The sequence below is a fragment of the Pseudomonas sp. ADAK2 TE3594 genome (assembly GCF_053628675.1).
Map to the genome: position 1 here is coordinate 5014364 of NZ_JBRJGV010000001.1, position 114719 is coordinate 5129082.

Below are 114719 nucleotides of genomic sequence, written 5' to 3' on the forward strand. Positions count from 1 at the left end.
CCACCCACAGTGCTCCGGGATTTATCGTGTTCAAAAGGCCGTTCAAGTAAAAAGGAAAACCGCAGCGATGGCGTACTACCGCACTCCTCATGACGTTACCGCTCTGCCCGCCTGGCAAGCGTTGAATGACCACCGCCAAGCCATGCAAGATTTCAGCATGCGCGAAGCCTTTAATGCCGATCCGCAGCGCTTTACTCAATTCACCCTTAGCAGCTGCGGCCTGTTTCTCGACTACTCGAAAAACCTGATCAACGCCGAGACCCGCAATCTGCTGGTGGGCCTGGCCAACGAAGTCGACCTCAAAGGCGCGATCAAAGCGCTGTTCGATGGCGAAATCGTCAACTCTTCCGAAGGCCGCCCCGCGCTGCACACCGCACTACGCCGCCCGGTGGGCGACAAGCTGTCGGTCAACGGCGTCAACGTGATGCCCGATGTACACAAAGTGTTGAACCAGATCACCGACCTCGTGGGCCGTATCCACGATGGTTTGTGGCGCGGTTACACCGAGAAGCCGATCACTGACGTGGTGAATATCGGCATCGGTGGCTCGTTCCTCGGCCCTGAGCTGGTGTCCGAAGCGCTGCTGTCCTACGCCCAGAAAGGCGTGCGCTGCCATTACCTGGCGAACATCGATGGCAGTGAATTCCACGAACTGACCATGAAGCTGCGCGCCGAGACCACACTGTTCATCGTCTCGTCGAAATCCTTCAACACCCTCGAAACCCTGAAGAACGCCCAGGCCGCACGCGCCTGGTACCTGGCTCAGGGTGGTTCGGAAGCCGAGCTGTACCGTCACTTCATCGCCGTTTCCAGCAACAATGCTGCTGCGGTGGCGTTCGGTATTCGCGAAGAAAACATCTTCCCGATGTGGGACTGGGTCGGCGGGCGTTACTCGCTGTGGTCGGCTATCGGTCTGCCGATTGCACTGGCCATCGGCATGTCGAACTTCAAGGAGTTGCTGTCCGGTGCCTACACCATGGACCAGCACTTCCAGAGCGCGCCATTCGAACAGAACATGCCAGTGCTGCTGGCGTTGCTCGGCGTCTGGTACGGCAACTTCTGGGGCGCGCAAAGCCACGCGATCCTGCCGTACGACCACTACCTGCGCAACATCACCAAACACTTGCAACAGCTGGACATGGAATCCAACGGCAAGAGCGTGCGCCAGGACGGCACGCCAGTGTCCACCGATACCGGCCCGGTGATCTGGGGCGGCGTCGGTTGCAACGGTCAGCACGCTTACCACCAGTTGCTGCACCAAGGCACCCAGCTGATTCCGGCTGACTTTATCGTGCCGATCGTCAGCTTCAACCCGGTGTCCGACCACCACCAGTGGCTGTACGCCAACTGCCTGTCGCAAAGCCAGGCGCTGATGCTGGGCAAGACCCTGGGCGAGGCCGAAGCCGAACTGCGCGACAAGGGCTTGAGCGAAGAGGAAGTACAAAAAGTCGCGCCGCACAAGGTGATCCCGGGCAACCGTCCGAGCAACACCTTGGTGGTCGAACGTATCAGCCCGCGTCGTCTTGGCGCACTGGTGGCGATGTACGAACACAAAGTCTTCGTGCAAAGCGTGGTCTGGGGCATCAATGCCTTCGACCAGTGGGGCGTGGAGCTGGGCAAGGAACTGGGCAAAGGCGTCTACAACCGTCTGGTCGGCAGTGAAGAAACCCCGGCCGACGATGCCTCCACCCAAGGCTTGATCAACTACTTCCGCGGTCGTCACCGCGGGTGATTTGACGCCAGTCCTGTAGGAGCGAAGCTTGCTCGCGAAGAACGATGACTCGGGGTATTTGATACACCGAGGCGCCTGCTTCGCGAGCAAGCTCTGCTCCTATAGGTTGGTGTTTGTTCTCGGTATTGAACCCTTTCCCCACTCGGCGCATCTTTATTACTTGTCGTAACAAGAATAAGGAACCGTCATGTTCGATATCAGCACGTTCCCCAAAGCCGATGCCGTCCGCCGGGCTGCACAGTTAAGTCAAGATGACTACCAACGCCTGTACCGCCAATCCATCGAGCACCCCAGTACCTTCTGGGCCGAACAGGCCACACGCTTTCTCGACTGGAGCGCGCCGTGGCAAACCGTCCAGCGTTATGACCTGAAAACCGGTGAGGCTAGCTGGTTCGCTGGTGGACAGTTAAACGTCAGTTACAACTGCATCGACCGTCACCTGGAAAAACGCGGCGATCAAATCGCGATCATCTGGGAAGGCGATGACCCCGCCGAATCCGCCCAGATCACCTACAAAAAACTCCATCACAACGTCTGCCGACTGGCCAACGTGCTCAAAAGCCGTGGCGTGAAGAAAGGCGACCGCGTGTGCATCTACATGCCGATGATCCCCGAAGCCGCCTACGCCATGCTCGCCTGCGCGCGAATCGGTGCGATTCATTCGGTGGTGTTCGGCGGCTTCTCTCCGGACTCGTTGCGTGACCGGATTCTCGACGCCGATTGCCGCACCGTGATCACTGCCGACCAAGGCGTGCGCGGCGGTAAATTCGTGCCGCTCAAACAGAACGTCGACAAAGCGCTGCAAAGTTGCCCCGACGTGAACACCGTGATCGTGGTCGAACGTACCCAAGGCCAGGTTAACTGGGTCGACGATCGGGACATCTGGTACCACCAGGCTTTGCGCGACGTCAGCGAGGACTGCCCGCCAGAGCCGATGGACGCCGAAGACCCGCTGTTCATCCTCTACACCTCCGGCAGCACCGGTAAACCCAAAGGCGTGCTGCACACCACCGGCGGCTATCTGTTGCAAGCAGCCATGACCTTCAAGTACGTGCTCGACTATCGCGACGGTGAAGTCTTCTGGTGTACCGCCGATGTCGGCTGGGTCACCGGCCACAGCTACATCGTCTACGGGCCGCTGGCCAACGGGGCGACCACTCTGATCTTCGAAGGCGTGCCGAGCTACCCCAGCACCTCGCGCTTCTGGCAGGTGATCGACAAGCACCACGTGAACATCTTCTACACCGCTCCGACCGCGTTGCGTGCGCTGATGCGTGAAGGCCCCGAGCCATTGAAGGAAACGTCCCGCGAGAGCCTGCGGTTACTCGGCACCGTCGGCGAGCCGATCAACCCGGAAGCCTGGGAGTGGTATTTCAATACGGTCGGCGAGCAGCGCTGCCCGATTGTCGATACCTGGTGGCAGACCGAAACCGGCGGCATCATGCTCAGCCCGCTGGTCAGCACCCAACGGATCAAACCCGGTTGCGCCACCCAACCGATGTTCGGCGTGCAACCGGTATTGCTCGACGAACATGGCAAGGAAATCAAAGGCGCTGGCAGCGGCATACTGGCCATCAAGTCCAGCTGGCCGGCGCAGATCCGCAGCGTCTACGGCGACCCGAAACGAATGGTCGAAACCTACTTCAAACCCTACCCCGGCTACTACTTCACCGGCGATGGCGCGCGTCGTGACGAGGACGGCGATTACTGGATCACCGGGCGTATCGACGACGTGATCAACGTCTCCGGGCACCGCATCGGCACGGCCGAAGTCGAAAGCGCGCTGGTGCTGCACGACAGCATCGCCGAGGCCGCCGTGGTCGGTTATCCCCATGACGTCAAAGGCCAGGGCATCTATGCCTTCGTCACGCCCATGAATGGCACCGAACCCAATGACGAACTGAAGAAACAATTGCTCGCACATGTCAGCAAGGAAATCGGCAGCTTTGCCAAACCGGACTTGATCCAATGGGCGCCGGCCCTGCCGAAAACCCGTTCGGGCAAGATCATGCGAAGAATTCTGCGCAAGATCGCCTGCAACGAACTGGACAGCCTGGGCGACACCTCGACCCTCGCCGACCCGAGCGTGGTGCAAGGGCTGATCGATCAACGCCTGAACCTGTAGGAGCGTGGCTTGCCCGCGAAAGCGGTGTGTCAGGCGACATTAATGTTGACTGTGCCGCCGTCTTCGCGGGCAGCCTCGCTCCTACAGGTTCAGGTACAGGTTCTTCATCGTCCAAGCTGTTAAACTCCCGCGCCCCCAATTCCCTCCTGCAAGGCGCCCAGCATGTCTTCCTTGAATCAGGCGCTGTGCGCCGCCCTTGATCGTCGCCAGGATTTGCTCGCCGAGCTGCATCAGCAAGGCACCGATTGCTATCGCCTGTTCCATGGCAGCCAGGAAGGCGCCGGCGGCCTGACCATCGACCGCTACGGCCCGCAACTGTTGGTGCAAAGCTTTCATCAGGCGCTGGAGCGCGACGCCCTGCTGCAACTGCACGAGACCGTCAATCAACAACTGGGCCTCGACACCCTGCTGGTCTACAACGACCGTTCCCGTGGCAACTCGCGCATCGACCGCGAAGACACCGTCTACCGCGCCGACGAAGCCGCCCTGCAAGACTTGATCGGTCACGAATGGGGACTGAACTACCGGGTTCGCGGGCGCCACGCCGGCCAGGATCCGTTGCTGTTTCTCGACCTGCGCAACGCTCGCGGCTGGGTCAAGGCGCACAGCAAAAACAAAAGTGTGCTGAACCTGTTTGCCTACACCTGTGGCGTCGGCCTCAGCGCCGCGGCGGGTGGTGCGAGCGAGGTGTGCAACCTGGACTTTGCCGAAGGCAATCTGGCGGTCGGCCGCGAGAACGGTCTGCTCAACCCGCAATTGCCGACGATGGAATTCATCCAGTCCGATTATTTCCCGGCGATTCGTCAATTGGCCGGCCTGCCGATCAGCCAGCGTCGGGGCCAGAAACTGCCGAGCTATCAACGTCTGGACCCGCGTCAGTACGATCTGGTATTGCTCGATCCTCCGGCCTGGGCCAAGAGTGCCTTTGGTACGGTCGACCTGTTGCGTGACTACCAGAGCCTGCTCAAACCGGCGCTGCTGACCACCGCCGATGATGGCGTGCTGATCTGCTGCAACAACCTGGCGAAGGTCAGCATGGACGATTGGCGCGAACAGGTTCTGCGCTGCGCAGAGAAGGCCGGGCGCCCGGTGCGTGAGTGGACAGCGCTGACACCGGGTGGTGATTTCCCGTCGATGGACCAGCAGCCACCGCTGAAAACGCTGATCCTGCAGCTCTGAAAATCCACGCCGATGATCAGATAAATCCTGTTAAGCGTGGTTGCTTCGGAACCGCAAACGCATGCCATACTCCAAGGCACTCCGATTCCGACAGATGAAGCCGCACATGCCCAAAGGATTGATTCGCGCTATCGGCGCCTTGTTGACTGCCCTGGCTCTTTATAGCCTGCTGGGGTTTCTGATTTTGCCGGGCATCGCGTTGCGGATTGCCAATCAACAATTGGCCAACTACGCCACGACACCCGCGACGATTCAGCGGATCGAACTCAACCCGTTCAGCCTTGAAGTCACCCTTTGGGGCTTGGTCATCGGCGAGCCGGGCAAGGAGCAAGTGGGCTTCGAACGTCTGTACGCCAACCTGCAGATCGACAGTCTTTGGACCAAGGCATTGCACCTGTCCGATATCGAACTGGACAAACCCAAGACCGAAATCCTCTTCGGCAAGGACGGCAAGCTCAACCTGCTCGGTCTGTTCAAAATCCCCGCCAGTGAACCGACCCCGGTCGATCCGGACGCCAAACCATTTCCGCTGCGCGTGGAGCGAATCAAACTGGCCAGCGGCTCCGTCCATTTCGAGGATGCCCGGCCCAGCGAACCCATCGAATTCCTCTACGACAAACTCGACTTCGAACTGAAGAACCTCAGCACCCTGCCCGAAGACAGCGCCGACATGACGTTGGTGGCCGTCGGCCCGGCAGGTGGACAGATCGACTGGACCGGTAACTTCAGCCTGATCCCGATCGCCTCCGAAGGTAAGCTGAAAATCACCGACGGCAAGATGAAATCCTTTTGGCCCTATGTGCGCGACGCTGTGCCACTCGCACTCGAAAATGGCGTCGTCAACCTCAGCACCGACTACAAGCTCAACCTGGCGAAAGAAACCGAACTGTTGTTGAACAACGTTGCCGTCAGCATTGCGCCCTTTGCCATCAAGACGCCGGACGGTCGACCGCTGGCGAAGCTCGAACGGCTGGACATCAGTGAAACCACCGTGGACCTGGCCAAACAGCAAGTGGTGGTCGGCAAGATCCGCAGTCAGAAACTGGAAACCTGGGCCGCCCTCGAAGCCGACGGGCAACTCGACTGGCAAAAACTGTTCGCCAGTCAGCCGTCCAAAGCGGCCAACAAAGCCAATGCCGAGCCAGCCAGCACACCGGCAGCAGCCGATTCGCCGAAGCCTGAACCGACCGCGCCGAGCAAGCCTTGGCAGGTGCTGCTCAAAGACGTGCAGCTACGCAATTATCAGGTGCACCTGGCCGACCGCAAGGCACAACCGGCGGTGGCGCTGGAGCTGGGTCCGCTGAACCTGGACCTGCAAAATTTCGACAGCCTCAATGGCTCACCTTTCAACCTCAAGCTCGACACCGGCGTGGGCAAGCAAGGCAAGCTCACCGCGGACGGTGTGGTCAATCTGGCCCCGATCAGCGCCAAACTGAACGTGCAGACCAAGGACATCGACCTGCGCGTCGCCCAGTCCTACATCAACCCGTTCATTCGTCTCGAACTGCGCAGCGGCATGCTGGGCAGTGATCTGGCGGTCGACCTGAAAAGCACCGAGCCGCTGGCGTTCAGCGTCACAGGCAAAGCCCAGGTCGATCAACTGCATACCCTCGACACCCTGAAAACCCGCGACTTCCTCAAGTGGCAACAGGTGGTGCTCGAAGGCCTGAACTATCAGCATGGCGACAGCTTGTCGATCGACAAGATCAACCTGTTCCAACCCTATGCACGCTTCATGATCAACGATGACCGCACCACCAACATCGATGACCTGCTGATCCCGCAACCGGCCGATGCCGGCGCAAAAACCGTCGCTGCCAAGCCGGCAGCCGGAAAAGACAAACCGCTGGGTATCCATATTGGCGGCATTGCCATCAATGACGGTTCGGCAAACTTCGCCGACTTCAGCCTGACCCCGAACTTCGCCACAGCCGTTCAACAGCTCAACGGGAAGATCGGCACCATCGACAGCCGACAGGCAAAACCGGCCAGCGTCGACGTCAAAGGCAAGGTCGACCGCTATGCGCCGGTGACCATCAAGGGTTCGGTCAACCCGTTCGACCCGATGGCCAGCCTGGACATCGCCACCAGTTTCAAACGGGTGGAACTGACGACGTTGACGCCCTACTCCGGCAAGTTCGCCGGTTACCGTATCCGCAAGGGCCGACTCAATCTCGACCTGCATTACAAGATCACCAACGGCCAGCTCCTGGCCGAAAACAAAGTGGTGGTCGAGCAGTTGCAACTGGGTGAAAAGGTCGACAGCCCGGACGCGGTGAGCCTGCCACTGAAATTGGCGATTGCCTTGCTCAAGGATGTCGACGGCAAGATTTCCATCGAGCTGCCAGTGAGCGGCGACCTGAACAACCCGCAGTTCAGTGTCATGCCGATTATCTGGCAGACCCTGCGCAACCTGATTGTGAAAGCGGCCGCAGCGCCATTCAAAATGATTGGCGGCCTGGTCAGTGGCGGTGGTTCGGAAGACTTGGGCACCGTGGCATTCGCACCGGGTTCAAGTGACCTGAGCAAAGACGCCGAAGCGGCGCTGGTCAAATTGTCCCAGGCGCTCAAGGAGCGTCCGGCCCTGCGCCTGGAAATCGAAGGCACCGCCGCCAAGAGCAGCGATGGCCCGCTGATTGCCGAGCAACGCCTGGAGCGGGAATACCAGTACAACTACTACAAAATGCTCCAGCGTCGCGGTGACAAGGTGCCGGCCCAGGCCTCATTACTGCAAGTGCCGGACAGCGAGAAAGGCCCGCTGCTCGAAGGGATCTACCGCACACGCCTGAAGACCCAGCCGCCCGCCGAATGGAAGGACTTGGGCAAGGAAGAACGCAGTAAAAAAATGCGTGAAGACGTGATTGGCTTCTGGAGTTCCAGCGAGGTGCTGTTGCGTCAACTGGGGCAAGAACGGGCCAGCAGCATCAAGGATTATCTGGTGGACAAGGGTCAATTGGCCGATGACCGCGTGTACTTCATCGATGCCAGCCTCGGTGAGGCAGAAAGCGATGGCCGCGTTGTCACGCCCATGCATCTGGATGCCGAGTGATGGGCGCACGTTGGCTTCTGAGCCTGGCGCTGTTGCTGGTTGCCGGCCAGGCAGCGGCGGCCGATACCTTGCGTTGCGGCAGTCAATTGATCAGCGTCGGGGACAGGTCCGGCGAAGTGCTGCAAAAATGCGGAGAGCCCGTTGCCCGCGATTTGTTGGGCTACAAACGCAGCGCCAATCGGCGGGAAGAGTTTCAGGTCGAGGAATGGACCTACGGCCCCAACAGCGGGATGTACCAGTACCTGCGCTTTGAAGGCAACCGGTTGGTTCGAATCACCAGCAAGCGTGGGAATTGAACAATCGAGCTTGCCCCACTTCCCTAATGTAGGAGCCAGGCTTGCCGGCGAACCAGCCGCCTCGGTCCATCAGGGATACCGCGTAATCGTTCTTCGCGGGCAAGCCTCGCTCCTACAAGTGATGCGTTGCTGCAAATAGAACAGGCCCCGACACGAATGCCGGGGCCTGTAATGGCCACGTCCTTGTGGCCTTCGCATGAACTCTCAAGTAGCGGCAGACGTATGACTCGGCCCGTCTACCGCACCTTCTCCCGGTCCAGGCGAGAAGCCTTGTCTTACTCGGACTTCAGGCCGTCAGCGGATACCGCTTTGACGCCTTTGATTTTCTTGGCGATAGCCACGGCGGTTGTTTTCTGAGCGTCTGTCAGAACGCTCATGGAAGACAGGGAAACAACGCCTTTGTTGGTTTCGACTTTGATGTCGGTGCCTGGGATGCCTTTTTCGGTTACCAGGTCTGCTTTGACTTTGGTTGTGATCCAGGTATCGGAAACATCCTCTTTCGCTTCAGTGACTTCACCGGCGGCCAGCATCATGGGTGCCTGAGTCACTTGGGTGGTCTGTGCGAATGCAGCGTTGGCCATGGTCAGGGTCAACGCGGTAGCAGTAGCGGCAGCGATAGCGAACTTCTTCATACGAGTAACTCCTGTATTTCTGGAAAGTCTGCTGCGTGTCTTGTCAGCAGGGTTACTAGAGAGAGTGCGAACGCTGTGCCAACTGTCAGATTAAAAATAAATAGATATAAATCAATAAGTTAGACAAAACTGTGATTTTCGAAATCATGCAAATTGCATGACTGCGACATTATCTACATGCAACTTGCGGGTTTTAGCGCAGGCCTAAGGCCATGAATTGTCGGGGGTTTTCGTGATCATCCAAATCGCCCCCAAATGACCAACAAAAAAATGCCCCGCGTCGTGAGAAGCGGGGCATTGTTTATGCCGGGTGATATGGATCAGGTACCGGTGCAGCCTTTAGGTGCGTACTCTTGTAGAGCCGTCGTAGCGCAAGTCCAGCCACCGGCGAGGGTACGCGAAAGCGTAACGGTTTTGCCGAGCACCGGCCCCGGTGCGTTGAGAATCGTGCAACCAATACTGCCCACACCGGTAGAGGCGGTACCTGTCGCTGTAATCGTGCAATTACCCGTGGGGGTCGTCGCGCCGATCCCGGCGGGGGCGGCAATATCGGTGCCTTGATTAATAACGTCTTCGAAAGGCACCTTCAGTGCCGAGATTTCTGCAACCGCAGCGGTGACCTTCGCCCGTGATTGGTATTTCGAATACTGCGGCAACGCAAACGTCGCCAGAATCCCGATGATCGCAACCACGATCAGCAGCTCGATCAGAGTAAAACCATTTTGATTTTTCATAGACAGGCTCCATGCATGAGTCGAAATCTCATGATCTGAACAAGGCACAGCACAGGTCATGCCAAGCCGCGCGCGCCCCTGCCTGCGGGGCGCGAGATCGCGCTAAAGACCTTTCCTGCTCCAAGGATCCGCACTATCTGACACTTTTTGTCACCTAACCCCGGCTGGTTTGGTTCCACTGCTTGACTAGGCTATAAGTCATTAACTGTCTGACGTCGGTATCCCAATGAATGACATTGCCCTTAGCGGTCTGGCCAAGCAATTGGTGCTGGCCGAGCTGATCACTGACCAAAGTGCGCAAGAGGCGTATCAGCAAGCCCAGCGCAATCGAATCTCGCTGGTCAGCTATCTGGTGCAAAACAAACTACTGAAGAGCTGGCAAGTCGCCGAAGTGGCCTCGGAGCACTTCGGTATGGCCTTGCTGGACCTCAATTGCCTGGACAAGGACACCCAACCTCGAGGGCTGGTCAGCGAGAAGTTGATCCGTCAGCATCACGCCCTGCCCCTCTGGCGGCGTGGTAACAAGCTGTTCGTGGGGATTTGCGACCCGACCAATCATCAAGCCATCAACGACATTCAGTTCAGCACCGGGCTGAGCACCGAAGCCATTCTGGTGGAGGAAGACAAGCTCAGCGACGCCATCGAAAAATTCTTCGACAACCACTCCACCGGCCTGGAAGACATGGCCGATGTCGACCTCGACGGGCTGGACATCGAGTCGGTCGATGAGCAGAAACAAGACGTCCTCGTGGGGCAAGACGCCGATGACGCGCCGGTGGTGCGCTTCGTCCACAAGATGCTGCTCGACGCGATCAAGAGTGGTTCTTCCGACCTGCATTTCGAGCCCTATGAAAAAATCTACCGCGTGCGGATGCGCACCGATGGCATGCTGCGGGAGGTCGCCAGGCCGCCGACACAACTGGCCAACCGCATTGCTTCGCGGCTGAAGGTCATGGCCAGTCTCGACATCTCCGAACGGCGCAAACCCCAGGACGGGCGAATCAAGATGCGCCTGTCCAAAAGCAAGTCCATCGATTTCCGGGTCAACATCCTGCCAACCCTCTGGGGCGAGAAGGTGGTGATCCGGATCCTCGACCCGTCCAGCGCCCAAATGGGCATCGATGCCCTCGGCTACGAACCCGACCAGAAAGACCTGTACATGGCAGCCCTAAAGCAGCCACAGGGAATGATCCTGGTGACCGGCCCCACCGGCTCGGGCAAGACCGTATCGCTCTATACCGGGCTGAACATCCTCAACACCGTCGACATCAATATTTCCACTGCCGAAGACCCGGTAGAAATCAACATCGAAGGCATCAACCAGGTCAACGTCAATCCCAGGCAAGGACTGGATTTCGCCCAGGCGCTGCGCTCGTTTCTGCGTCAGGACCCGGACGTGATCATGGTCGGTGAAATCCGCGACCTCGAAACCGCCGAAATCGCCATCAAGGCCGCCCAGACCGGGCACATGGTGCTTTCCACCCTGCACACCAACAGCGCCGCGCAAACCCTGACCCGCTTGCACAACATGGGGATTCAGGGGTTCAACATCGCGACCTCGGTCAGCCTGATCATCGCCCAGCGCCTGGCGCGCAAACTGTGCAGTCATTGCAAAAAACCCATCGAGATTCCCCGCGAGGCGCTGATCAAAGAAGGCTTTCCCGAGGAACGCATCGGCTCGTTCACGATCTATGAACCGGTCGGTTGCGATCAGTGCAACAACGGTTACAAAGGGCGAGTAGGGATTTATGAAGTGGTAAAGAACACCCCAGAACTGCAACGGCTGATCATGGCCGAAGGCAATTCACTGGAAATCGACATCCAGATGCGTAAGGACGGCTTCAACGACCTGCGTACTTCGGGCCTGCTCAAGGCCATGCAAGGCATCACCAGCCTTGAAGAAATCAACCGGGTCACGAAGGACTGAACATGGCGGCCAAAGCAGCGAAAATCAGCGTATATGCCTGGGAAGGCACGGACAAGAAGGGCTCAAAAATGACCGGTGAGTTGACCGGCCAAAATCCCGCGCTGATCAAGGCCCAGTTGCGCAAGCAAGGGATCAACCCGGGCAAGGTGCGGAAAAAAACCGCGTCCATTTTCAGTGCCGGCAAACGCATCAAGCCCCTGGACATTGCCCTGTTCACCCGGCAGATGGCGACCATGATGAAAGCCGGTGTACCACTGCTGCAATCGTTCGACATTATCGGTGAGGGCTTCGATAACCCGAACGTGCGCAAGCTGGTGGACGAAGTGAAACAGGAAGTCGCGGCCGGCAACAGCTTCGCCGCAGCCCTGCGCAAAAAGCCCCAATATTTCGATGAGCTGTACTGCAACCTGGTGGATGCCGGCGAACAGGCCGGCGCCCTGGATACCCTGCTGGAACGGGTGGCGACCTACAAGGAAAAGAGCGAAAGCCTCAAGGCCAAGATCAAGAAAGCCATGACCTACCCGCTGGCGGTGGTGTTCGTCGCGATCATTGTGACCGGGATTCTGCTGGTCAAGGTTGTGCCGCAATTCGAGTCGGTGTTCTCGGGGTTTGGCGCCGAGCTGCCGGCATTCACCGTGATGGTCATCGGCTTGTCGGAATTCATGCAGGCCTGGTGGTGGATGATGCTCGGCATGCTGGGTGCGGCGATCTTCGGCGTACGTCACGCCTTTAAAAAGTCCCCGGGGTTCCGGGACCGGATGGACACCTGGCTGCTGAAACTGCCGTTGGTTGGCGCGCTCATGTACAAGTCCGCCGTGGCCCGTTATGCCCGCACCTTGTCGACGACGTTTGCCGCCGGGGTGCCACTGGTCGAAGCCCTGGATTCAGTGGCGGGCGCGACCGGCAACATCGTGTTCAAGCGAGCGGTATTACGCATCAAGCAGGATGTTTCCACCGGCATGCAGTTGAATTTTGCCATGCGCACCTCCGGTATCTTTCCGAACATGGCGATCCAGATGACGGCCATCGGCGAAGAGTCTGGCGCACTGGACGACATGCTCGACAAGGTCGCGAGCTTCTATGAGGACGAGGTCGATAACATGGTCGATAACCTGACCAGTCTGATGGAGCCTTTCATCATGGTAGTGCTGGGGGTTATCGTCGGCGGCCTGGTGGTTGCGATGTACCTGCCCATCTTCCAACTCGGCTCAGCGATCTGATATGTCCTTGAACGATTTTTTGAGTCTCAACCCGCTGGCCTTCACGATCACCGCATTGGTGATCGGCTTGGTAATCGGCAGTTTTCTCAACGTGGTGGTCTGGCGCCTGCCGAAAATGCTTGAGCGTGAATGGCGCCTGCAGGCCCATGACGTACTGGATTTGCCACCCGAAGCCCCTGGCCCGGCTTACAACCTGATACTGCCTCACTCCGAGTGCCCCGACTGTGGCCATCGGATTCGAGCGTGGGAAAACATTCCCGTGCTCAGTTATCTGTTTTTACGTGGGCGATGCTCGAACTGCGCGACGCCGATCAGCAAACGTTACCCGCTGACCGAACTGGCCTGCGGCGTGCTGTCGGCGTTCGTCGCCTGGCATTTCGGTTTCGGCTGGCAGGCCTGCATGGTGCTGGTCCTGAGCTGGGGCCTGTTGGCGATGAGCCTGATCGACGCCGAACACCAGCTGTTGCCGGACGTGCTGGTGCTGCCGTTGATATGGCTGGGATTGATCGTCAACAGTTTCGGGCTTTTCGTCTCATTGCATGACGCGCTTTGGGGCGCGGTGGCCGGCTACATGGCGCTGTGGACGGTGTTCTGGCTGTTCAAGCTGATCACCGGCAAGGACGGCATCGGCTACGGTGACTTCAAGCTCTTGGCGATGCTCGGCGCCTGGGGCGGCTGGCAGATCCTGCCGCTGACCATCCTGCTGTCATCGCTGCTGGGCGCCGTCATCGGGGTGATTTTGCTGCGCCTGCGGGATGCGCAAACCTCGACTCCGCTGCCCTTTGGCCCCTATCTGGCGATTGCCGGCTGGATTGCCTTGCTCTGGGGTGGTCAAATAACCGGCTTCTATTGGCTGTTTGTCGGTTTGAAATGAATACCCCTGTGGAAAAACCCTGGATTCTCGGCCTGACTGGCGGCATCGGCAGCGGCAAAAGCGCGGCCGCCCAGCACTTCATCGATCTGGGCGTGCACGTGGTAGACGCCGATCATGCGGCTCGCTGGGTGGTCGAACCCGGTCGCCCGGCACTGGCGAAGATCGCCGAGCACTTTGGCCCCGGCGTGCTGCAAGCCGACGGCCAACTGGATCGCGCGGCGCTGCGCAAGCTGATCTTCGAAGTGCCGGATGAACGCCGCTGGCTCGAAGCACTGCTGCATCCGCTGATCGCCGAAGAAATCGTCCACCATCTGGCCAAGGCACAATCGTCTTACGCGATTCTGGTTTCGCCGCTGCTGATCGAGTCCGGGCAGTACGCCATGACCCAACGGGTCCTGGTGATCGATGCCCCGGAACAGTTACAGATCGAACGCACCCTGCAGCGTGACCAGACCAGCGAACAGCAGGTCCAGGCGATCCTCAAGGCCCAGTCCAGCCGACAGGACCGCGTGAACCATGCCGACGATGTGGTGGTCAACGACCGCGACCTCGCCTGGCTGCACAGCGAGGTCGAACGCCTGCATCACTTTTACCTTACTTTGCGTGGAGGCCAGTCATGAGCCAAACCCCAACCGTCGATTGCCCAACCTGCGGCGCCCCTGTCGAATGGAGCCCCGAAAGCAAGTTCCGGCCATTCTGTTCGGACCGTTGCAAACTGATCGACCTGGGCGCCTGGGCGTCGGAAGAACACAAGATCCCGGTGCCTCCCGATGCCGAGGACGAGATGTTCAGCGGCGACTTCGACCCGCGCCACTGATCCCGCCCCTCAGGGCCGCATAAAGCCATAGTCCTGGCCCTCATCGAGGTTCTCGGCGAGAAACCGCAACTCATCGGCCAGGTCTTCGACATTGCGTACCGCCTTGCTCTGCTGCACCACCGCACTGAGCAAGGCGCGCAGGCTCAATCCCGGATCGAAGCCCACCTCTTGCGCCACATCCAGACTCTGACGCAACTCCTGCCTGGCCCATTCGTAGACACTCATTTCCATACTCCTGAAGGTTTTCCAGAGCATGGATTCGGCAACGTTTTTTGGATTTGATGTGGATCAAGATTTGGGATCGTCGTCCTTCCAGGGCGCTGAAAGGTAGCGCGTGCGATTGAACGTCTCCAGCCATTCGGGGCAGAACACCACCAATGCGCTGACCACCATGCCGTTGATAAACGCTTCGGGGAAGATGAGCAGCCACAGATAGCCGACAAAATCTTCCAGCCAATACGGCATGGCGAAACGTTCGTCGTACCACAGCAGCGTGAGCGCCAGAATCAGGCAAAACAGGGCCGACAACGCAGCGGCAAAAAAACCGGAACAGAAGATGTACACAAAGGGATTACGCGGCTGCGCGCGTTCGACCAGGATAGCGCAGCACTCGGTGACCAGCACCGGCAGCAGAATCAGCAGCGCGCCGTTGACCCCCATGGCCGTCATGTCCTGCCGACCGAGCAGCACCAATCCCGCTTGCGCGACCAACCCGCCGACAATCGCCAACGGCCAATCCAGCAGTAACGTCACCGCCGTCATGCCGATGAAGTGATAGGACACGCCGGTGTCGAAGTCCCGTCGCACCAGCCAGAGCATAAACAGCGCGAACACCGTGCCGAACAACAGATGCTGGCGGCGGCTATCGCTGAACAGTTCGACCCAGGGGGCTCGCGCAATGGCCCAGATCAGCACTGGCACATAGATCAGCCACCCCACCGTCAGGGTTTCGGATGACAGTAACTCGGCACCGATCATGGCTGGGCACACTCCCTTGTCTTGCCGAAAGAGAACAGGCGATCAGTCTACACCGCCCTTTACTCCCTTCGACTTCGGGCTGGTATACACATTTGTACCGGCCCCGGGGGCGCTCCACGATTGGGTACATATCCATTTCTGCGGTAACGGCCACCTAGGGTTCCGCCCTTACGGCGGGTCACTTTCGAAAAGCGCGAAAGTAACCAAAGCGCTTTGCCCCGCCATTCGGTGCCTCGCTTAGGCTCGGCATGCCCTCACTCCGGCATTGCTCCGGGGGCCCGCCGCCATCGGCCATCCATGGCCGGGGGCGGCTACCGCGGCATCCATGCCGCGGTGCCCCCTGCGCAATGCCTGCGTTCGGCCTCTGGGAAAGGGGCAACAGATCAAGATCAAGATCAAAAGCCAAAGCCAAAGCCAAAGCAACGGCAAGATCAACTGCTTCGCGAGCAAGCCCGCTCCCACAATGGATCTGCGTACCACTGCGCTTTTCACCACTCAACAGGCCGAGCGTTAGCTCGCCTGCAGCTTTTGATCTTGACGCACCGCCCCCTCGAGAGGCCGAGCGGAGGTTCTGCGCAGTGGGCAACCCGGCATGGATGCCGGGTTAGCCGCCCCCGGCCATGGATGGCCGATGGCGGCGGGCCCACGGAGCAGGACCGGAGCAAGGGCATGCCGAGCCTAGGCGAGGCACCGAACGAAAGGGGCAAGAGCCCTTTGGTTACTTTGGGGCTTTTCCAAAGTGACTCGCTGTAAGAGCGAAACCGCCAGCCGCCGCTACCGCAGAAACGGATATGTACCCGATCAAAAAGAACCAGCGATTGTTACATTTCCTGCAAAGCTGAATCAGACCCAGCCCCCTTTATCACCCACGGACAAAGCCTAAAATTGAGACATCGGAATCAACACGGAGTACGGAAAAATGAAAACCTTGATCAGCCTGTTTCTGACCCTCGCCGCCACCTCGGCCCTGGCCGCCGGCAACGCGCCAGCCGCCACCTCGTACAACCCGGCGCAGCCGCTGGACATCGCCAAGGTGGTGTCAGTGACGAACACCGCAACCGCCTGCGGGGTTGTGCCTGCGACCATGGAATATGTCGATCATCAGGGCCAGACCCATCGCGTGACGTACGAAGTCATGGGTGACTGCACCAGCAACCTGTGACACGGGCGCACAGCACGACTCACACGATCATCCGTTTCGCCTGCAAGGCCAGATCGTGCAAACCGGCCAAGCGCGCCATGATGCGCTCGACCACCTCCACCCTGGCCACCGCGCCGCTTTGCAGCTCGCCCATCGAGTGCAGGGCCACTTTGGCCTTTTCCAGGCCCAGCCGGGTTGAACCGGACAACTGCTGCAGACCCTGGCGCGCGTTTTCGGCGGACTGCTCCAGCCCCGTCGCGATTTGCCTGATTTGTGCACTGGAATCCGCGGCCTGACGCGAGAGATTGCGCACCTCATCCGCCACCACCGCAAACCCTCGGCCATGGCTGCCCGCCCTTGCCGCCTCAATAGCTGCGTTCAATGCCAACAGGTTGGTCTGACGGGAAATGTCCTGAATGCTGCCGACGATTGCGCCGATTCGCATCGATTGCCTGCCAAGCTCGTCGAACACTTGATCCAGACGCTGCATGTAGAGGTTCAGATCATCCAGCACGCTGGCCGACGACTGCATGCTCAACGCACTCGCCTTCACCCGTTCGCCTGCCGTGCGCGCCAGCTGATTGGCGAAGCGCATATCCTCCTCGGTTTGCAGGACGGACTCGGTCAGTTTCTCCAGCGTCACGGACACGGCGCCAAATGGATGAGGTCGTTGTACTTGCTCAATGCTCATAGCAGCTTCCATGTGTAGCTGAGGATCAAGCGGTTTTCGTCGATATCGCTGCGGTAGTTGGAACGCGCCATCACATTGCGAACACGGATACCGAGGCCTTTGAGACTGCCGCTCTGCAGCACATAACCGATATCCAGATCGCGCTCGCGGTCCTTGCCTTCAAAGCCCTTGCCGGTGTCGACGTTATTGCCGGTGATGTAGCGCACGGTACTGGTCAGGCCGGGCATGCCGAGGGCCGCGAAGTCGTAGTCGTAACGTGCCTGCCAGGAGCGTTCGTCGGTGTAGGCGAACTCGTAGGTCGGCACTTCATTGCCCAGTGGCGAGATGTTGGCAAAGACTCGTGGGAAGGCGCTGTCGCCGAACATGCCCTGATAGCCGACATAAAACGTGTGGCCGCCGCGTTTGGCCGACAGCAAGGAGAAGAACGCCTGGTTGTCGATATTGCCCAGCAATTTTTTGCCGTCTTCGCGCGAATCGTAGTAGCCGAGGTTGGCTCCCAAGGTCCAGTCGCCCATCGGCTGGCTGTGTTTGAGGCCGAGAAAGCGCTGGTTGTAGATATCTTCCAGTTGCCCGAACCAGGCACTGACCGAACTGCGTTTGTCATTGAAGGCGTAGTCGGCGCCAGCAAAGTTGAAACCATCGCTGCTGACCTGACGCTGCGGAACATGACCGAGCATGGCTTGCATCTTTTCGTCGCCGGCCTCGTTGCGCAGGCTGGTCGAATTCAAGTGGCCGCCTTGCAAGGTCAGGCCATCGATTTCACTGGAGCTGATGCTTGCGCCCTGATAGCTGGGCGGCAGCAGACGGATATCGCTGAAGGCCAGCACCGGCAGGTTGGGTTGCAACTCACCCACTTTCAGCTCGGTCTTGGAGTAACGCATCTTCAGCGCACCTTCCAGACGGCTGTAATCATTTGCCGCGCGCCCGTCATCGTGCACCGGCAGCAAACCGGTATTGACCCGGTCCGGACTGCTGTCGAGCTTGAGACCGAGCAGGCCGATGACATCCACACCAAAACCGACCGGGCCCTGGGTATAACCGGATTTGACGTTGAGGATGAAACCCTGCGCCCACTCTTCGGCCTTCGACTGTTGATTGGCCCCGACGATGTCCGAGAAGTCCCGACTGAAGTAGTAGTTACGCGCCTGCAAGGTGGCCGTGGTGTCTTCAATGAAGCCGCCCTCGGCGGCCATCACGCCACTGGAAAAACCCGAGACGACCGCCAGGGACAACACTGAACCGGTTGCTGGAAAAATCTGTTTCATCTTTTTTTCTCTTATTTTTATTGATCGACAGGTTGAAGTACTTCAACCGCAGCGGATTTGCTGCGGGGAACGGGACGACGGGCGTTTAACAACAAGTGCGTGACCATGCCGAAAATCAGCCCCCAAAAAGCGGCGGACAAACCAAACAACGACATGCCCGAGGCGGTGGTGAGAAAGGTCACCAGCGCGGCTTCGCGATCACTCGGTACGGCCATTGCGCCGGCCAGCGCCCCGGCTATCGCGGCGAACAGCGCCAGCCCGGCCAGGGCCGCGATCAGTTCCCTGGGGAACGCCGAAAACAACGAAACCAGCGTGGCACCGAAGATCCCCAGCACCAGGTAACACAGCCCGCCCACGACTCCGGCCACATAGCGTTTGCGCGGATTTTCATGGGCCTCGCGACCGGTACAAATGGCGGCGGTAATCGCCGCCAGATTCAACCCGTGACAACCGAACGGTGCCAACAGCGCAGTGCCCAACGCGCTGCTGGCGATAATCGGGCCGGCCGGCGTTGGGTAACCGCTGGCGCGCAGCACCGCCATGCCGGGAACAAACTGGCCGGTCAGCGCCACCATCACCAGCGGCAAGGCGACATTCAGCGTCGCACTCAGGCTGAACGCGGGGGTGATCCACATGGGCGTGGCCAAACCGATCACTAGCGCTTCGCGGTGCAAATCACCGGTGAGAAACGCAATCGAACAGCCCACCAGCAGCACCATCAACACCGCATAGCGCGGCATCACCCGCTTGCAGATCAGGTACGTGGCAAACATTGCCAGCACCAGCAGCGGCTTGCCTTGCAACGAGACGAACAACCCGGTGCCGAAGCTGAACAGAATCCCCGCCAGCATCGCCGCCGCAATCGCCGCGGGCAGTTTGCCGATGATCCGGTCAAACGCCCCCGATACCCCGACCAGAAAGATAATCAGGCTGCTGACCAGATAAGCGCCCACCGCCTCCGGCATGGAGATCCCCGGCAACAGGGCCACCAGCAACGCCGAGCCCGGTGCCGACCACGCGATGATCACCGGGACGCGATAACGCAGGCTCAAACCGATACCGAGCACGGCGCTGCCGATGGAAATCGCCCAGACCCAGGACGACAGCACTTCCCGCGAGAGGTGCGCGGTCTCGGCGGCCTGAAAGATGATCACCAAGGGACCTGCGTAGGAAATCACCGTGGCGATAAATCCGGCGACGGCAGCAGACAGGGAAAAGTCCTGGAATAACGCTTTCATGAAACCTCGCCGCAAGACTCGTCAGGCGATCCGTGGCACAGGGCCCGGCCGCTCTTGTTCGGAAAAAATCGTGTGGGTGACCAGGCAAGGCGACACGGCATGACGCCGTGCCGCCACTGCCGGGTTCAGGCGCTGGTCGGCGCCAGCGTCTGGGTGGCACCTTTGGCGCTGCGCTGACTGCAGATGGCGAACACGGTCATGGCGAGGGCGGCCACCGCACCGGGCAAGGCAAACGCCATGAAGTTCAGTTGCAGCGGCAGGCTGATCCCCAACAAGGCACCGCCCAGCAGCGGACCGACGATGGCGCCGTTGCGGCCGATGCCCGACGCCCAGCCCAAACCAGTGGAGCGGATGGTCATGGAGTAGAACTGCGCGGCGCAGGCGTACAACAGAATCTGCGAGCCTATGGTGGTAGCGCCGGCAAGGGCGATCAGCAGGTACAACACCGGCATCGGACTGTTGAAGCCGAGTAAAGTGATCGATGCCGCAGCAACGACGAAGAACACTGCCAACACACGCGGCAGATTGAGCTTATCGCCGAGTACGCCACCGCCGACCGCGCCAAAAATGGCGCCGAAGTTGAGCACCAGCAGGAACGACAGACTCGAGCCCAGGCTGTAACCGGCATTGGCCATCAGTTTCGGCAGCCAGGAACTCAAGGCGTAGACCATCAGCAAGCAGCAGAAAAATGCCAGCCACAGCATCAGCGTGCGCAGCGCACGGCCCTCGCGGAACAGTTGCAACACCGGGGTGCCAGTGCCCTTCACTTCGCTCATGTGCAATTGATCGCCGGTGTGTGCAACGTAAGCCGGGTCAATCCGCTCCAGGATGTTGCGCGCCTCTTCATCGCGCCCCTGACGCAGCATGAAACCCACTGATTCGGGCAGGAAGTACATGATCAACGGCAACAACAGCAACGGCATCACCGCCACGTAAAACACTGACTGCCAGCCGAAACTGGGAATCAGCACGATGCCGAGCCCCGCCGAGAGCATGCCGCCCACCGAGTAGCCGCTGAACATGATCGCCACCAGCGTGCTGCGGATTTTCTTCGGCGCGTACTCGTTCATCAGCGCCACAACGTTAGGCATCACCCCGCCAATGCCCAGCCCGGCAACGAACCGGCAGAGGCCAAACTCGGTGGGGTTACGGGCAAAACCATTGAGCACGGTAAAACCGCTGAAGAGCATCACGCACAGGGTGATGGCTTTTTTGCGGCCGATCTTGTCCGACAGCGGGCCGAAAAACAGCGCGCCGAACATCATCCCGAACAGTGCATAACTTCCCAGCGCGCCGGCTTGCAGGGGACTGAGCCCCCACTCTTTCATCAGCATCGGCAACACCACGCCGTAGATCACCAAATCGTATCCGTCGAAGATGATGATCAGGGCGCACCAGAACAGCACCATCCAGTGAAAACGGTTGAATCGAGCGTTGTCGATAACCTCATGTACGTTGATCTTGCGCATGGCATCTATCTCTTGTTGTTGTTTTTTTTAGAGTCGGTAACTAAGAGTCGGTAACGCGGCTAACGTCCGTACAGCCGAGGGTAGAGACGCCGGGCACGGGGCAATAGCCGCTTTGCGCAGATCGCTATCCGTTTTGTGCAATGCCCTGTAGCAACCCTGTAGAGGGTTGATTCATGGACTAGACTCACGCGGTTGGTGATGGAGTTAAACGTCAAGAGCAGAGGGGCCGTCCACGACTGACGCCAGGTTTGCTCGAAGCAATGCGCGATCTGCAAGCTGATAGCTGCACCTGCAGGGTCCATCTATCGGTAGTCAGCGACTGGCAAAGGTGAGGCTTGGGTCATGGCAAAGGACAAGAAGAAAACCCCTGTTAAAGGCAACTCCGCTGAACCCTTGAAACTGAAGAACAAAGACTATCTTGAGCAGTTACGCCGACTGCATGTCGAGCTGGTCAAGTTGCAGGAATGGGTGAAAGAAAAGGGCATCAAGATCTGTATCGTCTTCGAAGGGCGGGATGGCGCCGGCAAGGGTGGGACGATCAAGGCGCTCACCGAGAGGGTGAGCCCGCGTGTCTTTCGGGTAGTGGCACTACCTGCACCGACCGATCGCGAGAAGAGCCAGATGTATATACAGCGCTACCTGGCGCACATGCCCGCGGCTGGCGAAGTGGTGATCTTCGATCGCAGTTGGTACAACCGCGCAGGGGTCGAGCGTGTGATGGGATTTTGTACCGATGAGCAGGTGACCCGTTTCCTGGCCCTGGCCCCCTTGATGGAACGCATGATGGTCGACTCCGGCGTCATGCTGTTCAAGTATTGGCTGGAAGTCAGCGAAGAGGAGCAGACCCGCCGGCTCGGGGCACGGATCAAGGATGGCCGCAAAACCTGGAAACTGACGCCCATGGATCTCAAATCATACAGCCGCTGGTATGACTACTCACGCGCACGTGACGACATGTTCAAGGCGACCGACACCGATCATGCTCCCTGGCTTGTGGCCAACTCGAACGACAAGAAGCGGGCCCGCCTCAACATCATCTCTGATTTGCTCAGCCGTATTCCGTACAAGAATGTACCGCGCGAGAAGGTGATTTTGCCCAAACGGCAGAAATCCGGCGGCTATCGTGAACCGGATTATCCGTTGCGGCGAATCCCGGAAAAATTCTGACCGGCACGTTCAAGCGGATCTGCGCTGTACACCAAAGGGCCACAGTCCTATGAGCCATTCGGATGCTTCGCCTCCCGCCCCGGAACCGGGGCGGATTGCCCATCGGGATACCGGCGGCAACACCGGTTGGAGTCGCTGGCTGCCGGGACTACGCACGCTGCGCGGATACAAGATAGCCTGGTTGAGGCACGACCTCGTGGCCGGACTGGTGCTGACCACGATGCTGGTGCCTGTCGGCATCGCCTACGCAGTGGCATCGGGCGTACCCGGCATCTATGGCCTTTACGCGACCATTGTTCCGCTACTCGCGTATGCGCTGTTCGGCCCCAGCCGGATTCTGGTGCTGGGGCCGGATTCCTCGCTGGCTGCCGTCATCCTCGCCGTCATCCTGCCACTGTCCGGCGGCGATCCGCATCGTGCCATCGCCCTTGCGAGCATGATGGCCATCGTATCAGGGGTGGTGTGCATCCTGGCCGGCATAGCGCGCCTGGGCTTTGTCACGGAGCTTCTTTCCAAACCGATCCGCTACGGGTACATGAACGGGATCGCACTGACGGTATTGATCAGCCAACTGCCCAAGTTTTTCGGTTTTTCGATTGAATCCGACGGCCCGCTGAGAAACCTGTGGGCGATCGCTACGGCGATAATGGAGGGGAAAACCAACTGGACCGCCTTCATGGTCGGCGCAGCCACCTTGGTCGTGATTTTGCTGCTCAAGGGCAACAAGCGCGTACCGGGCATTCTGATCGCCGTGGCGGGAGCGACCGTCGCCGTCGCTGTGCTGGACCTTGCCGCGCGCACTGGCATATCGGTCCTCGGCTCGCTTCCACAAGGCTTGCCTGCGTTCGCCATCCCCTGGATCACTAGCGCCGATATTGTCCCCGTCCTGATCGGCGGTTGCGCCGTTGCCCTGGTTTCGTTCGCCGATACCAGCGTGCTCTCGCGTGTCTATGCGGCACGGACCCGTACCTATGTGGACCCGAACCAGGAAATGGTGGGCCTCGGCGTCGCCAACCTGGCCGCCGGATTTTTTCAGGGCTTTGCGATCAGCAGCAGTTCGTCACGTACGCCCGTGGCCGAGGCCGCAGGTGCCAAAACCCAGCTGACCGGAGTCATCGGCGCGCTTGCGGTTGCCTTACTGCTGGTGGTGGCGCCGGATCTGTTGAAGGATTTACCCACCAGCGCACTGGCTGCGGTGGTGATCGCCTCCGCCATCGGCCTGATCGAGGTCACCGACCTGCGACGAATTTATCGAATCCAGCGTTGGGAGTTCTGGCTGTCGATCGTCTGCACCGTCGGCGTGGCCGTGCTGGGCGCGATTGAAGGCATCGGCCTGGCCATCGTGATCGCCGTCATCGAATTCCTGTGGGATGGCTGGCGCCCTTACTCCGCAGTGCTGGGGCGCGCGGAAGGGGTCAAGGGTTATCACGACATCAAGCGCTATCCCGACGCGCGCCTTGTCCCCGGCCTGGTGCTGTTTCGCTGGGATGCGCCGTTGTTTTTCGCCAACGCCGAGTTGTTCCACGACCGAGTGCTCGACGCAGTGGCGGCATCGCCTACGCCAGTACGCTGGTTGGTCGTTGCGGCGGAGCCCGTCACCAGCGTGGACGTGACCTCTGCCGACATGTTGGCGGAGCTGGACGAAACCTTGCACGCAGCGGGCATCAAGTTGTGCGTGGCCGAGATGAAGGACCCGGTCAAGGACAAGCTGAAGCGATTCGGGCTTTTCGCGCGACTTGGCGAAACGGCGTTCTTTCCAACAATAGGCACTGCAGTCGACAGCTATCTGATGATTCATCCGGTGGACTGGGAGAACCAGGATCACTGAGTGGCAGCGGAAACACTCAGCGACGGTCTTCATCAATGTTATCTGCCTTTGCCACTCTCTAAAGGAGGCAATCAATGGTTCCCACGCCCATGCTCGAAAAGTTTTTTTCCCGAGACCTGCTCGATGTACTGATTCGTGCCGGAGTGATTGCCGTTCTGGTGATGTTCTGCTTTCAGATATTCAGCCCATTCCTCGACCTGATGCTGTGGTCGGTGATCCTGGCAATCACCCTCTACCCTTTGCAAATCAGGTTCAAAAGCAAGCTGGGGAATAAAGACGGGATCACCGCGACGCTGATCGTATTGATCGTCATCAGTATTCTTATGGTGCCTATTTACTTGTTGGGAGCCTCGATTGCGGATTCCGTGGAGAGGGTCATGACCATGGTCAAAACCGACAGTTTTCATATTCCGCCACCGTCCGCTGCGGTCGCCAGCTGGCCACTGGTGGGAGAACCTCTTTATAATTTATGGGCGCAAGCCACCACTGACCTGCCCGATCTGGCACACAAGTTCATGCCGCAGATCAAAGGTGTCAGCCTCTCCCTGCTGAGCAAGCTTGCGGGTGTCGGCATGGGGCTCCTTTTATTCATCGTCGCCCTGATTATTGCCGGTATTTTCTTAGCGTATGGAGAAAGCGGCCACCGCAGCGCGGTGCAAATCGTTTCGCGCTTCAGCGGTCCGATCAACGGGCCGAAAATCGCCGATCTGTGCACCGCGACCATCCGGGCAGTGGCGTTGGGGGTGGTCGGTATCGCCTTCATCCAGATGCTGTTGGTGGGCATCGGCTTTGTGTTCATGGGCGTCCCCGGCGCCGGCCTTCTCGCCTTGGGGGTGCTGCTGCTTGGCATCATGCAATTACCGGCCACCCTGATTACCCTGCCGGTCATCGTCTTTGTTTTCATGAACGAAGGTGCCAGTACGGCGACCATTGTGTTTGCCATTTATGTCTTCATCGCAGGATTGGTCGATAACGTCCTCAAACCGCTGCTGCTCGGGCGTGGTGTCGATGTACCGATGCCTGTGGTGCTGATCGGAGCCTTGGGCGGCATGGTCACGAGCGGTATCCTCGGCCTGTTTATCGGCCCTGTGATACTTGCGGTCGGCTATCAGCTGTTCTGGGAATGGGTGGATCAAGTACAAGAACCCGGGCCAGACAACCAGGGACAGACCTGACACGGCGGCAGAGGATATCCCCATGCTGTTGAATCTACTGGCCGGCCTTCCCGTGATGGTGTTCTGCCTGCTAATGCAAGCCATTTTCGTGACCATATGTCTGCGTCATTACGTGCATTTCAGGCATGCCCAACCCGCTGAATCGCAATGGCTGAATATCCTGTTGTTGTCGATGGTGATGCTGCTGATGTTGCTGAGTAATTTCGTGCAGATCGCCATCTGGGCCACGCTGTTCATGCTGCTCGATGAGTTCGACGAATTCGCCACCGCGCTGTATCACTCGGCGGTCAACTTCGCCACCCTAGGCTACGGCGACATCATCATGTCCTCACGCTGGCGTCTGCTTGGCCCATTGGAGGCAGCCAACGGAATCCTGATGTTTGGTGTCTCCACCTCGGTGATGACCGCTGCAGTGATGGAGGTCATAAAGCACAACATGGACAGGCTAAAGCGTGAACACCCATAGGCATGCCAGAAAAAACGGGTAAGACTCTGTCTGAAGAAATCGCGACAGACTTATTATTCAGATCACATTTGAACGCTAAGCTTGGGCCTATGGATGATTCAGATTATTTACGCCTGCTGACCATTGCGGCCGAGCAAGCCAACACGTTCCTCTCCAATGCCCGCAAATGGGAGCGTGAGCGTTGGGTTTGCCAGCGCCTGCTGCAAGGCCTGAACATTCCCTATCGCGCCGACGAATTTGCCCCCGCCGGGGAGCCGCCGGACGTGTTGTTCCGCGACGCGAATTTCGAGGTGTTTTTCGTGCTCGACGAAGGCCGGCGCCTCAACGACGAATGGCGCGACGAGTTGCAACGTCGGCGCAGCGCGTTTTCCCTGAGCCAGCTAGTGCGCCGCGAGGCCAAGCCCCGGCGCATCCCGGCCAATGAATTTCTGCTGAGACTGGCGCCGACCTTGCGCAAAAAAGCCCACAACTACAAAGAGCGCGGCATGGACCTGGGGGATCTGGACATCATTGCCTTCGCCAGCCTCAAGCGCGAAGTGCTGGACCTCAACAGCCACTTTCCACCGCCCACCGAGTACCTGCGTCAGGGCTGGCGCTCGTTGTCGCTGGTCGGCCCGACCTTCGCCCGAGTGTTGTTCGCACACCCGGAGGCCCCGGACTTCCTGCGCAACAACCTGGGGCGCAGCATCGTCTTCGATGTCGGGATCAGCCTGTGAGTCCGTTGCAGGAGTTGGTCGCCGAATGTTACAAAGTGGAATGATTCGCCATTCCCGCCAGCAACTATGCTCCGTTCCATACCGGATAGTTCGCAACATCGCTGCGCGCTGTAGCGTCTACACATTCAGCAACGTCTACCTGACGAGGCCTTTATGACCAGCCGCCTGAACCCCGACGACCAGAAGCATGTCGAAGAGTACCTGAACCTGTCCCAGCACCAAGTCGAGCGCAAGCCTTTCCGGCCGTGGATGCTCCTGGTGCTGGTGTTGGCAGTGACCATGGGTTTAGGCCTGTTGAGCCGACTTATCAGTTACCTGACGCTATGAGCTGCATCGCGCTCGCTCGGGTAATTGCACCGATTTCTTTTAGCCTTGCGAGATATCCCCATGACTCATCGTATTGTCATCGTTGGCGGCGGCGCCGGCGGTCTGGAGTTGGCTACCCGTCTGGGTAAGACTCTGGGCAAGCGCGGCACGGCCAGTGTGATGCTGGTCGACGCGAACCTGACCCACATCTGGAAACCGCTGTTGCACGAAGTGGCGGCAGGTTCCCTGAACTCTTCCGAAGACGAACTCAACTATGTTGCCCAGGCAAAATGGAACCACTTCGAGTTCCAGCTGGGGCGCATGAGCGGGCTCGATCGCGCACAGAAGAAAATCCAGCTGGCCGCCACCTACGACGAGGCAGGCCTGGAGCTGGTGCCGGCGCGCGAAGTACCTTACGACTCGCTGGTGATTGCCGTCGGCAGCACCACCAACGACTTCGGCACTCAAGGCGCGGCGCAGCACTGTCTGTTCCTCGACACCCGCAAACAGGCCGAGCGCTTCCATCAGCAACTGCTCAATCACTACCTGCGCGCCCACGCCGGGCAAACCGACGCGGTGCAACAGATCAGCGTGGCCATCGTCGGCGCCGGTGCCACCGGGGTCGAACTGGCCGCGGAACTGCACAACGCCGCCCATGAACTCGCGGCCTACGGCCTGGACCGGATCAAACCGGAAAACATGCACATCACCCTGATCGAAGCCGGACCGCGGGTGCTGCCAGCCCTGCCGGAACGGATCGGCGGCCCTGTGCATAAAACCCTGGAGAAACTCGGGGTCAACGTCATGACCAATGCGGCAGTCAGCGAAGTGACGGCAGACAGCCTGATTACCGCCGATGGCCAAGTGATCAACGCCAGCCTGAAAGTCTGGGCCGCCGGGATTCGTGCGCCGGGTTTCCTCAAGGACATCGATAGCCTGGAAACCAACCGCATCAACCAGCTGCAAGTGTTGCCGACCCTGCAAACCACCCGCGACGAGAACATCTTCGCCTTCGGTGACTGCGCGGCCTGCCCACAACCGGGCACTGATCGCAATGTGCCGCCGCGCGCCCAGGCTGCGCACCAGCAGGCTTCGTTGCTGGCCAAATCGCTGAAACTGCGGATCGAAGGCAAAGCCCTGCCGGAATACAAATACACCGACTATGGTTCGCTGATTTCGCTGTCGCGTTTTTCGGCTGTGGGTAACTTGATGGGCAACCTGACCGGCAGCGTGATGCTCGAGGGCTGGCTGGCGCGGATGTTTTACGTGTCGCTGTATCGCATGCACCAGATGGCGTTGTATGGCGCGTTCCGTACGGCGATGTTGATGCTCGGTAGCAAGATTGGGCGCGGGACTGAACCGCGGCTGAAGCTGCATTAAGATTTTCGGAGTTACTTAGGGCCTCTTCGCGGGCAAGCCTCGCTCCTACAGTGGATCTGTGTCGTACACAAAATGTGCGACCAATAACGATCTTGTGGGAGCGTGGCTTGCCCGCGATGCAGGCGCCTCGGTCGAACCTGCGAACACTTGTGTGTCTCACTGTATCTCCCCGCCGTTTCATCCCCTTCGCTTACAAAGCCCCCCCTTGCGCGACACAGTAGCGATACACCACGCCCGCTAAATGGCCACACCCGAGCAAGGCACTGCCTGCGTCGGTCATCGCCACACTCACGTGGCGTCCTTTATCGAGCGGTTGTGTCGTGCAACCCAGGAGATTTGTAATGTCCCGTACTCTCAACAAAAACACCGTTGGCCTGCTCGGCGCCGTCCTGGCCGGAGGCATGATGTTGTCCGGTTCTGTCTTCGCTTCGCAGCCGCTGACTCAAGGCTACCTGCTGGCCTCGGCGGAACAGGTCGTGAAAACGCCCGAAGGCAAATGTGGCGAAGGCAAGTGCGGCGATGCCTCGATGGCGAAAACCGATTCGGATAGCGACGGCAAAGTATCCCGTGCCGAATTCCTGAAAGTCGCGCCGAAGTCCAATTTTGACAAGATCGACACCAACCATGACGGCTTCATCGACGAGCAAGAGGCTTACGACAACGTAAAAGCCAACTTCGAAGCCAATGGCAAGAAAATGCCAAAAGGCCTGTTTGAGCACTTGAAAGACCAAGACGGCGCCTAAGCTTGCGAGAACCAAACCGCGCTTTACCTTCGGGAAGCGCGGTTTTTTCGTCTGGCGGATTTACACCTGGAAGCGCTGCACCATGGTTCGCAATGAATTGGCCAGCTGTGAAAGCTCATGACTTGAGGCGCTGGTCTGATCGGCGCCGGCGGCGGAGCGCACCGACAAATCGCGAATGTTCACCAGATTGCGATCGACCTCACGCGCCACTTGTGCCTGCTCTTCGGCGGCGCTGGCAATCACCAGATTGCGCTCGTGAATCTGGTGGACCGACTCAGTAATGGTCTGCAACGCCTCGCCCGCTCGCTCCGCCAAGGCCAATGTACTGGCCGCGCGCGAGGAACTGGCGTGCATGGAGTCCAGCGCCTGTGTTGAACCGGTGCGCATGCCCTGAACCATTTGCTCGATTTCCTGGGTCGATTGCTGCGTGCGGTAAGCCAGAGCCCGCACTTCGTCGGCGACTACAGCGAAACCTCGACCGCTTTCACCAGCGCGCGCCGCTTCGATGGCAGCGTTGAGGGCCAGCAAGTTGGTCTGTTCAGCAATGGCCCGAATCACATCCAGCACCTTGCCAATGTCCTGCGACTGGTTGGCCAGCGATTGCACCAACCCGCCCGTCGTTTGCACATCGCTGGCGAGAGCGCTGATGGCACTGACGGTTTCGCTGACCCGCGCTTGACCAACGTGCGCCGATTCACTGGATTGGCGTGTGGCGTCGGAAGTAGACACCGCGTTGCGCGCGACCTCCTCCACCGCAGTGGTCATTTCGGTAACGGCCGTCGCGGCTTGCTCAATCTCGTTGTTCTGCTGTTGCAGGTTCTGCGTGCTGTCGAGGGTGACCGCGTTCAATTCATCGGCCGCCGTCGCCAGTTGCGCCGCCGAACCGCTGATGCCCTGCAAGGTTTCACGCAGGTTGTGTTGCATGGTCGCCAACGCCTTGAGCAAGCGGCTCACTTCATCGTTGCCATGGGTTTCGATGGGGCGAGTCAGATCGCCTCGCGCCACGTTTTCTGCGGTATGCAACGCGTCGCTCAAAGGTTTGACGATGCTGCGGGTCAGCAGCATGGCCAGACCGACGGTGGCCAATCCCGCCAAGGCGATAAACAGGCTGACGATCATCCTCGATGTTTCGTAATGCTCTGCAGATTTCTCGCTCTCGGCGGCGACTTGTTTGGCGAACAGATCCGCCAGGTCATTTAGCTGTTTACCCGAGCCATCGACCACGGTTTTCATGTCGATCAGCAGCAGTTTGGTCAATTCGTCGCGGCGTCCCTGTTCGGCCAGGGAGAACGATTGAGCAATACCGGAACGATAAGCCGCGAAGGTGGTTTTGAACTGGTCATACAAGGCTTTGCCTTCGACTGTGTTGACCAGCCTGTCATACGCCGCAATCTTCTCGCTCAACTCTTTGTCGCGAGTGTCCATCTGGCCGCGGTAGACAGGGATGTTTTTCGGATCCTGATCCAGGGCCATGCGCAGGGAAATGGTACGGATGCGCAGCATGATTTCGCGGATCTCGTCACCGCCGCGAATGCTCGGCAACCATTGTTTCTCCACCGCCACCTCGCTGTCGCGAATACTCGACATCTGCCCCAGGGCAAAAATCCCGAGCAAAGCGACCAATACGGCGATCAGGGCAAACCCCAAGGCTGCCCGAGGAGCGATATTCAACTGTCGAAGCACCATAACGAACGCCCTTTTCTTGTAGTGGCTTGGATAAGGGGCGTTGTTTCGGCAGTACCCCGTCGCCTCGTTATCGGCAAGTTGTACGATGACTGAAGTGTTATTTCTCGAAGACAAAAAATCGAAGACAAAAAAAATCCCCGTATCTTTCGATACGAGGATTTTTAATATGGTCGGGGTAAGGGGATTCGAACTCCTGACATCCTGCTCCCAAAGCAGGCGCGCTACCGGACTGCGCTATACCCCGGTAAAAAAAAGGCACCTTTGAAAGGCGCCTTCTGCGAACAGAGCTTTTGGCGTCTGATCTTAAGATCTGATCCCAGCGTTAACTGGTTTCAAAAATGGTGGGTCGTGTGGGATTCGAACCTACGACCAATTGGTTAAAAGCCAACTGCTCTACCAACTGAGCTAACGACCCAAAAATGGTCGGGGTAAGGGGATTCGAACTCCTGACATCCTGCTCCCAAAGCAGGCGCGCTACCGGACTGCGCTATACCCCGGTTTGAAATTGGCTCCGTGACCAGGACTCGAACCTGGGACCCAATGATTAACAGTCATTTGCTCTACCGACTGAGCTATCACGGAACTACATATTTCAATTTACAACTGTGAAGCTTGCTTCACCTCTTCGACCCGTTCGCATCGCTGCGTTCGTGTGTCTGAGGCGCGCTATTCTACAATCTTAAGCACCTCTGTCAACCCCCTAAATTGCTTTCAAGTTAATGATTTGCAACTTATTTCAGATTCCTGCTTGGGGAGCAGAAACCCCTCGGGGTGACTTACTGCGGGGCGCACTTTACAAGCCTTTTCCTTTGAGTTCAACAGCCTGGCGAAAAAAAGGCCTCGCAATGCGAGGCCTCCTTTTACTGCACTGCCGCCGAGCGTCAGACGAAAACGATTTCGTCGTTCTCCACGACACCTTTGGCGGTATCGCCGGGCATGAATCGACCCGACAGAATCAGCTGTGCCAGCGGGTTCTCGATCCAGCGCTGGATCGCCCGTTTGAGCGGTCGTGCGCCGTACACCGGGTCGTAACCGACAGCGATCAGCTTATCCATCGCTTCCGGACTCAGCTCAAGCTTCAGCTCGCGCTCGGTCAGGCGGCTACGCAGGCGACCCAACTGGATCTCGGTAATACCGGCGATCTGATCCCGAGCCAACGGCTCGAAAATCACCACTTCGTCGACCCGGTTGATGAACTCCGGCCGGAAGTGCGTGGAAATCGCATCCATCACTGCCGCGCGCTGCGCTTCGCGATCCCCTACCAGCTCCTGGATCTGCACTGAGCCAAGGTTGGAGGTCATGACGATCACAGTATTCTTGAAATCCACCGTGCGGCCATGGCTATCGGTCAAACGGCCATCTTCAAGCACTTGCAGCAAAATGTTGAACACGTCCGGGTGGGCCTTCTCGACCTCGTCCAGGAGGATCACCGAATAAGGCTTGCGACGCACCGCCTCGGTCAGGTAACCGCCCTCTTCATAGCCCACGTAGCCCGGTGGCGCACCGATCAGTCGAGCCACGGAATGTTTCTCCATGAACTCGGACATGTCGATCCGCACCATCGCCTCTTCGGTATCGAACAGGAACTCGGCCAGCGCCTTGCACAGCTCGGTTTTGCCGACGCCGGTCGGGCCGAGGAACATGAACGAACCGCTCGGGCGATTCGGGTCGGACAACCCGGCGCGGGAACGCCGCACCGCGTTGGAGACAGCGATCACCGCTTCGTCCTGACCGATCACACGCTGGTGCAACAGGCTTTCCATCTTCATCAGTTTTTCGCGCTCGCCCTCGAGCATTTTCGCCACGGGGATGCCGGTCCACTTCGACACAACTTCGGCGATCTCTTCTTCGGTCACCTTGCTGCGCAGCAACTGGTTTTCGCTTTTGCCGTGCTGATCGACCATTTGCAGGCTGCGCTCCAAGTCCGGGATCACCCCGTATTGCAACTCGGCCATGCGATTCAGGTCGCCCTTACGGCGCGCGGCTTCCAGTTCCTGACGGGACTGTTCGATTTTCTGCTGGATCTGTGCCGAACCCTGGACTTCGGCTTTTTCCGAGTTCCAGATTTCTTCGAGGTCCGAGTACTCACGCTCGTGACGAACGATTTCTTCCTGCAGCTTTTCCAGACGCTTCTTCGCCGCGTCATCGCTTTCTTTCTTCAGCGCCTGGGATTCCACCTTCAGCTGAATCAGGCGACGCTCCAGGCGGTCCAGCACTTCCGGCTTGGAGTCGATCTCCATGCGGATGCGGCTGGCGGCTTCGTCGATCAGGTCGATGGCTTTGTCCGGCAGCTGACGATCAGTGATGTAGCGATGACTGAGCTTGGCCGCGGCGATGATCGCGCCGTCAGTGATCGCCACCTTGTGGTGAACCTCGTAACGCTCTTTCAGGCCACGCAGGATGGCAATGGTGTCTTCTTCGCTCGGCTCATCCACCAAGACTTTCTGGAAGCGCCGCTCGAGGGCCGCGTCCTTCTCTATATATTGGCGGTACTCGTTGAGCGTGGTCGCGCCGACGCAGTGCAATTCACCACGAGCCAATGCAGGCTTGAGCATGTTACCGGCATCCATCGAGCCTTCGCCCTTGCCGGCGCCGACCATGGTGTGCAGTTCGTCGATGAACAGAATGATCTGCCCTTCCTGCTTCGACAGTTCATTGAGCAGGGATTTGAGGCGTTCTTCGAACTCGCCGCGGTATTTCGCACCGGCAATCAGCGCCCCCATGTCCAGAGACAACAGACGCTTGCCTCTCAGGCCATCCGGCACTTCGCCGTTGATGATGCGCTGGGCCAGGCCTTCGGCGATGGCGGTTTTACCCACGCCAGGCTCACCGATCAGTACCGGGTTGTTCTTGGTGCGGCGTTGCAGGACCTGAATGGTGCGACGAATTTCGTCGTCACGGCCGATCACCGGATCGAGCTTGCCCTCTTCGGCGCGCTTGGTCAGGTCGATGGTGTACTTGTCGAGCGCCTGACGTGATTCTTCGTGATTGGCATCATTGACTGCCTCACCACCGCGCAGGTTGTTGATCGCATTTTCCAGGGCTTTCTTGCTCACGCCCTGGCCCAGCAACAATTTGCCGAGTTTGCTGTTCTCGTCCATGGCGGCGAGCAGCACCAGTTCGCTGGAGATGAATTGGTCGCCCTTCTGCTGGGCCAGGCGATCAGCCTGATTGAGCAGACGCGCCAGATCCTGCGACATGTTTACATCGCCAGTCGGATTCTGGATTTTTGGCAGCTGATCGAGTGCTTTGGTCAGCTCTTTGCGCAAGCTGTTGACGTCAAAACCCACTTGCATCAGCAGGGGTTTGATCGAACCACCCTGCTGTTCAAGCATGGCCTGCATCAAATGCGCCGGCTCAATGGCCGGATGATCGAGGCCGACGGCCAGGGATTGGGCGTCGGACAAGGCTAACTGCAACTTGCTGGTTAAACGGTCTATACGCATGGGTCACCTTCCTTTTGAGCAGGTCGGACCTATAAACATCCTGAATGAAGAAACCTGCCAGATACCGCTATAGATGCGGTCGATTCTGGGAGATTCAAGCGTCGTGATGTTGATGCAGATCAGAGAAGTCTAGCGTTCAAGCCAGACCAAGGAGGCAAACCGGCCGGTGCGTGGACTACGGCGGTAAGAAAAGAAGCGAGGATCGGTCACGGTGCAGAAACCGCCACCATAAACAGCGGTAACCCCGCGAGCGGCCAGACGTAAACGCGCCAGTTCATAGATGTCGGCCATGAACTTGCCGGCATTCTGGCTCGGCACAAAAGCTTTGGCGGCTTCGGGCAATTGCTCGACGAAGGTTTCGCGCACTTCCGGGCCGACTTCAAAGGCTTGTGGGCCAATGGCCGGGCCAAGCCAGACCAGCACGTCTTCAGGTGGCACGGCCAGACTGTCGAGTGTCGCTTCCAGTACACCCGCCGCCAACCCGCGCCAACCGGCATGGGCGGCAGCGACGCGGGTGCCGGCACGGTCGCAAAACAGCGCCGGGAGGCAGTCGGCGGTCATCGCGGTGCAAGCGATACCGGGTGTAGCCGTCCAGCTGGCGTCAGCGGTGGCTACCAGGCCTGGATCCGCTTGGGCCACGACAATGCCGTGAACCTGCTTTAACCAGGCTGGTTGAATAGAGAAATGATCGGTAAGGCGACGACGGTTCTCGGCGACAGCTTCGGGGCTGTCATCGACATGATCGCCCAGGTTGAGGCTGTCGAACGGCGCCAGACTGACGCCGCCCGCACGGGTGGTAACGCAGGCTTTCACCCCGGCAGGCGCAGGCCAGTCGGGAATCAGCCAGTCACTCATCCGATGAACGCCTCGCGGTCTTGCTTGAGCAGCGACAACAACCAGACAAAGTCGTCCGGCAGTGGCGATTCCCAGCTCATGCGTTTACCGGTGGTCGGATGATCCAGCTCCAGGAAGCGCGCATGCAGCGCCTGACGCGGGAAGTTCTTCAGGGATTCGACCATGGTCACACTGGCGGCCGGCGGAATTCGGAAACGACCGCCATAGGCAGGATCTCCGACCAGCGGGTAGTTGATGTGCGCCATGTGCACACGAATCTGGTGCGTACGACCGGTTTCCAGCTTCACCCGCACGTGAGTGTGGGAGCGGAAACGCTCGAGCACGCGGTAATGGCTGACGGCTTGCTTGCCACCTTCCATCACGGCCATGCGCTGGCGTTGCTGGCCATGGCGACCGATCGGCGCGTTGATCTTGCCGCCGGCTGTCACGACACCGATCACGATGCACTCGTAGATCCGGCTTACGCTGCGGCTCTGCAATTGCGTGACAAGCTGTGTCTGCGCCTGAATGGTCTTGGCCACCACCATCAAACCGGTGGTGTCCTTGTCCAGGCGATGCACGATACCGGCGCGGGGCACATTGATGATGTCCGGCACGTGGTGCAGCAAGGCGTTGAGCAAGGTGCCATCAGCGTGGCCGGCAGCCGGATGCACCACCAGGCCCGCAGGCTTGTTGATCACCAGGATGTCGTCGTCTTCATAGACGATGTCCAGCTCGATGTCTTGAGCGATCCATTCGCCCTGAGCTTCCTGCTCGGCAGTCAGCTCAAGAATGGCGCCACCGTGAACGATGTCTCGCGGGCGGATAACCGCCCCATCCACAGTCAGGCGGCCGTCTTTGATCCAGGCGGAAAGGCGCGAGCGCGAGTGCTCAGCGAATAATTGTGCGGCGACTTGATCGAGGCGTTGGCCGCCCAATTCGGACGGCACCTCTGCGCGAAGTTCAATTTTATCGGACATGCTCAGACTAGGCGTCGGCACAGCCTTTGGTTTCGGCTGCGCGCTTGTGGTTAAATACGGCGTCTTTTGCCCCGAGGCTTTTCAACGGGGCACTCATCATAACAGGACGGCCCCGCCCAAGACAGCGGCCGTCATAGGGACGCAAGCCGCCATGCAAGTGAAACACCTGCTGCTGATCGCCATCCTCGCATTGACCGCTGCTTGCTCATCGAAGGAAGTCGTAGACGAAAACCTGAGCGAAGTCGAGCTGTACCAGCAGGCTCAGCACGATCTGGACAACAATAGCTACACCGCCGCCACAGCCAAGCTGAAGGCGCTGGAGTCGCGTTATCCGTTCGGTCGCTACGCCGATCAGGCTCAACTCGAGCTCATCTACGCCAACTACAAGAACACCGAGCCTGAGGCTGCCAAGTCCGCCGCCGAGCGTTTCATTCGTCTGCACCCGCAGCACCCGAACGTGGATTACGCCTACTACCTCAAGGGTCTGACCTCTTTCGACCAGGACGTCGGCCTGTTGTCGCGTTTTCTGCCGTTGGACATGACCAAGCGTGACCCGGGCGCCGCTCGCGACTCCTACAACGAGTTCGCGCAGCTGACCAGCCGCTTCCCGAACAGCCGCTACTCGCCGGACGCCAAGCAGCGCATGATCTACCTGCGCAATCTGCTGGCGGCCTACGAGATTCACGTTGCCGACTATTACCTGACCCGTCAGGCCTATGTCGCCGCCGCGAACCGTGGTCGTTATGTGGTGGAAAACTTCCAGGAAACCCCTTCGGTCGGTGACGGCCTGGCGGTGATGACTGAAGCCTACCAGCGTCTGCACCTGGACGAACTGGCCGCGACCAGCCTCGAAACCCTGAAGCTCAACTACCCGAACCACCCAAGCCTGGTGGACGGTCAGTTCGTGCCCTCGAAGGACGAAGCCGACAACCGTTCGTGGCTGAGCAAGGCCACCCTGGGCCTGATCGAATCCCGTCCGCCGCTGCCACCGGGTGAAACCCGCGCCAACCAGGACGTGCAGAAGCAGTTCCAGGATGCCAAGGACGCGATTCCGAACGAGCTCAAGCCTAAAGATGAAAACGGCGATGTGATCGAAGAAGAGCAGCACGAGTCTGAAGCCAACAATACTGACCGCTCGTGGTTCAGCTACATGACCTTCGGCGTGTTCGACTGACGCTGGGGTGTTATGCCGAGAAGGCGCCTTTCGAGGCGCCTTTTTTATTACCGGATTTCAGGGGCGGGCGTATTGCGCTGTGCGCCTGACCCGTCCTTGGCTAAACTGCCAATTCACTAGTCAAAAAGCAGCTCACCATGCTTCGTTTATTGTTCTGGATCGCTCTGATTGCCGCTGCGGTATGGTTCTGGCGCAAGTTCAAGAGCCCTGCTTCGGGCGCCAACACGCCGCGCGAGCAAGATGCTCCCCCCATGGTCCGCTGTGCTCATTGCGGCGTACACCTGCCCCGCGACCGCGCGCTGAGCCTTCAACAACAGTGGTATTGCAGCCAGGCTCACCTTGAGCAAGGCCCGGGCTCCAGTGGTCGCTGAGGCCTCCAGTCCCGGCAACAAACAGGCCCAGCGATTGCTGCGCCTCTATCACCTCTACCGTTTAAGCATCGGCATCACCTTGGTGCTGTTGATCTCCAGCAACATGGACAACCAGTTGCTGACGTTCGCCAATGACGACTTGCTGCGTAACGGCAGCTGGCTGTACCTGGTGCTGAATATCCTGCTGGTGGTCTTTCAGGGGAACACCCGGCGCCCGGCACAGTTATTCAGCCTGGCGCTGGTCGATGTCCTGCTGCTATGCGGCCTGTTCTATGCCGCTGGCGGCATGCCCAGCGCCATTGGCAACCTGTTGATCGTGTCAGTGGTCATCAGCAACACCCTGCTGCGCGGGCGCATCGGCCTGCTGATTGCAGCCGTTGGCGCCCTCGGCATCGTGGGTTTGAGCTTCCTTCTGAGCTTCAGCCACCCCACCAGCCCCAACGATTACCTGCAAATCGGCACGCTCGGCGCCCTGTGTTTTGCCGCAGCATTGTTGGTGCAAGGCTTGATCCGAAGGCTGGAAGTCAGCGAAACCCTGGCCGAGCAACGGGCCAGCGAAGTGCTCGGCCTCGAAGCCCTCAACGCACTGATCCTGCAACGCATGCGCACGGGCATTCTGGTGCTCGACGACCAACGGCGTGTGCAACTGGCCAATCACAGCGCCTTGACCTTGCTGGGGCAGGAAAAACTCGATGGCCAGTTGATCGACGACTATTCGATACCATTGGTCGAAAGGCTCCAACTGTGGCTCAACAACCCGACTTTGCGCCCGCAAAGCTTGAAAATCGCCAGCAATGGGTTGGAGCTGCAACCAAGCTTTATTGCCCTGGACCAAAGCCCGCACCACCAGACGCTGGTTTTTCTCGAAGACCTCGCCCAAATCGCCCAACAGGCCCAGCAACTTAAACTCGCCGCCCTCGGTCGCCTGACTGCCGGTATTGCCCATGAGATCCGTAATCCACTGGGTGCCATTAGTCATGCCGCCCAGTTACTACAGGAATCCGAGGAACTGAACGGCGCGGATCGGCGTCTGACACAGATTATTCAAGACCACTCTCAGCGAATGAATCGGGTAATCGAAAACGTCCTGCAACTGTCCCGTCGCCAGCAAACCGTTCCGCAACGGCTGGATCTACGGCCGTGGCTGGAGCACTTTGTCGCTGAAACGCGCGAAGGGGCGACCGAACGTCAGCAAATTCACCTGAGCATCGGTTCGGGGAACTTCAAAACCCTGATGGATCCGAATCAGCTGACCCAGATTCTCGACAATCTGCTGCGCAACGCCTGGCGCCATAGCGCGCTGAAGCACGCTCAGGCTCAGGCCTGGCTTGAGTTGTACCTCGACCCGGAGAGCCAGTTGCCGACCCTTGAAGTCCTGGACGATGGCCCCGGCGTGGCGCCGAACCAGCGTTCGCACTTGTTCGAACCGTTCTTCACCACCAGCAGCCAGGGTACTGGCCTGGGGCTTTATCTGTCCCGTGAGCTGTGCGAAAGCAATCAGGCCCGCCTAGACTTCAAACCACGCCAAGGCGGCGGCTGCTTTCGCATCACTTTTGCTCACGGACGGAAACAAAGTTGAACATGAGCCCCCGGCAAAAAATCCTGATCGTCGACGACGAGCCGGATATCCGCGAACTCCTGGAAATCACCCTGGGACGGATGAAACTCGACACTTTCAGTGCGCGCAATCTCGCCGAAGCGCAAGCACTGCTGGCACGGGAGACATTCGACCTGTGCCTGACCGACATGCGCCTGCCCGACGGCACCGGCCTGGCGCTGGTGCAGCACATCCAGCAGCGCTATGCGCAAGTGCCGGTGGCAATGATCACTGCCTACGGCAGCCTGGAGACGGCAATCAACGCCCTCAAGGCTGGCGCCTTCGATTTCCTGACCAAACCGGTCGACCTCACCCGCCTGCGCGAACTGGTCACCAGCGCGCTGAGTTTGCCTGCGCCAGGCGGCGCCAGCAGTACCATCGACCGTCGCCTGCTGGGCGACTCACTGCCAATGCGCAGCCTGCGTAAACAAATCGACAAACTGGCCCGCAGCCAGGCTCCGGTGTACATCAGCGGCGAGTCCGGCAGCGGCAAGGAGCTGGTCGCTCGACTGATCCACGATCAAGGCCCACGCGCCACCCGCCCATTCGTGCCGGTGAACTGTGGGGCGATTCCGTCTGAATTGATGGAAAGCGAATTTTTTGGCCATCGCAAAGGCAGTTTCAGCGGCGCCATCGAAGACAAACCCGGGCTGTTCCAGGCTGCCCAGGGCGGCACTTTATTCCTCGATGAGGTGGCAGACCTGCCGCTGGCGATGCAGGTCAAACTTTTGCGGGCCATTCAGGAGAAAGCCGTTCGCAGCATTGGTGGGCAGCAGGAAACCGTGGTCGATGTGCGCATACTCTGCGCCACCCACAAAGACCTCGATACCGAAGTCGCCGCCGAACGCTTTCGCCAGGACTTGTACTACCGTCTGAACGTGATCGAGCTGCGGGTGCCGCCCTTGCGCGAACGCCGCGACGACATTGAGCTTCTGGCCAACAATATGCTCAAGCGACTGGCGACCGGCACTGGCCAACCCGCTGCAAAACTCCACCCGCAAGCTCTCGACGCACTGAAAAGCTATCGTTTTCCAGGAAACGTGCGGGAATTGGAGAACATGCTTGAGCGAGCGCACACCTTATGCGAGAACAAACAGATCGAAGCCAGCGACCTGCGCCTGGCCGAAGGTAACTGCAACCCGGACGGCGACGTGCCGGACCTCACGCAAATCGACAACCTGGAAGCCTATCTGGAAAATGTCGAACGCAAACTCATCCTCCAGGCCCTGGAAGAAACCCGCTGGAACCGCACAGCGGCGGCTCAGCGGTTGAATCTGTCGTTTCGGTCGATGCGTTACAGGCTCAAGAAGTTGGGGTTGGATTGAGGGCCTCTTCGCGGGCAAGTCTCGCTCCTACAGATTGATGTCGTTTGCAAACTTATTGATCGACTCAAACCTGTAGGAGCGAGGCTTGCCCGCGAAGGCGATCTGACCGACAACAAAAATCATGCGGTCAAATACGCCCGGCCGGTGCATACGGTGCAGGGTCGATAATCGGCGCCCTGCCCAGCATCACATCCGCAAACAATTGACACGAGGCCGGCGCCAGCACCAAGCCATTGCGGTAATGCCCGCAGTTGAGCCAGAGCCCGTCAAACCCCGGCACCCGGCCAATATAGGGGATCCCTTCCGGCGACCCCGGCCGCAGCCCGGCCCAATGCCCCACCACCTCGGCTTCCGCCAGCGCCGGGATCAACTCCACCGCCGAGGCCTTCAGGCTTTCCAGCGCAGTGTCGGTCGGTGTCTTGTCGAAGCCTTCATGCTCCAGCGTACTGCCGATCAGAATGTGTCCGTCGCGCCGAGGAATGGCATAGCGCCCCTTGGCCAGGACCATGCTCGGAAGGAAGTCCGCCGCGCACTTGTAGAGAATCATCTGACCTTTGACCGGCTCGACCGGCAGTTCCAGGCCCAGGCTTTTCAGCAAGTCGCCGCTCCAGGCGCCGGCCGTCAAAACCACCTGATCACCTGCAATGGCCCCCATCGAGGTCTGTACCCCGACCACCGCAGCACCTTCACGGATAAACCCGCTGACTTCGCACTGCTCATGAATCGTCACGTTCGGCAGCGCCAGCAACGCAGCCTTGAGGGATTTCACCAGCCGTGGATTACGCACATTGGCCACATCGGCCATATAGATCGCCCGCGAAAAACCGGCGCCCAATACCGGCACCGCATCGTGTGCCGCAGAGATATCCACAGCCCGCAGCGGACGATTTTCCCGTTTGGCCCAGTCGAGCGCTTCGGCTTCGTCATCCAGGTCCAGCCAGTACAACCCGGTGGTGTGAACTTCAGGATCGACACCCGTGGCGGTGAACAGGCGTTCCGCCAGCTGTGGATAAAAATCCTGGGACCAATGAGCCAACGCAGTGACCGCCGGGCTGTAGCGCCAGGGGTAGAGCGGCGAGACGATCCCGCCGCCGGCCCAGGATGACTCCTGACCGACATTCGAGCGATCCAGCAACACGACGCTCTGCACTTCGGACGCGAGATTGAACGCCGTCAGCAGGCCAATCACCCCGCCGCCGACAATCACCACTTGCTGTTGCCTGCTCATGCTCTGATCCAACCGTTCAATAGACAGAAGGCGCAAAGGGCGCCTGAAAAATAAACTCAGCGACCCCAGCAATCCTTGGTGGTCAGGCCGGACGTTGCATTGACCATGCCCCGAACGCCAGTATTGGTCAGCGTGAAATTACCGCACTTGTCGCTCGCCATGGTCGAACCGGCCTTGCGTGTTGCCGTCAGCAGGAAAGTCTGATCGGTCAGGGTCGGGGTGATGGTATAGAAATCATTGCCGGCACTCAGGCCGGTGGCATTGGTGTACACATTATTCTTCGAATAGAAGCGTTCCAGGATCTGTGCCTGCTCGGAAAGCAGACCCGCCACTTCAGTACGGCGGCCCTTTTTTACATACTCGGTGAGACTCGGATAGCCAATGGTGATGACGATCCCGATGATCGCTATCACGATCATGATTTCGATCAGGGTAAAACCTCGGTTGGATCTGCGCATGCCTCAACTCTCACTTACTGTATTTGTCGCCACATGATGCGGCGGCCGCTGCCGCCACCGGATTTTTCCACCAGAGTGGTCACGCCACCACCGGAGTCGTTCACAATCTTGCGGGATGCGTCATTGACGACCGCATTCAGGGTCGGGATCCCACCGGTGAAGATCACCCCGCTGGAAATCGTGTCAGTGCTGTCGACCACCCCGTCAGCATTGGTGTCGAGCACCGCATAGTTGAGCATCTTACCGCTGAACGCATCGAGTTCGACCAATTTGCCGGAGCCGAAGCCGGCACAGGGGTCAACGGTATCCATACTGGCCGTGGTAAAAACGATTCGCCCTGCCACGAGACTGGCCTGATTGATCACCCGCTCCCCCGCCAGTACGTTGTTGTAGACCAGCGGCAAGTACCAGCCTTTCTTTGCCGGGTAGGTCACCTCATTCTGGCTGGTGGTGATGAATTGCCCGCTGCTGCCAGAGAACACGCCAGTCACCACCTGCGCCTGCAAGCTGGAAGTGGTGATTTGCCCCGCGCCACCCTCCGCATCCCATACCGCATAGAACGCCTGTAGATCCTTGTTGGTCTTGTCGGCGCTCTCATTGAGTTTGCCGGTGCCGAAAAACACTTGCTTGCCGCCCGATGCATGATCGGCGAGCAGCGGTTGTACCGTGATCGGCTGAGTCGCGCCGCCCGCCGTGGTGAACAACGGCTTGCCGGAAAACGCCACACCCCAGGTATCGGTGGTGGTGCCGCTCAAATCAAACTTCCACAACCGCCCTTTCAGGTCGCCCCCATAGGCGGCCTGCACCACATTCAGCGAGTTGACCCTGAGCTTCACCGACGACAGGCCGTTGGTGGTTTCTGTACTGTCGACCACGATTTTCTTGATCAGCGAGCCGTCGCGGATATCCACCACATACAGCGCTGCCACCCCGGAGTTGCTGCCATAACCGTTGGAGATAAACGCGGCCCAGCGACCATCGGCCAAGCGTGCCACTTCGGGGCGCGCATAGGCATAACCCAGATCATTGAAAACGTTCGCCGTACTGGCTGTGGTCGGCGCACTGATTTCCCACAACGCGTTAATCACGTTACCGGCCGAGGCGTCGAACAGTTGCAGCGCATAGAAGGTTTTGCCGCCCGCCCCTGTTCCACCAATCGCCAGGGTTTTCCAGGCGCTGTTGAGTTGGGCATCGAACACGCCGACTTGACCGTCGACCAGATATTTGTGGCTCACACCATTGATGTAAGTGGAGTCAGAGATGTAGCGCAATGACGGCAGCACACTGGAGGGCATATAGCCGTAGCGTCTGACACCATTGGTCGAGTTGATGACGTTTACAAAACCGTCGTTGGCGTTCACCACCAGGCTGGAGTTCATGTTGGCGGCTTTGGTGGCGAGGTAGGTGCTGTAGGTGGTATCACCCACTAGATCGGATGCGGTCTGGTCCGTGGGCGCGGCCAGTACGAGAGGCGAATTGATGATATCGCCGAGCAACACACTGCGCGTTCTCAACCCGGTTTTGTTGGTGCCCTTGGCCCACTCCACCAGATCGCTGCCGGTGATACCAGTGGGCAGGCTCTGGCTGAGGGAGGTCTGCTGGGGTGGGGAGAAATTGCTGTAGGCCAGGGTAACGACGGCGTTGGTCAGGGTATTCCAGGACTGGTAGGTCGGCGCGGTAGCACCGGGCACAATAGTGGTATCGGTCGTCCACAACACCGCGGCCGTGTTCACCGCGCCCGCCGAGGTGAAGCCAAAAGACTTGATGGTGCCGCGCCAGTCCTTGGGGTCGTAGGTGGTCTGGAAGTAGGCTGAGTTGCTGGTCAGGGTCGTGCCGCTGGTAACGCCGCTGCCACCTGATCCGGCCTTGGAGGTGATGTCGCTCAAAGCCGAAGAAAGTGCACTGTTCAGTCCCGTGCCATCAGTCGCCTGGTAGTACCTTCCCTGTCCGTAGGTCGCAGCGTCCGCCAACATCTGGTTTGCCGCGGTGAAACCCACGGTATAGGTATTCATGTTCTGCCGGGGAAAATCCAGGGCATTCCAGCTTTTGCCCGTAGCATCAGTCCCCGTGGAGCGCATGTCGATGTCGAAGGCGAACTTGGCGATGTCATCCAGGAACAGGGTATCGCCCTCGTTGTCGCCAAAACGGTTGGCGCCATCGTTACTGCTGATACCGTCCCAGTTCGGTAATGCGCTGCCACCGAGTGGATCGTCAGTCGGAAAAGTTCGGTCGTAGGTTGGCAGACCACCGGTGATCACCACCCCGTAATTTCTCTGGCAGCGATACTGAATCGGGCTGGTATAGGTGGTGGGAGTCGAGTTGTTGTACGGCGCCATGCCACGGAAATAGCGGGTGATCTCGTAATAGGCTTCAGCCAAGGGGCTATTGGCCTGCGCGCTCAGTTCGTCGATTCCTTCAATCAACTCGTTGTAGTTGGTATCGGCCTGAGCCTGAGTCACGGCGCCGCTGACTGCCGACAAATCACTGACCGAACGGACGATGTAACCGCCGTCATCCTTATGGTTTCCGACCGCCAGGTTGAACGTCGCCAGGCCGATACGCAGGGAGCGGTTGCTGGCCACCAACGCCTTGGAAACGTTGCGCGCCACATTCATCCGGTAATCATTGGGGATCGAGCCATCGGTGAAATCCCGGTCGGAATTGTTGGCCAGGCTTATCAGGTAGGACAGGTAATTCGCCGTATAAAGCGTGTCTTCGCTCCCCACCGGATCGGGAAGCTTCAGGCAAAGCGACTCCAGACCGAGAAGACTGTTTTTATAAAAACCGTACCATCCCTCCTTCGAACATGTCCCGTGAGTCAAACTCGACAGGGCAATTTTGTTGTCGGTCATGTCAAGTTCCCGGCCTTTCAAGCACGTACCATTCGAGAGGCAAATGGTCACCTGAGTACGCGCGATCGTCGGGTCGAAGCCTGCCGCCCAGATAATGCTGTTCATATTCCCGGAGTCATCGAGTAACAGCATCACATTGGGGGCCACGGCGGCGGCGTTCAACAGCGGCGAATCCGAGGGCGTGAAGGCGTAAGTCGGCGCGGCCAGATAAAGGCTCAACGCCGCGCCGCAGAACAACTGCAACAACCAACGACGCCAGCCTGTGCGGGCCTCAGTACTTCGCATAGATACTCTCCACCACACTGCGCGAATTGCCCGCGATGCCCACGGCGGTCACCCGGTACAGCGTTGCCGACGTGTTGCTCGGTACGTTCACGGCCGTCAGGGTGGTGCCGATGTTCTGCACCCCGTAAAAGCCGCTGCCGGAGGCGATCCAGGTCACCCCCGAGGTGGAGTTGAACCCGACGGCGGTAATGACCAACGCTTCGGCCGGCGGCGCGCATTGGCTGGTACCGCTGCAGACCGGCAATGAGTAGGTATTGAGTTGCACCGCACTTTCGCCGACGCGCAACGCCGCTTCCGCGCCCTGGAACGACTGATTACGCAGGATCACGCTGCCGGCCATTTTTTCCTGCAACGTGGCGCTCTGCATTGATGAAAGCCCGATCAACGTCAGCACCAGGAGAAACACCAGGCTGACCAACAGCGCCATGCCGCGCTGGGCGTGAGGGGTCATTGGAGCAATGCTCATCAGCCCTCTCCTCATTGCAACCGGTTGCGCAAGGCGGCAACCACGTTGAAGGTTTGATTGCGTACCCGATCGTTCGGGTCGTAGAGGGTCAGCGTCAGGCGCACACTGCGGATTCGTGCCGGATCGGATGGGTTGCTGCTGTAGCTGGAGGCGGCCGTATCCGTGGCAGAACTGGCGAGGCCAAAGCTCACATTGAAAGCTCTGACATTGTTCACCAGCACCTGTTGCGTCGGTGTGCCGGCCCCAGAGCCCATCAGTAGTTGGTTGTTGCTGAAGCTGTAGACCAATCGCCGGATCGGAAATGCCAACTGCCCCGACGCTGGCGTTCGTGCACCGGTGTAGGCCGTTGCGGTGTTGCGGCAGTCGGAAATTACTGTCCAGGTTGGCACCCCGCCACTGCCGCCGACATCGGCGGTGACGAGCGTTAATTTGAGGTTGGCATTGTCCCAACTGATCGGCGCAATTTGACTGGCATTGAAGTTCCCTGCCGAGCTGGCGTCGATAATCGTACCCAGGCAACCGAACATGCCGACCATGCGGATTTCCTGAATCATTTTGCTCAGGACGAACCGTGCATCTTCCTGCATGCCGGCGGCGGTATTCTGGCTGACGTAGGTATTTTTAGCGGCGATGAAGATCTGCGCCACGCCAAGAACCACGACCAGACTCAACGCCAGGGCGATCAGTAACTCGATCAGGCCGAAACCTCTGCTGGTTCTGTTCATGGTGTCGTCGCCGGATCAACGGTGGCGCGGCTGGTAAGGACAAAACTGCGGCGCGAGTCGGCGGTATTGGCGGCCCGTGAGTCGTCCCAGGTGATGGTGATGGTGTACACCCGTTGGTTTCGGGTGATGCTGCCGGTCGCCGTGGCGCCGCCGAAATCGACGATGTTGCTGGTGAAGTCGTAAAGATCCTGATCCCGGGCCACGCTCAGGTTGCCCGAGGTCGGTGGCGTGACGGTGTAATCGGCGCCGGAGTTGGCGCGAATGCGGTCCATCATGTCGTAGGCGATAAAACTCGCCTGACTGGTCATCCGCGAGCTATCGGTGTACTTCAGCGCATTGAGCTGAATCGCCGCCGCGCCCAACAACCCCACGGCCAGAACCAACAACGCGACCAGTACCTCGATCAGCGTCATGCCATCCTGTGCACGCTTGCTCCAACCCCTCATCCGCAACTTCCACCCAATAGAATTCGTCCGTTCAAGCACACATTCAGCGTCCGGCTCTGCGCCCCCAGTACATAACTGATCACGACTGCCGTGGACGGTGCCGACAAACCGCCCAGATTGTTGAAATCAATAGCGGTCACTCCTGAGGTTAGCGTCAGAGTGGCGCCACTGCTCAGCGCTGGAACAACCCGCAATACATTGGCCGGATTGCCAGTACCGTCATAAACGGTCAACTCACCGGTCCAGACACTGCCGCCGGCTGTCGGGCGAATCCTGGTGGTGAGGCCCCGGTCAATCGCCTCAAGCCGGGCGAAATTCAGCGCGCGTTGCAGGTCACCGATCTCGGTGTCGGCCTTGGTGCTTTGCACCGAGCGGGTAAACGCCGGAACGGCGAGGCTGATCAGGATCAGAAACACGGCGAGCGTGATCAGCAGCTCGATCAGCGTGAAACCTTTTGTACGATGATCCATCGATGCGCTCCGTTGCCGTCGGCTATACCTGCTTCTACACGCTAGAACATTCGACCGGCGGATGTACGGTTGTTTTGCCATTACTCGTGCAGGGATCGCGCGGGCCGCAGCACTCCAGGGAGGGAAATGACATGCATCAGCAAGGTTTCAGCCTGATCGAACTGCTCATGGGACTGACAATTGTCGGGATTGTTCTGCAACTGGTCAGCCCGGCATTCGCCGCACTGACAGAATCGAACCATCGGGAGCAGGCAGCGCAGTCGATTCTCAGTGGTATGCGCAATGCCAGAACCGCTGCTATCACACGCAATCAGAGTGTTGTGATACACGGTATCAACGGTGACTGGGGTCAGGGCTGGCGGATCATTCTGGATGTCAGCGGTAGAGGCCCGGAGGACAGCAGCAATCCGCTGCTGATTGAGCACGCGAGCAGCAGCCGGGTGCCGATTGTCGGCAATTGGGCGGTCAAGCGTTTCGTGCGTTTCAGCAGTCTGGGCGAACCGCTGATGCCCGGACGGGCCTTTCAAGCGGGGACATTGCACCTATGCGCAAGCCACGAGCCGGTGAGTCAGCTCCAGGTGGTGCTGGCCCGGACCGGCCGCGTCAGCCTGCGCAGCCATAAGGCTGAGCAGGCATTGTGTCCAGGGGAAAAACGTTAAAGCAAGGAGCGCACGCGCAGCTCTTTAGGCATGGAGAAGGTGATGTTCTCCTCGCGGCCGGCCAGTTCATCGGCGCCAGTAGCGCCCCAGGCCTGCAATTGCTGGATCACGCCACGCACCAGTACTTCCGGAGCGGAGGCACCGGCAGTGATGCCAATCCGCTCGACACCGTCGAACCAGCTCTTTTGCAGGTCTTCGGCACCGTCGATCAGATAGGCCGGGGTGGCCATGCGTTCGGCCAGTTCACGCAGGCGATTGGAGTTGGAGCTGTTCGGGCTGCCGACCACCAGCACCACATCGCATTCGTCTGCCAGCTGCTTGACGGCGTCCTGACGGTTTTGCGTGGCGTAGCAGATATCGTCCTTGCGCGGACCGCCGATCGCCGGGAACCGAGTACGCAGGGCGTCGATCACGCGACTGGTATCGTCCATGGACAGGGTGGTCTGGGTGACGAAGGCCAGTCTTTCAGGGTTGTTCACCTGCAAAGCGGCGACGTCTTTCTCGTCCTCGACCAGATAGATCGCGCCACCATTGCTGCCATCGTACTGGCCCATGGTGCCTTCGACTTCCGGGTGACCGGCGTGGCCGATGAGGATGCATTCACGGCCGTCGCGGCTGTAGCGCGCGACTTCGATGTGTACCTTGGTCACCAGCGGGCAGGTAGCATCGAACACCTTCAGGCCACGGCCTGCGGCTTCGGTGCGCACGGCCTGGGAAACGCCATGGGCGCTGAAGATCACGATCACGTCGTCCGGTACCTGATCCAGTTCTTCGACGAAGATCGCCCCACGGGCGCGCAGGTCTTCGACGACGAATTTGTTGTGGACCACTTCGTGGCGCACATAGATCGGTGGCCCGAAGACTTCCAGGGCGCGGTTGACGATTTCGATCGCCCGGTCCACACCGGCACAGAAGCCACGGGGGTTGGCGAGTTTGATTTGCATGCTGTGCCTCGTGTCTTGCGCGCAAGAAATAGTAATGCCTGCCTGTTGATCGAACACAAGGCCCGAGAACAGTGAAATCCATGTGGGAGCGAGCCTGCTCGCGATGGCGGAGTAACAGTCGACATCAATGTTGAATGTCAGACCGTCATCGCGAGCAGGCTCGCTCCCACAGTTTTACAGCGCCTTGACGTTGATGATCTCGACGTCAAAGGTCAAGGTTTTACCGGCCAGCGGGTGGTTGAAGTCGATGGTCACCTGGGCGTCATCGAATTCTTTCACCACACCGGGCAGCTCAGTATTGGCCGCATCGTTGAAGATCACCAGCAAGCCAGGCGACAGTTCCATATCCTTGAACTGCGAGCGCGGGATGATCTGCACATTTTGCGGGTTCGGCTGACCAAAGGCGTTTTCCGGCTCGATGTTCAGGGTGCGTTTGTCGCCGGCCTTGAAGCCGAACAGCGCGGCTTCGAAACCTGGCAACAGGCTGCCGTCGCCAACCTTGAAGGTCGCCGGGGCTTTGTCGAAGGTGCTGTCGACGGTGTCGCCGTTCTCCAGGCGCAACGCAAAGTGCAAGGTGACTTCCGTGTTCTGGCCAATGCGTTGCTCAGCCAATACCTGTTCAGTCATGAACGGTTTCTCCGGTCTTTTTACTTTTGAACATATCCAGTGCAAGCATCACGGCACCGACAGAAATTGCGCTGTCGGCAAAATTGAACGCCGGGAAATACCAGCGGTTCTGCCAATGCACCAGAATGAAATCGATCACATGGCCCAAGGCAATGCGGTCATATAAATTGCCCAGCGCGCCACCCAGCACCAAAGCCAGCGCAACCGCCAGCCAGGTTTCGTTGCGCCCCAGACGCTTGAGCCACACCACCAGCACCGCACTGACCACAACCGCGATCAGGGCAAACAACCAGCGCTGCCAGCCGGAGCTGTCGGCCAGGAAGCTGAACGCCGCGCCAGTGTTGTAGGCCAGGGTCCAGCTGAAGTAATCGGGGATCACCACGATTTGCTGGAACATCTCGAGCTTGCCTTCGAAGTAGAACTTGCTGGCCTGGTCGATGACCAGGACCAGCAAACTCAACCAGAGCCAGCTCAGCCGTCCGAAACGGCCAACGGCGTTAGGCATAGTGACGAACCTCGCCAGCGCCGCTGATGTTGTCGACGCAACGACCGCAGATTTCCGGATGCTCCGGGTTCACGCCGACATCTTCACGGCAGTGCCAGCAACGGGCGCACTTAGCATGACTCGACTTGATCACTTTGAGCTTCAGGCCACCGACTTCGGTGACCACCGCGTCTGCCGGAGCCTGCACGAACGGTGCAACGGTGGCAGTCGAGGTAATCAACACGAAGCGCAGTTCGTTGCTCAGCTTGGCCAGATCGGCGCTCAGCGCATCTTCGGCGAACAGCGTCACTTCGGCTTGCAGGTTGCCACCGACGGCCTTGGCCGCGCGCTGGATCTCCATTTCCTTGTTGACCGCCACCTTCACCGCCATGATTCGCTCCCAGTAGGCGCGGTCCAGCTCGAAGCCTTCGGGCAATTCGGTCAGGCCTTCGTACCAGGTGTTGAGCATCACAGACTCGTTACGCTCGCCCGGCAGGTACTGCCACAGCTCGTCGGCGGTGAACGCCAGGATCGGCGCGATCCAGCGCACCAGCGCTTCGCTGATGTGGTACAGCGCGGTTTGCGCCGAACGACGGGCCTTGCTGTTGGCGCCAGTGGTGTACTGACGGTCCTTGATGATGTCGAGGTAGAAACCACCCAGCTCCTGCACGCAGAAGTTGTGGATCTTGGAGTAGACGTTCCAGAAGCGGTATTCGCCGTAGTGCTCTTGCAGCTCGCGTTGCAGCAGCAGGGTGCGATCCACGGCCCAACGGTCCAGCGCCAGCATTTCTTCGGCCGGCAGGATGTCGGTGGCCGGATTGAAACCGGTCAGGTTGGACAGCAGGAAACGCGCAGTGTTACGGATGCGCCGGTAGGCGTCCGCACTGCGTTGCAGGATCTGCTCGGAAACCGCCATTTCACCCGAGTAATCGGTGGAAGCAACCCACAGACGCATGATGTCGGCGCCCAGGGTGTCGTTGACCTTCTGCGGCGCGATCACGTTGCCCAAGGACTTGGACATTTTGCGACCGGATTCGTCGACGGTGAAACCATGGGTCAGCAGCTCGCGGTACGGCGCGTGGTCATCGATGGCGCAACCGGTCAGCAACGACGAGTGGAACCAGCCGCGGTGTTGGTCCGAACCTTCCAGGTACAGGTCGGCGCGTGGACCGGTCTCGTGGCCCATCGAGTGCGAGCCGCGCAGGACGTGCCAGTGCGTGGTGCCCGAGTCGAACCAGACGTCCAGGGTGTCGCTGATCTTGTCGTACTGCGGCGCTTCTTCACCGAGCAACTCGGCGGCGTCCATCTTGAACCAGGCTTCGATGCCTTCGACTTCGACGCGTTGGGCGACGATTTCCATCAGTTCGACAGTGCGTGGGTGCAGCTCGCCGCTTTCCTTGTTCAGGAAAAACGGGATCGGCACGCCCCAGTTGCGCTGACGGGAAATGCACCAGTCCGGACGATTGGCGATCATCGAGTGCAGGCGCGCCTGACCCCAGGCCGGAACGAACTTTGTCTCTTCGATGGCTTTGATCGCCCGCTTGCGCAGGGTTTCGCCGGTCGCAGGCTCCTTGTCCATGCCGATGAACCACTGCGCGGTGGCGCGGTAGATCAGCGGGGTCTTGTGACGCCAGCAGTGCATGTAGCTGTGTTCAATGGTTTCGGTGTGCAGCAGCGCGCCGACTTCCGACAGTTTGTCGACGATGGCCGGGTTGGCCTTCCAGATGAACTGGCCGCCGAAGAACTCCAGCGACGTGGCGTATACGCCGTTACTTTGCACCGGATTGAGGATGTCGTCGTTGACCATGCCATAGGCTTTACAGGTCACGAAGTCGTCTACGCCGTAGGCTGGCGAGGAGTGAACCACACCGGTGCCCGCGCCCAGTTCGACGTATTCAGCCAGGTAAACCGGCGACAGACGATCGTAGAACGGGTGACGGAAGTTGATCAGTTCCAGTTCTTTACCGGTGGTGGTCGCAATGACCGAGCCTTCCAGGCTGTAGCGGGCCAGGCACGACTCGACCAGCTCTTCAGCCAGCACCAGCAGTTTGTCGCCGACGTCGACCAGGGCGTAGTTGAACTCTGGGTGAACGTTCAGCGCCTGGTTGGCCGGGATGGTCCACGGGGTGGTGGTCCAGATCACGATCGATGCAGGTTTGCCCAGCGATGGCAGACCGAACGCGGCAGCCAGTTTGGCTTCATCAGCGATCGGGAACGCCACGTCGATGGTCGCGGATTTTTTGTTCTCGTACTCGACTTCCGCTTCAGCCAGGGCCGAACCGCAGTCAAAGCACCAGTTCACAGGCTTCAGGCCCTTGAACACGAAACCACCCTTGACGATTTCCGCCAGGGCGCGGATTTCACCGGCCTCGTTTTTGAAGTCCATGGTCTTGTACGGGTTGGCGAAATCGCCCAACACGCCCAGACGGATGAATTCGGACTTCTGGCCTTCGATCTGCTCGGTGGCGTAGGCACGGCACAGTTCGCGGGTCTTGTCCGCGCCCAGGTTCTTGCCGTGGGTCACTTCGACTTTGTGCTCGATCGGCAGACCGTGGCAGTCCCAGCCCGGCACATAAGGCGCGTCGAAACCCGACAGGGTTTTCGAGCGGATGATCATGTCCTTGAGAATCTTGTTCAACGCATGACCGATGTGAATCGTGCCGTTGGCGTACGGAGGACCGTCGTGAAGTACGAACTTCGGACGATCCTTGCCAATCTCGCGCAACTTACCGTACAGGCCAATGCTGTCCCAGCGCTGCAGAATCTGCGGTTCGCGCTGAGGCAGGCCGGCCTTCATTGGGAAGGCGGTGTCCGGAAGGTTTAGCGTGGCTTTATAGTCGGTCATTTAAGGCTCTTCATTAGCGATTGGCGCTAGGTGCGACAGGGCACGGGCGGCGGCGACATCCGCATTGATCGCCGTCTTAAGCGCCTCCAGAGAGGCGAAACGCTGCTCTTCACGCAGCTTGTGGTGGAAAACCACCGTCAAACGCCGGTCATACAGATCGCCGGCAAAATCTAAAAGGTGTACTTCGAGGTGGGCTTTGCCATCACCTTGGACCGTTGGCCGCACGCCGATATTGGCGACGCCTGGCCAGGTCTTGCCGTCGATGTCGACGTTGACCAGATAAACCCCGGACAGCGGCACACGACGACGCTTGAGTTGTATGTTGGCGGTCGGCGTACCGAGCTGGCGCGCCAGCTTCTGGCCATGCAGGACCCGCCCGGCAATCCGGTACGGACGACCGAGCAGCCGCTCGGCCAAGGCAAAATCGGCAGCTGCCAGGGCGTTACGCACCTGAGTGCTGCTGACACGAATGCCGTCCAGCTCGACGGTTTGCGCCGCTTCGACGGTAAACCCCTGAAGGACGCCAGCCTGTTGCAGAAAATCGAAATCCCCTAGCCGGTCGCAGCCGAAACGAAAATCGTCGCCGACCTCCAGATGCTGCACGCCGAGGCCGTCCACCAGAATAGTATCGACGAATTCGCTGGCGCTGAGTTTGCTCAGGCGCTGATTGAACGCCAGGCACAGCACCCGGTCGACACCTTCCAGGGCCAGCAGCTGCAGTTTGTCCCGCAGGCGGGCCAGACGGGCCGGAGCGGTGTCCGGGGCGAAGAATTCTCGCGGCTGCGGCTCAAAAATCACCACGCAGCTGGGCACGCCCAACTCGAGCGCACGCTCACGCAGCCGGGCCAGGATAGCCTGGTGACCACGGTGAACACCGTCAAAGTTGCCAATAGTGGCGACACAGCCCCGATGCTGGGGGCGCAGGTTGTGGAGGCCTCGAACCAGCTGCATAACGCGCTTCTTGCTCATAAAGTGGTCGATTATAACCACACCCGGCGGCCGACGACAGGCAACACCGTAACCCAAAGTGATCGAGCCGACAAAACTGCCGGCTCGCCCGTGTTTATCGAGACAAAAGCCTCAGTTCAAGGCCTTGCGATTGAAGTCGCGCAAACGGAAGCCCATCAACAGCAACATGCCGAAATAGACCACCACGCCGGCGATCACCAATGCGCCCAGACGCAGCAAACGCTCCAGCATATGCCCTTGCGCCCAGGCCGGCATGAAGTGCATTGCGCCCAGCAATACCGCGGACATCACCGCGACCGCCACCAACAATTTGAGCCCGAACTTCGCCCAGCCCGGCTGCGGCTGATACATCTGCTGCTTGCGCAGCTGATAGAACAGCAGCCCGGCGTTGATGCAGGCGCCCGCGCTGATGGCCAGCGCCAGACCGGCATGAGCCAGCGGACCGATCAGCACCAGGTTGAACAGTTGGGTGACAATCAGGGTGAAAATCGCGATTTTTACTGGAGTCCGGATGTTTTGTTGCGCATAAAAGCCCGGCGCCAACACTTTGATCACGATAATCCCCAGCAAGCCGACGGAGTAAGCAATCAACGCGCGCTGGGTCATGGCTGCATCGAAAGCGCTGAACTGACCGTACTGGAACAGCGAAACCGTCAGCGGCTCAGCCAGAATCCCCAGCGCCAGGGCGCACGGCAACACCAGCATGAAGCACAGGCGCAGCCCCCAATCGAGGATCCGCGAGTATTCGTGGCGATCCTGGCTGGCATAGGTCCTGGCCAGGGTCGGCAGCAGAATCGTGCCCAGTGCCACACCCAGCACACCGGATGGCAATTCCATCAGGCGATCGGCGTAATACATCCAGGAAACGGAACCCGCCACCAGAAACGAAGCAAATATGGTGTTGATGATCAGCGAAATCTGGCTCACCGAAACGCCGATGATCGCTGGCAGCATCTGCTTCATGACCCGCCAGACACCGTTATCGCGCAGATTAAGGCGCGGCAGTACCAGCATGCCGATTTTTTTCAGGTGCGGCAGCTGAAACAGCAATTGCGCCAGGCCGCCCACCAGAACGGCCCAGCCCAGCGCCATTACCGGCGGATCGAAATACGGCGTCAGGAACACCGCAAAGATGATCATGCTGACATTGAGCAGGGTCGGCACGAAGGCCGGCACCGAGAAGCGGTTCCAGGTGTTGAGGATCGCTCCGGCCAATGAAGACAGGGAGATCAGCAATATATAAGGAAAAGTGACCCGCAGCAGATCGGTGGTCAGCTCGAATTTTTCCGGGGTCGTGACGAAACCCGGTGCCGTGGCCCAGATAACCCAAGGCGCGGCGAGCATGCCCAACGCGGTGACCAGCGCCAGTACCAGCGTCAGCAGGCCCGAGACGTAGGCAATGAAGGTTCGCGTCGCCTCCTCGCCCTTCTGGCTTTTATATTCGGCGAGAATCGGCACGAAGGCCTGGGAAAATGCTCCCTCGGCGAAGATCCGCCGCAGCAGATTGGGCAGTTTGAAGGCGATAAAGAAGGCGTCGGTCGCCATTCCCGCACCAAATGCACGAGCGATAAGGGTATCGCGAACAAACCCCAACACCCGGGAAAGCATCGTGATAGAGCTGACAGCGGCCAACGATTTGAGCAGATTCATTGAAAGAGTTTTTGCCTGTCGATAAACAGCAGGCGAACAACGCGCCCACTTATGCGATACTCCGCGCCGCAACAGCACAGAGCCAAAGCTCGCGAGTTTACAGGTCGCACGCCGGAAAGAAATATCCAGCTCACCGCCCCCTTGAAAACGTAGCGAGCGAAGGCAAGACAAGGCGAAAGCAGGCGAGATAGCGGAGTTGACTTTAGTCAATGAGCATTTCGAGTTTGCTTTCAACGCTGTATTGCCGAGCGCAGTAGTTTTCATGGGGTCGGAACCGGCCACTTAGCGGAACGTCTCTCCCGCCCTTGACAAGCCATCAACTCATCGGCATGATTCGCGGCCTATTTTGTTTGCTATTTCCTAAAAAGTCTTTCGAGGAGCTCGACGGTGGCCAACACACCTTCCGCCAAAAAACGTGCAAAACAGGCTGAGAAGCGTCGCAGCCACAACGCCAGCCTGCGTTCCATGGTTCGTACCTACATCAAGAATGTAGTTAAAGCCATCGACGCAAAAGACGCTGCTAAAGCTCAAGCTGCTTACGTTCTGGCTGTGCCAGTTATCGACCGTATGGCCGATAAAGGCATCATCCACAAGAACAAAGCTGCTCGTCATAAGAGCCGCCTGAATGGCCACGTAAAGGCCCTGAACGTTGCCGCTGCTGCCTAAGCGACACGCTCATTAAAAAACCGACCTCAGGGTCGGTTTTTTATTGCCTGCGATTTCATTTATTCAGAGAGATTTGCAGCGCCCAATCTGGCGTCTTCGCGGGCAAGCCTCGCTCCTACAGGTTCGGATTGATCGCTTATTGTGCGAACGACTCAATTCCGTAGGAGCGAGGCTTGCCCGCGAAAGCGACTCTCAGATCACTGATGAGTCCACGGCAAAATCGGAATCGCCGTCACCGCATTCTGCGGGCTGCCCTCGATCAAACGATCGCTATAAACCAGATACACCAACGTATTGCGCTTCTTGTCGAGGAATCGCACCACTTGCATGGTCTTGAACACCAGGGACGTGCGCTCCTTGAACACCTCCTCACCATCCTTGAGCTCACCCTTGAAGTTGATCGGCCCGACCTGACGGCACGCAATAGACGCTTCAGCGCGATCCTCAGCCAGACCTAACCCACCCTTTACCCCGCCAGTCTTGGCGCGCGACAGGTAGCAAGTCACGCCATCCACTTTCGGGTCATCAAACGCCTCGACAACGATACGGTCGTTCGGGCCGACGAACTTGAACACCGTCGACACCTGGCCAACTTCCTCGGCCGAGACCAGCAGCGGCATCGCCAACAACAAGCCCAATAATCCTTTTGCCACACGCATTCAGGTATTCCTTCAGACCAGAATCAGGTTATCGCGGTGAACCAGTTCCGGCTCCGCCATGTAACCCAGCAGACCGACAATCGCCTCAGACGACTGACCGATGATTTTTTGTGCTTCCAGAGCACTGTAGTTGGCCAGGCCACGAGCGATTTCACGACCGTCCGGCGCCACGCAGACCACCATTTCGCCGCGACGGAAACTGCCCTGGACCAGCTTGACACCCACTGGCAACAAACTTTTATTACCCTGGGACAACGCCGTCACTGCCCCCGCATCCAGCACCAGCGTGCCGCGGGTTTGCAGATGCCCGGCCAGCCACTGCTTGCGCGCCGCCAGCATACCGCGCTCAGGTGACAACAAGGTACCGATGCGCTCGCCAGCCTTGAGACGATCCAGCACGCGATCAATGCGCCCGCCGACAATGATGGTGTGCGCACCGGAACGCGCCGCCAGACGCGCAGCGCGCAACTTGGTCTGCATACCGCCACGACCCAGCGCACCGCCAGTGCTACCAGCCACCGCATCCAGTGCCGGATCATCGGCACGCGCCTCGTAAATCAGCTTGGCGTCGGGATTGTTGCGTGGATCGGCGTCGAACATGCCATCGCGATCGGTGAGGATCACCAGCAAATCGGCTTCGACCAGGTTCGCCACCAACGCTGCCAACGTGTCGTTGTCGCCGAAACGGATTTCGTCAGTGACCACGGTATCGTTCTCGTTGATCACCGGGATCACCTTGAGTTCGACCAGCGCGCGCAGCGTACTGCGAGCATTCAGGTAGCGCTTGCGGTCGGACAAATCGTCGTGAGTCAGGAGAATCTGCGCGGTATGCCGGCCATGCTCGGCGAAACTCGACTCCCAGGCCTGCACCAACCCCATCTGACCGATGGCGGCAGCGGCCTGCAACTCGTGCATTGCACTGGGTCGTACAGTCCAGCCCAAACGGCTCATACCCGCCGCCACGGCCCCGGAGGACACCAGCACCAGCTCAACACCCGCCTCGTGCAGGGCAACCATCTGCTCGACCCAGACACCCATTGCCGCGCGATCCAGGCCTTTGCCATCCGCCGTCAGCAAAGCGCTGCCGATCTTCACGACCCAACGCTGCGCACCTGTCACCTTGCTCCGCATCATCTTCAACCTTAGCTTGAGGACAGCACGACCCAGCGCTGCCCGTAACGTTATTCGTGACTACCGATTTCCAGATACTAAAACGCCGCTCTAGTGAGCGGCGCTTAAGTTTATCGCAACGAATCAGTCACGCACGTAAATGATTTCCGGACCGTCTTCGTCATCCACATCTTCTTCGTCCCAATCGTCGTCACCGATGTCATGGACCGACTTCACGCCACTGCGACGCAGGGCACGCTGATCGTCCAGCGCCTGCAACTGGGCGCGCGCTTCGTCTTCGATGCGCTGATCGAGCTCGGCCAGCTCTTCCTTGTAGGCTGGGTCGTTAGCCAGACGATCGGCACGATCTTCCAGGTAACGCATGATGTCATGACAAAGACGCTCGGTGCCTTGCTTGGCGATCGCGGAGATCACGTAGACCGGACCGGTCCACTCCAGACGATCAACGATTTCCTTGACGCGAGCGTCGTGCTCTTCTTCAAGGATCTGGTCGCACTTGTTCAACACCAGCCAGCGATCACGCTCAGCCAGGGACGGGCTGAACTTGGTCAGCTCACTGACGATTACTTCAGCGGCATCCGGAGCACTGGTGTCATCCAGCGGCGCCATGTCGACGAGGTGCAACAGCAGACGGGTACGCGACAAGTGCTTGAGGAAACGAATCCCCAGGCCCGCGCCGTCAGAAGCACCTTCGATCAGACCCGGAATGTCCGCCACCACGAAGCTCTTCCAGCGATCGACGCTGACCACACCCAGGTTCGGCACCAGAGTGGTGAACGGATAGTCGGCGACCTTCGGCTTGGCGGCCGATACCGAGCGAATGAAGGTACTTTTGCCAGCGTTCGGCAAACCGAGCAGACCGACGTCCGCCAACACCTTCATTTCCAGCTTCAGGTCGCGCTGCTCACCCGGCTTGCCCGGCGTGGTCTGGCGCGGCGCCCGGTTGGTGCTGGATTTGAAACGAGTGTTACCCAGACCGTGCCAGCCGCCGTGAGCCACCAGCAGACGCTGGCCGGCCTTGGTCAGGTCGCCGATCACTTCCTGAGTCGCGGAATCGATAACGGTAGTGCCAACTGGAACGCGCAGCACCAGCTCCTCACCCTTCTTGCCGGTGCAGTCAGTGCTGCCGCCGTTGGAACCACGCTCGGCATCGAAGTGTCGGGTGTAACGGTAGTCCACCAGGGTGTTGAGGTTTTCGTCGGCGACCATGTAGACCGAGCCGCCATCACCACCATCACCGCCGTTCGGGCCGCCGTTTTCAATGAATTTTTCGCGACGGAAGCTCATGCACCCGTTGCCGCCGTCGCCGGCCTTTACTCGAATCGATACTTCATCAACAAACTTCATAACAAAACGCCTCTCGCCATACGGACGAGCCGAAAAAACCTAGACATAAGACTCTTGCAAAAATGAGCGCAGCGACCTCAATCAACGACCGCCAATACAGCGCTGGAGCCCATCACAAACAGCTTTGCAAGAGACTCACCCCACAAACGAAAAAGCCCCGTCGCAAGACAGGGCTTTTCCAGCAACTACGTAATTATGCCGCGACGACGTCAGTCTTCGGGACAATGCTTACGTAACGACGACCGAAGGCGCCTTTTACTTCGAACTTGATCACGCCGTCGATTTTAGCGAACAGAGTGTGATCTTTGCCCATGCCAACGCCGTAGCCAGCGTGGAATTGGGTGCCGCGCTGACGCACGATGATGTTGCCCGGAATGATAACCTGGCCGCCATACATCTTCACGCCAAGGCGTTTGGCTTCTGAGTCGCGACCGTTACGGGTACTACCACCAGCTTTTTTGTGTGCCATGAGTTCAATTCTCCTAGTGAGGAATTAGGCTGAAATTAAGCCTGAATACCGGTGATTTTGATCTCGGTGTACCACTGGCGGTGGCCCATACGCTTCATGTGGTGCTTACGACGACGGAACTTGATGATGCGGACTTTATCGTGACGACCTTGGGAGATCACTTCAGCCACAACGGTAGCGCCAGGAACAACTGGAGCGCCGATATTCACGTCGTCGCCATTGGCAACCAACAGAACGCGATCAAAAGTAACGGATTCGCCAGTAGCGATTTCCAGTTTTTCGATCTTCAGGTATTCACCTGGAGCAACTTTGTACTGCTTGCCACCAGTAACGATTACTGCATAAGACATGGTATTTCTCCGATAATCCTGCTCACCCAGCTCTTTATAAGAAGAGGTATTGGCTGGCATGGCTGCATAAGGCTGGAGGCCTGTTTGCAATTGCGTAAGGCAGGTGCTGCCCAGGAAGTTCAGGGTGCGCGATTGTACGCAAGCTGCCGGGGCGATGCAAGAGGCTGTCCATCGCGCCTTGACAGGCCCGGACGTGGGTCCTAGCATGCCGCGCAACCCTTCTGGAGCAACTGTCGCTGATGCAACCCCAAGCTTTCTACCGCGCGGTGGCGGACGATTTTAGCGCCGTCGACGGCATCATCAAGAAACAGCTGACTTCCCGAGTGCCGCTGGTATCGAAAATCGGCGACTACATTACCTCGGCTGGCGGTAAACGCCTGCGCCCGTTGCTCGTGCTGCTGTGCGGCAAGGCACTCGGCCGCGAAGGCGACGACCTGCGCCTGTTGGCCGCGACCATCGAGTTCCTGCACACCGCCACCCTGCTGCACGACGACGTCGTCGACATGTCCGGCATGCGCCGTGGCCGCTCGACCGCCAACGCCATGTGGGGCAACGCGCCGAGCGTGCTGGTGGGCGACTTCCTGTATTCGCGTTCTTTCGAAATGATGGTCGAACTGGGCTCCATGCCGGTGATGAAGATCCTTTCGCAAGCCACGCGCATCATCGCTGAAGGCGAAGTGTTGCAACTGTCGAAGGTCCGCGACGCCAGCACCACCGAAGAAACCTACATGGAAGTCATCCGCGGCAAAACCGCGATGCTCTTCGAAGCCTCGACCCACAGTGCCGCGGCCCTGGCCGGCGCCTCGCCGGAACAGAGCGAAGCACTGCGCACCTTCGGCGATCACCTGGGGGTGGCCTTCCAATTGGTCGACGACCTGCTGGATTACCGTGGCGACGCCGAAACCCTGGGCAAGAACGTCGGCGACGATCTGGCCGAAGGTAAACCGACTCTGCCACTGATCTACACCATGCGCGAAGGCACTCCGGAGCAGGCCGCACTGGTTCGTCGGGCGATCCAGAAAGGCGGCATCGAAGATCTGGAAAGCATTCGCGAAGCCGTTGAAGCTTCCGGCTCACTGGATTACACCGCGCAACTGGCCCGCGATTACGTGGCCCGTGCGATCAAGTGCCTCGACGCCCTGCCCGCCAGCGAATACCGCGATGCATTGGTTGAGTTGAGCGAGTTTGCAGTAGCCCGCACGCACTAATCCGCGCCCTGTAGGAGCGAGGCTTGCCCGCGAAGAGGCCGTGTCAGTCGACATAAGTGTTGTCTGTTACGCCGCCTTCGCGGGCAAGCCTCGCTCCTACAAATCATGTGTCGCCCCCCCTCCCCGTATAAACCCTATATAATGTGCGCTTTTTAGCCATCCTGAATCCAAGGAGCTTTAGTGAGCACGTTGCCACCCTGCCCGAAATGCAATTCCGAATACACCTATGAAGACGGTGCACAGCTGATCTGCCCGGAGTGCGCCCACGAGTGGTCCGCCAGTGGCGAAGCCGAAGTGGCCTCCGATGACACAGTGAAAAAGGATTCGGTCGGCAATGTCCTGCAGGACGGCGATACCATCACCGTGATCAAGGACCTCAAGGTCAAGGGCACGTCGCTGGTGGTCAAGGTCGGCACCAAGGTCAAGAACATCCGCCTGTGCGATGGCGACCACGACATCGACTGCAAGATCGATGGCATCGGCCCGATGAAACTCAAATCCGAGTTCGTCAGAAAAGTCTGAGTCTGCTGTATTCCATCCCGCGCCCGGCGTGGGATGGTGCTTCGCCCTTCCCCGCATCACCCAGCATTCCCGCGCAGTAGCCAAACGCCTGTCGCTTTGACGCCCAGCAACTTCCCCGCAGAAAAAAACACAAACCGCCAATAGACCCTTGCTATTTGATGAATAAGAATTATTCTCATTGAAACCCATCAATGGAGATGAGACTCATGACTTATTTGATCGATGCCTGGCTGGACCGCCCACACCCCTACCTCAGAATCCTGCATCGGGAAACCGGGGAAGTCTGTGCGGTGCTTGAAGAAGAAGCCTTGAACGAGCTGCAGGATCAGGGTGATCTGGACGTCAATGGCTTAAGTTCCAGCGAGCCGGTGGTGCTCAAGGAACTGGTACGCAATCTGTTTCTGTTCTGCTATGCCCGGGCGTTGCGCCCGACGAGTGAGCTGCACAACAAGATCGAACTATGAGACAACGTAAAAAACTGTGGGAGCGAGCCTGCTCGCGATGGCATCACCTCGGTTTCACAGAAAAATCGAGCTGACTGTATCGCGAGCAGGCTCGCTCCCACATTAACCCGTCATAACGACAGGTCGGGCATTACAGAACGTCGAGCAGTTCGACGTCGAATACCAGTACGCTGTGCGGCGGAATGCTGCCAACGCCTTGAGCGCCGTAAGCCAGTTCGCTCGGCACGTACAGACGCCATTTGCTGCCGGCGTTCATCAGTTGCAGGGCTTCGGTCCAGCCAGCGATGACGCCGCCAACCGGGAATTCTGCGGGCTGACCACGATCGTAGGAGCTGTCGAACACAGTGCCGTCGATCAGGGTGCCGTGGTAGTGGGTGCGCACTTGATCTTCACGGGTTGGCTTGGCGCCTTCACCTTGAGTCAGCACTTCGAATTGCAGGCCGGAAGCCAGAGTGGTGATGCCTTCGCGCTTGGCGTTTTCAGCCAGGAAAGCCAGGCCTTCGCCAGCAGCGGCTTCAGCCTTGGCTGCAGCTTCGGCTTGCATGATTTCGCGGATAACCTTGAAGCTGGCGGACATTTCTTCCTGACCCACACGGCTTGGCTTGCCGGCGAACGCGTCGGTCAGGCCAGCCAGGATCGCGTCCAGGCTAACGCCCGGTGGCGGGTTGTCACGCAGCTGGTCGCCCAACTGACGGCCAATACCGTAGCTGACGCGGGTTTCGTCGGTGGACAGATTTACTTCGGACATGACACTGCTCCGTTGTGCGGACGGCCCTGGAACTTGCCGTGCGTGCACAGCGCATCCCGGAGCGCCCGGAATCAAAAGGGCGAGCAGACTAGCACAGATGCCGTCACGTTGATGAGCCGTGTCGGCCCTGTCACGCGGAGCGGAAGGTGATCGGTACTTTCAGGCTTTCTTCGGTGCTGGCACCGCACATTTCATCCTGAACCGAGGTATGCACGACGTTGAACGACAACTTGGGAAAGGCATGAAGCACTTCACGCGCATGCTCGACCGAGCGCAGATGCAATATCTCGCCATGCGCATCGCGTAATGGATGCCCCGCGCCATGCATCCGTGCTTCCAGCACGTAAAACACACCTTCCATCGAGATCAGGTTCAGCTCATCGACCTTTCCGGCGACGGCATACGCATTCAGCTCTTGCAGGTTCATGAGCGCACCTCAGGCAGTTGGCGAGCCAGGACTTCTACATGGATATGCCTCGACGGGCCAAAGTACAAGCCACAGACGACACCACCCGTCTGTTTCACCCCGCCTCCTGTAGGAGCGAGGCTTGCCCGCGAAGAGGCCGTGTCAGTCGACATAAGTGTTGTCTGTTACGCCGCCTTCGCGGGCAAGTCGGATCGCCGCACCGCTCGCTCCTACAAGGGCGGTGCAGATCAGTGCTTGGTCAGCTTGTCCAGATAGCCCATGGCAAATGCCGACACAACGAACGTCATGTGAATGACCACGTACCACTTCAAATGCTCGGGATCGACGTTCTTGGCGTCCATGAAGATCCGTAGCAGGTGGATCGACGAAATCGCCACGATGGAAGCTGCGACCTTCATCTTCAACGAAGACGAATCCATGGTACCCAGCCAGTTGAGCTTTTCCTTGCTGTCGTCGATATCCAGCTGAGAAACGAAGTTCTCGTAGCCAGAGATCATCACCATCACCAGCAAGCCGCCCACCAGCGCCATGTCGATCAGCGACAGCAGTACCAGAATCAGGTCCGACTCGGCCATCGAGAACACGTTAGGAATGACGTGGAAGACTTCCTGGAAGAATTTCAGTGCCAACGCCAGCAAGCCCAGTGACAAACCGAAATAGATCGGCGCCAGTAACCAGCGGGAGGCGTACATTGCATTTTCGATAAAGCGTTCCATTGAATCTCACACAAGGGGCTGGAAATGGCGGCGAGTATAACAGCCACCTGTTACACCCAGAAACCGCCGGAAAATCCGCAACCTGCGTGTGTGTGACAAAGTTTTTCTGCTAGTGTCCAGATCATTGAACGGTCAGCGACGTCGGACAGGAAGACTGGAAATGGATGTGCGATTGCCTATAACGAGTGCCGGACTTTGCCTCACGTTGCTGCTGGGGGGGTGTTCACCCAGCGATGAGAAACGTCAGGTCAGCCTCGAAGAAAAGATCGCACAGTTCGAACAATCCCTGGAGACGATCGAGGATCCCAAACTCAAGGATGCCGTGGCCGAACTCGGCGGCTCACTCCTGTTGCTCGAACGCGCGCAACTCAGGCTCGACACCAAACCAGTGGTCACCGAATACGGCGAAGATGCTCTCGCCGTGCTCAAGCACTATCCCACGCCCCAGGCGCTGGTCGACACCTACATCAACGGTCTGTTCGTGCTGCACAAGGAGTCCAGCTCGGATTACCTGACCGATCTGCAGCCGGTATTCCCTTTCAACTTCAACATTCCGGGCGCGTTCCCTTTTCCTCATAGCCTGGAATGGCAATCGGTGACCCTGAGCAACAAGCGCGTCATCCCCTTCCAGCCGGAATGGTCGGAAACCGATCCCGGCATTCAGCTGAGCCCGTCGAGCTCCAACCTGACCAACCCCGATGATTTGACGGTGACCTACCCCTTCATCGAAGGCCTGGATGTGGATAAGAAGAACCAACCACAACCGGTGAGCCTGCAAGGCAAGGTGGAAGTCATCGCCCCACGCCGGCTCTACAGTTTCGACCTGACGAAAAAGGACGTCGGCCAGACTCGCACCAACGACAATCTCAGTGTCACCTTATTGAAACTGGGCGATAACTACGCCGAAATCGAATTCAGTAACAGCGCGCCGCTGGCCCCCGAGATACGTGACACATCACTCAACCCACTGATCGTTCAGGCCCGGGACGCCACCGGACAATTCCTCTCGCGCTCGGGTGCGATCAACGAAACCGCCGCACAAATTGAGTTTTATCAAAAACAACTGGCGCAAATACAACAGCAGAAGGCCTGGAGCGAAGCGTTCGAAAAACAGCTCGATGACGAGCAGCGTGCGTTTGAAAAGCAACAATCCCGGCATTACACCAAGGTCTACTTCAACGGGCCGATCGACACCGTCGAAGTCAGCCTGCTGGACTTCTCGACGGTCACGGTGACCCACAAGGACCTGAACCTGCCGATACGCCGCTTCGACCCGCACACCACGGAAAAAACCATCCAGCCACTGACCTTGCCGGTGGTGGTGTATGACGACCAGGCCGCGACCTGGCTCAAGGGCGCAACGCTGGGCGAGGAACAACTGAAAAAAAGTATCAGCATCAGTCAGTCGGTGGATGACCCGAGTGCCGCGCGCATCGAATTCGATCACCCCAGAAGCTTCAATGACGAGCTGCTCGGCACCTCTTTCAATCCCGGCGAAAGCCCGGTGACGTTCTTTACCCAAGACCGCAACGGCCAGCGCGATGGGCCGATCGAGCTGCCGCCAGAGGCGTATCAGGTCGATCCGGTACGCGGCGACATCACCTATGATCTGAACCTGTTTCCAGAAACCCCGGCCTACGCCGTGGGCTCCATGCCGCAGTACCTGGCGACTGTCGACCAGCAAACGTACGACACCCGCCAATTGCCCAAAGGCCTTGAGCTCATAGGGAATGCGTTGGTGGTGGATTTGAAACTGTTTCCAGCCCAGGACTGGCGTTTTTTCGCCAAGGACGACAGTGGCAACTATTTGAAGGAGATTCTTTCGGTCAGTCACGACGCCAGCGCGCAAGGCCCGGCGTTATTCGCGGTGCATTATTTCTATGGCCAGCCCATACGTCTGGAAACTTACCAGCGAACCAACCTCACCACCGTGCAATATGGGTTCGAGGTCAAACTCGACAAGGCTGAGCCAGGCAACCTTGATCAATAGTCTGTTCAGTGCTCGGGCCGAAACTCGGGACCGCTGAGGTTGCGGTAACGACCACCATTGATCTCTCGCAACTGGGCTTGCAAATGCAGACACCAGATTTGCGGGTCGTCGGCCAGCTCGTAGCCATGCAAAGTCAGGCTTTCAACAATAGTGTCGAGGATCGATTCAGCCACGACAGGCCCACGGAATGGGCCTTGGGCCTTGATGGCGGAAGGCTGCTCGCCGGCCATTCCGGCGGCGAAGAGCAAGGTCCACATGCCCGTATCTCCCGCCAGCGGGCGGATAGCACATTCGATACGAGTCACAAGACCCAGGCATTGACGGGTGAGGCAGAGGTTGCGCGACATGGCGGCGACCCTCGGTAGATCCGGTCTTCAGCCTCCACGGGAAGGCTGTCTCGATCCAGTGATTACTGTCGATATCCTTGAGCAGATAATAGAAGAAAAGTCTGGCTCGCACGCGAACCGAGACCAGAAGGTGCCGAGTGGTCACTGTGTGAATATTGACGCCATAATTGTGGCGATGGGGCTTGCCCCCGTTGGGCCGCGAAGCGGCCCCGAAAGCGGCTGAAGCGGTTTATCAGAAAGACCGTATCAATCGATTTTACGACTGCTTCGCAGCCGAACGGGGGCAAGCCCCCTCGCCACAGGAAGCTTGCTACTTTTGGCGGACAACTCAGGCCGGTTTGATTTCCAGCATTGCTTCCTGCGCCAACTCCTTTTCGGCTTCCTTGAGGTCTTCCTCGCTGATCATTTCCGCAATCACCCGCAAGCGTTCCACAACCCGCGCGTTGATGCTGCCTTCAGGGAATGCGCCATTTTCATCCGGTGCACCGGCCGGCTCGCCGACCAACAGGCTCAAGGCCTCGTCGGCCTGGCGCACTGCGTAGACATGGAACTGCCCCGCCCGCACCGCCGCCAATACCTTCTCGTCGAGCATCAGCGTAGCAACGTTGGCCTGAGGAATAATCGCACCTTGCTCCCCCGTCAAACCACGGGCTTCGCAGAGTCGGAAGAAACCTTCGATCTTCTCGTTGACCCCACCCACCGCCTGCACTTCACCGAACTGATTGATCGAGCCGGTAATCGCGAAGCACTGCTTGAGCGGGGTTTTCGACAAGGCCGAGATCAGCGTGCACGCTTCGCCAAGAGACGCGCTGTCACCGTCGACATAACCATAGGACTGCTCCAGGGCGATACTCGCGGAAATCGCCAGCGGGAATTCCTGGGCATAACGACTGCCCAGATACCCGGTGAGGATCATCACGCCTTTGGAGTGAATCGGCTGGCCGAGGTTGACCTCGCGCTCGATGTCGACGATGCCGCTGCCGCCCGGATAAACCGTGGCGGAAATCCGCGCCGGCACCCCGAAGGCCGAATCGCCGACTTCCAGCACCGTCAACCCGTTGCACTTGCCGACCGCCGCGCCATCGGTGTCGATAAGGATGATCCCGGCCAGCATGTCATCGAGAATCCGCGCCGAGACACGCCCGGTACGGGTGGCCTTGGCCTTGAGCGCACGCTCGATGTGCCCGGCATCGGTCATGTCGTCACCCGCCAGGTCGCGAATGAAATCCGCCTCGCTGACCAGTTGGAACAAATCGCCGATCCGCGCCGACAAACGGCCCTGATGTTCTGCCAGACGCGCGCTGTAAGTCGCCAGGCGCGCCACCGCATCGGCGGTCAGCGGCGCCATGCCTTCCTCGGACGTACGGGTTTTGAGCAACTGGGCGAATTGCTCCAGGCTCTCGTCGACCATCGGGATATCTTCGTCGAAATCCACCAGGACGCGGAACATCTCCTGGAAGTCCGGATCGAGGTCTTGCAGCGTGTAGTAGAGCTGTCGGGCGCCGATGATGACGACTTTGACCTGCAACGGAATGTGTTGCGGTGTCAGCGTCACGGTGGCCAGACGGCCCAATTCACCCAGCGGTGACTCCATTTTCAGCTTGCGCGATTGCAGGGCGCGCTTGAGCGCATCCCAGACAAAAGGTTCGCTGAGCATTTTTTCCGCTTCGAGAATCAGGAAACCGCCGTTGGCCCGGTGCAGCGCACCCGGTCGCAGCTGCCGATAGGTGGTGTAGAGCGCGCCTTGATCGGTGCTGTATTCAATGCGGCCGAACAGGTTGTCGTAGGTCGGGTGCGGCTCGAACACCACGGGCGCGCCGCCGCTGAACGGATGACCGACCACCAGGCTCGGGGCGTATTGCTCTTCGAGCAATTTGCGGGCGATGGCGTCGGTCTTGCTGTCGTCCACCAGTTGCTCGACCACCGTCTTGAGCAGGTACACCTGCATCGCTTGCAGGTAACCGCAAACGCCGGCGTTTTCCGCGTATTTTTCCGACAGCGGCGCGAGCAATGGCTGCAAGGCCAGGGTGATGGTTTCTTCGTTGAGCTGACGCAGTTGATTGCTCGACTCGCGCTTCCATTGCGGAAGGCTGGCGAGCTCTTCGTTCAATCGCTCTTCCAGCCCGGAAATGTCCTCGTGAAAGCGTTCGCGCTCGGCTTCCGGCAACTGGGCGAACTCAGCCTCATCCAGTGCCTTGCCTTCGCTCATCGGGGTGAAGGCGATGTTGCTGCTGTCACGGTAGAGCGCGACCTCTTTCTCCAGCGCCAGACGCTCGATCACATCCAGTGCACGGTCATAACGCTGGTTGAAAGCGCGGTCGATGGCGCTTTTCTTCTGCTGATAGGACGGGTGCTCGAACACCGCCGGAAAGGTCGCCAGCAGGTTGTCGATCAAGCCGTTGATGTCGCCGATGAAGGCTCCGGCGGTGCCCGACGGCAATTCCAACGCACGAGGCTCGCGCGGCTCATCGAAATTATTGACGTAAACCCAGTCCGCCGGGGTCTGCAGGCGTTTGCCTTCGGCCTTGAGGTAGCGTTTGACGAACGAAAACCGGCCGGTGCCGGGCTCGCCCATGACGAATACGTTGTAACCGGGGCGTGGCATGGCCACACCGAACTGCAAGGCTTCGACCGCGCGTTCCTGGCCAAGCACACCGCGGAAGGGCTCCAGATCATTGGTGGTAGAGAAGCTGAACTGTTCAGCGGAAAACGGACGGGTCAGCGCTTCAGGCGCTAGACGCAAGCTGGCAGCAACAGGATCAGGCATCGGGCTTCCTTACATCAGGCGGGGCAGATAGCGGCATTCTGGCGCTGCCCGTACCTCACTGGCAAGGCGCGCCTCAAGCCAAAGTCTAGACAAAGCGTCAGCCCCGGGCCGAGCGGCTCAAAATCAGTGTTTTCAAGGAATGTTTCGCAAAAGATTACGGAACCCCCGGAACCTGCCTAAACTCCAAGCTGCGCGGCTGGATGATAACCGGCCCACTGGCACCATTAGGGGCCAGCACCCTTGTCCATTGGTATGCACACAAAGAGAACATAGCTATGAAACGGATTCTTCTCGGTACTCTCTTCACCGCTGTATCCATCAACGCCATGGCTCAGGCGCCAGGCGGTCCGGACTGCGGTTGGGGCAACATGCTGTTCGAAGGTCAGCGTGGCACCCCGGCACACTTCCTGGCATCCACCACCAACGGCACTTCCGGTAACGCAACGTTCGGTATGACCTCCGGCACCAACGGTTGCTCGACCAACGCGTCGCTGACCTATGGCGGCAAATCCTGGATCGCCATGAACGGCATGATGAACGAGCTGTCCGAAGACATGGCCAAAGGTCAGGGCGAAGCGCTGACCACTTACGCCGTGGTACTGGGCGTGGCGCCGGAAGACCGTGCGCATTTCGCCGCTGTGACTCATCAGCACTTCCAGCAAATCTTCAGCAAAGCTGACGTGACCGCTGATGACGTGCATACCAACACCCTGGCCGTGCTGAAAAGCGATCCTCGTCTGGCCAAGTACGCTACTCAAGCTTAATCTCGACCGGCCCGCTCCTTTCGGGGAGCGGGTTTTGTTTTTTGGACCTGGCCCTTTTGGCCTGCCCCATTGGGTCTTTGTTTCTTTCGACTTAAGTTGCTCACTATGCTCAAACGCCTTGCCTGGCTGGCGCTCTGTGTCTGCGCCCCGCTGTCCGCCGCGCCACACATCGACAATCAACGTTTGCAGCAACTGGCCAACGACCCCTTCTGGATTTCCCTGGGTCATTACGAAACCGCCAAGCTCGGTGGCTGGCGCAGCTATGTCAGCGACAAGAAATTCTTTCTCGCCCCCGATGGCAATGAACACCCCGACCGCGAACTGGCGGCGACCGTGCAGGCACTGTATGCCCCGGCCAGTGCCGGCGAGCAGCATGCCCAATGCGTCTATCCGGCCCGCACCCGCTGGCTCAAGGCGCAACTTGCGCTGAGCGATCTGCCGACACTGGACTGTGCGCAGTTCAAGCAATGGTTCAAGGATGTTTCGCCCCACAGCGCGGTGATGATTTTCCCGGCGGCCTACCTGAACAGCCCATCGTCGATGTTTGGCCACACCTTGCTACGCATCGATCAGGCCAATGTGCAGAGCGACAAGACGTCGCTGCTCAGTTACGCGATCAACTTCGGCGCCTACATCGAAGGTTCGGACAACAGCATTCTTTACGCCTGGAAAGGCTTGATGGGCGGTTATCCCGGGCTGTTCGCGCTGGTGCCGTATCAGGAAAAACTCTCGGAATACCGCAGCCTCGAGAACCGCGACCTGTGGGAATACCGCCTGAACCTGACCCAACAGGAAACCGAGCGCATGGTCGAACACGTCTGGGAACTCAAGCAGATCCAGTTCGACTATTTCTTCTTCGACGAAAACTGCTCCTACCGCCTGCTTGAGCTGTTGCAAGTGGCGCGGCCGAGCCTGCATTTGACCGAGCAATTCCCGTTGACGGCCATCCCCACCGACACGGTCAAAGCGGTGAAAGAAGCCGGACTGGTGGAATCGATCGAGTATCGCCCGTCCCGTGAGCGCGAACTGCTGAGCCGCGCCGAGCCATTAACCGTTGAAGAGCAGGAATGGGTACTGAAAGTCAGCGCCGATCAGCAGCAATTGCAGACTCCGGCGTTCAAGGCTCTACCTCGCGACCGTCAGGCGTTGATCATCGATGCGGCGTATCGTCTGGAGCGTTATCGCGCCAACGGTCAGGAGCGCGACCCGCAACGGGCTCAACGCAGTTTCGAATTGCTGCGCGCAATCAATCAAAACCCGCCCCCGGAGCTGGAAATTCCGCAACCCGGCTTGCCCGAGGACGGTCACGAATCCCGCACCTGGCAGGCCGGCATCGGCACCCGAGGCGACAAAGCCTTCGGCGAATATGGCCTGCGCATGGCCTATCACGACCTCAATGACAACATGGAAAGCTTCCCTCTCGGTGCGCAGATCGAAATTCTGCAAATGAAGCTGCGCCAATACGAAGGCAATGACTGGCAGTTGCAGCAACTGGATCTGGCGACCATCCGCTCGCTGACACCTCGCAATGAATTGTTGCAGCCGCTGTCATGGCAAGTGACCGGCGGCCTGGAGCGCGTACCAGGCAAGCATGACGACGAAACCCTGGTCAGCCATGTCAATGGCGGTGGCGGCGGGACCTGGCAACTGGGTGACGACATGCTCGGTTTTGCCTTGGGCACCGTGCGTGTTGAGCATAACAACGACTTCGCGGGCTTCATCGCTCCGGCGGCAGGCTTTAACAGCGGCCTGCTGTGGAAAAACCCGCTGGGCAATTTCAGCCTGGAGGCCAAGGGTGATTACTTCACCAATGGCGAGGTGCGCCGGAATGTGAGCCTGAATCAGCAGTGGGAATTGTCGCGCAATCTTGGGGTGCGCCTGAGCGCCCAGCGCGAATTCAGCCACCTGGCTTCGCCCGAAAACGAAGTGATGCTTGAGGTGAAGTGGTATCACTATTGATCTGCCCCCTGTGGGAGCGAGCCTGCTCGCGATGAGGCCATCACATTCACATCCATGCTGCCTGTTCCACCGCCATCGCGAGCAGGCTCGCTCCCACAAGGGATCTGCACTACCCCACAGATTAATCACAAGCCTTTCACATACACCCGACAAATCCGCTTCTAAACTTCCCTTAGAGACCGTTGAACGGCTCGGGAGTCCGAGATGTGGCGTTGCGTGGGTGTGTTGGGGTTATTGGTAGTGATCACGGGGTGCCAATCGACCCACGAGGATCTGATCGCCAAGGGTTATCCGCCGGCGTTCGCCGATGGCTTCGATGACGGTTGCAGCAGTGGCCGGCAAGCCGCCGGGGCAATCACCGGTGAGTTTCGCAAAAATGTCCCGCGTTACCTCAAGGACAAGCAATACGCCGAAGGCTGGACCGATGGCTTCCGTCAGTGCCAGGCCATGCGTGAAAACGAGGATCGTAACGAGTACAAGGACCGCCATTGGGACGAGCGCGAACGGGCCTGGCAACAAGAGAAAGACAGGGACGCCGCGCGAGCCTATCGCTCGCAATAAGTCGTTTACAGACATTCGTCGAAACTTAAAGCCTGCGACCATGGCCCAAACCCTATAACGGGAGGAACAGCATGAGTCGCGCCTTCGTCAATGAAGATAACACCGCCGCGCAAGCCGATCAGCCAGTCGAACGGCAGGTCAGCGCGCAGCCCAATTACGTCACGCCAGTGGGCCTGGCGCAGCTTCAGGCGAAAGTCGACGAGCTGCAAAAACTGCTTGATGAGGAAAGCGCCAAAGGTGAGCTGGCTGATAAGCAGCGCCAGGCCGACCTCGATCGCGACTGGCGCTACTTCAAGCAGCGCCTGCAAAGCGCCCAGGTGGTCGCACAAGCCTCCTCGACCGACAAAGTGCAGATCGGCAACTGGGTGACCTTTGCCGACGAACACGATCATGAGCAGCGCGTGCAGTTGGTCGGAGAAGACCAGGCAGATGCCGCTCATGGCTTGATCAATTGGAGTTCGCCGCTGGGGCGGGCGTTGCTTGGGGCGCAGGTGGGTGATGAAGTGTTGTGGAAGCGACCGGCGGGGGATTTGGTGATTGAGGTGTTGGCCATAGAGATTGGGTGAATTCGATGACGCCTTCGCGGGCAAGCCTCGCTCCTACAGGTCGTGCAATTCTTCTGTAGGAGCGAGGCTTGCCCGCGAAGGACGCGACTCGGTCTTGCTGAATACCCATAAAAAACGGAGCCCCGAAGGCTCCGTTTCTTCTATGCGACCAACCTGAAATCAGGCCAGTTTCTTGTGCCGTACGCGGTGCGGCTGGGAAGCCGCTTCGCCGAGGCGTTTCTTGCGATCGGCTTCGTACTCGGTGTAGTTGCCTTCGAAGAACACCGCTTGCGAGTCGTCTTCGTACGCCAGGATATGAGTCGCGACGCGGTCAAGGAACCACCGATCGTGAGAGATCACAATGGCGGCGCCCGGGAAGTCCAGCAAGGCTTCTTCCAGGGAACGCAGGGTTTCAACGTCGAGGTCGTTGGACGGTTCGTCGAGCAGCAGGACGTTGCCGCCCTCTTTCAAGGTCAGGGCCAGGTGCAAGCGGCCACGCTCACCACCGGACAGGTCCTTGACGAACTTCTGCTGATCGCCGCCCTTGAAGTTGAAGCGACCAACGTAGGTGCGCGACGGGATTTCGTAGTTGCCGATGCGAATCTGATCGGAACCATCGGAGATCTGCTGGAACACAGTCTTGCTGCCATCCAGGTCTTCACGGCTCTGATCGACGCACGCCAGTTGCACGGTTTCGCCGACTTCGATGGAGCCCGAATCCGGTGTTTCCTTGCCCATCAGCATACGGAACAGGGTCGACTTACCGGCACCGTTACCGCCGATCACGCCAACGATGGCGCCCTTAGGCATGGAGAACGACAGGTTGTCGATCAGCACGCGATCGCCGTAGCCCTTGCTGACGTTCTTGAACTCGATGACCTTGTCGCCCAGGCGCGGACCGGCCGGGATGTAGATCTCGTTGGTTTCGCTGCGCTTCTGGAATTCCTGCGATTGCATTTCTTCGAAGCGTTGCAGACGAGCCTTGGATTTGGACTGGCGGGCCTTGGCGCCCTTGCGCACCCACTCCAGCTCTTCCTTCATGGCCTTTTCGTGAGCCGACTGCTGCTTGGATTCGGCCGCCAGACGATCGGACTTGGCTTCGAGCCAACCCGAATAGTTGCCCTCGTACGGGATACCGGCGCCGCGGTCGAGCTCGAGGATCCAGCCGGCGACGTTGTCCAGGAAGTAACGGTCGTGCGTGATCGCAACCACGGTGCCCGGGAAATCGTGCAGGAAGTGCTCCAGCCAGGCTACGGAATCGGCGTCCAGGTGGTTGGTCGGCTCGTCGAGCAGCAGCATGTCAGGTGCGGACAGCAGCAGACGGCACAGGGCCACACGACGCTTTTCACCGCCGGACAGGAATTCGACCTTGGCATCCCACGCCGGCAGACGCAGCGCATCTGCGGCGACTTCCAGTTGGCGATCCAGGTTGTGACCGTCGCTGGCTTGCAGGATGGCTTCAAGCTTGGCCTGTTCTGCCGCCAGTTTGTCGAAGTCTGCATCCGGTTCAGCGTAGGCCGCGTAAACCTCGTCCAGACGCGCCTGAGCGTCCTTGATCACGCTGACCGCTTCCTCGACCACTTCACGAACGGTCTTGGTCGGGTCCAGGATCGGTTCTTGTGGCAGGTAGCCAATGTTCAGGTCCGGCATCGGACGGGCTTCACCGTCGAACTCTTTATCGACGCCCGCCATGATTTTCAGCAGCGTGGACTTACCCGAACCGTTGAGACCGAGTACGCCGATCTTGGCGCCAGGGAAGAACGACAGCGAAATGTTTTTCAGGATTTCCCGCTTCGGCGGAACAACTTTGCCCAGCCGATGCATGGTGAAGACGTATTGAGCCATGGAGAACCTTGGGTCAGTGACTGATGAATGATTGGAGCGCAGGCGATGCCCGGCCAGGCCAGGCGCGTCGTTCGTTTGATGGGTATCAAGGCGTGCGCGCTGAAAAACCTGATTCTAGGAGCTGGAACGCTCCCGCGTAACCGGCAAAGCTACCTTATTGATAGGAGGCAGTCCAGCCGAGCAGGGGCTGGCACTTCGCCACAACTCAAGGCATGCTAGCCGCCCTTCGGGCGTCCGGCTTATAGTGCACGTCGCGCCAGTCCAGCCAAACCGCAGGATTACAGTTTGTCCAAGGTCACTCCGCCATCGTCCGTGAGCGCACTCAATCCTGCGACCGGCTCGCCCCTGCGCGGAACCTTGAAGGGCGCGCTGGCAACCCTCGTGCTATTGCTGCTCGCACTGCTGTTCTGGCAGCTGCTGGATCAGCTTCGCGAAACCCAGAAAAACCAGCGCCAGTACACCATCGACTACTCCGCCGATCTGGCTTCGCAAGTCAGCCTCAACATGGCACTCAATGCCCAGATCGCCCTTAACCTGCTACCGATCATCGAACAACCACAAAGCCCCGACGAACAGCAGGCGTTGCTGCGCAAACTGCAGCAATCGCTGCCCGACCTGCGCAGCCTGGCACTGCTCAGTCCCTCCGGAAAAATCCTCAGCGACAGTGCCGCCGACAGCCCGGACGCCCATTACCTGAGCGAACTGGTTCAACGCAGCCGCGCCCAGGCCCACTATTTCAGCAATGCCGACGACGGTTCGGTGGTGCACCTGCTCCTGCATCAGGCCAGCGGCAGCAGCCGCGGCTATTGGGTTCTGCGCCTGACGCCAACGTTTTTCTCCTCGTTGACCAAACAGGGCGACGTCGGCATCCGCCCCCAGTGGCTGGTGGAAAACCGCATCAATCATCAAATCATCAGCCGCGATGACGCCCAGCCCTCGGCCAAACCGGCCGTGCTGACAGCCGACGAACTGGCCAACAGCGTGCTGACAATCCCCTTGAGCAGCAGCGATTGGCAACTGCGCGGGCTGTTCGACCGGCAACGGGTGATCGAACAACTGCTGCCGGCGTTCATCGGCAAATGCCTGCTGGGTCTGGCCCTCTCCTTGTTGCCGTTCATCGCTCTGCTGAACATTCGTCGCCGTCAACGCCAACTGCATGAAGGCCGTCGGCGTTATCAGGACATTTTCGAAGGCACCGGCGTTGCGCTGTGCGTGCTCGACCTGTCCGGGCTCAAAAGTATCTTCGACAGGGCTCAACTCAACAGCAGCGAGCAGTTGAAGGCCTGGCTCCAGACACCGGAGCAACGCCAGCAACTGCTGCAGGAACTGCGCATCACCGAGGTCAATCAGGTCGCCCTGCAATTGCTTAACGTCAATTCCTGCGATCAAGCCTGGAAATTGCTGATCGACGGCTGCCCATTGGACTGCACGGCCATCGGCAATCAAGTGCTCGAAGCGGTGCTCCAGCAGCAGAAACAGCTTGAACTGGAAATAAAACTCCAGGACGCCAATGGCCGCGACCAGCATTTGTGGCTGGTGCTGCGTCTGCCGGAGGATCAGGCCGACTACAAAGCGGTGATCCTGAGCATCAGCGACATCACCAGTCGCAAGCTCATCGAATTGTCGCTGCTGGAGCGTGAAGGGTTCTGGTCGGACGTGGTGCGTACCGTGCCGGATCATCTGTATGTGCAGGATGTGGTCAGCCAGCGGATGATCTTCAGCAACCATCACCTGGGGCAAACGCTGGGTTACAACCGCACCGAACTGCACCAGATGGGCGAGTATTTCTGGGAAATCCTGTTGCACCCCGAGGATGCCGACTACTACCACCGATCACGCCAGTCCCAACGTCACGCGGGTTACACCCAACTGATGCAATGCCAGCTGCGCTTCCGCCATCGCGATGGCAAATGGCGGCGTTTCGACATTCGCGAACAGGCCTTGGCGCGGGACAAACATGATCAGGTCACGCGCATCATTGGCGTGGCCAAGGACATCACCGAGCAGATCGAGGCCAGCGAGTCCCTGCGCGACAGCGAGCAGCGTTACCGGATGCTCGCCGAAAGCATCAGCGACGTGATTTTTTCCACCGACAGCAAGATGTCGCTCAATTACGTCAGCCCCTCGGTGCAAGCCGTACTGGGCTTCGACGCCGACTGGATATTCCAGAACGGCTGGCAATCGACCATCGCCAACCCGCAACAACTGACCGGCATCTACAGTCTCATGGACCGGGTCAGCAAAGCGCTGGATAAGCCCGAGCAACTGGCGTTGCTGCGCAGTCAGGTGCAGACCCAGCTGTTTCTGTTCGACTGCCTGCGGGCCGACGGACGCAAGATTCCCATCGAGTTGCGCCTGGTGCTGGTCTGGGACGAACACGGTGCCTTCGAAGGTGTGCTCGGGGTCGGTCGCGACATCAGTCAGCAACGCCGGGCCGAGAAAGACTTGCGCATGGCGGCCACGGTATTCGAGCACTCGACCTCGGCGATTCTGATCACTGACCCTGCCGGCTACATCGTTCAGGCCAACGAGGCTTTCAGTCGCGTCAGCGGCTATGCAGTGGCCCAGGTCCTCGACCAGTTGCCGAACATGCTCACTGTCGATGAACAGCAGGAAGCCCATCTGCGCTATGTGCTCAAGCAATTGCATCAGCACAGAACCTGGGAAGGCGAAGTCTGGCTCAAGCGGCGCAACGGCGAGCATTACCCTGCGTGGGTCGGGATTACGGCGGTACTCGACGATGAAGGCGATCTGGCCAGCTACGTGTGTTTCTTCAGCGACATCAGCGAACGCAAGGCCAGTGAGCAGCGGATTCACCGCCTCGCCTATTACGACGCCCTGACTCACCTGCCCAACCGCACGCTGTTCCAGGATCGCCTGCACACCGCGCTGCAATCGGCTGAACGGCAGAAGTCCTGGGTGGTGCTGATGTTCCTCGACCTGGACCGTTTCAAGCCGATCAACGACTCCCTGGGCCACGCCGCCGGCGACCGTATGCTCAAGGAAATGGCCACGCGCCTGCTTGGTTGCGTCGACGATGACGACACCGTGGCACGCATGGGGGGTGATGAGTTCACTTTGCTGCTGCAACCGCGGGTCAACCGGGAGATCGCGCTGAACCGGGCGATTCACGTGGCCGAACAGATCCTCGCCAGCCTGGTGAAACCGTTCGTGCTGGAAGGCCGCGAGTTTTTTGTCACTGCCAGTATCGGCATCGCCCTGAGCCCTCAGGACGGCAGCGAACTCAGTCAGCTGATGAAGAACGCCGACACGGCGATGTACCACGCCAAGGAGCGCGGCAAAAACAACTTCCAGTTCTATCAGGCCGACATGAATGCCAGCGCCCTGGAGCGTCTGGAACTGGAAAGCGACTTGCGTCATGCCCTGGAACAAAACGAATTCGTGCTGTACTACCAGCCGCAATTCAGCGGTGACGGCAAGCGTCTGACCGGCGCCGAAGCCCTGCTGCGCTGGCGCCACCCACGACGCGGTCTGGTGCCGCCGGGGGATTTCATTCCGGTGCTCGAGGAGCTCGGGTTGGTGGTGGATGTCGGCGACTGGGTGATCAGCGAAGCCTGCCGTCAGCTCAAGACCTGGCATCAGGCCAAGGTGCGGGTGCCGAAGGTCTCGGTGAACATATCGGCCCGGCAGTTCTCCGACGGGCAGCTCGGCACCCGGATCGCGACCATTCTCAAGGAAACCGGCCTGCCGCCGGCGTGCCTGGAGCTGGAGTTGACTGAAAGTATCCTGATGCGCGAAGTCAGCGAGGCGATGCAGATCCTCGCCGGGTTGAAAAACCTCGGCTTGAGCATCGCGGTCGATGACTTCGGCACCGGCTATTCATCGCTCAACTACCTCAAGCAATTCCCGATCGACGTGCTGAAAATCGACCGCACTTTCGTCGATGGCCTGCCCTCGGGGGAACAGGACGCACAAATTGCCCGGGCGATCATCGCCATGGCCCACAGCCTCAATCTGGCGGTGATCGCCGAAGGCGTGGAAACCCACGAGCAACTCGACTTCCTGCGTGAGCATGGTTGCGATGAGGTTCAGGGGTATCTGTTTGGGCGGCCGATGCCGGCGAGTCGGTTCGAGGCGCAGTTCAGCAATGATGCGTTGTTCATGTTTGACTGAGATTCAGCGGCGCCTGTCATGACGCCTTCGCGGGCAAGCCTCGCTCCTACAGGCGGTGCTATCCGTAGGAGCGAGGCTTGCCCGCGAAGAGGCCCGCACAAACACCGCAAATCCTGCGCATGAACACCACTTGTCTGCGACATGATGTCCTTTCATATGCCATCTAAAACCCATTGGGTTAGAATGCCCCCCTTTTCTGCCCCGATCCTTGAGGACCGCCATGTTCAGCCGTGATTTGACTATTGCCAAGTACGACGCCGACCTTTTTGCCGCCATGGAGCAAGAAGCTCAGCGCCAGGAAGAACACATTGAGCTGATCGCTTCGGAAAACTACACCAGCCCTGCGGTGATGGAAGCTCAAGGCTCGGTACTGACCAACAAGTACGCCGAAGGTTATCCGGGCAAGCGCTACTACGGTGGTTGCGAGTTCGTCGACGTGGTTGAGCAACTGGCCATCGACCGCGCCAAAGAACTGTTCGGCGCCGATTACGCCAACGTTCAGCCACACGCCGGTTCGCAAGCCAACAGCGCCGTTTACCTGGCCCTGCTGCAAGCGGGCGACACCATTCTGGGCATGAGCCTGGCCCACGGCGGTCACCTGACCCACGGTGCCAGCGTTTCGTCTTCGGGCAAGCTGTACAACGCTGTTCAGTACGGCATCGATGCCAACGGCCTGATCGACTACGACGAAGTCGAGCGCCTGGCGGTTGAGCACAAGCCAAAAATGATCGTGGCCGGTTTCTCTGCCTACTCGCAGATCCTCGATTTCCCGCGTTTCCGCGAAATCGCTGACAAAGTCGGTGCCTACCTGTTTGTCGACATGGCTCACGTGGCCGGTCTGGTCGCCGCTGGCGTCTACCCGAACCCGGTTCCATTCGCTGACGTCGTGACCACCACCACGCACAAGACCCTGCGCGGTCCACGTGGCGGCCTGATCCTGGCTCGCGCCAACGCCGATATCGAGAAGAAGCTCAACTCCGCGGTATTCCCGGGCGCCCAGGGTGGCCCGCTGGAGCACGTGATCGCTGCCAAGGCGATCTGCTTCAAGGAAGCGCTGCAGCCTGAGTTCAAGGCCTACCAGCAACAAGTGGTGAAAAACGCCCAGGCCATGGCCGGCGTATTCATCGAGCGCGGTTTCGACGTGGTGTCGGGCGGTACTCAGAACCACCTGTTCCTGCTGTCGCTGATCAAGCAGGAAATCTCCGGTAAAGACGCCGACGCCGCACTGGGCAAAGCGTTCATCACCGTGAACAAGAACTCGGTACCGAACGATCCACGCTCCCCGTTCGTCACCTCCGGTCTGCGTTTCGGTACTCCGGCTGTGACCACTCGCGGCTTCAAGGAAGCAGAGTGCAAAGAGCTGGCCGGCTGGATCTGCGACATCCTGGCTGACCTGAACAACGAAGCGGTGATCGACGCCGTTCGTGAGAAGGTCAAGGCCATCTGCAAAAAGCTGCCGGTATACGGCGCTTAATTGCCCCGCTAAACCTAACGAAAAAACCGGTCAGTGATGACCGGTTTTTTTTCGTCCGCAATTTTTTCAAACAGCGAAAAGGCTCAAGGTCGAGGCATTGCACCCAACTGGTAAGACCGGTCATGCCAATTATTCAAAATTTGCTTGCGATCACCCAAAAACAGCGCCTAGACTGCGCCTGCACTGGACATACCGGTAAGACCACAATAATTAAGTCCTGAATCTGATGCGCGAAGCGCACGGCAGCCAGGACACCGACCAGGATTCCTCCCATGCTCAGATGGTGCTCGCGTTCAATCTTCCTCCAAGTGGTTCTCGGACTGGTGCTCGGCATCGTCTGTGGGCTGACCCTTCCCGAATATTCCGCCCAACTCAAACCCCTCGGCGACGGTTTCATCAAACTGATCAAGATGCTTATTGGTCTGATCGTGTTCTGCGTGGTGGTCAGCGGCATCAGCGGTGCCGGCGACCTGAAGAAGGTCGGACGCATCGGCCTCAAATCGGTGATCTACTTCGAAATCCTGACCACCATCGCCCTGGTGATTGGTCTGGTGTTCGCTTTCACCACCGGCATCGGTAGCGGTGCGAACATTCATCTGGACCAGCTCTCCGCCGCCGACATGGGCGACATCGCCCAGCGCGGTCAGCACATGCAAACCACCTCCCAGTTCCTGATGAACCTGATCCCGACCTCGGTAATCGGCGCCTTCGCGGAGAACAACATTCTGCAAGTCCTGCTGTTTTCGGTGCTGTTCGGCAGTGCGTTGAACCTGGTGGGCGAAGCAGCGTCGGGTATTTCCCGGCTGATTAATGAGTTGAGCCACGTGATCTTCCGCATCATGGGCATGATCGTGCGTCTGGCGCCAATCGGCGTGTTCGGCGCCATCGCCTTCACCACCAGCAAATATGGCCTGGATTCGTTGCAACACTTGGGCAGCCTGGTCGGCCTTTTCTACATGACCTGCGTGGCGTTTGTGACATTGATTCTCGGCCTGGTGATGCGCCTTTCGGGCCTGAAGATGTGGCCGTTGCTCAAGTACCTGCGTGAAGAACTGCTGATCGTCATGGGCACCGCTTCTTCCGACGCCGTACTGCCACAAATCATGCGCAAGCTTGAGCATCTGGGCATCGGCAGCTCCACGGTCGGGCTGGTGATTCCTACCGGTTACTCGTTCAACCTGGACGGTTTCTCAATCTACCTGACCCTCGCGATCGTGTTCATCGCCAATGCCACCGGCACGCCGCTGGCGATGACCGATCTGCTGACAATTCTGCTGGTGTCGCTGATCACCTCCAAAGGTGCCCACGGGATTCCCGGCTCGGCGCTGGTGATTCTCGCCGCAACCCTGACTGCAATCCCTGCGATTCCGGTAGTGGGCCTGGTGCTGGTGCTGGCGGTGGACTGGTTCATGGGCATCGGCCGGGCGTTGACCAACCTGATCGGCAACTGCGTCGCCACCGTGGCCATTGCCCGCTGGGAAAAGGACATTGATATCCAACGGGCGAACAAGGTGCTTTCCGGTCAGGTGGGTTATACCTTCCAGCCCAGGAAACCGGTCGCCCCGGCACATCAGCAGGAATTCTGAATAATCGCCGTGCCTGCCTGCGGGCAGGCACGGTCATCAATCGTTATGGATGCTTATGGAACAGACAGTGATCACCACATCAACCGTCGTAAATTCAGTCGTAGAAAAACTTCGGGCCGCGCTGGCCCGCGGTCAGTGGCGCTCCGGCGAAATGCTGCCGGGCCAGCGTGAACTGGCCGAACAACTGGGCATCAGCCGCCCGAGCCTGCGCGAAGCGGTCATCGTGCTGGAAACCCTTGGTCTGGTGCGCTCCATGCCAGGCAAAGGCGTGGTGGTGCTGGAAGCCAATCTCAGCGACAGCCAAAGCCACGACAGCGCGGTCGCCGGGGCCAGCCTGGAAGATGTGCTGCAGCTGCGCTACACCCTCGAACCGTTCATTGTTGGCCTGGTGGCGCAGTCGATCAGCAGCAAGGAAGTCGGGCAACTACGCCTGACCCTGATGGACATGCGCGAAGCGCTGGAAGCCAACGACAGCGAAGCCGGGGTGAACGCCTACATCGCGTTCCACGAAGAACTGTTCACGCTGACCTCGAACCCGATCTTCCAGAGTGTGGTGCAACAGACCAGCAATGCCCTCAAGCAAAGCGCCGACGTGCTGCGCAATTCGCCTGAGCATCTGGCTGAACGCCTTGAAGAAAACGAAGCCGTGGTGCGTGCCATACGCAGCAAGAACAGCGCCCAGGCCAGCGCCGAGATGCGCCGGCACATCCTTCGGGAAGGCCAACGGATGGGCATCGAATTGAACATCCCGGACGACCACCTGGGCAGTTAAACCCTCTTCGAACTGGAGACAGGCCATGAACAGCTTCGCCTCACCACAGATATTCACTGCCCTACCCTTCTCCCGAACGGACACCGGGAAACCGTCAGCGGATGATCTCTATTCACGGATCTTCGACGCCATTCTCGAACAGCGCATCCATGCAGCCAGTCGCTTTACTGAAGACAGCCTGGCGCAGATGTTCAGCGCTCGACGCAGTGACATTCGTGGCGTACTGACGCAGTTGTCCCATCAGCAGATCATTATCCTTCGCACCAACCATCGTCCCCGAGTCGCCGCGCCCGATGTCGAACAGACTCGGCAGACGCTGCATGCCCGACGACTGACCGAAATCACGCTGGTTCGACTGGCCTGCCAGCGGCCTCGCCCACAAGACTTGAAACGCCTGCATGCCTTGATCGACAGCGAACGCCAATGCACGGCGCGTGGTCCGGCCATTCGACTGTCTGGGGAATTTCATCTGCAACTGGCCGAAATGGCGGGGAACGCACCGTTGGCGCATTTTCTCGGCACTCTGGTGCCGCTGACTTCGCTGGCGATTGCGCAGTTTGATGCGCAGGCAGGCGGTGATTGCGCGTGGCAGGAGCACACGGAGATCGTCGATGCAGTGGAGCGCGGGGATGCTACGGCGGCCGAGATGTTGATGACCCGGCATCTGGATCATCTTGAGGAGGCACTGCTGAACTCCGGTAATATCCCCAGCCTGGATTGTTGTGTTGCCGGTTAAATCGCTATCGCGGGCAAGCCCGCTCCCACAGGTTCACCGCTGACCTTGTGGGAGCGGGCTTGCCCGCGATAGCGTCAACACTGACCCTACAAACGTTTCAGCCTGCCGCAACCCGCGCAAACCCCTCGCGAATTTTCTCTTCCGGCAATTCATCGGCAATGAACACGATCACGCTTTCGCGTGTTTCATCGTCGGCCCATTCCGTATCCCAATCGAAGCCGTACAGTTTCAGCACTCCTTGGAACACCATGCGCCGCGGTTCGCCAAGGATGTTCAAAACACCTTTGTAGCGCAGCAGTTGCTTGCCATGTTCTTCGAGCAGTTCGTTCATGAACTCGCTGAGTTTGTCGATATCCAGCGGCTTGTCGGTGCGCAGCACCAGGCTGGAGATGCGATCGATGGAGGGCGCCTTGCTCACCGGGCGCAAACTCACGCCACCACCGAGGTCGGCATTGAGGTTGAAGCCGCGCACGTCGAGCAGCTCGGCCAGATCAATCTTGCCGTGGTCGACCACGCGGATTGGCGCGCGACGGTTGATGCGGGCCAGGCGCTCGCTGAGGGCGGTGAAGGTCGGCTCGTCCACCAGATCCCGTTTGCTCACCAGCAAGCGGTCGGCAAAACCGATCTGCGCCTGGGCAATGGTCTGGGTCAGGTGCAGGTCGGCGTGGGCTGCGTCCACCAGGGTGATGATGCCGTCGAGGATGTAGCGCTCACGCAGTTCTTCGTCGATGAAGAAGGTTTGCGCCACCGGGGCCGGGTCGGCCAGGCCGGTGCATTCGATGACCAGACGATCGAAGGCGATTTCGCCGCTGTCCAGGCGTTCGAGCAGCAGGTACAGCGCCTTGGTCAAATCGGTGTGGATGGTGCAGCAGACGCAGCCGTTGGACAGCGTCATCACTTGCACCGGCTCGTCGCCCAACAGCTGGGTGTCGATACCGGCGTCACTGAATTCGTTTTCGATCACGGCGATTTTCAGGCCGTGCTCGGCTTTGAGCAGGTGGCGCAGCAAGGTGGTTTTACCAGCGCCGAGGAAGCCGCTGAGGATTGTTACCGGTATAGGAGAAGACAAATCCGAGCTCCTTCAGTACTCAAATAAAAATGGGAACAGTCTTGTGTGGGAGCGAGCCTGCTCGCGATGACGACTTAACATTCAACATGGATGTTGACTGTCAGACCGCTATCGCGAGCAGGCTCGCTCCCACAAAAAAGCCTGCTCCCACGTCACATTTATTAACCCGCCATTAGCAGGTCAACAGCACTTCGGCCCACCCTTGCCACCGTAACGGGCTTCCTGACGTTCGCGAAAGAACATCTCGTAGCTCATCACCGGTTTGTCCGGGTGTTTGGTTTGCATATGCTCGACGTAGTTGTCGTAGTCGGGCATGCCGACCATCAGGCGCGCGGCCTGACCGAGGTATTTACCGAGGCGACTCAGGTCATTGAACATGGTGCAATCCTCGATTACGCATCTGGCTGAGCCTGGAATGGAGATTCTTTATCCGTACGTTCTTTACTGCCCCAGGCAGCAATGCCGACCTTGAGCGCATAGAACAGGATGCTGAATACCACAAACAGGAACAGCGCGGTCAACGTTGCGTTGGTGTAGGCGTTGTAGATCACGTGCTGCATCTGCTCGATGCTCTTGGCCGGGGCCAGAATCTGCCCGTTAGCCAACGCATCGCTGTATTTCTTCGCCAGCGACAGGAAACCGATCGCCGGGTTGGCGTCGAACAGCTTGATGAAGCCTGCGGTGGTGGTGCAGATCAGCAACCACACGGCTGGCAGCATGGTGACCCAGATGTAGCGTTGGCGCTTCATTTTGATCAGCACAACGGTCGCCAGCATCAGCGCGATCCCGGCCAGCATCTGGTTGGAGATACCGAATAGCGGCCACAAGGTGTTGATACCACCCAGCGGGTCGATCACGCCTTGATACAGCAGATAACCCCACATTGCCACGCAACCGGCGGTTGCGATCAGGTTGGCGGTCCACGATTCGGTGCGCTTGAGCGCTGGCACGAAAGAGCCGAGCAAGTCCTGCAGCATGAAGCGTCCTGCACGGGTACCGGCGTCGACCGCCGTCAGGATGAACAGCGCTTCGAACAGGATCGCGAAGTGGTACCAGAACGCCATGGTGTTTTCACCGGGCAGCACACTGTGCAGGATCTGCGCGATACCGACTGCCAGGGTCGGCGCGCCACCGGCACGCGCCAGAATGGTGGTTTCACCGATGTCCTTGGCCACTGCTTGCAGCGCTTCCGGGGTAATCGCAAAACCCCAGCCGCTGACCGCTTGTGCCACAGCCACCACGTCACCGCCAACGACCGCCGCCGGGCTGTTCATGGCGAAGTACACGCCTGGCTCGATCACCGAAGCCGCAACCATCGCCATGATCGCCACGAAGGACTCCATCAGCATGCCGCCGTAACCGATGTAACGGGCGTTAACCTCGTTATCCAGCAGTTTCGGCGTGGTGCCGGAGGAGATCAGCGCGTGGAATCCCGAGACCGCGCCACAGGCAATGGTGATGAACAGGAACGGGAACAGACCGCCCTTCCACACCGGCCCGGTGCCGTCGATGAATTGGGTCAGTGCCGGCATTTTCAGCTCAGGCATGGTGATCAGAATGCCGATCGCCAGCGCAACGATCGTGCCGATCTTCAGGAAGGTGGACAGGTAATCACGCGGCGCCAGAATCAGCCACACCGGCAACACTGCCGCGACGAAACCGTAGCCGATCAGCATCCAGGTGATCTGGACTCCGGTAAAGCTGAATGCCTTGGCCCACACCGGGTCAGCGGCAATCTGCCCGCCCAGCCAGATCGAACCCAGCAGCAACGCCACGCCGATCACCGAGATTTCACCGATGCGACCCGGGCGGATGTAGCGCATGTAAATGCCCATGAACATCGCGATCGGGATGGTCGCCATCACCGTGAAAATACCCCATGGGCTTTCGGCCAAGGCCTTGACCACAATCAGCGCCAGCACCGCGAGGATGATGATCATGATCAGGAAGCAGCCAAACAGCGCGATGGTCCCGGGGATGCGGCCCATTTCTTCACGGACCATGTCGCCCAAAGAGCGACCGTTGCGGCGGGTGGACATGAACAGGACCATGAAGTCCTGAACCGCACCGGCCAGCACCACGCCGGCAATCAGCCACAGCGTACCGGGCAGGTAGCCCATCTGCGCCGCCAATACCGGACCGACCAGCGGCCCCGCGCCGGCGATGGCTGCGAAGTGGTGGCCAAAAAGGATGTGTTTGTTGGTCGGCACATAGTCCAGACCGTCATTGTTGAGCACGGCAGGGGTAGCCCGACGCGGATCGAGTTGCATCACATTGTTAGCGATGAACAGGCTGTAGTAGCGGTACGCGACCAGATAAATGGCCACCGCGGCGACCACAATCCACAAGGCGTTGATCGCCTCGCCTCGGCGCAATGCCACTACGCCCAAGGCGCACGCTCCCAGGATTGCCAGCAGCAGCCAGGGTAAGTGGCGTAGCAGGCTATTATTATTTTTCATTTTATGATTCCAGCCAGAGTGGACAAGAAAGACAGCCATCCGGAGTTTAGCGCTACTGATGGCAAAGGCCATACCCCGACATTGATCCAGAGCCTGTCTTTGCTGGCAGGCTTTAACAATGCGGGTCTATAGTCAGCGGACATTCAGAGGATTGCGCCATGAGTGACCACCCTGCTGATCGCCGCCGCTTCAAACGTTTTGCGTTCGATGCCCGAACCGAGCTGAGCCAAGGGGAATTTATCTGGCCGGTGAAGTTGATCGACCTGTCGCTCAAAGGGTTATTGATCGAACGGCCCGAGCCTTGGCTGGGGAATCGGGACTGGCATTTCCTGGTCGATATTCATCTCAACGAAGATGTCGCCATCAAGATGGATGTGCTGCTGACCCACGATGACCATGGTCAGCTTGGCTTCGTCTGCAAACACATCAGCCTGGAATCGATTGAACGACTGCGGCGGTTGATTGAGTTCAACCTGGGCGATCCCGAGGAACTGGAGCGCGAATTGGGCGCGCTGATCGAGATCTAGAAACTGCCGCAAAACACTGTGGGAGCGGGCTTGCCCGCGATAGCTGATTCAACCGCAACAAATAGGTTGAATGAAAGAATGCTATCGCGGGCAAGCCCGCTCCCACAGGTTTTGTATCGATCTGAAAGTTATTCGAACAACGCGTCGAGGGCCTGCTCCAGGCGCGTCACGGCAATAATCTGCAATCCCGGCGGCGCCTCTTTCGGCGCGTTGCCCTTGGGCACGATGGCGCGCTTGAAGCCGTGCTTGGCCGCCTCTTTCAAGCGTTCCTGACCACTTGGCACCGGGCGCACTTCACCCGACAAGCCGACTTCGCCGAACACCAACAGATCATGGGGCAGCGGTCGGTTACGCAAACTGGACATGACTGCTGCCATCAGGGCCAGGTCAGATGCTGTTTCCAGCACCTTCACCCCACCGACCACGTTGAGGAACACGTCCTGATCATGGGTCGGGATGCCGCCATGGCGGTGCAAAACCGCCAACAACATCGCCAAGCGATTCTGATCCAGACCGAGCGTCACCCGGCGGGGGTTGGCCAGATGGCTGTCGTCCACCAACGCCTGGACTTCCACCAGCATCGGCCGGGTGCCTTCCCACGTTGCCATGACCACACTGCCCGGGACTTCTTCCTGGGCGCGGGTCAGAAAAATCGCCGAGGGGTTGGAGACTTCTTTCAGTCCCTTGTCGGTCATGCCGAACACACCCAATTCATTCACCGCGCCGAAACGGTTTTTCACCGCCCGCAGCAGACGCAGGCGCCCATCGGATTCGCCTTCGAAATACAGAACAGTGTCGACCATATGCTCCAGTACTCGAGGACCGGCCAGCGCGCCTTCTTTGGTGACATGGCCGACGAGGAAAATCGCCGTGCCGCTTTGTTTGGCGTAACGCACCAGCAATGCCGCACTTTCGCGCACCTGCGAAACGCCCCCCGGTGCCGATTGCAGTTGCTCGGTGAAAATCGTCTGGATCGAGTCGATCACCATTACCTTGGGCTTTTCCTGCCGCGCGGTGGCGATGATGGTTTCGATGCAGGTTTCGGTCATCACCCGCAGCTGATCCTGAGGCAAGCCCAAGCGCCGGGCGCGCATGGCCACTTGTTGCTGGGACTCTTCACCGGTGACATACAGCGCTGGCATGCTCTTGGCGAGGTTGCACAAGGTTTGCAACAAAATGGTCGACTTGCCGATGCCGGGATCACCACCGATCAACACCACCGAGCCATCCACCAAGCCGCCGCCCAGAACGCGATCCAGCTCGCTGGACGCCGTGGAGAACCGCGGAATCTCTTCAACACTGACTTCGGCCAGTGTCTTGATCTGCGCCTGCTGGCCGGTCCAACCGGTGCGCCCGCTGGGGGCTGCGGCGCCGCCGCTCTCCACCATGGTTTCAGTCAGCGTGTTCCAGGCCCCGCATTCGCCGCACTGGCCGGCCCACTTCGGGAAGGTTGAGCCACACTCGGTGCAGCCGTACATGCGCTTGGCCTTGGCCATCTGAACTCCCGGCAAAAACCGCGATGATAGCTCAGCTCGCGCGGATCAGCGCGGCGCCGCCGTACGGATTTCACCGCTGGCCAGACGCGCGGCACTATTGCCCAGCGGATCTTCGGCGTTCATGTCCGCTCCTTGAGCCTTGAGGGCGTCCAGCAACTCGACACGCTTGAACAAGCCGGCGTACATCGCGGCAGTCTGTCCCGCGCCGTTGCGTTGGTCGGGGCTGCAATGGGCGGCCAGCAGGGTTCGAGCGATCTGCACTTCACCTTTGAAAATCGCGCCCATTAGCGCCGTATTGCCGCGTTGATCCTGGGCACAGGCATCCGCCCCGGCAGCGAGCAAACGTTCCACTGCGGCACTCTGGCCGTGATAAGCGGCCAGAATCAGCGCGGTGTAACCCTTGCTGTCGCGGGTATCGAGGGAATAGCCGGCCTCGATGAAGGTTTCGAGCATGGGCACATCACCGCGTCGAGCGGCATCGAAATAGTAATCCTGCAATTGGGCTTTCAGTACCTCGGGATCCTTCGAGACTGGCGCTTCAGGCCCGGCGAACACACCGAGAGACCAGCAGGCCAGAAACACCGGCAGATAAAAACGCATGGCAACGCTCCTTGATCAGACGGGACCTCACATGAGGTCCCGCTTCAGGCAGATGGATCAGTCGACCAGTTTGGCCGCCAGCGCCTTGACCCGGGCCAGATCACCCTTGGCTACTTTGGTCACCCCGGTCCCGTACTCCGGGTCGGCCTTGTAAAGAAAGGACAGGATGATGTGCTTGCTCTCGTCATCGGTGGTGGCCAGGGAGCCGCCGAAGCTGTCGATCAGGTCCTGACGTTCCTTCTGGCTGAACGAGCGATACAGATCGCCGGCCTGCTTGAAGTTCTGCTCACGCTGAATCTTCGCCTGCTGCGTGCTGCCCGACAGGGCCGACTGGCTGTAACGCGCGGTTTGCGGCTCTTCACGGGCCAGCAAGCGACTCGGCTGGTAATTCACGCCCGTGCTGCTGGCGCCGAGGTTCATTGCGCCATCCTGGTTACCGTTGTTCACGGCGATTTTAGGTGCGTTGATCGGCAACTGCAGAGCGTTGGCCCCCAGACGATACAGTTGGGTATCGGCATACGAGAACACTCGCCCTTGCAGTAAGCGATCTTCCGAAGGTTCGATACCCGGAACTAAATTGGCCGGAGCCATGGCCACTTGTTCGGTTTCCTGAAAAACATTCGCTGGATTACGGTTCAATACCATTTGTCCAACTTTTCGTTCAGGAACACCGGGCCAGATCTTGGTCGCGTCCAGTGGATCGAAATCAAACTTGGACAAGTCTTGAGGATTCAGGACCTGGACGTACAAGTCCCACTTCGGAAAATCACCCTTATTAATATGAGCGACCAAGTCGTTAGTCATATGACTGTAGTCTTGACCTTGAACATTAGTGACTTCTTTAGGGTCGAGGTTCTTTAGCCCCTGCAAACTTTTCCAGTGAAATTTTACATAGTGCACATCACCTTTGGCGTTAACCAACTTATAGGCGTGCACACCATTTCCGTCCATTTCCCGATAACTGGCAGGCGTGCCGGAGTTGGAATACAACTCGGTCAAGGTGCGAGTGGCTTCCGGAACATGGGAGAAAAAGTCGAAACGACGGGAATCGTCGTCAAGATTGGTGCGCGGATCCGGCTTGAAGGCGTGGACCATGTCTGGAAACTTGATCGCGTCACGGATGAAGAAGGTCGGAAAATTGTTGCCGACCAGGTCCCAGTTGCCGTCTGCGGTGTAGAACTTGGTGGCGAACCCCCGCGGGTCACGCAAGGTTTCCGGTGAATGGTTGCCATGGACCACAGCGGAGAAACGCACAAATACCGGTGTGTTCTGGCCGCCGGCGAAAACCTTGGCCTTGGTCAGGTCACTGAGGTCGTCAGTCACGCTGAACGTGCCATGGGCGCCAGTGCCACGGGCATGCACCACGCGTTCGGGAATACGTTCACGGTCAAAACGCTGGAGTTTCTGGATCAGTTGTATGTCTTGCAACAGCACCGGCCCGGTCGCGCCAGCGGTTTGCGAGTTCTGGTTGTCGCCGACGGCGGCGCCGTTATCACGGGTCAACGTCGCCGCGCTAACGGAGAAGGACAGCAGGCTGGCGGTCAGAACGCCAAACGTACGACGGAGGGGCAAAGCCCCGAGGCCGAGGGGAATCGTCATGGAAGTTTCCTCTGATTTTATAAGGCGCATCCAGGTGCGCCCCACAGAGGCTAGTGACCCAAAGGCCAAAACATAAATAGAAATCCCGTACCGAGCCGATAGCGAAAAGGTTCTGGAAAGCCCGGTCTAGAGCGCGTAATCGCGCGCGACTGGTGGCACTTTGTAAACTAACTGCCGGAAGATGTGTCGATAAGAGCTCGCATTGTGAGGCGGTGTTTCGAGCAGGAGCCGTTTTGCTGAATTACACTGCGTTCACCAACCTCATCTGTAACAAGGAAATAACCTATGGGCGTGATAAGTGAGTTCAAGGCCTTCGCGGTCAAAGGTAATGTTGTCGACATGGCCGTCGGTATCATCATCGGCGCCGCCTTCGGAAAAATCGTTTCATCGTTTGTCGGCGACGTGGTGATGCCGCCAATCGGCTTGCTGATCGGTGGGGTCGACTTCAGTGACCTGGCCATTACGCTCAAGGCTGCCAACGGTGATGTCCCGGCGGTGATGCTGGCCTACGGTAAGTTCATCCAGAGCTTGATCGATTTCATCATCGTCGCCTTCGCGATCTTCATGGGCGTCAAGGCCATCAACCGTCTGAAACGCGAAGAGGCCGTTGCGCCAACCCTGCCGCCGGTTCCGACCAAGGAAGAAGAGCTGCTGGAAGAGATTCGCGATCTACTCAAGGCCCAGAACAACCGCCCTTGATAACTGATTGCCCCAAGAAACGGCGCCTTTGGCGCCGTTTGTTTACCAGTAGTTTTCCACTGCCACCTGGCCGGGTCGTCGACTGAGGCTCAGGTGCATGTCCCGTTGTTTGAGCAACTTGCGCGTGTCATCGATCATCTGTGGATTACCGCAGAGCATCACCCGCGAATGCTCGGCTGTCAGCGCCACACCGGCCGTCCGCTCCAGCTCTCCACTTTCCATGAGTGTCGTGATCCGCCCACTCAAGGCACCCGGATGCTGCTCGCGGGTGACGGTAGCGATGAACTGCAGCTTGTGCGTGTACTCAGCCAGATAATCGCGCTGGGCCAGCCCTGCAATCAACTCCCGGTACGCCAACTCCCGCGCTTCGCGCACGCTGTAGACCAGGATGATTCGCTCGAATTTTTCCCAAACCTCGAAGTCCTGCAGGATCGACAGAAACGGCGCCAGCCCGGTGCCTGTGGATAACAGCCAGAGGTCACGGCCATCGACGAAGCGATCCAGCGTCAGATAGCCAAAGGCCTGCCGGTCGACCAGCAGCGTATCGCCGACTTCCAGCCGACTCAATTCACTGGTGAACTCCCCTCCCGGCACGACAATGGAGAAGAATTCAAGGAACTCGTCGTAGGGTGACGAGACCATGGAATAAGCCCGCCACACCGTACTGCCGTCCGCCTTGGTCACGCCCAGTCGGGCAAATTGCCCTGCGCGAAAGCGAAAGCCAGGATCCCTGGTGGTCCGCAGGGTGAACAGGTTGGGAGTCAACGTCTGGACGTCAAGCAGCGTCTGGCGAGTGAATTTTTCCGCACTGGCAGTCATGGGTCGCTCCATTCAACAGATGAGGCTAGTGTCCCGCAAAGCAGGCAGCGTAAACACCGGTGATTTGTAATGTTTTTCAGGCCTGTAACCAAACAGTACAAAACAACTAAAACGATAACGTTCAGCATCAAGTCTGTTTATCCGTTGTAACAGAACCTAAGAACCGGATATTCAGTTGCGAGCTTTTTCAAGAGCAAAAAAATCCAGCATATATGTAGGAATACTCCTACACTCGTGGCGTGCCGGATCTTGGATCCAATCCGCACCACTCAAGAAAATCCGCATGGAGTTATCAAATGAAAGTGTGGAAGGAATCACAGTTAACGCAGCTGTCTTACGCACAGAAAATGGAGACCGCGTACGAGATTTCTCTCAATCTCGTTAAAAATTTAGGATTTAATTTCTGTGCATTTTCAATAACATCCCAAAGGAGTGAAATACATCGCCATAAAATCAATCTGAATAATTACCCCACCGAATGGAACACGAAATATGAACAAGAACATTTCAGTGAAGTCGATCCGATACTAGCCCATTGCAATCATTCTGAATTACCGATTCTTTGGCAGGAAGAAATCTTCTCCAAGACACCGACATTGTGGCAAGCACAAAAGCAGCAAGGTTTGCGCTATGGCTGGTCCCAATCCGTACATGATCAGAATGGGCTTTGCAGCATGCTGAGCCTGGCCAGGAGCCACTGCCCGATTACTACGCATGACCTGTACAAAAATCTGGGCTACGCGATGTTCATTAGCCGCCACCTGCACGGGCTTGTCGCGAAAGATCTGCCCTCCTCCCACCCAAAGCCGAACCCGGTGCATTTATCAACCCGAGAAGTCGAGGTGTTGAAATATTCAGCCATCGGCAAGACGGCAGGCGAGATCGCGAGAATCCTCAGCCTTAGTGAAAGCACGGTGCAGTTTCATATACGCGGCGCCATCCGCAAACTTGGCGTCAACAACAAGATTGCTGCGGTGATCAAAGCAGCGAGAATGTGCGTTATCTGAATCTGTTCGAATCAGGTAATCCCTGCGAGTAATCCAGACGAAAAAAACGTACCATCTGCGATCCATCCCGAGTGATGCCGTGTGACATTCCACGACGCAGTCCGCTTGGATGGTTCAGCCCGCTACGACGCCCCTGAGCGACGGGCCATTCGATGATTATCCTCCGTTGACTACCCAGAGCCCCCTTGCCTCATGCCTCTGCTCGAAACCCCCTTCGCTCAACTCGATCTGATCCGCCAGCCCGAACAGCAGAACGAACCGTTGCAAGCGTTTGATGCCGCAGACGAATACCTGCTGACTCATCTGGCCAATCAACAACCGGCAGCCGATACTCGCGTGCTGGTGCTCAACGACAGCTTCGGTGCTCTGGCCGCCAGCCTGGTGGGCAAAGTCCAGGTGACCAGCAGCGGCGATTCGTTTCTGGCGTTTCAGGGCCTGGAAAAAAACCTGATACGCAACGGCCAGGCGTTTGATGCAGTTCCGAAAGTGCCCGCCAGCGAAGCGTTCATCGGGCCGTTCGACCGGGTATTGATCCGGGTACCGAAAACCCTGGCCCTGCTGGAAGAGCAACTGATCAGGCTACAAGGGCAATTGGCTCCCGGCGCTCAAGTGATTGCGGCCGCGATGGTGAAGCATTTGCCACGCGCTGCGGGCGATCTGCTGGATCGCTACATCGGCCCGGTGCAAGCCTCACTTGCAGTGAAGAAGGCTCGGCTGCTGATCGCCACAGCCGAAGCCAAAGCCCCTGCTGTCTCCCCCTACCCGACCCGCTATCGACTCGACGCCCCTGCGATCGAACTGCTCAATCACGCCAATGTGTTCTGCCGCGAAGGGCTGGATATCGGCACGCGGGCCTTTTTGCCGCACTTGCCGAAGAGCCTCGGCGCAGCGCGAGTTGCCGATCTGGGGTGTGGCAACGGTGTGCTGGCGATTGCCAGTGCCCTGCAAAACCCTGAGGCCCACTACACACTGGTGGACGAATCGTTCATGGCGGTGCAATCGGCCGCTGAAAACTGGCGCGCGGCGCTGGGCGATCGTGACGTGATCGTGCGGGCCGGCGATGGTTTGGCAGAGCAGGAACCTCAATCACTGGATGTAGTGCTGTGCAATCCGCCGTTTCACCAACAGCAAGTGGTCGGCGATTTCCTGGCCTGGCGGATGTTCCAGCAGGCGCGTGAATCGTTAGTGGTGGGCGGTGCGCTGTACATCGTCGGCAATCGTCACCTGGGTTATCACAGTAAGCTCGCTCGGTTGTTCCGCGGCGTCGAACAAGTCGCGGCCACCCCCAAGTTCGTCATTCTCAAAGCACGCAAATAATCACGGACAAAAAAAACCCTCCATCACAGGAGGGTTATAAATCCGTGCCGCAAGGCAACGGGATGGGAATTTCAGTGGGTGCTCAAACCGGCGGCATTCATGAACATGCGCATCAGCGAGGCCACAATGAACAGTGCCACGACGCTGCCGGTCCAGATCATCGCCAGCCAGCCGAGTCGCTGCCAGAGCGGCTTTTTCTCGGCGGCTTCGATTTCCTGCAAATCAGGTTTTCCAGCCATCATCGCTTTCTCCTCTGCAACGGCGCAGGTATCAATTCTGCGCCGTAGTCGCTAGTGGTAACCATCTTCGTGGGTGACCTTGCCGCGGAATACGTAGTAGCTCCAGAAGGTGTAACCCAGGATGAACGGAATGATGAACAGCGTGCCCACCAGCATGAAGCCCTGGCTTTGCGGCGGTGCGGCGGCGTCCCAGATCGAGATCGACGGCGGCACGATGTTCGGCCACAGGCTGATACCCAGACCGCTGTAGCCGAGGAAGATCAGCACCAGGGTCAGCAGGAATGGCGTGTAATGCGCATTGCGGGCCACCGCGCGAATCAGACCGTACAGGGTCACCAGCACCAGAATTGGCACCGGCAAGAACCAGAACAGATTCGGCAGGGTGAACCAGCGCGCGGCGATCTCGGCATGGGCCAATGGCGTCCAGATGCTGACAATGCCAATCACCGCCAGCAACACGAAAGCCAATGGCCGCGCCAGATCATGCATCTGTTCCTGCAGCTTGCCTTCGGTTTTCATGATCAGCCACGTGCAACCGAGCAGCGCATAAGCCACCACCAGCGCCGCGCCGCAGAACATCGTGAACGGTGTCAGCCAGTCGAGTGAACCGCCGGCGAACTGACGGTTGACCACCGGCAGCCCATCGATGAACGCACCCAATGCCACGCCCTGGAAGAACGTTGCGGCGATCGAGCCACCGATGAATGCCTTGTCCCACAGGTGGCGCTTGTCGTCCTTGGCCTTGAAGCGGAACTCGAAGGCCACACCGCGAAAAATCAACCCGATCAGCATAAAAATCAGCGGCAGGTACAACGCCGAGAGCACCACCGAATAGGCCAGCGGGAAAGCGCCGAACAATGCCGCGCCTCCCAGCACCAGCCAGGTTTCGTTGCCGTCCCAGACCGGGGCGACGGTGTTCATCATGACGTCACGATCACTCTTGCCCTTGATGAACGGGAAGAGAATGCCGATTCCCAGGTCGAAGCCGTCCATGACCACGTACATCATGATGCCGAAGATGATGATCACGGCCCAGATCAGCGGAAGATCAATACCCATGATTCAAATCTCCTTGGTCAGGCTGGAGTTGTTATCAGCTTCGCTGCCATCGTCATCGGCTGCGGACAGCGGACGGGCCGGTGTGCGTTTCTGGCCAGGACCACCTTCGTTGGTTTCCTTGCCTTCGTCGATCTTCGGCCCTTTGCGCACCAGACGCATCATGTAACCAAGACCGGCACCGAACAGCGCGAAATACACCACAACGAACATGATCAACGTGATGCTCATCTGCACGAAGCTGTGCCCGGAGGACGCATCCGCCGTGCGCATCAACCCATAAACCACCCACGGCTGACGGCCGATTTCAGTGGTGAACCAGCCGGCCAGGATCGCGATCAGGCCAGACGGCCCCATCCACAGCGCCAGGTACAAGAACGGCCGCGAGGTATACAGCTTGTCGCGTTTGCGCAGCCACAGGCTCCACAAACCGGTGAAGATCATCAGCATGCCCAGACCGACCATGATCCGGAACGACCAGAACACGATGGTCGAATTCGGCCGGTCTTCAGGCGGGAATTCCTTGAGCGCAGGGACCTGTTTGTCCAGGGAGTGAGTCAGGATCAGGCTGCCGAGGTACGGAATTTCTACCGCGAACCTGGTCTTCTCGGCTTTCATGTCCGGCCAGCCGAACAGAATCAGCGGCGTCGGTTCATCGCCGTGGTTTTCCCAGTGACCTTCGATCGCAGCGATTTTCGCCGGCTGATGCTTGAGGGTATTGAGGCCGTGGAAGTCACCGATAACGGCCTGAATCGGGGCAACGATCAGCGCCATCCACATCGCCATCGAGAGCATGGTGCGAATCGCCGGGTTGTCCTTGCCGCGTAGCAAGTGCCAGGCCGCCGACGAACCGACGAAGAAGGCGGTCGCAACGAATGCCGCCGTGGCCATGTGCATCAGGCGGTAGGGGAACGACGGGTTGAAGATAATCGCCAGCCAGTCCACCGGAATGACCTGGCCGTTGACGATCTCGTAGCCTTGCGGGGTCTGCATCCAGCTGTTGGAGGCCAAAATCCAGAAGGTAGAAATAAGGGTGCCGATGGCCACCATGACGGTAGCGAAGAAGTGCAGCTTGCGCCCGACCTTGTTCCAGCCGAACAGCATGACGCCGAGGAAACCGGCTTCGAGGAAGAAGGCAGTGAGCACTTCATAGGTCAGCAACGGCCCGGTCACCGAACCGGCGAAGTCCGAAAAACGGCTCCAGTTGGTGCCGAACTGATAGGCCATGACCAAGCCGGAAACCACGCCCATGCCGAAGTTGACGGCAAAGATCTTCGACCAGAAATGGTACAGATCGCGGTAAGTGTCGTTGTGCGTTTTCAGCCACAAGCCTTCGAGCACCGCCAGGTAACTCGCCAGGCCAATGGTGATGGCCGGGAACAGGATGTGAAACGAAATGGTGAATGCGAACTGAATCCGGGCGAGATCAAGTGCCTCCAAACCGAACATAAGTCTTCCTCTGTCAGGTAATACCGGTTGAAGGCTTGTGGCCTACACCCACTGCCCCCACGGATATGGAATGCGGCGAATTCGAATTCGTTCTTTTTTTACCATCATCACAACGTAGGGAGTCTGGCCATCTGGCCGCCGGATCATTTCCACGAAGGGTCTTGATCTGGATCAATCAACGTTGAAAGAGTAGTCGCATTTTTGCCGATGGACGGTGTGGTCTTTTGCCGCGTGACAGGTTGCCTCATGGGTTTTGTCTTGAGCTGCAATACATTCCCGTGGCGAGAGCTGCGCAGATCGGTGTCTAGCTAACTAAATTTCCTAGCCTTGCAACTTCTAGTTACAGGTTGGTGATAATCTCGCCTTTCCCTTCGCCCAGACCTGCCTTCAGATGCCCAGCCAAGCGCCCCTGCTGTTACGTCATCATCGCCCGTTTATCGCGTTCTGGCTGGCTCGGGTGTTCACCGCCAGTGGTTTTCAGATGTTGACCGTGGCCATTGGCTGGAATCTGTATCAACTGACGGGCAATGTGCTCGATCTGGGCCTGGTGGGACTGGTGGAATTTGCCCCTCGAGTGTTGTTCATGCTGCACACCGGGCATGTCGCGGACCGCTATGACCGGCGCAAGGTCGCGGCGATTTGTCAGTTCCTGCAAGCGCTGATCGCCCTGTCGCTGGCCATCGGCAGCGCGACCGACCATGTCACCCGGGAGATGATCTTCATCCTCGCGTTCCTGCTCGGCGCCGCCCGCTCCTTCGAAATGCCGACGACACAGGCATTGCTGCCGAGCATCGTGCCCAGCGCGTTGTTCCCCCGTGCCGTTGCCGCCGCGCAATCTGCACAACAATCGGCAACTATCGTCGCCCCGGCGCTGGGCGGTTTGCTCTACGCCTTCGGCAGCGTCTGGGTGTATGGCCCGACGGTGATTCTTTACCTCATCGCTTGTGCACTGATGCTCAACCTTCCGGCCCGGCAGACACCGCTGAACAAGGGCAAGGCCACCCTGGATTCGCTGCTGGCGGGCATCCGCTTCATTCGCAGTCGCCCGGATATTCTCGGGGCGATTTCCCTGGATCTGTTTGCCGTCCTACTGGGTGGCGCGACCGCGTTGCTGCCGGTGTTCGCCAAAGACATTCTGCTGACTGGCCCGTGGGGGCTGGGCCTGCTGCGTTCGGCCCCTGCAGTCGGTGCGCTGCTGATGTCGCTGTTTCTGGCGCGATTTGCCGTGGAGCGAAACGTCGGGCGGGTGATGTTCACGGCCGTGGGTGTATTCGGCGTGGCGACCATCGCTTTCGGCCTGTCGACTTCCTTCTGGTTCTCTCTCGCCGTGCTGGTGGTATTGGGCGCAGCGGACATGATCAGCATGGTGATCCGCGCCTCATTCGTGCAACTGGAAACCCCGGACGAGATGCGCGGCCGGGTCAGCGCGGTGAATGGCTTGTTCATCGGCGCTTCGAATCAGCTCGGCGAGTTCGAATCAGGCCTGACGGCCCACTGGTTCGGCACCGTGCCGGCAGTGGTCATGGGCGGCATCGGTACGCTGATGGTGACCGGGACCTGGGTCAAACTGTTCCCGACCCTGGCCAACCGCGACCGAATGCATGTGCCGGTGGAAGAGGTCAGGGTCTGACGTAGTTGTCCAGGGCACTCTTAAACCACCAACTCTCCCGCCACCGTCGACCGCGTGGCTTTGCCGCAGAGTTGCTCCACCAGCGTCAACGCAAACTCCAACGCGGCGCCCGAACCCTGAGCGGTGATGCAGTTGCCATCGACCACCACCGGTTGATCGATGAAGTTGCAACCCGACAGTTGATTGCTGACCGTGGGCAGGCAAGTCATGCGCCGCTGGCGCAAAACGCCAAAGGTTTGCAGCGCCAGTGCCGGAGATTCGGCAATACCGGCGAACAGGCGCCCGGCGGCGGCCTGGTCCTTGATCAATTGTTGCAAGGGTTGGTGGGCCGCCAAATGCTGCGCCCCTACAGCACCGCCAGGCAGAACGATCAGGTCGAAGGGTTGGGCGAGTAAATCCACCAACATCGCATCAGCGGTCAGGCGCGTGCCGCGAGCGCAGGTAAGCATGCGCCGTGCCTCGATGCTGGCCACCACCACTTCAACCTTGGCGCGGCGCAGCACATCGATCAAGGTCACGGTTTGCAGATCGTCGATGCCCTCGGCGAGGGTAATCAGGGCTCTAAAGGTCATGGGCGCGGTCCACAGGATAATCTTTAAAGCGTAGTCAGCTTTCCTGACACTTGTTCGAGGCCAGCCGTTACTTGATGTAAAGCTGCGTCGATAGCGTGTTGCCCGGCGCATTGATCGAAGTGTTGCTGAACGTGAAGGTGCCGTCCTGCTTGCCCGCCAGGTCGAAGATGTACAGATAGCCGACGGTTTTTTTCCCGGCGGAGCACTCGGTCAGGTTGCCGGTATCAAAAGCACAGACAGGGGTTCGGGTGCCGTTCACCTCGAAACCGTCCAGTGCGACATGGGCTGCACGGCCGTAGCCGACCTCCAGCACATACACCTTGATGTTTGGCCCTTTGTGGTCGCAATGGGTTTGCACCTGGCCGTCCGCGATATTTTCAAAGCCACAGCCTGGTGATTCGACCTTGAGCACCTTCACCTGGCTCAACGGTGGCGCCGTGGCGGCAATGGCTGTTTGCGCTCCGATGAAACAGCTGAGCAGCAATCCAAATGCCGTAATCACACGCTTATTAATGCAATACATAACTACCCCCTCCCTCCCCCAAAAAAACAGCGCGCAGTATGGCGCAGTTCCCTTTTGTGCAAAACATCGACGACGATCACAGCCATAAGCAGCCATAGCCCCACGCTGCTGGTATGATGCGCGGCTTTTTCCGACCCCACAGAAAATTCCCAGGCGCCTGCTGCGGCCTGTGCTTTGCTGTTGAGGTCGATACATTCACGGCGCCGGGCGCGCCACGGGGAGCAGACATGCTGGAAAGGCTGTTTCAACTCAAGGCACACAACACCAACGTGCGGACCGAGATTCTGGCGGGCGTCACGACCTTTTTGGCCATGGCCTACATTCTGTTCGTCAACCCGAGCATCCTCGGCGAGACCGGCATGGACAAGGGTGCGGTGTTTGTCGCCACCTGTCTGGCAGCTGCCATCGGCTCGGCGACCATGGGCCTGATCGCCAACTACCCGATCGCCCTCGCGCCGGGCATGGGCCTGAACGCCTTCTTTACCTACACCGTGGTCCTGCACATGGGCCACACCTGGCAAGTGGCGTTGGGCGCGGTGTTCATCTCGGCGGTGATGTTTTTCCTGCTGTCGATCTTCCGCATCCGTGAATGGATCATCAACAGCATCCCGCTGGCGCTACGCTCGGCGATTGCCGCCGGTATCGGCCTGTTCCTGGCGCTGATCGCCCTGCACAACGCCGGCATCGTCGTCAGCAATCCGGCGACCATGGTCGGCCTCGGCGACCTGAAGCAACCGGCGCCGATTCTTGCGACCCTTGGTTTTGCCCTGATCGTGGCACTGGAAGCCCTCAAAGTGCGCGGTGCTGTGCTGATCGGTATTCTGTCGGTGACCATCGTCTCCATCCTGCTGGGCTTCACCCCGTTCGGTGGCGTGATGTCGATGCCGCCGTCGCTGGCACCGACCTTCCTGCAGCTGGACATCAAAGGCGCACTGGACATCGGTCTGGTCAGCGTGATCTTCGCCTTCCTGTTCGTTGATCTGTTCGACAACTCCGGCACCCTGATCGGCGTCGCCAAGCGCGCCGGCCTGATGGGCAAGGACGGCCACATGCCGAAAATGGGCCGCGCCCTGATCGCCGACAGCACCGCGGCCATGGCCGGTTCCTTACTGGGTACGTCGACCACCACCAGCTACATCGAATCCGCAGCCGGCGTGAGTGCCGGTGGCCGCACCGGCCTGACCGCCATCGTGGTCGCGATTCTGTTCCTGCTCGCGCTGTTTTTCTCGCCATTGGCAGCCAGCGTTCCAGCCTTCGCCACCGCGCCTGCGTTGCTGTTCGTCGCCGTACTGATGACATCCGGCCTGGCGGAAATAGACTGGGACGACATCACCGTCGCCGCACCGGTCGTGGTCACCGCCCTGGCCATGCCATTCACATATTCCATCGCCAACGGCATCGCCTTCGGTTTCATCTCCTGGACAGCCATCAAGTTGCTGTCCGGTCGCGGCCGTGAGTTGAATTCGGCGCTGGTGATTCTGTCGATTCTGTTCGTGATCAAGTTGGGTTGGTTCAACGCATGACTTTTGATTCCCAGGCCTACGCCGTTCAGCTCGAAGAAAAGGTCACGCGCCTGCGTGACCTGCTGGCCCCGTTCGACGCACCCGAACCTGCGGTGTTCGATTCGCCGCTGAAAAACTTTCGCCTGCGTGCCGAATTCCGCCTGTGGCGTGAAGCCGGCGAGCGCCACTACGCAATGTTTTCCCAGGAAGACAAACGCACGCCGATCCTGATCGAAGAATTCCCGATCGCAAGCGGGCGCATCAACCAGTTGATGCCGCAACTCAAGGCGGCGTGGCAAGCGAGTGCGGCCCTGAGCCACAAGCTGTTTCAGGTGGAGTTCCTCACCACCCTGGCCGGCGATGCGATGATCACCCTGTGCTATCACCGCCCGCTGGACGAGCACTGGCACGCAGCGGCGTCGAAACTGGCCACCGACCTGAACGTCAGCATCATTGGTCGCTCGAAGGGTAAACGCGAAGTGATCGGTCACGATTACGTGGTCGAAAAACTCGAAGTTGGCGGTCGCACCTTCAGCTATCGTCAGCCGGAAGGCGCGTTCACCCAACCCAACGGCACCGTGAACCAGAAGATGCTCAACTGGGCGTATGACGCCCTCGGCGATCGCTCCGACGATTTGCTGGAGCTGTATTGCGGCAACGGCAACTTCACCCTGCCACTCGCGACCCGCGTACGCAAAGTGCTGGCCACCGAAATCAGCAAGACCTCGGTCAATGCAGCGCTCAGCAACCTGAGTGAAAACGCGGTGGGTAATGTCACGCTGGTGCGTTTGTCTGCCGAAGAACTGACCGAAGCCCTGAACGAAGTTCGTCCGTTCCGTCGCCTGCATGGCATCGACCTCAAGAGCTACAAATTCGGTAGCGTGTTCGTCGACCCGCCCCGCGCCGGCATGGACCCGGACACTTGCGAACTGACCCGGCGCTTCGACAACATCCTCTACATTTCCTGCAACCCGGAAACCCTCGCGGCCAACATCGCCCAGTTGCACGACACCCACCGCATCACTCAGTGCGCGATGTTCGACCAGTTTCCATGGACCCATCACATGGAGTCCGGGGTGTTGTTGACCCGTCGTTGATTGCAGCCATTACACAAATCAGCCGTCCATTGGACGGCTTTTTTGTGGGCGATTGAAACACCCTGTATTTATGCACCCTTATTTGATAAACAGCCTTCAGGCATTCCATTTGATTCCCGGTGTAATCAATCATGCAGCGACATTTCGACGATCTTCAGTTGGGCAGCATCGAACTGTTTTGCCTGGCCGCAGAGGCCGGCAGCTTTACCGCAGCAGCCCAGGTGGCGGGCGTGACCCCGGCCGCCGTCAGCCGCTCGGTGTCGCGCATGGAAGAACGTTTGGGTGTGCGGCTGTTTGCGCGTACCACCCGCAGCGTCAAGCTGACCGACAGTGGCCGGCGTTATTTCGAAGAGTGTCGCGAGGCTCTCGCACAACTGGTCGAGGCCCAGCGCGAGGTGATGGGGCAGCAGCAAGAACCTTCCGGCACTTTGCGCATCAGCATTCCCACGACCTATGCCCATCATCGAATCCTGCCCTTGCTGCCTGCGTTTCGGGCGCGCTTTCCCGCCGTGAAAGTCGAGGCGCATATCAGCAATCGCAACATCGATTTCGTCGGCGAAGGCTATGACATGGCAATCCGTGTGCGGGCCATTCCCGACTCAGGGCTGATTGCCCGGCCGTTGGAGGATGCCGCGCTGGTGATGATTGCCAGCCCTGATTACCTGAAGCGCGCCGGCACCCCGAAGACTCTGGATGACTTGGTTCAGCACGAATGCATTCAGTACGAACTACCCAGCAGCGGTCGGCGGATTGCCTGGCTGTTCAACGACAACAGTGTGCCGCTGGAGATTTTGGCCGAAGGCAATTACTGCTGTTCCGATGATGTATTAGGCGGTGTGACGCTGGCAAAACACGGTGCAGGGTTGTTTCAAACGTATCGCTTTATCGTCGAAAACGAGCTGGCGGATGGCTCGTTGGTGGAAGTGCTCAAGCCCTATGGCGGCCGCTCCCGCCCCTTCACCCTGCTTTATCCGCAAAGCCGCCATGTGCCGTTGCGGCTAAGAGCGTTTATCGATTTTCTGGTTGAGCATCTACCGCGCATCAATGCATGACCGTCCGATCACCGCACAAATAATCCAGACTCGACGCCCTCTTCAATTGACCTTATTAACCAGTTAGTACAATTTCTCACCACAGGCTGAAACCCTCGGCCAATGCCAAAAATAATATGTGGAGAGACCCGATGTCCCCTATCGTTCTGGTGCTCAACGGCCCGAACCTGAACCTGCTGGGTACCCGTGAACCGGCGACTTATGGCCACGAAACCCTGGCGGACATTTCAGCGCTGTGCGGTCGTGCTGCCGAAGAGTTCGGCCTGGCAGTGGAATTTCGCCAGACCAACCATGAAGGCGAACTGCTCGACTGGATTCACGCCGCCCGTGGCCGCTGCGCCGGGATCGTCATCAATCCGGCCGCGTGGACTCACACCTCGGTCGCCATTCGCGATGCCTTGGTCGCCAGCGAACTGCCGGTGATCGAAGTACACCTGTCCAACGTCCATGCCCGCGAACCCTTCCGGCATCACTCCTTTGTCTCGTCTATCGCCACGGCGGTCATGTGCGGTTTTGGCAGTCACGGCTATCGTCTGGCACTAGCGCATTTCAGCCAACGTTTGAAAGGTTAAGCGTCATGACACAGAACACCGTGGTACTGGCCGGGCTGATCGGTGCCGGCATTCAGGCTTCCCGCACCCCCGCGCTGCACGAGCATGAAGGCGATGCGCAGGGTTTGCGTTACCTGTATCGGTTGATCGATCTGGATCAATTGAAACTCGACAGCAGCGCCCTGCCCGACCTGCTGATGGCCGCCGAACGGATGAATTTCACCGGGCTGAATATCACCTTCCCGTGCAAGCAGACGATCATCCCGTTGCTTGACGAATTGTCGCCGGAAGCCCGCGGTATTGGCGCGGTGAACACGGTGGTGCTGAAGGACGGTAAACGCATCGGCCACAACACCGACTGCCTGGGTTTTGCCGAAGGTTTTCGTCGCGGTTTGCAGGACGTTGCCCGTGAGCGTGTGGTGCAAATGGGCGCCGGTGGCGCAGGCGCGGCAGTGGCCCACGCGCTATTGAGCGAAGGCGTACAGCTGCTGAGCATTTTCGATGTGGATAACAGCCGTGCCCAGGCGTTGGCGAACAACCTCAACCAGCATTTTGGCTTCGGCCGGGCCGTTGCCGGCCATGACTTGGCGAGTACCATGGCCGAGGCCGACGGACTGGTGAATACCACGCCGATGGGCATGAAAAAGCTGCCGGGCATGCCCGTGCCGGTGGAGCTGCTTCGGACGCAATTGTGGGTTGCGGAGATCGTTTACTTCCCACTGGAAACCGAACTGCTGCGCAACGCTCGCGCGCTGGGTTGCCGCACCCTGGATGGCGGCACCATGGCGGTGTTTCAGGCAGTGAAGGCGTTTGAACTGTTCAGCGGGGTGGTGCCGGATGCTCAGCGGATGATGGCGCATTTTCAGAGCATGAATGGTTGAAAAGCTTCGCGGGTAAGCCTCGCTCCTACGGGATCACCGCTGGACCTGTAGGAGCGAGGCTTGCCCGCGAAGACGTCAGGCCTGCAAATATCGCAAAACCGACTCGCAAATCATCGCCCGATGACGCTGCTTGATGCTTTCGTCCGGCAAGTCGATCTGAAAAATCTCACCAAAGGTATGGCGGTTCGACACGCGATAGAAGCAAAACGAGCTGATCAGCAGATGCACATCCAATGGATCGAGGTCGGTGCGGAATACACCTTCTTCGCAGCCACGACGCAAAATCTCGCCCAGTGAATCGAGGATGGTGTTGTTCATCGCCTTGATCGCATCGGAGCGCTTCACATATTCAGCATTGTGAATGTTCTCGATGCAGACGATACGCACGAAATCGACGTTGCGATCATGGTGATCGAAGGTGAACTCCACCAACCGCCGAATCGCCTCCACGGGCGCCAGTTCGGCAAGGTGCAGACGGTTTTCGGTGCTGCGAATATCCCCGTAGAGTTTCTCCAGCACCTCGACGTAGAGCTGTTCCTTACTGCCGAAGTAGTAATAGATCATGCGTTTCGAGGTGTGGATGCGCTCGGCGATCGCATCGACGCGCGCACCGGAAAGCCCCTGCTGAACGAACTCGACAATGGCCTCTTGAAGGATGTTCTCGCGGGTCTTTTCCGGGTTGTTCTTGCGACTCTTGCGAGGCTCGGCAATTGGCTTTTCGGGCGCTACGGAGAGTTCTGAAATTATTGTCATTGCGGGCTCACGGCCATCACTGCACACGCTGGCGATTATGGGCCGCTGCGCACAGTGAAGGAAGCCATGTGGCAGCGGTTTTGTACCCGTGTTTACGATTTTCCTACAACTTTGCCTGACGTACGCCACCACTTCGCGATTTGGCCATGGCCGCCAGTCGCACCGCAACGTTGGCCGCACCGTAACCCGCGTAGCCGTTTTTGCGCTGGATGATTTCAAAGAAGAACCGCCCTTCGAACGGCTCGGTGTACACATGAAACAGCTCGCCGCCCTGGGCATCGCGGTCGTAGAGCACGTTGAAATACGCCAACTCGCTGAGGAATTCATCGTCGAAATCGAAGCGCGCGGCGAGGTCATCGTAGTAGTTGAGCGGGATATCCAGCAGCGGCACGCCCGCCTCCTTGGCACGGCTGACTTCGGCAAAGATGTCGTCGCAATCGAAAGCGATGTGATGCACGCCGGAACCGCGATAACTCGACAGTGCGTGTGAGATCGCGGTGTTGCGGTTCTCGGAAATGTTCAGCGGCAAGCGGATCGAACTGCAACGGCTGCGCAATGCGCGACTCTTCACCAAACCATACGGGTCGGGCAGCACCACTTCATCGTCGGCTTCGAAATCCAGCAGGCTTTTATAGAACAGCACCCAACTGTCGAGGCTGTCGGCCGGTAGCGCCATCGCCATGTGGTCAATGCGCTTGAGACCACCGCTAGCCAAGGCCGTCGGTTGCAGATTGAAGTCGGTGCCATAGACGTCGGCGTTCTGATCGACCAGGTAAATCAGACTGCCGTCCGGCGCACGCACCGCAGCCAGTTCAAGCTCATTGGGGCCAACGAGTCCGCGATAGGGCTGGCCCTTGTATGCAACGGCGCGGGCCAGCGCACTGGCGCTGTCCTTGACCCGCACGGCGGTGGCGCACAGCGATGGGCCATGGGCCTCGAAAAAACTATGGGCGAAGGAATAAGGCTCAGAGTTGAGGATCAGGTTGATATCGCCCTGACGCAAAAGGCTGACACTTTTGGAGCGGTGCTGGCCGGCCTTGACGAAACCCAGCCGCTCCAGCCAATGGGAGAGCTTGGCGCCGAGGCTTTCGTCCACGGCGAATTCAAGGAACTCGATGCCGTTGTATTCGCTGGCGCCTGGGGTGTCGAACAGAATGTCGCGATTGGCCACAGGCGTGGCTTCCTGTTCCAGACGTTGGCGGGTTTTCTCTTCCAGGTACAGCAACGAACGCAAGCCGTCGGCGGCGTTAGCCCGTGGCGGTGCGGCGCGGAAGCCGTCGTTGAAGATCTCCAGCGACAGCGGCCCGGTGTAGCCGCTCTTGATGATTGGCGCGAGGAAGCCCGGCAGATCGAATTCGCCTTGGCCCGGGAAACAGCGGAAGTGTCGGCTCCACTCCAGCACATCCATGGCCAGGATCGGCGCGTCGGCCATTTGCACGAAGAAAATCTTGTCACCGGGAATCTCGGCGATGGCGCTCGGGTCGCCCTTGAGCGACAACGTATGAAAACTGTCCAGCAACACGCCGAGGCTCGGATGATCGGCCTGGCGAACGATGTTCCACACCTGCTGATACGTGTTGACATGCCGGCCCCAGGCCAGCGCTTCATAGCCGATCCGCAGGCCACGAATACCGGCCCGCTCGGCGAGTTGGTGCAAATCATCAATCAGGATCTGCTCATCACCGATGGAATCGGCCGAGGCGTTGCTGCACACCAGCACCAGGTCGGTGCCCAGTTCCTGCATCAAATCGAACTTGCGCTCGGCCCGCTCCAGATTGCGCGGCAGGCGATCGCGGCGGCAACCTTCAAAATCCCGAAAAGGTTGAAACAGCGTAATCGCGATCCCGAGATCGGCGCACATCTGTTTGATTTCCCGCGGGCTGCCGTCGTAGTAGAGAAGGTCATTCTCGAAAATCTCCACCCCGTCAAAACCGGCGGCGGCAATGGCTTCGAGTTTTTCCGGCAGGGTGCCGCTCAAGGAAACGGTGGCAATGGAACGCTGCATGTGTCGACTCCCGGTGGTGGGGACATTCTTGTTGGGCAAATTATTGGCTTGACGAATCCACACAGCAATTCAAAGTGTACTATCCGGTTAGTTTTGCGGGCGATTATCGAACACAATGGCGGTTAGCGAATTGACGATTTTTCGTCCACTGCGCAACATCGACACCACATTGAGTCCGGTCACGACCCCATGGACTCGGTTACCAAAGACCCTGAACACCACATAAAAATTTCAAAAAACGGGTACACGCTCATGCACTCATTCAACGCCTTGTTTGCTTGCTCCACCGCCCTCCCGCCGTACTTGGCATCCATCCGAACCTTGTGCCCTCTCGGCCGAACCGTGCCGCTCGCTGAATAACACGTTGTCGTCAGTCCGACGAAAACACCTCAGCCGATCAATCACACCCGCGCCTGGCGCCGTCGATTGATCACGCGCCCTTGAAGTCCCGACAAGCCTCGCTTGTCAGTCATTGAACGGATGGCACATACATGTTTCCTTCTCAAAGCTCTCGCGTGGCTCCGGCCATGGGCGTCGCCACTGGCGGTATCGGCGACAAAATCCGCGGCGCCCTGGCGGTCGGCAAAACCCGCTGGGGGATGCTGGCGCTGGTGTTTTTCGCCACCACCCTGAACTACATCGACCGCGCGGCCCTAGGCGTCATGCAACCGATCCTGGCCAAGGAAATGAGCTGGACGGCGATGGACTACGCCAACATCAACTTCTGGTTTCAGGTCGGCTACGCCATCGGCTTCGTGCTGCAGGGCCGGTTGATCGACCGGGTCGGCGTTAAACGCGTGTTCTTCTGCGCGGTGCTGCTCTGGAGCCTGGCCACCGGCGCCCATGGCCTGGCCACTTCGGCGGTGGGCTTCATGGTCTGCCGGTTCATTCTCGGCCTGACCGAAGCGGCGAATTATCCGGCCTGCGTGAAAACCACCCGGTTGTGGTTCCCCGCCGGCGAGCGCGCCGTGGCCACCGGCATCTTCAATGCCGGGACCAACGTCGGGGCGATGTTCACGCCAATGCTGCTGCCGCTGATTCTCCACGCCTGGGGCTGGCAAGCCGCGTTCCTGTGCATGGCGGCACTGGGCGGCATCTGGTTGCTGTTCTGGGGGCTGAAGTACTTCAACCCGGAAGACCATCCGAGCGTCAAACAATCGGAACTGGACTACATCCAGAAGGAAGTCGAGCCGGAACAGTCCCGCGTACCGTTCTCACGAATCCTGCGTATGCGTGGCACCTGGGCCTTCGCCCTGGCCTACTCGATGACCGCGCCGGTGTTCTGGTTCTACCTGTACTGGCTGCCGCCGTTCCTCAATCAGCAATACAACCTGGGGATCAACGTGACCCAGATGGGTATCCCGCTGATCATCATCTACCTCACGGCTGACTTCGGCAGTGTCGGCGGCGGCATCCTGTCCTCGTTCCTGATCGGCCGCGGGATCAACCCGATCAAGGCGCGACTGATGTCCATGTTCCTGTTCGCCTGCTGCATCATCGGCGTGGTCATGGCCGCCGGCTCGAGCAGCCTGTGGCTCGCGGTGTTCGCCATCTCCCTGGCCATCGGTGCGCACCAGGCCTGGACCGCGAACATCTGGAGCCTGGTGATGGACTACACGCCCAAGCACATGATGAGTACGGTGTTCGGCTTCGGCGGGATGTGCGCGGCAATCGGCGGGATGTTCATGACCCAGTTGGTCGGCCACATCCTGACGGTCACCAACAACAACTACACCGTGCTGTTCACCATGATTCCGGCGATGTACTTCATCGCGCTGACCTGGATGTACTTCATGGCGCCGCGCAAGATTCCTACCGTCACCGAGTAAAAGCCCTTCCTCTGGCAGGCCTGATTCCAGGCCTGCCCTCTCCTATTGCCTACGCTGTTGCCACGCTGCCGCCAACCCGCTGCAACAAATCACCGCGATCCCGATCACCGTGGTCAGGGTCGGAGTGTGGGCAAACAGCAACCAGCCCAGCAAACCTGCAAAGACAATCTGGCAATAACCGAACGGCGCCAACAGCGCGGGCGCGGCGTGACGGAAGGCCTGAGTCAGAAACAGATGCGCCGTCATCCCGCACGCCCCCAGCGCCACCATCAAAAACCCATGACCCAGGCTTGGAACTTGCCAGAAGAACGGCACCAGCGCGCTCATCACTAACGTATTGCAGAGCCCTGCAAAAAAATTGCTGGTGGTCGGACTGTCGATTTCACTGAGCTTTCGGGTGAGCAATTGATAGAAACAGAAAAACAGGGCCGAGCAGAACGGTAGCAATACCGCAGGCGTGAAGAGTTCGCCGCCGGGATGGACAATGATCAGTACCCCAATGAACCCGCAAATCACCGCCAGCCATTGGCCACGCGTCACCCGTTCACCGAGCAGTGGCACCGACAGCGCCGTCACCAACACCGGTGCGAGAAAATTGACCGCAGTGGCTTCCGCCAACGGGATGAACAGCAAACCAGTCGTGAACAGCAAACTGGTCCCCAGCAGGCACAACGCCCGCAACAACTGCAGCAATGGCCGTTTGGTACGTAGGACACGCAGCCCGGACTGTGGCAGAAAAATCCCCGCCATCAGCAAGGTGTGAACCACATAGCGGGCCCAGACCACCATGATGACGGGATAGAACCCCGAGAGATATTTCGACAAAGCGTCATGACTGGAAAACAGGAAGGTGGCGACGACGATCAGCAGAATCCCTTTGAAGGGCTGATTGACACCGGAAAGCGGGGTGCTGACGGTCATGGGTTATCCCTGGGTCTGGAGATCAAAAGCTTCGCGGGCAAGCCTCGCGCCTACGGAGTCTCTGTTGCCCTTGTGGGAGATGAATTCCAATAATTTAGAACTTGGTTCCAGATTCTTACATGAGTAAAGGCAAATAGTGTTCGAACAGCGCACAACTTTTTATGGGCAAACGAAAATCCATGTAGGAGCGAGGCTTGCCCGCGAAGACGGTGTGTCCGTCGACATCAATGTTGCATGACACACCGCTTTCGCGGGTAAGCCTCGCTCCTACAACAACTCTGAAGCCAGGCTCGCCGCCGACAACTCCTCGGCAAACTTCAGTAATAGCGGCGCCAGTTCATGCAAACGCGCCCCCGGCATCCGCGCACTTGGCCCGGCGATGCTGAGTACCCCGATCACCCGACCATCACCCGGATGCCGCACCACCGCTGCAATTGCCGACGTGCCGACCGCCGAACTCTCCTCGACCCAGGCATAGCCCTGCTCTCTGGCCAGACGCAGGCGTTCAAGCAATTCGATGTTGGAGCGCGGTGCATTCGGCCCGAGGTCCTTGGGCCGGTCACTGCCCTGGCGTTCCACCAGCGACAAAGCTTCGGCATCGCTCATGCTCGCCAGCCACGCATGCCCCGACGCTGTGTAAAACAACGGTGCATCGCGGCCCATGTCCGGGTCGTAGCGCAAGCCGGATCGGGCGCCCTGGGACTTGGCGATCCAGACCTGCCGCTCCCCTTCGATCACTCCAAGGCGCACCAACTCACCGGTTTCCTGGGCCAGGCGATCAAGCACCGATTGAACGATATCCGCGCCGCTGCTCGACAGGTAGCGGAAACCCAGGGCCACCAGTTTGGTCGACAAGTGATAGCGCAGGTTCTCCGGATTCTGCCGCACATAGCCCAGCCGAATAAGCTCGGCGAGCAAACGATGGGTCGCGCTTTTGGGGATGTCCAGTTGCTCTGCCAGCGTCTGCATCGGCAGGCCACGAGGGTCACTGGTGAGGCTTTCCAGCACGCTGAAAACACGTTCGATCTGACTGCCGGCCATGGGAGGTTCCACATGAAATTTGCCCGATTCTAGAAGACAACCCACCGAATGCGAAATCTGGAACCAGGTGTCCGATAACCGCCCCGGCACGTCGCAACGACTGTGCATTTCACGAACCCTTACACATTTCATCCACGTCTCTTTGCCAGTGCGGTTATTCATAGATACGGCGATACGCGCCCAATCAATCTATGAGAGACCGCAAACATGTTATGGAACAGAGCAAGACGCAGCGACAACGTAAATGACACTCGGGAGGGCAAGGATGCCCGCAAAACGACAGGGAAAATAATTGGCGCCACCGTGGCCGTCGCCACCCTGGCAGGCGCAGGAATTTATTCAACGGTGAGTACGATGCCGGATGACGCTCCAGTCAGCATCCCGGCCCTGTCAGGCACACCGCCTCAACACTCCGCCGCCATCGTTTCTGAAGATCCTCGACTCGTGTTTATTCAGTCTGTGCTGGGCGATACCGAAGACACCTGGAAACAACTTTTTGCGCAAACCGGCCGGCACTACCCGGAACCCACACTGACCCTGTTCAGTGAAAGAGTGGCCTCGGCGTGTGGCTTCGCAAACTCAGCCAGCGGCCCGTTCTATTGCCCGACCAATCGCCAGGTGTATCTGGATCTGGAATTCTTTCGCGTCATGGCCCAGCAGTTTTCGGTGATCGGCGACTTCGCACAGGCCTACATCATCGCTCACGAAATCGGACACCACGTGCAGCTGGAACTGGGACTCTCCGACCCTTTCGAGAAAGCACTGTCAGACCGTCAACCTGTCACCGGCGATGGTGGACTGGAGGTTCGCGCCGAACTGCAAGCCGATTGCCTTGCCGGTGTGTGGGCGCACCATGCGCAAAAACGCCTGCTGTGGCTTGAGGCCGGTGATATCGATGCGGCACTGCACGCCGCCACGGTCTTCGGCGATGACCAACTGCAACACGCCCAGAACAACGTGATACGGCCAGAGACGTTCAGTCACGGCACCTCCGCACAACGGGTGACCTGGTTCTCGGCCGGCTTCGCCGAAGGCCGGATCGGCGCCTGCGATACCTTCGCGGCCACGCCACTGTAGTTCACGCCCGGCAACGTAAATCGCTAATCTCCCCAGCGGTATAGAACCGGCGCCACTCAAGGCTGTCTGACGACCGGACTGGCGCCGCTCTCACTCACCAGCAACACTCATCACCATGTTCAACGAGGATTCCCCCATGCTTTGGAAAAAAGGCCGACGCAGCGACAACGTGGTTGATGCTCGTGGCGATGATGTCGGTGGGGGGGGCGGAGGGATGCGCTTCGGTGGAGGCAAGGGCCTGAGCCTGACGGCGATCCTGTTGATCGTCGGGATCGGCTGGATCACCGGCCAGGACCCGATGCAGATCCTCGGTCAACTGACCGGGCAGATGAGCGAGCAATCGGCTCCCGCCACCACCCAGACCCGCAAGGCGCCACCGGCCAATGATGAAGGGGCCGAATTCGTGCGTTCGATCCTCGGCGATACCGAAGACACCTGGCGCCAGATTTTCCAGCAGGCCGATCGGCAATATAAAGACCCGACCCTGGTGCTGTTCAGCAACCGCGTCAACTCGGCCTGCGGCCTGGCGACTTCGGCAACCGGACCCTTCTATTGCCCGGCTGACCAGAAGGTCTACCTGGACATGAGTTTCTTTCAGGAAATGTCCCAGCGCTTTTCCGCCGCGGGGGACTTCGCCCAGGCCTATGTGATTGCTCACGAAGTCGGACACCACGTGCAGACCTTGCTCGGCGTTTCCGCGAAGATTCAGGCCGCTCGCCAACAAGGCCGGCAGATGGAAGGCGACAATGGTTTGCTGGTGCGCCAGGAATTGCAGGCCGATTGCCTGGCCGGCGTCTGGGCCAACAATGCGCAAAAACGTCTGAACTGGCTGGAACCCGGTGACATCGAAGAAGCCTTGAACGCCGCCAACGCCATCGGCGACGACCGCTTGCAACAGCAAGGTCAGGGCCGCGTGGTCCCGGATTCCTTCACCCACGGCACTTCGGCCCAGCGAGTACGCTGGTTCAAGGCCGGATTCGCACAAGGCCAAATTGGCCAGTGCGACACCTTTTCAGCGAAGAATCTGTGATGCGTAAGTGGCTGCTGGTTCTGTTAATCACCTGCGCAAGCACCCAGGCCGCCGAGCAGGGCG

The 114719-nt window shown here is 59.0% G+C and carries 103 protein-coding genes, 4 tRNA genes and 1 pseudogene (1 of these 108 cut by a window edge); 52 read left to right on the forward strand and 56 right to left on the reverse strand.

The window, feature by feature from the left end:
* Nucleotides 1-67: 67 nt before the first annotated feature.
* From pgi to AB7M22_RS22445, 5 genes are all read left to right on the forward strand, one after another.
* Nucleotides 68-1732 carry a glucose-6-phosphate isomerase gene (pgi, locus tag AB7M22_RS22425; RefSeq protein ID WP_008015103.1) on the forward strand — a complete coding sequence of 555 codons (1665 nt, stop codon included), beginning with the start codon at nt 68-70 and terminating at the stop codon, nt 1730-1732.
* Nucleotides 1733-1919: 187 nt separating this feature from the next.
* Complete coding sequence (gene acs, locus AB7M22_RS22430) at nt 1920-3857, forward strand: acetate--CoA ligase (RefSeq protein WP_454187815.1); 1938 nt, start codon at nt 1920-1922, stop codon at nt 3855-3857.
* Nucleotides 3858-4019: 162 nt separating this feature from the next.
* Nucleotides 4020-5036: a class I SAM-dependent rRNA methyltransferase gene (locus AB7M22_RS22435; RefSeq protein WP_454187816.1), complete on the forward strand. Its 1017-nt coding sequence runs from the start codon at nt 4020-4022 to the stop codon at nt 5034-5036.
* A gap of 61 nt (nt 5037-5097) precedes the next feature.
* On the forward strand, nt 5098-8085 hold the full coding sequence (locus AB7M22_RS22440; RefSeq protein WP_454187817.1) for a DUF748 domain-containing protein: 2988 nt from the start codon (nt 5098-5100) through the stop codon (nt 8083-8085).
* Nucleotides 8085-8381 carry a DUF2845 domain-containing protein gene (locus AB7M22_RS22445; RefSeq protein WP_008015113.1) on the forward strand — a complete coding sequence of 99 codons (297 nt, stop codon included), beginning with the start codon at nt 8085-8087 and terminating at the stop codon, nt 8379-8381. Before AB7M22_RS22440 ends, AB7M22_RS22445 begins: the two co-directional genes overlap by 1 nt.
* A gap of 275 nt (nt 8382-8656) precedes the next feature.
* On the opposite strand, the gene AB7M22_RS22450 is transcribed toward AB7M22_RS22445, so the two are convergent.
* Nucleotides 8657-9013 carry a BON domain-containing protein gene (locus tag AB7M22_RS22450; protein WP_454187818.1) on the reverse strand — a complete coding sequence of 119 codons (357 nt, stop codon included), beginning with the start codon at nt 9011-9013 and terminating at the stop codon, nt 8657-8659.
* Between the two features lie 320 nt (nt 9014-9333).
* Nucleotides 9334-9747: a pilin gene (locus AB7M22_RS22455; protein ID WP_008015115.1), complete on the reverse strand. Its 414-nt coding sequence runs from the start codon at nt 9745-9747 to the stop codon at nt 9334-9336.
* Between the two features lie 226 nt (nt 9748-9973).
* On the opposite strand from AB7M22_RS22455, the gene pilB reads away from it, so the two are divergent.
* From pilB to yacG, 5 genes are read left to right on the forward strand one after another with little or no spacing between them, the layout of a single operon-like run.
* Nucleotides 9974-11674: a type IV-A pilus assembly ATPase PilB gene (pilB, locus tag AB7M22_RS22460; protein ID WP_454187819.1), complete on the forward strand. Its 1701-nt coding sequence runs from the start codon at nt 9974-9976 to the stop codon at nt 11672-11674.
* 2 nt (nt 11675-11676) lie between these two features.
* The gene (locus AB7M22_RS22465) at nt 11677-12894 is read left to right on the forward strand and encodes a type II secretion system F family protein (protein WP_454187820.1); all 1218 of its coding nucleotides are present in this window, start codon (nt 11677-11679) and stop codon (nt 12892-12894) included.
* A 1-nt stretch (nt 12895) separates the two neighbouring features.
* Nucleotides 12896-13768 carry a prepilin peptidase gene (locus AB7M22_RS22470; protein ID WP_454187821.1) on the forward strand — a complete coding sequence of 291 codons (873 nt, stop codon included), beginning with the start codon at nt 12896-12898 and terminating at the stop codon, nt 13766-13768.
* Complete coding sequence (gene coaE / locus AB7M22_RS22475; protein WP_008015123.1) at nt 13765-14388, forward strand: dephospho-CoA kinase; 624 nt, start codon at nt 13765-13767, stop codon at nt 14386-14388. The genes AB7M22_RS22470 and coaE overlap by 4 nt, the downstream gene beginning before the upstream one ends.
* Nucleotides 14385-14585 carry a DNA gyrase inhibitor YacG gene (yacG, locus tag AB7M22_RS22480; RefSeq protein WP_008015124.1) on the forward strand — a complete coding sequence of 67 codons (201 nt, stop codon included), beginning with the start codon at nt 14385-14387 and terminating at the stop codon, nt 14583-14585. The genes coaE and yacG overlap by 4 nt, the downstream gene beginning before the upstream one ends.
* 9 nt (nt 14586-14594) lie before the next feature.
* Here yacG and AB7M22_RS22485 read toward each other — a convergent pair whose 3' ends face one another.
* Both AB7M22_RS22485 and AB7M22_RS22490 read right to left on the reverse strand, forming a co-directional pair.
* Nucleotides 14595-14810, reverse strand: a complete 216-nt coding sequence (locus tag AB7M22_RS22485) for a hypothetical protein (protein WP_008015127.1) — start codon at nt 14808-14810, stop codon at nt 14595-14597.
* 63 nt (nt 14811-14873) lie between these two features.
* On the reverse strand, nt 14874-15563 hold the full coding sequence (locus AB7M22_RS22490; RefSeq protein ID WP_454187822.1) for an energy-coupling factor ABC transporter permease: 690 nt from the start codon (nt 15561-15563) through the stop codon (nt 14874-14876).
* Between the two features lie 919 nt (nt 15564-16482).
* On the opposite strand from AB7M22_RS22490, the gene AB7M22_RS22495 reads away from it, so the two are divergent.
* Nucleotides 16483-16725: a DUF2790 domain-containing protein gene (locus AB7M22_RS22495; protein WP_454187823.1), complete on the forward strand. Its 243-nt coding sequence runs from the start codon at nt 16483-16485 to the stop codon at nt 16723-16725.
* Nucleotides 16726-16744: 19 nt separating this feature from the next.
* Here the strand turns inward: AB7M22_RS22495 and AB7M22_RS22500 are convergent, their stop codons facing one another.
* From AB7M22_RS22500 to AB7M22_RS22515, 4 genes are all read right to left on the reverse strand, one after another.
* On the reverse strand, nt 16745-17407 hold the full coding sequence (locus AB7M22_RS22500; RefSeq protein ID WP_454187824.1) for a methyl-accepting chemotaxis protein: 663 nt from the start codon (nt 17405-17407) through the stop codon (nt 16745-16747).
* Complete coding sequence (locus tag AB7M22_RS22505) at nt 17392-18660, reverse strand: OprD family porin (RefSeq protein WP_454187825.1); 1269 nt, start codon at nt 18658-18660, stop codon at nt 17392-17394. The genes AB7M22_RS22500 and AB7M22_RS22505 overlap by 16 nt, the downstream gene beginning before the upstream one ends.
* Before the next feature lie 17 nt (nt 18661-18677).
* A complete protein-coding gene (locus AB7M22_RS22510) occupies nt 18678-19898 on the reverse strand; it encodes a benzoate/H(+) symporter BenE family transporter (protein ID WP_454187826.1) in 1221 nt (406 codons plus the stop codon).
* 125 nt (nt 19899-20023) lie between these two features.
* The gene (locus AB7M22_RS22515; protein ID WP_454187827.1) at nt 20024-21367 is read right to left on the reverse strand and encodes an aromatic acid/H+ symport family MFS transporter; all 1344 of its coding nucleotides are present in this window, start codon (nt 21365-21367) and stop codon (nt 20024-20026) included.
* A gap of 342 nt (nt 21368-21709) precedes the next feature.
* Between AB7M22_RS22515 and ppk2 the strand changes: the two genes are divergently transcribed.
* From ppk2 to AB7M22_RS22555, 8 genes are all read left to right on the forward strand, one after another.
* Nucleotides 21710-22534 carry a polyphosphate kinase 2 gene (gene ppk2, locus AB7M22_RS22520; protein ID WP_454187828.1) on the forward strand — a complete coding sequence of 275 codons (825 nt, stop codon included), beginning with the start codon at nt 21710-21712 and terminating at the stop codon, nt 22532-22534.
* A gap of 49 nt (nt 22535-22583) precedes the next feature.
* Nucleotides 22584-24362 (forward strand): SulP family inorganic anion transporter, encoded by a 1779-nt coding sequence (locus AB7M22_RS22525; protein ID WP_454187829.1) that lies wholly within the window; start codon nt 22584-22586, stop codon nt 24360-24362.
* A 74-nt stretch (nt 24363-24436) separates the two neighbouring features.
* Nucleotides 24437-25537, forward strand: coding sequence for an AI-2E family transporter (locus AB7M22_RS22530; protein WP_454187830.1), 1101 nt, complete (start codon nt 24437-24439; stop codon nt 25535-25537).
* A 22-nt stretch (nt 25538-25559) separates the two neighbouring features.
* On the forward strand, nt 25560-26003 hold the full coding sequence (locus AB7M22_RS22535; protein WP_454187831.1) for an ion channel: 444 nt from the start codon (nt 25560-25562) through the stop codon (nt 26001-26003).
* An 89-nt stretch (nt 26004-26092) separates the two neighbouring features.
* A complete protein-coding gene (locus AB7M22_RS22540; RefSeq protein WP_454187832.1) occupies nt 26093-26719 on the forward strand; it encodes a DUF1780 domain-containing protein in 627 nt (208 codons plus the stop codon).
* Between the two features lie 153 nt (nt 26720-26872).
* Nucleotides 26873-27046, forward strand: a complete 174-nt coding sequence (locus AB7M22_RS22545) for a DUF3094 domain-containing protein (RefSeq protein ID WP_454187833.1) — start codon at nt 26873-26875, stop codon at nt 27044-27046.
* A gap of 60 nt (nt 27047-27106) precedes the next feature.
* Nucleotides 27107-28405 carry an NAD(P)/FAD-dependent oxidoreductase gene (locus AB7M22_RS22550; RefSeq protein ID WP_454187834.1) on the forward strand — a complete coding sequence of 433 codons (1299 nt, stop codon included), beginning with the start codon at nt 27107-27109 and terminating at the stop codon, nt 28403-28405.
* A 341-nt stretch (nt 28406-28746) separates the two neighbouring features.
* Entirely contained in the window at nt 28747-29148 is a 402-nt protein-coding gene (locus AB7M22_RS22555; RefSeq protein WP_008008715.1) for an HvfA family oxazolone/thioamide-modified RiPP metallophore, read from the forward strand.
* 60 nt (nt 29149-29208) lie between these two features.
* Here the strand turns inward: AB7M22_RS22555 and AB7M22_RS22560 are convergent, their stop codons facing one another.
* The 8 genes from AB7M22_RS22560 to rluD form a co-directional block, all read right to left on the reverse strand.
* Nucleotides 29209-30834, reverse strand: a complete 1626-nt coding sequence (locus AB7M22_RS22560) for a methyl-accepting chemotaxis protein (protein WP_454187835.1) — start codon at nt 30832-30834, stop codon at nt 29209-29211.
* Between the two features lie 167 nt (nt 30835-31001).
* Nucleotides 31002-31078 (reverse strand) — tRNA-Pro (locus tag AB7M22_RS22565).
* A gap of 95 nt (nt 31079-31173) precedes the next feature.
* Nucleotides 31174-31249 (reverse strand) — tRNA-Lys (locus AB7M22_RS22570).
* A gap of 5 nt (nt 31250-31254) precedes the next feature.
* Nucleotides 31255-31331: transfer RNA gene (locus AB7M22_RS22575), tRNA-Pro, on the reverse strand.
* Nucleotides 31332-31340: 9 nt separating this feature from the next.
* Nucleotides 31341-31416: transfer RNA gene (locus tag AB7M22_RS22580), tRNA-Asn, on the reverse strand.
* A gap of 299 nt (nt 31417-31715) precedes the next feature.
* Nucleotides 31716-34280, reverse strand: a complete 2565-nt coding sequence (gene clpB / locus AB7M22_RS22585) for an ATP-dependent chaperone ClpB (protein ID WP_008008713.1) — start codon at nt 34278-34280, stop codon at nt 31716-31718.
* 129 nt (nt 34281-34409) lie between these two features.
* Nucleotides 34410-35135, reverse strand: coding sequence for a peptidoglycan editing factor PgeF (gene pgeF / locus AB7M22_RS22590; protein WP_454187836.1), 726 nt, complete (start codon nt 35133-35135; stop codon nt 34410-34412).
* On the reverse strand, nt 35132-36094 hold the full coding sequence (rluD, locus tag AB7M22_RS22595; protein WP_007901932.1) for a 23S rRNA pseudouridine(1911/1915/1917) synthase RluD: 963 nt from the start codon (nt 36092-36094) through the stop codon (nt 35132-35134). The genes pgeF and rluD overlap by 4 nt, the downstream gene beginning before the upstream one ends.
* A 151-nt stretch (nt 36095-36245) precedes the next feature.
* Here rluD and AB7M22_RS22600 point away from each other — a divergent pair, with 151 nt between their 5' ends.
* The 4 genes from AB7M22_RS22600 (at nt 36246) to AB7M22_RS22615 (ending at nt 40561) form a co-directional block, all read left to right on the forward strand.
* Entirely contained in the window at nt 36246-37268 is a 1023-nt protein-coding gene (locus tag AB7M22_RS22600) for an outer membrane protein assembly factor BamD (protein ID WP_454187837.1), read from the forward strand.
* 137 nt (nt 37269-37405) lie between these two features.
* On the forward strand, nt 37406-37639 hold the full coding sequence (locus AB7M22_RS22605) for a PP0621 family protein (protein WP_454187838.1): 234 nt from the start codon (nt 37406-37408) through the stop codon (nt 37637-37639).
* Nucleotides 37629-39218, forward strand: coding sequence for a sensor histidine kinase (locus AB7M22_RS22610; protein ID WP_454188848.1), 1590 nt, complete (start codon nt 37629-37631; stop codon nt 39216-39218). The genes AB7M22_RS22605 and AB7M22_RS22610 overlap by 11 nt, the downstream gene beginning before the upstream one ends.
* A 2-nt stretch (nt 39219-39220) precedes the next feature.
* The gene (locus tag AB7M22_RS22615) at nt 39221-40561 is read left to right on the forward strand and encodes a sigma-54-dependent transcriptional regulator (RefSeq protein ID WP_454187839.1); all 1341 of its coding nucleotides are present in this window, start codon (nt 39221-39223) and stop codon (nt 40559-40561) included.
* 127 nt (nt 40562-40688) lie between these two features.
* Here the strand turns inward: AB7M22_RS22615 and thiO are convergent, their stop codons facing one another.
* The 7 genes from thiO to AB7M22_RS22650 are packed head-to-tail and all read right to left on the reverse strand — an operon-like array spanning nt 40689 to nt 47491.
* Nucleotides 40689-41789, reverse strand: a complete 1101-nt coding sequence (gene thiO / locus AB7M22_RS22620) for a glycine oxidase ThiO (RefSeq protein ID WP_454187840.1) — start codon at nt 41787-41789, stop codon at nt 40689-40691.
* A 56-nt stretch (nt 41790-41845) separates the two neighbouring features.
* Nucleotides 41846-42247 (reverse strand): type IV pilin protein, encoded by a 402-nt coding sequence (locus AB7M22_RS22625; RefSeq protein ID WP_007901909.1) that lies wholly within the window; start codon nt 42245-42247, stop codon nt 41846-41848.
* A gap of 14 nt (nt 42248-42261) precedes the next feature.
* On the reverse strand, nt 42262-45384 hold the full coding sequence (locus tag AB7M22_RS22630; RefSeq protein ID WP_454187841.1) for a pilus assembly protein: 3123 nt from the start codon (nt 45382-45384) through the stop codon (nt 42262-42264).
* The gene (locus AB7M22_RS22635; protein WP_454187842.1) at nt 45371-45850 is read right to left on the reverse strand and encodes a pilus assembly PilX family protein; all 480 of its coding nucleotides are present in this window, start codon (nt 45848-45850) and stop codon (nt 45371-45373) included. The genes AB7M22_RS22630 and AB7M22_RS22635 overlap by 14 nt, the downstream gene beginning before the upstream one ends.
* Before the next feature lie 11 nt (nt 45851-45861).
* A complete protein-coding gene (locus tag AB7M22_RS22640) occupies nt 45862-46575 on the reverse strand; it encodes a PilW family protein (RefSeq protein WP_454187843.1) in 714 nt (237 codons plus the stop codon).
* Nucleotides 46572-47021 (reverse strand): type IV pilus modification protein PilV, encoded by a 450-nt coding sequence (gene pilV / locus AB7M22_RS22645; protein ID WP_454187844.1) that lies wholly within the window; start codon nt 47019-47021, stop codon nt 46572-46574. Before pilV ends, AB7M22_RS22640 begins: the two co-directional genes overlap by 4 nt.
* Nucleotides 47018-47491: a GspH/FimT family pseudopilin gene (locus tag AB7M22_RS22650; protein ID WP_454187845.1), complete on the reverse strand. Its 474-nt coding sequence runs from the start codon at nt 47489-47491 to the stop codon at nt 47018-47020. The genes pilV and AB7M22_RS22650 overlap by 4 nt, the downstream gene beginning before the upstream one ends.
* Nucleotides 47492-47622: 131 nt before the next feature.
* Here AB7M22_RS22650 and AB7M22_RS22655 point away from each other — a divergent pair.
* Nucleotides 47623-48178: pseudogene (locus tag AB7M22_RS22655) on the forward strand (GspH/FimT family pseudopilin).
* On the opposite strand, the gene ispH reads toward AB7M22_RS22655, so the two are convergent.
* From ispH to murJ, 6 genes are all read right to left on the reverse strand, one after another.
* On the reverse strand, nt 48147-49094 hold the full coding sequence (gene ispH, locus AB7M22_RS22660; protein WP_008008700.1) for a 4-hydroxy-3-methylbut-2-enyl diphosphate reductase: 948 nt from the start codon (nt 49092-49094) through the stop codon (nt 48147-48149). The pseudogene AB7M22_RS22655 and the gene ispH sit on opposite strands and share 32 nt — an antisense overlap.
* 174 nt (nt 49095-49268) lie before the next feature.
* Nucleotides 49269-49706: an FKBP-type peptidyl-prolyl cis-trans isomerase gene (fkpB, locus tag AB7M22_RS22665; protein WP_454188849.1), complete on the reverse strand. Its 438-nt coding sequence runs from the start codon at nt 49704-49706 to the stop codon at nt 49269-49271.
* A 7-nt stretch (nt 49707-49713) separates the two neighbouring features.
* Complete coding sequence (gene lspA / locus AB7M22_RS22670; RefSeq protein ID WP_454187846.1) at nt 49714-50226, reverse strand: signal peptidase II; 513 nt, start codon at nt 50224-50226, stop codon at nt 49714-49716.
* Nucleotides 50219-53050: an isoleucine--tRNA ligase gene (gene ileS, locus AB7M22_RS22675; RefSeq protein ID WP_454187847.1), complete on the reverse strand. Its 2832-nt coding sequence runs from the start codon at nt 53048-53050 to the stop codon at nt 50219-50221. The genes lspA and ileS overlap by 8 nt, the downstream gene beginning before the upstream one ends.
* A complete protein-coding gene (ribF, locus tag AB7M22_RS22680; RefSeq protein WP_007901886.1) occupies nt 53051-54001 on the reverse strand; it encodes a bifunctional riboflavin kinase/FAD synthetase in 951 nt (316 codons plus the stop codon).
* A 129-nt stretch (nt 54002-54130) separates the two neighbouring features.
* On the reverse strand, nt 54131-55669 hold the full coding sequence (gene murJ, locus AB7M22_RS22685; protein ID WP_454187848.1) for a murein biosynthesis integral membrane protein MurJ: 1539 nt from the start codon (nt 55667-55669) through the stop codon (nt 54131-54133).
* Between the two features lie 387 nt (nt 55670-56056).
* On the opposite strand from murJ, the gene rpsT reads away from it, so the two are divergent.
* Nucleotides 56057-56335, forward strand: a complete 279-nt coding sequence (gene rpsT, locus AB7M22_RS22690) for a 30S ribosomal protein S20 (RefSeq protein ID WP_007901883.1) — start codon at nt 56057-56059, stop codon at nt 56333-56335.
* 197 nt (nt 56336-56532) lie between these two features.
* On the opposite strand, the gene AB7M22_RS22695 is transcribed toward rpsT, so the two are convergent.
* The 5 genes from AB7M22_RS22695 to rplU form a co-directional block, all read right to left on the reverse strand.
* Nucleotides 56533-56994, reverse strand: a complete 462-nt coding sequence (locus AB7M22_RS22695) for a CreA family protein (protein WP_454187849.1) — start codon at nt 56992-56994, stop codon at nt 56533-56535.
* A gap of 12 nt (nt 56995-57006) precedes the next feature.
* Complete coding sequence (proB, locus tag AB7M22_RS22700) at nt 57007-58125, reverse strand: glutamate 5-kinase (RefSeq protein WP_032830120.1); 1119 nt, start codon at nt 58123-58125, stop codon at nt 57007-57009.
* Nucleotides 58126-58248: 123 nt separating this feature from the next.
* Nucleotides 58249-59472 (reverse strand): Obg family GTPase CgtA, encoded by a 1224-nt coding sequence (gene cgtA / locus AB7M22_RS22705; RefSeq protein WP_007901876.1) that lies wholly within the window; start codon nt 59470-59472, stop codon nt 58249-58251.
* A gap of 193 nt (nt 59473-59665) precedes the next feature.
* A complete protein-coding gene (gene rpmA / locus AB7M22_RS22710) occupies nt 59666-59941 on the reverse strand; it encodes a 50S ribosomal protein L27 (protein ID WP_007901871.1) in 276 nt (91 codons plus the stop codon).
* 35 nt (nt 59942-59976) lie between these two features.
* On the reverse strand, nt 59977-60291 hold the full coding sequence (rplU, locus tag AB7M22_RS22715; RefSeq protein WP_007901869.1) for a 50S ribosomal protein L21: 315 nt from the start codon (nt 60289-60291) through the stop codon (nt 59977-59979).
* Between the two features lie 239 nt (nt 60292-60530).
* Between rplU and AB7M22_RS22720 the strand changes: the two genes are divergently transcribed.
* From AB7M22_RS22720 to AB7M22_RS22730, 3 genes are all read left to right on the forward strand, one after another.
* Nucleotides 60531-61499, forward strand: a complete 969-nt coding sequence (locus tag AB7M22_RS22720) for a polyprenyl synthetase family protein (protein WP_008008687.1) — start codon at nt 60531-60533, stop codon at nt 61497-61499.
* 180 nt (nt 61500-61679) lie between these two features.
* The gene (locus AB7M22_RS22725; RefSeq protein ID WP_007901863.1) at nt 61680-62021 is read left to right on the forward strand and encodes a zinc ribbon domain-containing protein YjdM; all 342 of its coding nucleotides are present in this window, start codon (nt 61680-61682) and stop codon (nt 62019-62021) included.
* A gap of 206 nt (nt 62022-62227) precedes the next feature.
* Entirely contained in the window at nt 62228-62485 is a 258-nt protein-coding gene (locus AB7M22_RS22730) for a PA4570 family protein (RefSeq protein ID WP_007901862.1), read from the forward strand.
* Between the two features lie 130 nt (nt 62486-62615).
* Here the strand turns inward: AB7M22_RS22730 and AB7M22_RS22735 are convergent, their stop codons facing one another.
* The 3 genes from AB7M22_RS22735 to AB7M22_RS22745 all read right to left on the reverse strand — a co-directional run bounded on the left by AB7M22_RS22735 (nt 62616) and on the right by AB7M22_RS22745 (nt 64376).
* Nucleotides 62616-63233, reverse strand: a complete 618-nt coding sequence (locus AB7M22_RS22735) for an FKBP-type peptidyl-prolyl cis-trans isomerase (RefSeq protein WP_007901858.1) — start codon at nt 63231-63233, stop codon at nt 62616-62618.
* Between the two features lie 130 nt (nt 63234-63363).
* A complete protein-coding gene (locus AB7M22_RS22740; RefSeq protein ID WP_007901853.1) occupies nt 63364-63660 on the reverse strand; it encodes a DUF6482 family protein in 297 nt (98 codons plus the stop codon).
* 227 nt (nt 63661-63887) lie between these two features.
* Nucleotides 63888-64376: a TIGR00645 family protein gene (locus AB7M22_RS22745; RefSeq protein WP_007901849.1), complete on the reverse strand. Its 489-nt coding sequence runs from the start codon at nt 64374-64376 to the stop codon at nt 63888-63890.
* Nucleotides 64377-64536: 160 nt separating this feature from the next.
* Here AB7M22_RS22745 and AB7M22_RS22750 point away from each other — a divergent pair, with 160 nt between their 5' ends.
* Entirely contained in the window at nt 64537-66366 is a 1830-nt protein-coding gene (locus AB7M22_RS22750; RefSeq protein ID WP_454187850.1) for a hypothetical protein, read from the forward strand.
* A gap of 5 nt (nt 66367-66371) precedes the next feature.
* Here the strand turns inward: AB7M22_RS22750 and AB7M22_RS22755 are convergent, their stop codons facing one another.
* Nucleotides 66372-66713: a PA4575 family protein gene (locus tag AB7M22_RS22755; RefSeq protein WP_007901845.1), complete on the reverse strand. Its 342-nt coding sequence runs from the start codon at nt 66711-66713 to the stop codon at nt 66372-66374.
* 328 nt (nt 66714-67041) lie between these two features.
* Nucleotides 67042-69480, reverse strand: coding sequence for a Lon protease family protein (locus tag AB7M22_RS22760; protein ID WP_454187851.1), 2439 nt, complete (start codon nt 69478-69480; stop codon nt 67042-67044).
* A gap of 275 nt (nt 69481-69755) precedes the next feature.
* Here AB7M22_RS22760 and AB7M22_RS22765 point away from each other — a divergent pair, with 275 nt between their 5' ends.
* The 4 genes from AB7M22_RS22765 to AB7M22_RS22780 all read left to right on the forward strand — a co-directional run bounded on the left by AB7M22_RS22765 (nt 69756) and on the right by AB7M22_RS22780 (nt 73330).
* Nucleotides 69756-70244: a DUF3015 domain-containing protein gene (locus AB7M22_RS22765; protein WP_007901840.1), complete on the forward strand. Its 489-nt coding sequence runs from the start codon at nt 69756-69758 to the stop codon at nt 70242-70244.
* Between the two features lie 105 nt (nt 70245-70349).
* The gene (locus AB7M22_RS22770) at nt 70350-72203 is read left to right on the forward strand and encodes an Lnb N-terminal periplasmic domain-containing protein (RefSeq protein WP_454187852.1); all 1854 of its coding nucleotides are present in this window, start codon (nt 70350-70352) and stop codon (nt 72201-72203) included.
* Between the two features lie 204 nt (nt 72204-72407).
* On the forward strand, nt 72408-72764 hold the full coding sequence (locus AB7M22_RS22775; RefSeq protein ID WP_427626804.1) for a hypothetical protein: 357 nt from the start codon (nt 72408-72410) through the stop codon (nt 72762-72764).
* A gap of 71 nt (nt 72765-72835) precedes the next feature.
* Entirely contained in the window at nt 72836-73330 is a 495-nt protein-coding gene (locus AB7M22_RS22780; RefSeq protein ID WP_454187853.1) for a GreA/GreB family elongation factor, read from the forward strand.
* A 159-nt stretch (nt 73331-73489) separates the two neighbouring features.
* Here the strand turns inward: AB7M22_RS22780 and ettA are convergent, their stop codons facing one another.
* Entirely contained in the window at nt 73490-75154 is a 1665-nt protein-coding gene (gene ettA, locus AB7M22_RS22785; protein ID WP_007897178.1) for an energy-dependent translational throttle protein EttA, read from the reverse strand.
* 285 nt (nt 75155-75439) lie between these two features.
* Here ettA and AB7M22_RS22790 point away from each other — a divergent pair, with 285 nt between their 5' ends.
* The 5 genes from AB7M22_RS22790 (at nt 75440) to AB7M22_RS22810 (ending at nt 83856) form a co-directional block, all read left to right on the forward strand.
* On the forward strand, nt 75440-79288 hold the full coding sequence (locus tag AB7M22_RS22790) for a bifunctional diguanylate cyclase/phosphodiesterase (RefSeq protein WP_454187854.1): 3849 nt from the start codon (nt 75440-75442) through the stop codon (nt 79286-79288).
* Nucleotides 79289-79508: 220 nt separating this feature from the next.
* A complete protein-coding gene (glyA, locus tag AB7M22_RS22795) occupies nt 79509-80762 on the forward strand; it encodes a serine hydroxymethyltransferase (protein WP_008008672.1) in 1254 nt (417 codons plus the stop codon).
* 272 nt (nt 80763-81034) lie between these two features.
* Entirely contained in the window at nt 81035-82348 is a 1314-nt protein-coding gene (locus AB7M22_RS22800) for a C4-dicarboxylate transporter DctA (RefSeq protein WP_454187855.1), read from the forward strand.
* 67 nt (nt 82349-82415) lie between these two features.
* The gene (locus tag AB7M22_RS22805) at nt 82416-83120 is read left to right on the forward strand and encodes a FadR/GntR family transcriptional regulator (RefSeq protein ID WP_454187856.1); all 705 of its coding nucleotides are present in this window, start codon (nt 82416-82418) and stop codon (nt 83118-83120) included.
* 25 nt (nt 83121-83145) lie between these two features.
* Nucleotides 83146-83856 carry a GntR family transcriptional regulator gene (locus AB7M22_RS22810; RefSeq protein ID WP_454187857.1) on the forward strand — a complete coding sequence of 237 codons (711 nt, stop codon included), beginning with the start codon at nt 83146-83148 and terminating at the stop codon, nt 83854-83856.
* A gap of 97 nt (nt 83857-83953) precedes the next feature.
* Here AB7M22_RS22810 and yjiA read toward each other — a convergent pair whose 3' ends face one another.
* From yjiA to AB7M22_RS22825, 3 genes are all read right to left on the reverse strand, one after another.
* Nucleotides 83954-84925: a GTPase gene (gene yjiA, locus AB7M22_RS22815; RefSeq protein WP_454187858.1), complete on the reverse strand. Its 972-nt coding sequence runs from the start codon at nt 84923-84925 to the stop codon at nt 83954-83956.
* Between the two features lie 180 nt (nt 84926-85105).
* A complete protein-coding gene (locus tag AB7M22_RS22820) occupies nt 85106-85303 on the reverse strand; it encodes a YbdD/YjiX family protein (protein WP_007895266.1) in 198 nt (65 codons plus the stop codon).
* Between the two features lie 14 nt (nt 85304-85317).
* On the reverse strand, nt 85318-87384 hold the full coding sequence (locus AB7M22_RS22825; RefSeq protein ID WP_427626794.1) for a carbon starvation CstA family protein: 2067 nt from the start codon (nt 87382-87384) through the stop codon (nt 85318-85320).
* 158 nt (nt 87385-87542) lie between these two features.
* Between AB7M22_RS22825 and AB7M22_RS22830 the strand changes: the two genes are divergently transcribed.
* Nucleotides 87543-87911: a PilZ domain-containing protein gene (locus AB7M22_RS22830; protein ID WP_218398816.1), complete on the forward strand. Its 369-nt coding sequence runs from the start codon at nt 87543-87545 to the stop codon at nt 87909-87911.
* Nucleotides 87912-88039: 128 nt separating this feature from the next.
* Here the strand turns inward: AB7M22_RS22830 and radA are convergent, their stop codons facing one another.
* Genes radA through katB form a run of 3 tightly spaced genes read right to left on the reverse strand, consistent with a single transcriptional unit; the run spans nt 88040 to nt 91606 of the window.
* Nucleotides 88040-89407 carry a DNA repair protein RadA gene (gene radA / locus AB7M22_RS22835; RefSeq protein WP_007937264.1) on the reverse strand — a complete coding sequence of 456 codons (1368 nt, stop codon included), beginning with the start codon at nt 89405-89407 and terminating at the stop codon, nt 88040-88042.
* Between the two features lie 45 nt (nt 89408-89452).
* A complete protein-coding gene (locus AB7M22_RS22840) occupies nt 89453-90007 on the reverse strand; it encodes an ankyrin repeat domain-containing protein (protein WP_454187859.1) in 555 nt (184 codons plus the stop codon).
* A 57-nt stretch (nt 90008-90064) separates the two neighbouring features.
* Nucleotides 90065-91606 (reverse strand): catalase KatB, encoded by a 1542-nt coding sequence (gene katB, locus AB7M22_RS22845; protein ID WP_454187860.1) that lies wholly within the window; start codon nt 91604-91606, stop codon nt 90065-90067.
* Between the two features lie 285 nt (nt 91607-91891).
* On the opposite strand from katB, the gene mscL reads away from it, so the two are divergent.
* Entirely contained in the window at nt 91892-92305 is a 414-nt protein-coding gene (gene mscL / locus AB7M22_RS22850) for a large-conductance mechanosensitive channel protein MscL (protein ID WP_008010503.1), read from the forward strand.
* A 42-nt stretch (nt 92306-92347) separates the two neighbouring features.
* On the opposite strand, the gene AB7M22_RS22855 is transcribed toward mscL, so the two are convergent.
* Complete coding sequence (locus AB7M22_RS22855; RefSeq protein WP_454187861.1) at nt 92348-93124, reverse strand: ferredoxin--NADP reductase; 777 nt, start codon at nt 93122-93124, stop codon at nt 92348-92350.
* Between the two features lie 296 nt (nt 93125-93420).
* On the opposite strand from AB7M22_RS22855, the gene AB7M22_RS22860 reads away from it, so the two are divergent.
* Together AB7M22_RS22860 and AB7M22_RS22865 are read left to right on the forward strand one after the other, a co-directional pair.
* On the forward strand, nt 93421-94131 hold the full coding sequence (locus tag AB7M22_RS22860) for an autoinducer binding domain-containing protein (RefSeq protein ID WP_454187862.1): 711 nt from the start codon (nt 93421-93423) through the stop codon (nt 94129-94131).
* A gap of 192 nt (nt 94132-94323) precedes the next feature.
* Nucleotides 94324-95448 (forward strand): methyltransferase, encoded by a 1125-nt coding sequence (locus AB7M22_RS22865; protein ID WP_454187863.1) that lies wholly within the window; start codon nt 94324-94326, stop codon nt 95446-95448.
* A gap of 71 nt (nt 95449-95519) precedes the next feature.
* Here AB7M22_RS22865 and AB7M22_RS22870 read toward each other — a convergent pair whose 3' ends face one another.
* Genes AB7M22_RS22870 through AB7M22_RS22880 form a run of 3 tightly spaced genes read right to left on the reverse strand, consistent with a single transcriptional unit; the run spans nt 95520 to nt 98192 of the window.
* The gene (locus tag AB7M22_RS22870) at nt 95520-95687 is read right to left on the reverse strand and encodes a DUF2474 domain-containing protein (protein WP_052967973.1); all 168 of its coding nucleotides are present in this window, start codon (nt 95685-95687) and stop codon (nt 95520-95522) included.
* Between the two features lie 51 nt (nt 95688-95738).
* Nucleotides 95739-96746 carry a cytochrome d ubiquinol oxidase subunit II gene (gene cydB, locus AB7M22_RS22875; RefSeq protein WP_007895284.1) on the reverse strand — a complete coding sequence of 336 codons (1008 nt, stop codon included), beginning with the start codon at nt 96744-96746 and terminating at the stop codon, nt 95739-95741.
* 3 nt (nt 96747-96749) lie between these two features.
* Entirely contained in the window at nt 96750-98192 is a 1443-nt protein-coding gene (locus AB7M22_RS22880) for a cytochrome ubiquinol oxidase subunit I (protein ID WP_454187864.1), read from the reverse strand.
* A gap of 391 nt (nt 98193-98583) precedes the next feature.
* On the opposite strand from AB7M22_RS22880, the gene AB7M22_RS22885 reads away from it, so the two are divergent.
* The gene (locus AB7M22_RS22885; RefSeq protein ID WP_454187865.1) at nt 98584-99822 is read left to right on the forward strand and encodes an MFS transporter; all 1239 of its coding nucleotides are present in this window, start codon (nt 98584-98586) and stop codon (nt 99820-99822) included.
* 20 nt (nt 99823-99842) lie between these two features.
* Here the strand turns inward: AB7M22_RS22885 and AB7M22_RS22890 are convergent, their stop codons facing one another.
* The gene (locus tag AB7M22_RS22890) at nt 99843-100394 is read right to left on the reverse strand and encodes a DJ-1 family glyoxalase III (protein WP_008070008.1); all 552 of its coding nucleotides are present in this window, start codon (nt 100392-100394) and stop codon (nt 99843-99845) included.
* A gap of 67 nt (nt 100395-100461) precedes the next feature.
* A complete protein-coding gene (locus AB7M22_RS22895; RefSeq protein WP_454187866.1) occupies nt 100462-100917 on the reverse strand; it encodes a DUF4879 domain-containing protein in 456 nt (151 codons plus the stop codon).
* A gap of 227 nt (nt 100918-101144) precedes the next feature.
* On the opposite strand from AB7M22_RS22895, the gene AB7M22_RS22900 reads away from it, so the two are divergent.
* The 5 genes from AB7M22_RS22900 to AB7M22_RS22920 all read left to right on the forward strand — a co-directional run bounded on the left by AB7M22_RS22900 (nt 101145) and on the right by AB7M22_RS22920 (nt 106000).
* Nucleotides 101145-102440, forward strand: coding sequence for an NCS2 family permease (locus tag AB7M22_RS22900; protein WP_007895297.1), 1296 nt, complete (start codon nt 101145-101147; stop codon nt 102438-102440).
* Complete coding sequence (trmA, locus tag AB7M22_RS22905; RefSeq protein ID WP_454187867.1) at nt 102437-103516, forward strand: tRNA (uridine(54)-C5)-methyltransferase TrmA; 1080 nt, start codon at nt 102437-102439, stop codon at nt 103514-103516. The genes AB7M22_RS22900 and trmA overlap by 4 nt, the downstream gene beginning before the upstream one ends.
* 131 nt (nt 103517-103647) lie before the next feature.
* Nucleotides 103648-104568, forward strand: coding sequence for a LysR family transcriptional regulator (locus AB7M22_RS22910; RefSeq protein ID WP_454187868.1), 921 nt, complete (start codon nt 103648-103650; stop codon nt 104566-104568).
* A 131-nt stretch (nt 104569-104699) separates the two neighbouring features.
* Nucleotides 104700-105140, forward strand: coding sequence for a type II 3-dehydroquinate dehydratase (aroQ, locus tag AB7M22_RS22915; RefSeq protein ID WP_007895306.1), 441 nt, complete (start codon nt 104700-104702; stop codon nt 105138-105140).
* A 5-nt stretch (nt 105141-105145) separates the two neighbouring features.
* Complete coding sequence (locus AB7M22_RS22920; RefSeq protein WP_454187869.1) at nt 105146-106000, forward strand: shikimate dehydrogenase; 855 nt, start codon at nt 105146-105148, stop codon at nt 105998-106000.
* Nucleotides 106001-106075: 75 nt separating this feature from the next.
* Here AB7M22_RS22920 and AB7M22_RS22925 read toward each other — a convergent pair whose 3' ends face one another.
* Entirely contained in the window at nt 106076-106753 is a 678-nt protein-coding gene (locus AB7M22_RS22925) for a TetR family transcriptional regulator (RefSeq protein ID WP_008012687.1), read from the reverse strand.
* Between the two features lie 103 nt (nt 106754-106856).
* On the reverse strand, nt 106857-108758 hold the full coding sequence (gene quiC, locus AB7M22_RS22930) for a 3-dehydroshikimate dehydratase QuiC (RefSeq protein WP_454187870.1): 1902 nt from the start codon (nt 108756-108758) through the stop codon (nt 106857-106859).
* A gap of 491 nt (nt 108759-109249) precedes the next feature.
* Here quiC and AB7M22_RS22935 point away from each other — a divergent pair, with 491 nt between their 5' ends.
* A complete protein-coding gene (locus AB7M22_RS22935; protein WP_008012682.1) occupies nt 109250-110587 on the forward strand; it encodes an MFS transporter in 1338 nt (445 codons plus the stop codon).
* A 42-nt stretch (nt 110588-110629) separates the two neighbouring features.
* Here AB7M22_RS22935 and AB7M22_RS22940 read toward each other — a convergent pair whose 3' ends face one another.
* Both AB7M22_RS22940 and AB7M22_RS22945 read right to left on the reverse strand, forming a co-directional pair.
* A complete protein-coding gene (locus AB7M22_RS22940) occupies nt 110630-111508 on the reverse strand; it encodes a DMT family transporter (protein WP_007895314.1) in 879 nt (292 codons plus the stop codon).
* 267 nt (nt 111509-111775) lie between these two features.
* Entirely contained in the window at nt 111776-112549 is a 774-nt protein-coding gene (locus AB7M22_RS22945; RefSeq protein WP_218398833.1) for an IclR family transcriptional regulator, read from the reverse strand.
* A 207-nt stretch (nt 112550-112756) separates the two neighbouring features.
* On the opposite strand from AB7M22_RS22945, the gene ypfJ (AB7M22_RS22950) reads away from it, so the two are divergent.
* From ypfJ (AB7M22_RS22950) to AB7M22_RS22960, 3 genes are all read left to right on the forward strand, one after another.
* Nucleotides 112757-113626 carry a KPN_02809 family neutral zinc metallopeptidase gene (gene ypfJ, locus AB7M22_RS22950; RefSeq protein ID WP_454187871.1) on the forward strand — a complete coding sequence of 290 codons (870 nt, stop codon included), beginning with the start codon at nt 112757-112759 and terminating at the stop codon, nt 113624-113626.
* A 136-nt stretch (nt 113627-113762) separates the two neighbouring features.
* Nucleotides 113763-114656: a KPN_02809 family neutral zinc metallopeptidase gene (ypfJ, locus tag AB7M22_RS22955; RefSeq protein ID WP_454187872.1), complete on the forward strand. Its 894-nt coding sequence runs from the start codon at nt 113763-113765 to the stop codon at nt 114654-114656.
* Nucleotides 114656-114719 carry the 5' end (the start) of an alpha/beta fold hydrolase gene (locus AB7M22_RS22960; RefSeq protein ID WP_454187873.1) on the forward strand. It continues 896 nt past the right edge of the window, so only the first 64 of its 960 coding nucleotides appear in the window; it begins with the start codon at nt 114656-114658; its stop codon lies beyond the right edge, outside the window. The genes ypfJ (AB7M22_RS22955) and AB7M22_RS22960 overlap by 1 nt, the downstream gene beginning before the upstream one ends.

What these genes read in the sequence shown, in the direction of transcription:
- AB7M22_RS22775 (WP_427626804.1), top strand. Translation starts at nt 72,408, where the DNA reads ATGTGGCGTTGCGTGGGTGTGTTGGGGTTATTGGTAGTGATCACGGGG.
- AB7M22_RS22650 (WP_454187845.1), bottom strand. Translation starts at nt 47,491, where the DNA reads ATGGATCATCGTACAAAAGGTTTCACGCTGATCGAGCTGCTGATCACG.
- AB7M22_RS22755 (WP_007901845.1), bottom strand. Translation starts at nt 66,713, where the DNA reads ATGTCGCGCAACCTCTGCCTCACCCGTCAATGCCTGGGTCTTGTGACT.
- AB7M22_RS22625 (WP_007901909.1), bottom strand. Translation starts at nt 42,247, where the DNA reads ATGCGCAGATCCAACCGAGGTTTTACCCTGATCGAAATCATGATCGTG.
- AB7M22_RS22500 (WP_454187824.1), bottom strand. Translation starts at nt 17,407, where the DNA reads ATGGAAGCTGCTATGAGCATTGAGCAAGTACAACGACCTCATCCATTT.
- AB7M22_RS22630 (WP_454187841.1), bottom strand. Translation starts at nt 45,384, where the DNA reads ATGCGAAGTACTGAGGCCCGCACAGGCTGGCGTCGTTGGTTGTTGCAG.
- AB7M22_RS22810 (WP_454187857.1), top strand. Translation starts at nt 83,146, where the DNA reads ATGAACAGCTTCGCCTCACCACAGATATTCACTGCCCTACCCTTCTCC.
- AB7M22_RS22830 (WP_218398816.1), top strand. Translation starts at nt 87,543, where the DNA reads ATGAGTGACCACCCTGCTGATCGCCGCCGCTTCAAACGTTTTGCGTTC.
- murJ (WP_454187848.1), bottom strand. Translation starts at nt 55,669, where the DNA reads ATGAATCTGCTCAAATCGTTGGCCGCTGTCAGCTCTATCACGATGCTT.
- glyA (WP_008008672.1), top strand. Translation starts at nt 79,509, where the DNA reads ATGTTCAGCCGTGATTTGACTATTGCCAAGTACGACGCCGACCTTTTT.
- AB7M22_RS22945 (WP_218398833.1), bottom strand. Translation starts at nt 112,549, where the DNA reads ATGGCCGGCAGTCAGATCGAACGTGTTTTCAGCGTGCTGGAAAGCCTC.
- AB7M22_RS22925 (WP_008012687.1), bottom strand. Translation starts at nt 106,753, where the DNA reads ATGACAATAATTTCAGAACTCTCCGTAGCGCCCGAAAAGCCAATTGCC.
- ppk2 (WP_454187828.1), top strand. Translation starts at nt 21,710, where the DNA reads ATGGCAAAGGACAAGAAGAAAACCCCTGTTAAAGGCAACTCCGCTGAA.
- AB7M22_RS22940 (WP_007895314.1), bottom strand. Translation starts at nt 111,508, where the DNA reads ATGACCGTCAGCACCCCGCTTTCCGGTGTCAATCAGCCCTTCAAAGGG.
- AB7M22_RS22865 (WP_454187863.1), top strand. Translation starts at nt 94,324, where the DNA reads ATGCCTCTGCTCGAAACCCCCTTCGCTCAACTCGATCTGATCCGCCAG.
- pgi (WP_008015103.1), top strand. Translation starts at nt 68, where the DNA reads ATGGCGTACTACCGCACTCCTCATGACGTTACCGCTCTGCCCGCCTGG.
- ileS (WP_454187847.1), bottom strand. Translation starts at nt 53,050, where the DNA reads ATGACCGACTATAAAGCCACGCTAAACCTTCCGGACACCGCCTTCCCA.
- AB7M22_RS22435 (WP_454187816.1), top strand. Translation starts at nt 4,020, where the DNA reads ATGTCTTCCTTGAATCAGGCGCTGTGCGCCGCCCTTGATCGTCGCCAG.
- aroQ (WP_007895306.1), top strand. Translation starts at nt 104,700, where the DNA reads ATGTCCCCTATCGTTCTGGTGCTCAACGGCCCGAACCTGAACCTGCTG.
- clpB (WP_008008713.1), bottom strand. Translation starts at nt 34,280, where the DNA reads ATGCGTATAGACCGTTTAACCAGCAAGTTGCAGTTAGCCTTGTCCGAC.
- proB (WP_032830120.1), bottom strand. Translation starts at nt 58,125, where the DNA reads ATGCGGAGCAAGGTGACAGGTGCGCAGCGTTGGGTCGTGAAGATCGGC.
- AB7M22_RS22860 (WP_454187862.1), top strand. Translation starts at nt 93,421, where the DNA reads ATGAAAGTGTGGAAGGAATCACAGTTAACGCAGCTGTCTTACGCACAG.
- AB7M22_RS22740 (WP_007901853.1), bottom strand. Translation starts at nt 63,660, where the DNA reads ATGAACCTGCAAGAGCTGAATGCGTATGCCGTCGCCGGAAAGGTCGAT.
- pilB (WP_454187819.1), top strand. Translation starts at nt 9,974, where the DNA reads ATGAATGACATTGCCCTTAGCGGTCTGGCCAAGCAATTGGTGCTGGCC.
- ypfJ (WP_454187872.1), top strand. Translation starts at nt 113,763, where the DNA reads ATGCTTTGGAAAAAAGGCCGACGCAGCGACAACGTGGTTGATGCTCGT.
- rplU (WP_007901869.1), bottom strand. Translation starts at nt 60,291, where the DNA reads ATGTCTTATGCAGTAATCGTTACTGGTGGCAAGCAGTACAAAGTTGCT.
- AB7M22_RS22765 (WP_007901840.1), top strand. Translation starts at nt 69,756, where the DNA reads ATGAAACGGATTCTTCTCGGTACTCTCTTCACCGCTGTATCCATCAAC.
- AB7M22_RS22530 (WP_454187830.1), top strand. Translation starts at nt 24,437, where the DNA reads ATGGTTCCCACGCCCATGCTCGAAAAGTTTTTTTCCCGAGACCTGCTC.
- AB7M22_RS22515 (WP_454187827.1), bottom strand. Translation starts at nt 21,367, where the DNA reads ATGCGCAAGATCAACGTACATGAGGTTATCGACAACGCTCGATTCAAC.
- AB7M22_RS22920 (WP_454187869.1), top strand. Translation starts at nt 105,146, where the DNA reads ATGACACAGAACACCGTGGTACTGGCCGGGCTGATCGGTGCCGGCATT.
- trmA (WP_454187867.1), top strand. Translation starts at nt 102,437, where the DNA reads ATGACTTTTGATTCCCAGGCCTACGCCGTTCAGCTCGAAGAAAAGGTC.
- AB7M22_RS22760 (WP_454187851.1), bottom strand. Translation starts at nt 69,480, where the DNA reads ATGCCTGATCCTGTTGCTGCCAGCTTGCGTCTAGCGCCTGAAGCGCTG.
- AB7M22_RS22800 (WP_454187855.1), top strand. Translation starts at nt 81,035, where the DNA reads ATGCTCAGATGGTGCTCGCGTTCAATCTTCCTCCAAGTGGTTCTCGGA.
- AB7M22_RS22780 (WP_454187853.1), top strand. Translation starts at nt 72,836, where the DNA reads ATGAGTCGCGCCTTCGTCAATGAAGATAACACCGCCGCGCAAGCCGAT.
- AB7M22_RS22600 (WP_454187837.1), top strand. Translation starts at nt 36,246, where the DNA reads ATGCAAGTGAAACACCTGCTGCTGATCGCCATCCTCGCATTGACCGCT.
- AB7M22_RS22825 (WP_427626794.1), bottom strand. Translation starts at nt 87,384, where the DNA reads ATGAAAAATAATAATAGCCTGCTACGCCACTTACCCTGGCTGCTGCTG.
- AB7M22_RS22440 (WP_454187817.1), top strand. Translation starts at nt 5,098, where the DNA reads ATGCCATACTCCAAGGCACTCCGATTCCGACAGATGAAGCCGCACATG.
- AB7M22_RS22870 (WP_052967973.1), bottom strand. Translation starts at nt 95,687, where the DNA reads ATGGCTGGAAAACCTGATTTGCAGGAAATCGAAGCCGCCGAGAAAAAG.
- AB7M22_RS22635 (WP_454187842.1), bottom strand. Translation starts at nt 45,850, where the DNA reads ATGAGCATTGCTCCAATGACCCCTCACGCCCAGCGCGGCATGGCGCTG.
- katB (WP_454187860.1), bottom strand. Translation starts at nt 91,606, where the DNA reads ATGACGATTCCCCTCGGCCTCGGGGCTTTGCCCCTCCGTCGTACGTTT.
- acs (WP_454187815.1), top strand. Translation starts at nt 1,920, where the DNA reads ATGTTCGATATCAGCACGTTCCCCAAAGCCGATGCCGTCCGCCGGGCT.
- AB7M22_RS22840 (WP_454187859.1), bottom strand. Translation starts at nt 90,007, where the DNA reads ATGCGTTTTTATCTGCCGGTGTTTCTGGCCTGCTGGTCTCTCGGTGTG.
- AB7M22_RS22855 (WP_454187861.1), bottom strand. Translation starts at nt 93,124, where the DNA reads ATGACTGCCAGTGCGGAAAAATTCACTCGCCAGACGCTGCTTGACGTC.
- AB7M22_RS22770 (WP_454187852.1), top strand. Translation starts at nt 70,350, where the DNA reads ATGCTCAAACGCCTTGCCTGGCTGGCGCTCTGTGTCTGCGCCCCGCTG.
- AB7M22_RS22695 (WP_454187849.1), bottom strand. Translation starts at nt 56,994, where the DNA reads ATGCGTGTGGCAAAAGGATTATTGGGCTTGTTGTTGGCGATGCCGCTG.
- AB7M22_RS22535 (WP_454187831.1), top strand. Translation starts at nt 25,560, where the DNA reads ATGCTGTTGAATCTACTGGCCGGCCTTCCCGTGATGGTGTTCTGCCTG.
- ribF (WP_007901886.1), bottom strand. Translation starts at nt 54,001, where the DNA reads ATGCAGCTGGTTCGAGGCCTCCACAACCTGCGCCCCCAGCATCGGGGC.
- AB7M22_RS22495 (WP_454187823.1), top strand. Translation starts at nt 16,483, where the DNA reads ATGAAAACCTTGATCAGCCTGTTTCTGACCCTCGCCGCCACCTCGGCC.
- AB7M22_RS22510 (WP_454187826.1), bottom strand. Translation starts at nt 19,898, where the DNA reads ATGAAAGCGTTATTCCAGGACTTTTCCCTGTCTGCTGCCGTCGCCGGA.
- AB7M22_RS22615 (WP_454187839.1), top strand. Translation starts at nt 39,221, where the DNA reads ATGAGCCCCCGGCAAAAAATCCTGATCGTCGACGACGAGCCGGATATC.
- rluD (WP_007901932.1), bottom strand. Translation starts at nt 36,094, where the DNA reads ATGTCCGATAAAATTGAACTTCGCGCAGAGGTGCCGTCCGAATTGGGC.
- mscL (WP_008010503.1), top strand. Translation starts at nt 91,892, where the DNA reads ATGGGCGTGATAAGTGAGTTCAAGGCCTTCGCGGTCAAAGGTAATGTT.
- AB7M22_RS22560 (WP_454187835.1), bottom strand. Translation starts at nt 30,834, where the DNA reads ATGGTGCTTCGACAGTTGAATATCGCTCCTCGGGCAGCCTTGGGGTTT.
- ypfJ (WP_454187871.1), top strand. Translation starts at nt 112,757, where the DNA reads ATGTTATGGAACAGAGCAAGACGCAGCGACAACGTAAATGACACTCGG.
- AB7M22_RS22455 (WP_008015115.1), bottom strand. Translation starts at nt 9,747, where the DNA reads ATGAAAAATCAAAATGGTTTTACTCTGATCGAGCTGCTGATCGTGGTT.
- AB7M22_RS22450 (WP_454187818.1), bottom strand. Translation starts at nt 9,013, where the DNA reads ATGAAGAAGTTCGCTATCGCTGCCGCTACTGCTACCGCGTTGACCCTG.
- AB7M22_RS22820 (WP_007895266.1), bottom strand. Translation starts at nt 85,303, where the DNA reads ATGTTCAATGACCTGAGTCGCCTCGGTAAATACCTCGGTCAGGCCGCG.
- AB7M22_RS22900 (WP_007895297.1), top strand. Translation starts at nt 101,145, where the DNA reads ATGCTGGAAAGGCTGTTTCAACTCAAGGCACACAACACCAACGTGCGG.
- thiO (WP_454187840.1), bottom strand. Translation starts at nt 41,789, where the DNA reads ATGAGCAGGCAACAGCAAGTGGTGATTGTCGGCGGCGGGGTGATTGGC.
- quiC (WP_454187870.1), bottom strand. Translation starts at nt 108,758, where the DNA reads ATGCAGCGTTCCATTGCCACCGTTTCCTTGAGCGGCACCCTGCCGGAA.
- AB7M22_RS22465 (WP_454187820.1), top strand. Translation starts at nt 11,677, where the DNA reads ATGGCGGCCAAAGCAGCGAAAATCAGCGTATATGCCTGGGAAGGCACG.
- AB7M22_RS22750 (WP_454187850.1), top strand. Translation starts at nt 64,537, where the DNA reads ATGGATGTGCGATTGCCTATAACGAGTGCCGGACTTTGCCTCACGTTG.
- AB7M22_RS22730 (WP_007901862.1), top strand. Translation starts at nt 62,228, where the DNA reads ATGACTTATTTGATCGATGCCTGGCTGGACCGCCCACACCCCTACCTC.
- AB7M22_RS22490 (WP_454187822.1), bottom strand. Translation starts at nt 15,563, where the DNA reads ATGATCGGTGCCGAGTTACTGTCATCCGAAACCCTGACGGTGGGGTGG.
- AB7M22_RS22910 (WP_454187868.1), top strand. Translation starts at nt 103,648, where the DNA reads ATGCAGCGACATTTCGACGATCTTCAGTTGGGCAGCATCGAACTGTTT.
- AB7M22_RS22640 (WP_454187843.1), bottom strand. Translation starts at nt 46,575, where the DNA reads ATGAACAGAACCAGCAGAGGTTTCGGCCTGATCGAGTTACTGATCGCC.
- AB7M22_RS22555 (WP_008008715.1), top strand. Translation starts at nt 28,747, where the DNA reads ATGTCCCGTACTCTCAACAAAAACACCGTTGGCCTGCTCGGCGCCGTC.
- cydB (WP_007895284.1), bottom strand. Translation starts at nt 96,746, where the DNA reads ATGGGTATTGATCTTCCGCTGATCTGGGCCGTGATCATCATCTTCGGC.
- AB7M22_RS22470 (WP_454187821.1), top strand. Translation starts at nt 12,896, where the DNA reads ATGTCCTTGAACGATTTTTTGAGTCTCAACCCGCTGGCCTTCACGATC.
- rpmA (WP_007901871.1), bottom strand. Translation starts at nt 59,941, where the DNA reads ATGGCACACAAAAAAGCTGGTGGTAGTACCCGTAACGGTCGCGACTCA.
- AB7M22_RS22880 (WP_454187864.1), bottom strand. Translation starts at nt 98,192, where the DNA reads ATGTTCGGTTTGGAGGCACTTGATCTCGCCCGGATTCAGTTCGCATTC.
- ispH (WP_008008700.1), bottom strand. Translation starts at nt 49,094, where the DNA reads ATGCAAATCAAACTCGCCAACCCCCGTGGCTTCTGTGCCGGTGTGGAC.
- AB7M22_RS22720 (WP_008008687.1), top strand. Translation starts at nt 60,531, where the DNA reads ATGCAACCCCAAGCTTTCTACCGCGCGGTGGCGGACGATTTTAGCGCC.
- lspA (WP_454187846.1), bottom strand. Translation starts at nt 50,226, where the DNA reads ATGCCTAACGCCGTTGGCCGTTTCGGACGGCTGAGCTGGCTCTGGTTG.
- yacG (WP_008015124.1), top strand. Translation starts at nt 14,385, where the DNA reads ATGAGCCAAACCCCAACCGTCGATTGCCCAACCTGCGGCGCCCCTGTC.
- AB7M22_RS22935 (WP_008012682.1), top strand. Translation starts at nt 109,250, where the DNA reads ATGTTTCCTTCTCAAAGCTCTCGCGTGGCTCCGGCCATGGGCGTCGCC.
- AB7M22_RS22540 (WP_454187832.1), top strand. Translation starts at nt 26,093, where the DNA reads ATGGATGATTCAGATTATTTACGCCTGCTGACCATTGCGGCCGAGCAA.
- AB7M22_RS22550 (WP_454187834.1), top strand. Translation starts at nt 27,107, where the DNA reads ATGACTCATCGTATTGTCATCGTTGGCGGCGGCGCCGGCGGTCTGGAG.
- AB7M22_RS22485 (WP_008015127.1), bottom strand. Translation starts at nt 14,810, where the DNA reads ATGAGTGTCTACGAATGGGCCAGGCAGGAGTTGCGTCAGAGTCTGGAT.
- AB7M22_RS22895 (WP_454187866.1), bottom strand. Translation starts at nt 100,917, where the DNA reads ATGTATTGCATTAATAAGCGTGTGATTACGGCATTTGGATTGCTGCTC.
- AB7M22_RS22745 (WP_007901849.1), bottom strand. Translation starts at nt 64,376, where the DNA reads ATGGAACGCTTTATCGAAAATGCAATGTACGCCTCCCGCTGGTTACTG.
- ettA (WP_007897178.1), bottom strand. Translation starts at nt 75,154, where the DNA reads ATGGCTCAATACGTCTTCACCATGCATCGGCTGGGCAAAGTTGTTCCG.
- AB7M22_RS22525 (WP_454187829.1), top strand. Translation starts at nt 22,584, where the DNA reads ATGAGCCATTCGGATGCTTCGCCTCCCGCCCCGGAACCGGGGCGGATT.
- AB7M22_RS22890 (WP_008070008.1), bottom strand. Translation starts at nt 100,394, where the DNA reads ATGACCTTTAGAGCCCTGATTACCCTCGCCGAGGGCATCGACGATCTG.
- radA (WP_007937264.1), bottom strand. Translation starts at nt 89,407, where the DNA reads ATGGCCAAGGCCAAGCGCATGTACGGCTGCACCGAGTGTGGCTCAACC.
- coaE (WP_008015123.1), top strand. Translation starts at nt 13,765, where the DNA reads ATGAATACCCCTGTGGAAAAACCCTGGATTCTCGGCCTGACTGGCGGC.
- cgtA (WP_007901876.1), bottom strand. Translation starts at nt 59,472, where the DNA reads ATGAAGTTTGTTGATGAAGTATCGATTCGAGTAAAGGCCGGCGACGGC.
- pgeF (WP_454187836.1), bottom strand. Translation starts at nt 35,135, where the DNA reads ATGAGTGACTGGCTGATTCCCGACTGGCCTGCGCCTGCCGGGGTGAAA.
- AB7M22_RS22605 (WP_454187838.1), top strand. Translation starts at nt 37,406, where the DNA reads ATGCTTCGTTTATTGTTCTGGATCGCTCTGATTGCCGCTGCGGTATGG.
- AB7M22_RS22445 (WP_008015113.1), top strand. Translation starts at nt 8,085, where the DNA reads ATGGGCGCACGTTGGCTTCTGAGCCTGGCGCTGTTGCTGGTTGCCGGC.
- AB7M22_RS22545 (WP_454187833.1), top strand. Translation starts at nt 26,873, where the DNA reads ATGACCAGCCGCCTGAACCCCGACGACCAGAAGCATGTCGAAGAGTAC.
- AB7M22_RS22735 (WP_007901858.1), bottom strand. Translation starts at nt 63,233, where the DNA reads ATGTCCGAAGTAAATCTGTCCACCGACGAAACCCGCGTCAGCTACGGT.
- AB7M22_RS22885 (WP_454187865.1), top strand. Translation starts at nt 98,584, where the DNA reads ATGCCCAGCCAAGCGCCCCTGCTGTTACGTCATCATCGCCCGTTTATC.
- pilV (WP_454187844.1), bottom strand. Translation starts at nt 47,021, where the DNA reads ATGAGGGGTTGGAGCAAGCGTGCACAGGATGGCATGACGCTGATCGAG.
- AB7M22_RS22505 (WP_454187825.1), bottom strand. Translation starts at nt 18,660, where the DNA reads ATGAAACAGATTTTTCCAGCAACCGGTTCAGTGTTGTCCCTGGCGGTC.